102 protein-coding genes, 1 tRNA gene and 1 other RNA gene (2 of these 104 only partly in view) are annotated in these 115,343 nt (G+C 58.6%); 45 read left to right on the forward strand and 59 right to left on the reverse strand.

What is annotated here, in order from left to right; translation table 11 throughout:
* Nucleotides 1–410, forward strand: the 3' portion of a protein-coding gene (locus NOM67_RS04120; protein ID WP_124242060.1) for a hypothetical protein. 91 nt of this gene lie to the left of the window's left edge; only the last 410 of its 501 coding nucleotides appear in the window; the start codon falls outside the window, past its left edge; its stop codon occupies nucleotides 408–410.
* Nucleotides 411–479: 69 nt separating this feature from the next.
* Here NOM67_RS04120 and NOM67_RS04125 read toward each other — a convergent pair whose 3' ends face one another.
* Nucleotides 480–2,189 (reverse strand): glycoside hydrolase family 36 protein, encoded by a 1,710-nt coding sequence (locus NOM67_RS04125; RefSeq protein ID WP_255934012.1) that lies wholly within the window; start codon nucleotides 2,187–2,189, stop codon nucleotides 480–482.
* Between the two features lie 161 nt (nucleotides 2,190–2,350).
* On the opposite strand from NOM67_RS04125, the gene NOM67_RS04130 reads away from it, so the two are divergent.
* The 3 genes from NOM67_RS04130 (at nucleotide 2,351) to cdd (ending at nucleotide 4,460) form a co-directional block, all read left to right on the forward strand.
* Nucleotides 2,351–2,707: a CidA/LrgA family protein gene (locus NOM67_RS04130; RefSeq protein ID WP_005333279.1), complete on the forward strand. Its 357-nt coding sequence runs from the start codon at nucleotides 2,351–2,353 to the stop codon at nucleotides 2,705–2,707.
* Nucleotides 2,704–3,390 carry an LrgB family protein gene (locus tag NOM67_RS04135; protein ID WP_201929748.1) on the forward strand — a complete coding sequence of 229 codons (687 nt, stop codon included), beginning with the start codon at nucleotides 2,704–2,706 and terminating at the stop codon, nucleotides 3,388–3,390. The genes NOM67_RS04130 and NOM67_RS04135 overlap by 4 nt, the downstream gene beginning before the upstream one ends.
* A gap of 185 nt (nucleotides 3,391–3,575) precedes the next feature.
* Nucleotides 3,576–4,460: a cytidine deaminase gene (cdd, locus tag NOM67_RS04140; protein ID WP_201929747.1), complete on the forward strand. Its 885-nt coding sequence runs from the start codon at nucleotides 3,576–3,578 to the stop codon at nucleotides 4,458–4,460.
* Between the two features lie 130 nt (nucleotides 4,461–4,590).
* On the opposite strand, the gene NOM67_RS04145 is transcribed toward cdd, so the two are convergent.
* Nucleotides 4,591–5,976 (reverse strand): tryptophanase, encoded by a 1,386-nt coding sequence (locus tag NOM67_RS04145; protein ID WP_201929746.1) that lies wholly within the window; start codon nucleotides 5,974–5,976, stop codon nucleotides 4,591–4,593.
* 459 nt (nucleotides 5,977–6,435) lie between these two features.
* Here NOM67_RS04145 and NOM67_RS04150 point away from each other — a divergent pair, with 459 nt between their 5' ends.
* The 3 genes from NOM67_RS04150 to NOM67_RS04160 all read left to right on the forward strand — a co-directional run bounded on the left by NOM67_RS04150 (nucleotide 6,436) and on the right by NOM67_RS04160 (nucleotide 9,609).
* Nucleotides 6,436–6,600 carry a DUF2256 domain-containing protein gene (locus NOM67_RS04150; RefSeq protein ID WP_201908303.1) on the forward strand — a complete coding sequence of 55 codons (165 nt, stop codon included), beginning with the start codon at nucleotides 6,436–6,438 and terminating at the stop codon, nucleotides 6,598–6,600.
* Nucleotides 6,600–8,120 (forward strand): cryptochrome/photolyase family protein, encoded by a 1,521-nt coding sequence (locus NOM67_RS04155; protein WP_201908305.1) that lies wholly within the window; start codon nucleotides 6,600–6,602, stop codon nucleotides 8,118–8,120. The genes NOM67_RS04150 and NOM67_RS04155 overlap by 1 nt, the downstream gene beginning before the upstream one ends.
* A gap of 193 nt (nucleotides 8,121–8,313) precedes the next feature.
* The gene (locus tag NOM67_RS04160) at nucleotides 8,314–9,609 is read left to right on the forward strand and encodes a D-amino acid dehydrogenase (protein WP_255935134.1); all 1,296 of its coding nucleotides are present in this window, start codon (nucleotides 8,314–8,316) and stop codon (nucleotides 9,607–9,609) included.
* On the opposite strand, the gene NOM67_RS04165 is transcribed toward NOM67_RS04160, so the two are convergent.
* Complete coding sequence (locus tag NOM67_RS04165; RefSeq protein WP_201929744.1) at nucleotides 9,606–9,890, reverse strand: hypothetical protein; 285 nt, start codon at nucleotides 9,888–9,890, stop codon at nucleotides 9,606–9,608. The two genes, NOM67_RS04160 and NOM67_RS04165, sit on opposite strands and share 4 nt — an antisense overlap.
* Before the next feature lie 25 nt (nucleotides 9,891–9,915).
* Between NOM67_RS04165 and asd the strand changes: the two genes are divergently transcribed.
* Nucleotides 9,916–11,028, forward strand: coding sequence for an aspartate-semialdehyde dehydrogenase (gene asd, locus NOM67_RS04170; RefSeq protein WP_041207587.1), 1,113 nt, complete (start codon nucleotides 9,916–9,918; stop codon nucleotides 11,026–11,028).
* Between the two features lie 101 nt (nucleotides 11,029–11,129).
* Here the strand turns inward: asd and fdhD are convergent, their stop codons facing one another.
* The 5 genes from fdhD to NOM67_RS04195 form a co-directional block, all read right to left on the reverse strand.
* Nucleotides 11,130–11,999, reverse strand: a complete 870-nt coding sequence (fdhD, locus tag NOM67_RS04175; RefSeq protein ID WP_370689133.1) for a formate dehydrogenase accessory sulfurtransferase FdhD — start codon at nucleotides 11,997–11,999, stop codon at nucleotides 11,130–11,132.
* Entirely contained in the window at nucleotides 11,996–14,113 is a 2,118-nt protein-coding gene (locus tag NOM67_RS04180; protein WP_201929742.1) for a sigma 54-interacting transcriptional regulator, read from the reverse strand. Before NOM67_RS04180 ends, fdhD begins: the two co-directional genes overlap by 4 nt.
* A gap of 419 nt (nucleotides 14,114–14,532) precedes the next feature.
* The gene (locus NOM67_RS04185) at nucleotides 14,533–14,832 is read right to left on the reverse strand and encodes a hypothetical protein (RefSeq protein WP_225628382.1); all 300 of its coding nucleotides are present in this window, start codon (nucleotides 14,830–14,832) and stop codon (nucleotides 14,533–14,535) included.
* A 196-nt stretch (nucleotides 14,833–15,028) separates the two neighbouring features.
* Complete coding sequence (fdhF, locus tag NOM67_RS04190; protein ID WP_255934041.1) at nucleotides 15,029–17,173, reverse strand: formate dehydrogenase subunit alpha; 2,145 nt, start codon at nucleotides 17,171–17,173, stop codon at nucleotides 15,029–15,031.
* Between the two features lie 46 nt (nucleotides 17,174–17,219).
* Nucleotides 17,220–17,819 (reverse strand): 4Fe-4S dicluster domain-containing protein, encoded by a 600-nt coding sequence (locus NOM67_RS04195; RefSeq protein WP_033112617.1) that lies wholly within the window; start codon nucleotides 17,817–17,819, stop codon nucleotides 17,220–17,222.
* 728 nt (nucleotides 17,820–18,547) lie between these two features.
* Between NOM67_RS04195 and NOM67_RS04200 the strand changes: the two genes are divergently transcribed.
* The 20 genes from NOM67_RS04200 to hypA all read left to right on the forward strand — a co-directional run bounded on the left by NOM67_RS04200 (nucleotide 18,548) and on the right by hypA (nucleotide 39,987).
* Nucleotides 18,548–19,492 (forward strand): DUF4062 domain-containing protein, encoded by a 945-nt coding sequence (locus NOM67_RS04200; RefSeq protein ID WP_255934047.1) that lies wholly within the window; start codon nucleotides 18,548–18,550, stop codon nucleotides 19,490–19,492.
* A gap of 34 nt (nucleotides 19,493–19,526) precedes the next feature.
* The gene (locus NOM67_RS04205; protein WP_236272574.1) at nucleotides 19,527–19,712 is read left to right on the forward strand and encodes a hypothetical protein; all 186 of its coding nucleotides are present in this window, start codon (nucleotides 19,527–19,529) and stop codon (nucleotides 19,710–19,712) included.
* A gap of 95 nt (nucleotides 19,713–19,807) precedes the next feature.
* Nucleotides 19,808–20,230, forward strand: coding sequence for a GNAT family N-acetyltransferase (locus tag NOM67_RS04210; protein ID WP_255934054.1), 423 nt, complete (start codon nucleotides 19,808–19,810; stop codon nucleotides 20,228–20,230).
* Nucleotides 20,231–20,755: 525 nt separating this feature from the next.
* Nucleotides 20,756–22,624: a low affinity potassium transporter Kup gene (gene kup / locus NOM67_RS04215; protein WP_024944982.1), complete on the forward strand. Its 1,869-nt coding sequence runs from the start codon at nucleotides 20,756–20,758 to the stop codon at nucleotides 22,622–22,624.
* Between the two features lie 609 nt (nucleotides 22,625–23,233).
* Nucleotides 23,234–23,899 (forward strand): 4Fe-4S dicluster domain-containing protein, encoded by a 666-nt coding sequence (locus tag NOM67_RS04220; protein ID WP_255934059.1) that lies wholly within the window; start codon nucleotides 23,234–23,236, stop codon nucleotides 23,897–23,899.
* Nucleotides 23,899–25,770: a hydrogenase 4 subunit B gene (hyfB, locus tag NOM67_RS04225; protein ID WP_255934062.1), complete on the forward strand. Its 1,872-nt coding sequence runs from the start codon at nucleotides 23,899–23,901 to the stop codon at nucleotides 25,768–25,770. Before NOM67_RS04220 ends, hyfB begins: the two co-directional genes overlap by 1 nt.
* A gap of 1 nt (nucleotide 25,771) precedes the next feature.
* Nucleotides 25,772–26,725, forward strand: a complete 954-nt coding sequence (locus NOM67_RS04230) for a respiratory chain complex I subunit 1 family protein (RefSeq protein WP_104014703.1) — start codon at nucleotides 25,772–25,774, stop codon at nucleotides 26,723–26,725.
* Nucleotides 26,726–26,805: 80 nt separating this feature from the next.
* On the forward strand, nucleotides 26,806–28,524 hold the full coding sequence (locus NOM67_RS04235) for an NADH-quinone oxidoreductase subunit C (protein WP_017784116.1): 1,719 nt from the start codon (nucleotides 26,806–26,808) through the stop codon (nucleotides 28,522–28,524).
* A 9-nt stretch (nucleotides 28,525–28,533) separates the two neighbouring features.
* Nucleotides 28,534–29,079 carry a formate hydrogenlyase complex iron-sulfur subunit gene (locus NOM67_RS04240; RefSeq protein ID WP_255934078.1) on the forward strand — a complete coding sequence of 182 codons (546 nt, stop codon included), beginning with the start codon at nucleotides 28,534–28,536 and terminating at the stop codon, nucleotides 29,077–29,079.
* Nucleotides 29,079–29,894 (forward strand): NADH-quinone oxidoreductase subunit B family protein, encoded by an 816-nt coding sequence (locus NOM67_RS04245; protein ID WP_005301886.1) that lies wholly within the window; start codon nucleotides 29,079–29,081, stop codon nucleotides 29,892–29,894. Before NOM67_RS04240 ends, NOM67_RS04245 begins: the two co-directional genes overlap by 1 nt.
* Nucleotides 29,887–30,300 (forward strand): formate hydrogenlyase maturation HycH family protein, encoded by a 414-nt coding sequence (locus tag NOM67_RS04250; protein WP_076492969.1) that lies wholly within the window; start codon nucleotides 29,887–29,889, stop codon nucleotides 30,298–30,300. Before NOM67_RS04245 ends, NOM67_RS04250 begins: the two co-directional genes overlap by 8 nt.
* Complete coding sequence (gene hycI / locus NOM67_RS04255; RefSeq protein WP_203119027.1) at nucleotides 30,300–30,791, forward strand: hydrogenase maturation peptidase HycI; 492 nt, start codon at nucleotides 30,300–30,302, stop codon at nucleotides 30,789–30,791. Before NOM67_RS04250 ends, hycI begins: the two co-directional genes overlap by 1 nt.
* A 213-nt stretch (nucleotides 30,792–31,004) precedes the next feature.
* Nucleotides 31,005–31,096, forward strand: a tRNA-Sec gene (locus tag NOM67_RS04260).
* A gap of 314 nt (nucleotides 31,097–31,410) precedes the next feature.
* Entirely contained in the window at nucleotides 31,411–32,889 is a 1,479-nt protein-coding gene (selA, locus tag NOM67_RS04265; protein ID WP_255934136.1) for an L-seryl-tRNA(Sec) selenium transferase, read from the forward strand.
* 4 nt (nucleotides 32,890–32,893) lie between these two features.
* A complete protein-coding gene (gene selB / locus NOM67_RS04270; RefSeq protein ID WP_255934137.1) occupies nucleotides 32,894–34,777 on the forward strand; it encodes a selenocysteine-specific translation elongation factor in 1,884 nt (627 codons plus the stop codon).
* A complete protein-coding gene (gene hypF, locus NOM67_RS04275; RefSeq protein WP_255934140.1) occupies nucleotides 34,774–37,212 on the forward strand; it encodes a carbamoyltransferase HypF in 2,439 nt (812 codons plus the stop codon). The genes selB and hypF overlap by 4 nt, the downstream gene beginning before the upstream one ends.
* Before the next feature lie 5 nt (nucleotides 37,213–37,217).
* Complete coding sequence (locus NOM67_RS04280; protein WP_043819819.1) at nucleotides 37,218–37,469, forward strand: HypC/HybG/HupF family hydrogenase formation chaperone; 252 nt, start codon at nucleotides 37,218–37,220, stop codon at nucleotides 37,467–37,469.
* Nucleotides 37,463–38,575 carry a hydrogenase formation protein HypD gene (gene hypD / locus NOM67_RS04285; RefSeq protein WP_255934151.1) on the forward strand — a complete coding sequence of 371 codons (1,113 nt, stop codon included), beginning with the start codon at nucleotides 37,463–37,465 and terminating at the stop codon, nucleotides 38,573–38,575. The genes NOM67_RS04280 and hypD overlap by 7 nt, the downstream gene beginning before the upstream one ends.
* Nucleotides 38,572–39,576, forward strand: a complete 1,005-nt coding sequence (gene hypE / locus NOM67_RS04290; RefSeq protein WP_255934153.1) for a hydrogenase expression/formation protein HypE — start codon at nucleotides 38,572–38,574, stop codon at nucleotides 39,574–39,576. Before hypD ends, hypE begins: the two co-directional genes overlap by 4 nt.
* Before the next feature lie 69 nt (nucleotides 39,577–39,645).
* Nucleotides 39,646–39,987 carry a hydrogenase maturation nickel metallochaperone HypA gene (hypA, locus tag NOM67_RS04295; protein WP_156852665.1) on the forward strand — a complete coding sequence of 114 codons (342 nt, stop codon included), beginning with the start codon at nucleotides 39,646–39,648 and terminating at the stop codon, nucleotides 39,985–39,987.
* On the opposite strand, the gene NOM67_RS04300 is transcribed toward hypA, so the two are convergent.
* Complete coding sequence (locus NOM67_RS04300; protein ID WP_370689135.1) at nucleotides 39,965–40,327, reverse strand: hypothetical protein; 363 nt, start codon at nucleotides 40,325–40,327, stop codon at nucleotides 39,965–39,967. The two genes, hypA and NOM67_RS04300, sit on opposite strands and share 23 nt — an antisense overlap.
* On the opposite strand from NOM67_RS04300, the gene hypB reads away from it, so the two are divergent.
* Nucleotides 40,208–41,080 (forward strand): hydrogenase nickel incorporation protein HypB, encoded by an 873-nt coding sequence (hypB, locus tag NOM67_RS04305; protein ID WP_370689157.1) that lies wholly within the window; start codon nucleotides 40,208–40,210, stop codon nucleotides 41,078–41,080. The genes NOM67_RS04300 and hypB overlap by 120 nt on opposite strands.
* A 342-nt stretch (nucleotides 41,081–41,422) precedes the next feature.
* Here hypB and NOM67_RS04310 read toward each other — a convergent pair whose 3' ends face one another.
* The 13 genes from NOM67_RS04310 to NOM67_RS04370 form a co-directional block, all read right to left on the reverse strand.
* Nucleotides 41,423–42,064, reverse strand: a complete 642-nt coding sequence (locus NOM67_RS04310) for an ATP-binding cassette domain-containing protein (RefSeq protein ID WP_156852663.1) — start codon at nucleotides 42,062–42,064, stop codon at nucleotides 41,423–41,425.
* Nucleotides 42,064–42,852, reverse strand: coding sequence for an ATP-binding cassette domain-containing protein (locus NOM67_RS04315; protein WP_156852662.1), 789 nt, complete (start codon nucleotides 42,850–42,852; stop codon nucleotides 42,064–42,066). Before NOM67_RS04315 ends, NOM67_RS04310 begins: the two co-directional genes overlap by 1 nt.
* Nucleotides 42,846–43,661 (reverse strand): ABC transporter permease, encoded by an 816-nt coding sequence (locus NOM67_RS04320; protein ID WP_058059092.1) that lies wholly within the window; start codon nucleotides 43,659–43,661, stop codon nucleotides 42,846–42,848. Before NOM67_RS04320 ends, NOM67_RS04315 begins: the two co-directional genes overlap by 7 nt.
* On the reverse strand, nucleotides 43,651–44,661 hold the full coding sequence (locus NOM67_RS04325) for an ABC transporter permease (protein ID WP_255934159.1): 1,011 nt from the start codon (nucleotides 44,659–44,661) through the stop codon (nucleotides 43,651–43,653). The genes NOM67_RS04320 and NOM67_RS04325 overlap by 11 nt, the downstream gene beginning before the upstream one ends.
* Nucleotides 44,646–46,256, reverse strand: coding sequence for an ABC transporter substrate-binding protein (locus NOM67_RS04330; RefSeq protein WP_255934160.1), 1,611 nt, complete (start codon nucleotides 46,254–46,256; stop codon nucleotides 44,646–44,648). Before NOM67_RS04330 ends, NOM67_RS04325 begins: the two co-directional genes overlap by 16 nt.
* Nucleotides 46,257–46,387: 131 nt before the next feature.
* Complete coding sequence (hybE, locus tag NOM67_RS04335; protein WP_208736284.1) at nucleotides 46,388–46,903, reverse strand: hydrogenase-2 assembly chaperone; 516 nt, start codon at nucleotides 46,901–46,903, stop codon at nucleotides 46,388–46,390.
* Nucleotides 46,885–47,415 (reverse strand): HyaD/HybD family hydrogenase maturation endopeptidase, encoded by a 531-nt coding sequence (locus NOM67_RS04340; protein ID WP_208736283.1) that lies wholly within the window; start codon nucleotides 47,413–47,415, stop codon nucleotides 46,885–46,887. The genes hybE and NOM67_RS04340 overlap by 19 nt, the downstream gene beginning before the upstream one ends.
* Complete coding sequence (hybC, locus tag NOM67_RS04345; RefSeq protein ID WP_208736282.1) at nucleotides 47,415–49,118, reverse strand: hydrogenase 2 large subunit; 1,704 nt, start codon at nucleotides 49,116–49,118, stop codon at nucleotides 47,415–47,417. The genes NOM67_RS04340 and hybC overlap by 1 nt, the downstream gene beginning before the upstream one ends.
* Nucleotides 49,115–50,302, reverse strand: coding sequence for a Ni/Fe-hydrogenase cytochrome b subunit (hybB, locus tag NOM67_RS04350; RefSeq protein WP_208736281.1), 1,188 nt, complete (start codon nucleotides 50,300–50,302; stop codon nucleotides 49,115–49,117). Before hybB ends, hybC begins: the two co-directional genes overlap by 4 nt.
* Nucleotides 50,295–51,335, reverse strand: coding sequence for a hydrogenase 2 operon protein HybA (gene hybA / locus NOM67_RS04355; RefSeq protein WP_042053843.1), 1,041 nt, complete (start codon nucleotides 51,333–51,335; stop codon nucleotides 50,295–50,297). Before hybA ends, hybB begins: the two co-directional genes overlap by 8 nt.
* A gap of 2 nt (nucleotides 51,336–51,337) precedes the next feature.
* Nucleotides 51,338–52,471 carry a hydrogenase 2 small subunit gene (gene hybO, locus NOM67_RS04360; protein WP_255934166.1) on the reverse strand — a complete coding sequence of 378 codons (1,134 nt, stop codon included), beginning with the start codon at nucleotides 52,469–52,471 and terminating at the stop codon, nucleotides 51,338–51,340.
* Between the two features lie 753 nt (nucleotides 52,472–53,224).
* The gene (locus NOM67_RS04365; protein WP_255934168.1) at nucleotides 53,225–53,500 is read right to left on the reverse strand and encodes a hypothetical protein; all 276 of its coding nucleotides are present in this window, start codon (nucleotides 53,498–53,500) and stop codon (nucleotides 53,225–53,227) included.
* Nucleotides 53,501–53,694: 194 nt separating this feature from the next.
* Nucleotides 53,695–53,883, reverse strand: a complete 189-nt coding sequence (locus tag NOM67_RS04370) for a hypothetical protein (RefSeq protein ID WP_033113872.1) — start codon at nucleotides 53,881–53,883, stop codon at nucleotides 53,695–53,697.
* Between the two features lie 276 nt (nucleotides 53,884–54,159).
* On the opposite strand from NOM67_RS04370, the gene NOM67_RS04375 reads away from it, so the two are divergent.
* On the forward strand, nucleotides 54,160–56,541 hold the full coding sequence (locus NOM67_RS04375; RefSeq protein ID WP_255934171.1) for a PilZ domain-containing protein: 2,382 nt from the start codon (nucleotides 54,160–54,162) through the stop codon (nucleotides 56,539–56,541).
* A gap of 269 nt (nucleotides 56,542–56,810) precedes the next feature.
* Here NOM67_RS04375 and ffs read toward each other — a convergent pair.
* From ffs to NOM67_RS04415, 8 genes are all read right to left on the reverse strand, one after another.
* An RNA gene (ffs, locus tag NOM67_RS04380) (signal recognition particle sRNA small type) lies at nucleotides 56,811–56,907 on the reverse strand.
* A gap of 102 nt (nucleotides 56,908–57,009) precedes the next feature.
* Entirely contained in the window at nucleotides 57,010–57,798 is a 789-nt protein-coding gene (locus NOM67_RS04385; protein WP_255934172.1) for a sulfite exporter TauE/SafE family protein, read from the reverse strand.
* A gap of 88 nt (nucleotides 57,799–57,886) precedes the next feature.
* Nucleotides 57,887–59,323: an arginine-ornithine antiporter gene (arcD, locus tag NOM67_RS04390; RefSeq protein WP_033113099.1), complete on the reverse strand. Its 1,437-nt coding sequence runs from the start codon at nucleotides 59,321–59,323 to the stop codon at nucleotides 57,887–57,889.
* A 366-nt stretch (nucleotides 59,324–59,689) separates the two neighbouring features.
* Entirely contained in the window at nucleotides 59,690–60,451 is a 762-nt protein-coding gene (locus NOM67_RS04395) for an SDR family oxidoreductase (protein ID WP_071910440.1), read from the reverse strand.
* 65 nt (nucleotides 60,452–60,516) lie between these two features.
* The gene (gene mmsB / locus NOM67_RS04400) at nucleotides 60,517–61,437 is read right to left on the reverse strand and encodes a 3-hydroxyisobutyrate dehydrogenase (protein ID WP_156852652.1); all 921 of its coding nucleotides are present in this window, start codon (nucleotides 61,435–61,437) and stop codon (nucleotides 60,517–60,519) included.
* Between the two features lie 50 nt (nucleotides 61,438–61,487).
* Nucleotides 61,488–62,606, reverse strand: a complete 1,119-nt coding sequence (locus NOM67_RS04405) for an enoyl-CoA hydratase/isomerase family protein (RefSeq protein WP_156852651.1) — start codon at nucleotides 62,604–62,606, stop codon at nucleotides 61,488–61,490.
* Complete coding sequence (locus tag NOM67_RS04410; protein ID WP_043850062.1) at nucleotides 62,599–63,396, reverse strand: enoyl-CoA hydratase; 798 nt, start codon at nucleotides 63,394–63,396, stop codon at nucleotides 62,599–62,601. Before NOM67_RS04410 ends, NOM67_RS04405 begins: the two co-directional genes overlap by 8 nt.
* Nucleotides 63,397–63,500: 104 nt before the next feature.
* Nucleotides 63,501–64,658 (reverse strand): acyl-CoA dehydrogenase family protein, encoded by a 1,158-nt coding sequence (locus tag NOM67_RS04415; RefSeq protein WP_156852649.1) that lies wholly within the window; start codon nucleotides 64,656–64,658, stop codon nucleotides 63,501–63,503.
* 305 nt (nucleotides 64,659–64,963) lie between these two features.
* Here NOM67_RS04415 and NOM67_RS04420 point away from each other — a divergent pair, with 305 nt between their 5' ends.
* From NOM67_RS04420 to NOM67_RS04460, 9 genes are all read left to right on the forward strand, one after another.
* The gene (locus tag NOM67_RS04420; RefSeq protein WP_255934177.1) at nucleotides 64,964–66,106 is read left to right on the forward strand and encodes an isovaleryl-CoA dehydrogenase; all 1,143 of its coding nucleotides are present in this window, start codon (nucleotides 64,964–64,966) and stop codon (nucleotides 66,104–66,106) included.
* Nucleotides 66,103–67,737 carry a carboxyl transferase domain-containing protein gene (locus tag NOM67_RS04425; protein WP_255934178.1) on the forward strand — a complete coding sequence of 545 codons (1,635 nt, stop codon included), beginning with the start codon at nucleotides 66,103–66,105 and terminating at the stop codon, nucleotides 67,735–67,737. Before NOM67_RS04420 ends, NOM67_RS04425 begins: the two co-directional genes overlap by 4 nt.
* 11 nt (nucleotides 67,738–67,748) lie before the next feature.
* Nucleotides 67,749–68,585: an enoyl-CoA hydratase-related protein gene (locus NOM67_RS04430; protein ID WP_255934179.1), complete on the forward strand. Its 837-nt coding sequence runs from the start codon at nucleotides 67,749–67,751 to the stop codon at nucleotides 68,583–68,585.
* Complete coding sequence (locus tag NOM67_RS04435) at nucleotides 68,582–70,552, forward strand: biotin carboxylase N-terminal domain-containing protein (RefSeq protein ID WP_255934182.1); 1,971 nt, start codon at nucleotides 68,582–68,584, stop codon at nucleotides 70,550–70,552. The genes NOM67_RS04430 and NOM67_RS04435 overlap by 4 nt, the downstream gene beginning before the upstream one ends.
* Nucleotides 70,549–71,517, forward strand: coding sequence for a hydroxymethylglutaryl-CoA lyase (locus NOM67_RS04440; protein ID WP_156852644.1), 969 nt, complete (start codon nucleotides 70,549–70,551; stop codon nucleotides 71,515–71,517). Before NOM67_RS04435 ends, NOM67_RS04440 begins: the two co-directional genes overlap by 4 nt.
* A gap of 2 nt (nucleotides 71,518–71,519) precedes the next feature.
* Nucleotides 71,520–71,930, forward strand: coding sequence for a MerR family DNA-binding transcriptional regulator (locus NOM67_RS04445; protein WP_255934186.1), 411 nt, complete (start codon nucleotides 71,520–71,522; stop codon nucleotides 71,928–71,930).
* 36 nt (nucleotides 71,931–71,966) lie between these two features.
* Complete coding sequence (locus NOM67_RS04450) at nucleotides 71,967–72,728, forward strand: ABC transporter substrate-binding protein (protein ID WP_255934188.1); 762 nt, start codon at nucleotides 71,967–71,969, stop codon at nucleotides 72,726–72,728.
* Nucleotides 72,729–72,780: 52 nt separating this feature from the next.
* Entirely contained in the window at nucleotides 72,781–75,720 is a 2,940-nt protein-coding gene (locus tag NOM67_RS04455) for a DUF748 domain-containing protein (protein ID WP_255935140.1), read from the forward strand.
* Nucleotides 75,721–75,949: 229 nt separating this feature from the next.
* Nucleotides 75,950–76,546, forward strand: a complete 597-nt coding sequence (locus NOM67_RS04460; RefSeq protein WP_041207542.1) for a GPR1/FUN34/YaaH family transporter — start codon at nucleotides 75,950–75,952, stop codon at nucleotides 76,544–76,546.
* A 74-nt stretch (nucleotides 76,547–76,620) separates the two neighbouring features.
* Here the strand turns inward: NOM67_RS04460 and NOM67_RS04465 are convergent, their stop codons facing one another.
* Both NOM67_RS04465 and NOM67_RS04470 read right to left on the reverse strand, forming a co-directional pair.
* Nucleotides 76,621–77,418 carry a zinc-dependent peptidase gene (locus NOM67_RS04465; RefSeq protein WP_255935142.1) on the reverse strand — a complete coding sequence of 266 codons (798 nt, stop codon included), beginning with the start codon at nucleotides 77,416–77,418 and terminating at the stop codon, nucleotides 76,621–76,623.
* 33 nt (nucleotides 77,419–77,451) lie between these two features.
* Nucleotides 77,452–77,889, reverse strand: a complete 438-nt coding sequence (locus NOM67_RS04470; RefSeq protein ID WP_255934190.1) for a GNAT family N-acetyltransferase — start codon at nucleotides 77,887–77,889, stop codon at nucleotides 77,452–77,454.
* Here NOM67_RS04470 and NOM67_RS04475 point away from each other — a divergent pair.
* A complete protein-coding gene (locus NOM67_RS04475; RefSeq protein WP_255935172.1) occupies nucleotides 77,828–78,166 on the forward strand; it encodes a hypothetical protein in 339 nt (112 codons plus the stop codon). The two genes, NOM67_RS04470 and NOM67_RS04475, sit on opposite strands and share 62 nt — an antisense overlap.
* A 62-nt stretch (nucleotides 78,167–78,228) precedes the next feature.
* On the forward strand, nucleotides 78,229–79,728 hold the full coding sequence (locus tag NOM67_RS04480; protein WP_041207539.1) for a sodium:alanine symporter family protein: 1,500 nt from the start codon (nucleotides 78,229–78,231) through the stop codon (nucleotides 79,726–79,728).
* Nucleotides 79,729–79,797: 69 nt separating this feature from the next.
* On the opposite strand, the gene NOM67_RS04485 is transcribed toward NOM67_RS04480, so the two are convergent.
* On the reverse strand, nucleotides 79,798–80,604 hold the full coding sequence (locus tag NOM67_RS04485) for a crotonase/enoyl-CoA hydratase family protein (RefSeq protein WP_255934191.1): 807 nt from the start codon (nucleotides 80,602–80,604) through the stop codon (nucleotides 79,798–79,800).
* Nucleotides 80,605–80,770: 166 nt separating this feature from the next.
* Here NOM67_RS04485 and NOM67_RS04490 point away from each other — a divergent pair, with 166 nt between their 5' ends.
* The 4 genes from NOM67_RS04490 to NOM67_RS04505 all read left to right on the forward strand — a co-directional run bounded on the left by NOM67_RS04490 (nucleotide 80,771) and on the right by NOM67_RS04505 (nucleotide 85,255).
* Nucleotides 80,771–82,558, forward strand: coding sequence for a putative nucleotidyltransferase substrate binding domain-containing protein (locus NOM67_RS04490; RefSeq protein WP_255934192.1), 1,788 nt, complete (start codon nucleotides 80,771–80,773; stop codon nucleotides 82,556–82,558).
* A gap of 2 nt (nucleotides 82,559–82,560) precedes the next feature.
* Complete coding sequence (locus NOM67_RS04495; RefSeq protein WP_156852640.1) at nucleotides 82,561–83,187, forward strand: 3'-5' exonuclease; 627 nt, start codon at nucleotides 82,561–82,563, stop codon at nucleotides 83,185–83,187.
* 107 nt (nucleotides 83,188–83,294) lie between these two features.
* Entirely contained in the window at nucleotides 83,295–83,606 is a 312-nt protein-coding gene (locus NOM67_RS04500; protein ID WP_041207535.1) for a DUF485 domain-containing protein, read from the forward strand.
* The gene (locus NOM67_RS04505) at nucleotides 83,603–85,255 is read left to right on the forward strand and encodes a cation acetate symporter (protein WP_042032369.1); all 1,653 of its coding nucleotides are present in this window, start codon (nucleotides 83,603–83,605) and stop codon (nucleotides 85,253–85,255) included. Before NOM67_RS04500 ends, NOM67_RS04505 begins: the two co-directional genes overlap by 4 nt.
* A 667-nt stretch (nucleotides 85,256–85,922) precedes the next feature.
* On the opposite strand, the gene NOM67_RS04510 is transcribed toward NOM67_RS04505, so the two are convergent.
* The 26 genes from NOM67_RS04510 to NOM67_RS04635 all read right to left on the reverse strand — a co-directional run.
* The gene (locus tag NOM67_RS04510; protein ID WP_255934193.1) at nucleotides 85,923–86,129 is read right to left on the reverse strand and encodes a hypothetical protein; all 207 of its coding nucleotides are present in this window, start codon (nucleotides 86,127–86,129) and stop codon (nucleotides 85,923–85,925) included.
* A gap of 61 nt (nucleotides 86,130–86,190) precedes the next feature.
* A complete protein-coding gene (locus tag NOM67_RS04515) occupies nucleotides 86,191–94,257 on the reverse strand; it encodes an LPD38 domain-containing protein (protein WP_255934195.1) in 8,067 nt (2,688 codons plus the stop codon).
* Between the two features lie 164 nt (nucleotides 94,258–94,421).
* Complete coding sequence (locus NOM67_RS04520) at nucleotides 94,422–94,946, reverse strand: DUF2165 family protein (RefSeq protein ID WP_255934196.1); 525 nt, start codon at nucleotides 94,944–94,946, stop codon at nucleotides 94,422–94,424.
* Between the two features lie 54 nt (nucleotides 94,947–95,000).
* Entirely contained in the window at nucleotides 95,001–96,404 is a 1,404-nt protein-coding gene (locus NOM67_RS04525; protein ID WP_255934197.1) for a DUF4670 domain-containing protein, read from the reverse strand.
* A gap of 11 nt (nucleotides 96,405–96,415) precedes the next feature.
* The gene (locus NOM67_RS04530; RefSeq protein WP_124241129.1) at nucleotides 96,416–96,655 is read right to left on the reverse strand and encodes a bacteriocin; all 240 of its coding nucleotides are present in this window, start codon (nucleotides 96,653–96,655) and stop codon (nucleotides 96,416–96,418) included.
* A complete protein-coding gene (locus NOM67_RS04535) occupies nucleotides 96,655–97,029 on the reverse strand; it encodes a hypothetical protein (RefSeq protein WP_255934200.1) in 375 nt (124 codons plus the stop codon). The genes NOM67_RS04530 and NOM67_RS04535 overlap by 1 nt, the downstream gene beginning before the upstream one ends.
* A gap of 8 nt (nucleotides 97,030–97,037) precedes the next feature.
* A complete protein-coding gene (locus tag NOM67_RS04540) occupies nucleotides 97,038–97,673 on the reverse strand; it encodes a hypothetical protein (RefSeq protein WP_255934202.1) in 636 nt (211 codons plus the stop codon).
* A 370-nt stretch (nucleotides 97,674–98,043) separates the two neighbouring features.
* Nucleotides 98,044–99,279: a DUF3672 domain-containing protein gene (locus NOM67_RS04545; RefSeq protein ID WP_255934203.1), complete on the reverse strand. Its 1,236-nt coding sequence runs from the start codon at nucleotides 99,277–99,279 to the stop codon at nucleotides 98,044–98,046.
* On the reverse strand, nucleotides 99,276–100,886 hold the full coding sequence (locus NOM67_RS04550; RefSeq protein ID WP_255934205.1) for a hypothetical protein: 1,611 nt from the start codon (nucleotides 100,884–100,886) through the stop codon (nucleotides 99,276–99,278). Before NOM67_RS04550 ends, NOM67_RS04545 begins: the two co-directional genes overlap by 4 nt.
* A 27-nt stretch (nucleotides 100,887–100,913) precedes the next feature.
* Nucleotides 100,914–101,576: a DUF6682 family protein gene (locus tag NOM67_RS04555; RefSeq protein WP_255934207.1), complete on the reverse strand. Its 663-nt coding sequence runs from the start codon at nucleotides 101,574–101,576 to the stop codon at nucleotides 100,914–100,916.
* A 13-nt stretch (nucleotides 101,577–101,589) separates the two neighbouring features.
* On the reverse strand, nucleotides 101,590–102,234 hold the full coding sequence (locus NOM67_RS04560) for a hypothetical protein (protein ID WP_255934209.1): 645 nt from the start codon (nucleotides 102,232–102,234) through the stop codon (nucleotides 101,590–101,592).
* Complete coding sequence (locus NOM67_RS04565) at nucleotides 102,234–102,677, reverse strand: hypothetical protein (RefSeq protein ID WP_255934212.1); 444 nt, start codon at nucleotides 102,675–102,677, stop codon at nucleotides 102,234–102,236. Before NOM67_RS04565 ends, NOM67_RS04560 begins: the two co-directional genes overlap by 1 nt.
* A 66-nt stretch (nucleotides 102,678–102,743) precedes the next feature.
* Nucleotides 102,744–103,133 carry a hypothetical protein gene (locus NOM67_RS04570; RefSeq protein ID WP_255934215.1) on the reverse strand — a complete coding sequence of 130 codons (390 nt, stop codon included), beginning with the start codon at nucleotides 103,131–103,133 and terminating at the stop codon, nucleotides 102,744–102,746.
* A 62-nt stretch (nucleotides 103,134–103,195) separates the two neighbouring features.
* Entirely contained in the window at nucleotides 103,196–104,413 is a 1,218-nt protein-coding gene (locus NOM67_RS04575) for a DUF4043 family protein (protein WP_139476915.1), read from the reverse strand.
* A gap of 69 nt (nucleotides 104,414–104,482) precedes the next feature.
* Nucleotides 104,483–105,424, reverse strand: coding sequence for a hypothetical protein (locus NOM67_RS04580; RefSeq protein ID WP_255934221.1), 942 nt, complete (start codon nucleotides 105,422–105,424; stop codon nucleotides 104,483–104,485).
* Between the two features lie 274 nt (nucleotides 105,425–105,698).
* Complete coding sequence (locus NOM67_RS04585) at nucleotides 105,699–106,328, reverse strand: hypothetical protein (RefSeq protein ID WP_255934224.1); 630 nt, start codon at nucleotides 106,326–106,328, stop codon at nucleotides 105,699–105,701.
* Nucleotides 106,329–106,393: 65 nt separating this feature from the next.
* Nucleotides 106,394–108,520, reverse strand: coding sequence for a portal protein (locus tag NOM67_RS04590; RefSeq protein ID WP_255934227.1), 2,127 nt, complete (start codon nucleotides 108,518–108,520; stop codon nucleotides 106,394–106,396).
* Entirely contained in the window at nucleotides 108,520–110,217 is a 1,698-nt protein-coding gene (locus NOM67_RS04595) for a terminase (protein WP_255934230.1), read from the reverse strand. The genes NOM67_RS04590 and NOM67_RS04595 overlap by 1 nt, the downstream gene beginning before the upstream one ends.
* Before the next feature lie 45 nt (nucleotides 110,218–110,262).
* Nucleotides 110,263–110,901, reverse strand: coding sequence for a hypothetical protein (locus NOM67_RS04600; RefSeq protein ID WP_255934231.1), 639 nt, complete (start codon nucleotides 110,899–110,901; stop codon nucleotides 110,263–110,265).
* A gap of 42 nt (nucleotides 110,902–110,943) precedes the next feature.
* On the reverse strand, nucleotides 110,944–111,813 hold the full coding sequence (locus NOM67_RS04605; protein ID WP_255934233.1) for a terminase: 870 nt from the start codon (nucleotides 111,811–111,813) through the stop codon (nucleotides 110,944–110,946).
* Nucleotides 111,814–111,993 carry a hypothetical protein gene (locus tag NOM67_RS04610; protein ID WP_124241147.1) on the reverse strand — a complete coding sequence of 60 codons (180 nt, stop codon included), beginning with the start codon at nucleotides 111,991–111,993 and terminating at the stop codon, nucleotides 111,814–111,816. It abuts the gene before it with no gap.
* A gap of 27 nt (nucleotides 111,994–112,020) precedes the next feature.
* Nucleotides 112,021–112,581: a DUF2514 family protein gene (locus tag NOM67_RS04615; protein WP_255934236.1), complete on the reverse strand. Its 561-nt coding sequence runs from the start codon at nucleotides 112,579–112,581 to the stop codon at nucleotides 112,021–112,023.
* Nucleotides 112,578–113,072: a lysozyme gene (locus tag NOM67_RS04620; protein WP_255934237.1), complete on the reverse strand. Its 495-nt coding sequence runs from the start codon at nucleotides 113,070–113,072 to the stop codon at nucleotides 112,578–112,580. The genes NOM67_RS04615 and NOM67_RS04620 overlap by 4 nt, the downstream gene beginning before the upstream one ends.
* A gap of 332 nt (nucleotides 113,073–113,404) precedes the next feature.
* Nucleotides 113,405–113,887 carry a hypothetical protein gene (locus tag NOM67_RS04625; protein WP_255934238.1) on the reverse strand — a complete coding sequence of 161 codons (483 nt, stop codon included), beginning with the start codon at nucleotides 113,885–113,887 and terminating at the stop codon, nucleotides 113,405–113,407.
* 74 nt (nucleotides 113,888–113,961) lie between these two features.
* Nucleotides 113,962–114,900, reverse strand: a complete 939-nt coding sequence (locus tag NOM67_RS04630) for a hypothetical protein (protein ID WP_255934240.1) — start codon at nucleotides 114,898–114,900, stop codon at nucleotides 113,962–113,964.
* Nucleotide 114,901: 1 nt separating this feature from the next.
* Nucleotides 114,902–115,343, reverse strand: the 3' portion of a protein-coding gene (locus NOM67_RS04635; protein WP_219265359.1) for a type VI secretion system PAAR protein. The gene runs 68 nt beyond the window's last position; only the last 442 of its 510 coding nucleotides appear in the window; its start codon lies off the right edge, out of view — the gene reads right to left on this strand; it ends in the stop codon at nucleotides 114,902–114,904.

The following is a 115,343-nucleotide window of genomic DNA, read 5'->3' on the forward strand; positions in this document are numbered from 1 at the left end:
CGCTGTTGCCTGAGCAGACCTATCACATCGTTGAGCACAGCTTCAGCACCCTGTACCAGCAAACCGACTTCACGCCTCAGGTCACCAACAGCTACTTCAACAACTCCAACCTCTACAAGTTTGTCGGGGTACCGCTGGTCATCTCCACCCAGTCCGGCTTTCAGCTGGAGGTGTTTGGTCAGGCCTATAACCGCGCATCTCAGGCCTATATGCACTTGAGCGAAGATATGTCGCTTTACCGGGTGATGCGGGTCGATGTGATGGGTAACCCCAACGATCGGCTGGCTATCGGTTTTGGCTTTGGTATGCCAATTACCCCTAATCTCACACTCAAGGCCATCACCTCGGGCAGCGATATCCCGGGTTATGGTTCAGCCAAATACGCGGCTGGCGTCGAGTGGCGTTACTGACACAGCCCTCTAAATAGCAAACAATTCAGGCTCCCGAAGGAGCCTGAATTGTTTGAGAGGCGAGCCTTATCAAATGTAACGGATCACCCGCCCTTCGCCCCCTTGCAGGATCACGGCCGTACCGACTGCCTGCCCATGCCAAAAATCGCTTCCCCCTTCCGGCAGCAGAAACTCCTGTGGTTGCCCCTCCCAGTTGAAGAGGCAGAGCAGAGTACCGCCCTCGGGCAGGCTTACTTCGCCGCAGGCAAAGTCCATCGACTCGAAACGGGCAGAGGGCGCCCGGGCCGCACAAAGACCCAGCAGCTTGCGCAGTTGCGCTGCCTGCTCTTCATCGAGATCTTGCAGTCGATCACCGGCCAGCATCATGCCGCCACTCGCCACCAGCGCTGCCAGATGGAAGCTGTAATCCGCCTTGCTTGCCTGCTGGCGCGGTAGATCACGCAGACAGATACAGTCGGGGTCGAGGGCCCAGAGCTTGTCGTTCTGCCAGGCGCGGCAGAAGGCCTCGCGAGCAATTTGACGATAGCGGTGGCTATTGCGCTCCACGTCATCGCTCACCCGCATGCCGTGCACCAGCCCAAGGCTTGGCCAGATGGGCGCATTGCAACCGAGCAGGAAGGCACCATCGCCAGCACCACGCAGGATAGCAGCCATACCGCGCCGATAGGCTTCAACCCGGGTGGCTGCCGGATCGTGGAAACGGCCACCGTGGATGGCGCCCCAGAAGTTGGCATCGAGCTTGAAGTAGTGGATGCCCCACTGTTCGCGCAGGGTGCGGAACACCTGCTCAAGGTGCGCCTGCACCTCGGGGTGGGTACCGTCCAGCACATACCAGGGAGTACAGCGCCAACCGCCGTAGGTGACCCGCTCGGAGGGGAGCGGCAAGCCATCATCCCCCTTCACAAACCAGTCGGGGTGATCCTGAAACACCTGCGAAGTGGGCTCTGCAATAAAGGGAGCGACCCAGAGGGCAGGCTCGCAGCCAGCCTGTTTGATCTCGGCAGCCAGTGAGGCTACACCTTGCTCGAACTTGGCAGACGGAGTGAGCCAGTCGCCCATCTTGGCCTGATAGCCGTCGTCAATCTGCACATAGCGCAGGGCCGGGAAGCGCTCGGCACGCACCTGCAGGTTCTCGCGAATATCGGCAGCGCTCACCTCGGCGTAGTAGTGATACCAGGAGCACCAACCGCTCGGGCGATCACTCACCTGGCCGATCAGCGAGCCGTGCTCGGCCTCGATCAACCGTGCCAGCTCGGCCAGTAGACCCTCGCGCTCCGCCCCTTCGAGGCAGATCAGCGCCTCGCTCTGCCAGTACCCACCGGCCGCAAGTTTTCGCCCTTCGCAGTTCATCAGGATCTGCAAGCGGCCATCGGGGTAGAGGCGAAACTCCCCGCCAAAACGGTGACAGCTGGCAAAAGCAAGCAGCAGCCACCCCTTGTTATGCTCCACCAGCAACAGGTTGTGAATGGTGTGATAGCCATTGTCATCGGTGATGCGATAGACGCTGGCATCGGGGCAACGGCCGACATGTTGCGGTGATTGCCAGCACCCCATGGTCTGAGCCAGCATCTGGAATCCTTCGCCATAGATGGCGCTCTCCACCGGCAGGCCAAGCTTGCCATCAAACAGCACCCAGTGGTCAACCGGACTGGCATCAGCGCCAGTATTGTCGAGTCGCACCCGACACAGAGGCCCTTCCCACTGACGGGTTTGCAACAGATGGGGTGGCAACGCGTTATCGTTCGCCAACTGGCGAACTCGGGACAAGAGGGATGTCATCACTACTCCTTGTAGTTCGAAAAAGGGTTCTATCAGGCACTTTTCAAAAAATGCCAATCAAATCAGCTTCAAATGAACTGATTTCAGTTGTTATTGTTTTAATGCCGCGACCCGGCCTCTCTGGTAAACTGCGATTTTTCTTCCCAGTCGATGAGGTTCACGTGATCGCGCAACGCGCCTTGCTGTACTTTCGTGACTTTATGGTCATCGTCGCCTGCCTGCTGGCAGGCAAATCCGTGGCAGCCATCCTGCCTTTCGCCTTTCCCGGCAGCATCATCGGCATGCTGCTGCTGTTTGTGCTGCTCTCCCTGCAACTGATCAAGCTGCACTGGGTCGAGTTGGGCGCTGGCTTGCTGCTGCGCCACATGGGCGTTTTGTTCGTGCCGGTCGCGGTCGGACTGGTGGCCTGGCTAGAGCCCCTGCGCCAGTCCTTCGGCGTCATCATGCTCTGCATCGTGCTCGGGATCGTGCTGATCCTCGCCACCGTCGGTCGGCTCTACCAGAGGATGAACAAATGATCTTCTGGCTCGCAATTCCCCTGACCCTGGCGCTCTATTTCGCCACCCGCGCCCTCTATCGACGCCTACCCTGGCCCATCATCAATCCGGTGCTGGTGCCGACCGGGGTGATCATTGGACTACTACTCTGGCTCGATCTGCCCCTTGAGCAGTACGAACGCGGCAGCAGCCCCATTACCATGCTGCTGGAGCCCGCCGTGGTGGCGCTGGCGCTACCGCTCTATCAGCAGGCGCGCCAGATCCAGGCCAAGCTCAAGCCCATCCTAATCTGTACCCTCGCCTCCGTCTTGATCTCGGTGTGCACAACTCTGCTGATCGGTCATTTTATGGGCATAGATCCGGCACTGCTCGCCTCATTGGCGACCAAATCCATCACCACCCCGCTCGCCATGAGCGTCAGCCAGTCCATCGGCGGCATTCCCGCCATTGCGGCCGCCGTGGTGGTGGTGGTGGGAATTGTCGGCGCCCTGATCGGCTACCCGCTGCTCAAACTGCTGAAAGTGACCGACCCGGAAGCGCAAGGACTCGCCATGGGGGCCTGTGCCCACGCCATCGGCACCGCCACCTCCGCCGAGAAAGGGATCACACAGGGCGCCTTTGCATCGCTCGCCATGGTGGTGTGCGGTATCCTCACCGCTGCCGTCGCGCCCCTCCTTTTTGCCATCTATCACTGGCTCACCTGACCGATGATTAACCACCCCGACGGCTCTGCAGCGCTGTCGGGGTGCGACCTGCCGCACAATTTGCACAAGACAAACGTTTCCATTACCATCCCCCTCCGTTTGCCCGTCAGGGCGTGAGCCTGCTCACACATTTACCCGAGCATGCTCCCTACAATGGCCGCCCAATTGGCCTTTGAGGACACACTATGCATCCCCGTTTTGCCAAGCCATTCGATACCCTCTCTGCCCAGCTCAAAGCAGCCGTGCAGCCCATGCTGGATAGTGCCGACTTCAACGCCCGCTTCACGCCGGAGCAAGTCGCCACCCTGAAAGCCGCCACAGGTCTCGATGATCGCGCACTGCGCCTCGCCCTGTTGCCACTGGCCGCTGCCTGCTCGGTGGCACCCATTTCCAAGTTTTACGTCGGTGCCATCGCCTGCGGCCTGAGCGGCACATGGTACTTCGGTGCCAACATGGAGTTTGCGGGGCAAGGTCTGTTCCACTCGGTTCACGCCGAGCAGTCCGCCATCTCCAACGCCTGGCTGGGCGGCGAGACCGGGATCTCTGAAATCACCGTCAACTACACCCCCTGCGGCCACTGCCGTCAGTTCATGAACGAGCTGAGCACCGCCAAGATCCTGAAAGTCTCTCTGCCCGATGACCTGAGTGCCCTGCAATCCTTCCTGCCCCACTCGTTTGGCCCAGCGGACCTCGACATCACGGATGCGCTGATGAGCCCGCAGGATCACGCAGAACTCACGCTTGAAAGCGAAGACCCGCTGTGGCAGGCCGCGCTGGCCGCTGCCCGTCAAAGCTATGCCCCCTATAGCCAGGGCTATGCCGCGGTGGCGCTGCAGTTTGCCGATGGCCGCATCTTCTCTGGCCGCTACGCCGAGAACGCCGCCTTCAACCCCAGCCTGCCGCCGATGCAGATGGCCTGCGCCCATGCGGTGCTTAACGGCGAAGATCTCGCCACCATCCGCCGCGCCGTGCTGCTGGAGAACAAAAACGGCCAGATCAGCCAGCGTGACTCCGCCCAGTCCACCCTCAAGGCGCTGGGCTCGGTCGAGCTGGAGTATCAAGCGGTCTGACCCAGTTTGCTTCGATAAACGAAAGCCCCCGCACCTTGGTGCGGGGGCTTTTTACTGGGCTGTTTAACCGGGAACTGCCCTTGATCTCACGGCTTGGCGCCGTTGATCACCCCGTCTAACCGATTACTGATCAGACCGGTTTCAGCCGCGCAGTGAAGTGGCGCAGCAGCAGCGGCTCGTAATCAAAGGTGAGCCCGCGAATGTCGCTGGCCCGCGCTTTCACCGCGATCAGGCAGTCGGCCACATAGTCCATATGATCCCGGGTGTAGACCCGACGCGGGATGGTGAGACGCAACAGCTCGAAGTCCGCCGCCTCCTGCTTGCCGGTGGCGGGATCACGCCCCAACAATAGGGAGCCAATCTCCACCCCGCGCACGCCCCCTTCCAGATAGAGCTCGCAGGCGAGCGCATGGGCCGGAAACTGCTCGGCCGGAATATGGGGCAGCAGCTTTTTGGCATCCACAAACACTGCATGGCCGCCAGTGGGGGTCTGGATGGGGATGCCCGCCTCGGCCAGCCGCTCGCCGAGATAAGCCACCTGACTGATACGGTAGTTGAGATACTCCTCATCCATCCCCTCCCGCAGGCCGATGGCAAGCGCCGCCATGTCCCGCCCGGCAAGGCCGCCATAGGTGACAAACCCCTCCATCGCCACACAGCGCACCTGCACGGCGCGGAACAGATCGAGATCCTCCTTGAAGCAGCAGAGCCCGCCGATATTGACCAGCCCGTCCTTCTTGGCCGACATGGTGAAGATGTCCCCCAGCGCAAACATCTGGCGCACTATCTCCTTGATGCTGCACTTCGCATAAGCCGGATCCCGCTCCTTGATAAACCAGGCGTTCTCGGCAAAGCGGGCGGCATCGATCACCACCGGAATATGGTGGCGACGGGCCAGCTCGGAGACCGCCTCCATATTGGCCATGGAGACCGGCTGGCCACCAGCGCTGTTGCAGGTCACCGTGATGATGATGCCGGACACGTTGTCGGCCCCCAGGGTCTCGATGGTGTCGCTCAGGCGAGGGAGATCAAAATCCCCCTTCCAGGTGTAGGGGGCCGTGGTGTCGAGGGCTTTCGGGGTGAGCAGGTTGATGGCCCGCGCGCCGGCCAACTCCACGTGGGCCTTGGTGGTGTCGAAGTGGTAGTTGGAGATAAAGACCGGCGCCTTGCCCTTGCAGCGCTTGACCAACTCGGGGAAGAGGATTTGCTCGGCCCCGCGCCCCTGGTGGGTGGGCATCACATGCTGGTAACCAAAAATGTCGCGCACCGTGCGCTCCAGCTCGACGAAGTTGCGGCTGCCCGCATAGGCCTCATCCCCCATCATGATGCCGGCCCACTGACGATCGGACATGGCACCTGTGCCACTGTCGGTCAGCAGATCGATATAGACATCCTCGGCCAGCAGCAGGAAGGGGTTCCAGCCAGCGGCCTCGAGGGCTGCGCGGCGCTCGGCGCCAGTGGTCTGTTTGATGGGCTCGACCATCTTGATACGAAACGGCTCGGGTATACGACGCATAAAAGACTCCTCACCGGCGCAAGGCCAGTGTGTTTGAAATCGGGATTGGCAAAGAGGCCGGGGCGATCAGGGTCGTCCGGCTGACAAATTCAAACGGCGGGTGCCGCCAATCAGCGGTGAGGAAAGTCGAAGGTGAGAATGGGATCCCGGGTATACCAGTGGGCGAGCAGGCAAGCTGCCCGGGGCGTAGCTGTCATGATTGGCATCACTCCCCTCCATATCGGTTGTAGACAGTCGATGGCCAACAAGATCCATTGATGGGTGCTGCCAACGGCAGCCTCGCCACGTTAACGGCTGGTTAATTTGCAAACAAGGGGTGCACTGACGGGCTGTGCGCCCGCTCACAAAGTGCGCATCTGCGCGGCAAACTGGCAGTGAGGTTGATCCGCCCGCCCCCCCGGTTCGTTATTCTCCCTACCCACACACCACATCCCCCATCAGCCAGGGCCGGAAGCCATCATGCATCGCAAACCCCATCTGCCCGAGAAGATCTGCCCCGTCTGCCAGCGCCCCTTCAGCTGGCGACGCAAGTGGGCGCGCAGTTGGGAGGAAGTTCGCTACTGCAGCGAGCGCTGTCGCCACGCTCGTTACAGCTGCCAGCAACCTGAGGGGGATCGAGTCTGATGGAGCTGCGCCTTGTCCTCGGCGATCAGCTGAACGCCGCTCACAGCTGGTTTCGCACCCCGGATCCGGCAATCTGTTATCTGATGGCGGAGCTGCGTCAGGAGACCGACTACTGCCGCCACCACCGTCAGAAGGTGCTGGCCTTCTTTGCCGCCATGCGCGCCTTCGCGGCGGCCCTTGGCAAGGCGGGCCACCGCGTCTGTTACCTGACCCTCGATGAGAGCGCCCGCTGGCCCGACTTGCCCAGCCTGCTGGCAGCCCAAATCGCAGCGCATCAGGCCGACAGCTTTGCCTGGCAGAGCCCGGATGAGTGGCGCCTCGCCAGCCAGTTGAAAAGCTGGGCGGCAGGCCTTGCCATCCATGCTACCGAGGTGGATAGCGAACATTTTCTCACCCCCCGCGATGGCTGGCAACGCTACCCCCACAGCCGGATGGAGTTCTTCTACCGCGCCCTGCGAAAGCAATATCAAGTGCTGCTCGATGAGCGCGGCCAACCCCTTGGCGGGCGCTGGAATTTTGATGACGAGAACCGCGCCAAGCTGCCGGAGCGTCAGCCGATCCCGGCCCCCCTCACCTTTGCCAACGAGGTGAGCGAGATTGATGCCATGCTGACCCGCCACGGGGTCAGCATCATCGGCGAGGCAGATGCCAGCCAACTGCCGTGGCCCATCACAAGGCGCCAGAGTCGCGAGCTGCTGGCCCATTTTCTGGCCCACTGCCTGCCTCATTTTGGCCGCTATCAGGATGCCCTGAGCGAGCGGGGCTGGAGTCTGTTTCACAGCCGTTTGTCGTTTTCCCTCAACAGCAAGATGCTTCATCCGCTTGAGGTGATCCGCGCCGCCGAGACCCACTGGCAGGCCAATCAGGCCACCATCACATTGGCGCAGGTGGAGGGGTTTATTCGCCAGATCCTCGGCTGGCGCGAGTTTGTCCGTGCCCTCTACTGGGAGAAGATGCCCGACTACCAGCAGACCAACTTTCTCGGGGCCAACCGGCCGTTGCCCGGTTTCTTCTGGAATGGAGAAACAAAGATGGCCTGCGTGCGACACGCCATTCGCCAGTCTCTGGAGCACGCCTATGCCCACCATATCCAGCGGCTGATGGTGACCGGTAACTTTGCCCTGCTGGCGGGGCTCGATCCTGACGAGGTGGATCAGTGGTATCTCGGTATCTATGTGGATGCCATCGAATGGGTGGAGCTGCCCAACACCCGCGGCATGAGCCAGTTTGCCGATGGCGGCCTGATGGGCAGCAAGCCCTACGCCAGCAGCGGCGCCTATCTCGAGCGGATGGGCCACTACTGCAAGGGGTGCCACTATCAGGTGAAAGCCCGCCACGGCGACGGAAGTTGCCCCTTCAACAGCCTCTACTGGCACTTTCTTTGGCGCAATCGGGACAAACTTGGCAGCAACCCTCGCCTCGCCCTCCCCTATGCCAACTGGGATGGCCAAGCAGCCGAACAGCAGCACGCCATTCTGGCGACGGCGGAGCACTATCTCATCCATCTTGAGCAGCTGTAAGCGGGCCATGCCCCCTGACACATCCCCCTGACAGCAGCGCAGCGATTTACGCTGGCAATCAGGCGCGTCATCGCACCAAACACCACCCCGTGACTGGCAGGCAGACGGAGATCCCAATCCTGCGCAGAGCGGTTGAATATCCTGTGGCGGCTGATTATGGTGGTGGCCACATCAAGGTTTCCATCAACCAAACATCAGAAAAACGAGTCTAAGGAAAGACGATATGGAGATAGTGGTTCTCGGTGGCGGCGTGATTGGGGTAACCAGCGCCTGGTATCTGGCCAAAGCGGGTCACAAGGTGACCCTGCTGGAACGACAAGGGGGCGTTGCCCTTGAAACCAGCCATGCCAATGCCGGCCAGATATCCCCGGGCTATGCAGCCCCCTGGGCAGCTCCCGGCATCCCCCTCAAGGCGGCCAAATGGATGTTGCAAAAGCATGCCCCCTTCACCGTGCGCCCTACCGCCGACCCCTTCCAGCTGCGCTGGATGCTGAAAATGCTCGCCAACTGCACCCCGACCGCCTATGCCACCAACAAGGGGCGCATGGTGCGTCTGGCCGAATACAGCCGCGACTGTATGAAGGCACTGCGCGACGAGCTCAACATCGATTACGAAGGGCGCCAGCTAGGCACCCTGCAACTGTTTAGAAGCCAGTCCCAGCTCGATGCGAGTCAGCGCGATATCGAGGTGCTGGAGGAGTATGGCGTCCCCTACCAGTCGCTGGATGCCAGCGGCTGCGAATCGGCAGAGCCTGCGCTGGCGCGGGTACGCGGCAAAATCGTCGGCGGCCTGCGTCTGCCCGGCGACGAGACCGGCGACTGCTTCCGCTTCACCAAGGCCCTTGCCCTTGAAGCCGAGAAGATCGGGGTCAGGTTCGTCTTCAACTGCGATATCGACGAGATTGAGCAAGCCCGCGGCCGCGCTGTGGCGGTGCGGGCGGGCGAGCAGCGCTATCGCGCCGATGCCATCGTCTGTGCGCTCGGCAGTTATGCCACCGGTTTTTTGCGGCCGCTGCTGCGCCCGCTCGGACTGGAGCTGCCGGTCTATCCGGTCAAGGGCTACTCCCTCACCCTGCCGATGATCAACGCAGATGCCGCCCCGCGCAGTACCGTGCTCGACGAGACCTACAAGGTGGCCATCACCCGTTTTGACGAGCGGATCCGGGTCGGCGGCATGGCGGAGCTCTCGGGCTACAACCTCGCCCTCAACCCGAGACGCCACGACACTCTGGCGATGGTTGTCGGCGATCTCTTCCCCGAAGGGGGCGATATCAGCAAGGCCGAGTTCTGGACCGGTCTGCGACCCATGACGCCGGATGGCACCCCGCTGGTAGGGCCCAGCCCCATTCCCGGCCTCTGGCTCAATACCGGCCACGGCACCCTTGGCTGGACCATGGCGGCCGGTTCGGGTCAGCTGTTGTGCGATCTTATCAGCGGCAGCGAACCCGCCATCAGCGATGAGGGGTTGACCCTGGCCCGCTACGCCTAAGCGCTCACGCGGTCGGGCTGTTTCCCCCCTTTTATTGACAGGCCACCGCCATAAGCGGTGGCCTTTTCATCGTTCCTGCGCCCCGTTTTGTCCCTCGCTCCGCCGTTGCCGTTTATTGCAGCGAACGGCACAGAATATTGCGCAATTCGACTTGCGCAAGCCGCCACAATCCGTAATGTGGATAGACGCATTTTTCGCAGCGCATATTTTTTAAATGGCTTGTAAAGACCTTGTAAATGGCCTTCGCCAGCAGGGACGCAGGCGTGCAACACCCCTTTCATTAGCAGCAATCCAGGGTAGGACATTATGAAAAAAGTAGGTTTGGTCGGTTGGCGTGGCATGGTGGGATCGGTTCTGATGAGCCGGATGCAGGAAGAGCAGGATTTCGCCCATATTCAACCCACCTTCTTCACCACCTCCCAGGCCGGTGAGGCCGCTCCCAACTTCGGCGTCGATGCCGGTACTCTGCAGGACGCCTTCGATATCGAGGCACTGGCCAGGCAGGATATCATCATCACCGCGCAAGGCGGCGACTACACCAAGGATGTCTATCCGCGCCTGAAAGCCGCCGGCTGGCAGGGTTACTGGATTGACGCCGCCTCCGCCCTGCGGATGGAGAAAGACGCCGTCATCATTCTGGATCCGGTCAACGGCGACGTCATCGAGCATGCCCTGAACAACGGCATCAAGACCTTCGTTGGCGGCAACTGCACCGTCAGCCTGATGCTGCTGGCCCTCGGCGGCCTGTTCAAGGCCGATCTGGTGGAGTGGGTCAGCGTGGCCACCTATCAGGCAGCCTCCGGTGGCGGTGCCCGCCATATGCGCGAGCTGGTTACCCAGATGGGGATGCTGCGTGATGAAGTGGCGGTCGAGCTGGCCGACCCCGCCTCCGCCATTCTCGACATCGAGCGCAAGATCACCGAGAAGACCCGCTCCGGCACCCTGCCGGTGGACAACTTCGGCGTACCGCTGGCCGGTGGCCTTATCCCCTGGATCGACACCAAGCTCGACAACGGCCAGAGCCGTGAAGAGTGGAAGGGTCAGGCCGAGACCAACAAGATTTTGGGTATCGAAAACGCCGTCATTCCGGTGGATGGTCTCTGTGTGCGGATCGGCGCCCTGCGCTGCCACAGCCAGGCATTCACCATCAAGCTGAAAAAAGATGTGCCGCTGGCGGAGATCGAAGCGCTGCTGGCTGCCCATAACGACTGGGTGAAAGTGATCCCCAACGATCGCGACATCACCGCCCGCGAGCTGACTCCGGCTGCCGTCACCGGCACCCTCAGCATTCCGGTAGGCCGTCTGCGCAAACTCAACATGGGCCCTGAGTATCTGGCCGCCTTTACCGTGGGTGACCAGCTGCTGTGGGGCGCCGCCGAGCCGCTGCGCCGCATGCTGCGTATCCTGCTGGCGCGCTAATTCGCCACAGAAGCAGATACAAAAAGGGCGGGGAGTCACACTCCCCGCCCTTTTTCATTGGCTGTTTTCGTTACCCGTTTAGCGGGCTCACGGCCTTGCCATTACTTGAGCAGGATACGCTGGCACCCGCTGTAGATCTCGGCCCGCCCTGGGCGGCAAAAGCCCACCAAAGTGAGCCCGGTCTGCTCGGCCCGCTCGACTGCAAGCTCGGTAGCGGCCGAGATGGCGAGCAAGATCTCCACGCCGGCGCTGGCGCACTTTTGCACCATCTCGAAGCTGGCGCGGCTGGTCACCAGAATGGCACCGTCACGGCGGCCAGCGCGGCACAGATGGCCTACCAGCTTGTCCAGCGCAATATGGCGTCCCACATCCTCGCGAATGGCGAGAATGTTGCCCTCACCATCCAGATGCACTGCCGCATGGGTGGCGCCGGTGCGCTGGCCCAGCAGCTGGAGCGGGCGCAGCGCGCTCAGCACCTTGTCGATATGCCCTACCGCCAGACGCTGGCTGTCGGGCAAGCTTGGCTGGGTGCGGATCACCTGCTCCAGACTCTCGCTGCCGCAGATGCCGCAACCGGTGCGCCCCGCCATGGTGCGCCGCTTCTCTTTGAGACGATGGACGCAGCGGTTGGCCAAGGTGATATGCAGCTCAATCCCCTGACAGCCGTCGATCTGCTCGATATCGTGGATATCGAGCAGGCTGTCGATGACCCCCTCGGAGAGCGAGAAGCCGATGGCAAAATCCTCCAGATCGGAGGCCGAGCACATCATCACGCTGTGGGCGATGCCGTTATAGACCAGCGCCACCGGCGTCTCGGAGGGGAGCTCCATCTCGCTGTCGCAGGTCAAGGTATCGGCGCGGTAGTGCACCACCTCGCGGTGGATGGCGCAGCGTGCCAGTTCGCTCTGCTCGCTTTGTTCTCTCTGCTCGCTCTGCTCACTCCGCATCTCAAGCTCTATGGCCTCTCTCATGGTGCGACCCCGTCAATGATCTCGGGATCTCTGGCCGAAATGCCGAGCCGCTTCATTTTGGAGAGCAAGGTGGTGCGCTTCATGCCAAGGCGGTTGGCCGCCCCCCGCTCGCCCGCCACGATGCCGTTGCAGTCGCGCAGGGCGGCGATGATCGCCTCGCGCTCATCCTCCGGCCCCTCGGCAAAGAGCGGTGTGGCGGGCTCGTCATAGACCAGGGTCTCAATCTTGTGATAGCCCTTGAGGGGCATCAGCTCCTCAGGCGAGAGGTTGAGCACATGGCCGCGGGTCATCACCACGGCGCGCTCGATGACGTTCTCCAGCTCGCGGATATTGCCGTACCACGGCAGCGACACCAGCATCTTCATCGCATCGGCGGGGATGGCGGTGATGGTGCGGTGCATCCGCTTGGCAATCTTTCTGACGAAGAAGTTGACCAAGAGCGGGATATCCTCGCGCCGCTCGCGCAGGGGCGGCAGCTCGATGGGAAAGACGTTGAGCCGGTAGTAGAGGTCACTGCGAAAGCGCTTGTTCTTGACCATGGAGAGCAGATCGCAGTTGGTGGCGGCCACCAGCCGCACATCCACCGCGATGGGGTTGCTGTTGCCGACCCGCTCCAGCTCGTGCTCCTGCAATACCCGCAAGAGTTTCGGCTGCAGATCCAGCGGCATATCCCCCACTTCGTCGAGGAACAGGGTCCCCTTGTGGGCACGCTCGAAGCGGCCGATGCGCTGGGTCAGGGCGCCGGTAAAGGCCCCCTTCTCATGGCCAAACAGATCGCTCTCGATAAGGCCGGTCGGGATGGCGGCGCAGTTCACCTTCACCATCTCGTGATCGTGGCGGGCACTCAGGGCGTGAATGGCCTGGGCGATCAGCTCCTTGCCGGTGCCGGTCTCGCCGAGGATCAGCACGGTGCTGTCGCTCTCGGCCACCAGCCGCACCTTCTCCAGCACGTTCGCCATCACAGCGCTCTGGTAGATGATGTGGGGGAACTCACCCTGCATCTGCGGCTCGTTGATGCGAATGGTCTTCTCTTTTGCACCGTTGGTGTTGGAGATCTCCTGCTGCGCCTGCACGTTGTTCATGGCAATGGCTGTGCGCGCCGCCACCTGCTCCAGCAGGGAGATATCGATATCGGCGAAGAAGTTGGCCTCTGGATGAGAGAGGATCAGCACCCCCAGCAGATTGCCCTGATAGCGCAGCGGCAAAATGCAGGAGCTGTCGGCATCGGGGGGCAGGATCTGGGAGGTAAAGCGGCAGCTCGACTGGCAACCGTGACCCTGCTCACGATAGACGAAGAAGGGCTCACTGTGGCGCAGCGCACCCTGCAGGCAGTTTTTCTCGAAACAGGAGTGATCGATGATCCCCGGCTGCTCGCTCTGCTGCTGGTTGACCAGATAGCTCTTGAAGCTGTCCGAGGTGGCGTTGTACTCGGCCAGACAGAGGCTGCTGATACCAAAATGGTGGTGCAGAATGGCAAACAGGCTCTTGGGCAGCTCGGCGATGCGCACTAATTTAATCACCGCATTGGTCACATCCACCAGAATTTTGCAGCTGTCGCGCTCAAGGCGCAGGGAGTTGGCCTGCTCCAGAGTGCGCTCCTTGTCCTGCACGTTCTCCAGCGCAATGGCGATGATGGCGGCCAACTGGGTCAGCTTGGCGAGCGTCTCCATGGTGAAGCTGTCGAGGCGGGTATTGATGAACTCGACCCCGCCCAGATGGCTGCGGGCGGTGGTGATGGGGAGCTGGCAGTAGGAGCGCAGCCCCTCATAAATCCCTTCGGCAGCAAGGGGGGCACAGCGGTTGGCAAAACGGGCGGCAGGCAGGATGATCGCCTGCTCGGTGCCATCAGTGGGAGCGTGCAGGTCTGCCTTGCGGCAGACAAGGTGCTTTGGGCCGCTCTCTCCCATATAACAGAAAGTGGCCTCCTCGCCGGAGCCCCGGTTGAGGATCAGGTTGACCCGGGTTACGCCGCCAAAGCCGGCATCTATCTTGTTGAGTTTGTGGATAAAGTCATCGAGCGTCACGGCCGACAGGAGGGATTTGGAGAGCAGGAGGAAACCGTCGTCCCAGATGGGAGAGATCTCGTCCAGGGGGATGGCACTCACAGTAAGCATTGCGGCCTCACGTTATATCAATTTCAGTCACCAGTCAGGCTGTCCATGCCATCGCATCGCGACACAAGCGTTTCACCAGAATTAATAGCCGCAGCGCACTATCCACGCTGCCAAAAGGAAGGCGGTGACGACACTTGTCGCATGTTGCAATTCCACCGTTGTTATTAACGAACGATAACAAAAAATAACATTGTTATCGGGTGATTATTATTGGAATGGCGACTCATCATAGATGAGCTCAAATTTCATTACAATCCGATTTAATATATCTGGTTGCCATATTCAGGCAATAATTACATCGCGGATTGAATAATGGATTGGTGGCCGCACAAGGGGCCATTGTCAACTGTCAGATCTCGCTGTTGCCTCCCCTTTGCTGTGCAATAAAGGCATCATTCGAAACACGAGCCGGTGGCCACTCACGAGGTGACAAGGCGGGTGTGGCAGCACTTCAAACCGCCCAGAATAAAGAGCGCGGAGAAGCCCTGAAAGGCGAGCAGCAGCCAGCTGGCGTTGTCGGCAAGCTCAACCGAGACGCACTGGTGAGTGAGGTAGACCAGCAGGGTGATCACCCCCAACAGCAGGCAGTTGATCAAGGTGGTGGAGATAAACCCGATCAGCCAGGCACTGGAAATACTCAAGGCGGAAAATACGCTGCCCATGGCGAGCCGTGCTGCCATAAAACAGCCGAAAAAACCGAAGCCGAGCAGAAATATCATCTCGTCGCGCCAAATATAGCAACCTATTCCCAGCAATATCGCCGCCAGATAGGTGCCAATATAGAAAATTCCGAATAAGCGACCAATTTCATGTTGCATCATTTATCCCCTGTTTTTGGGTAATAAAAGGGTGCCCGACTCGATAAATCCGAGTCGGGTTCCCTTATTTGTGCAGAACGTCCTTTTTTAGGGCGGGTCAGCCTTTGGCTGCACTGCGCAATTTCGCCTTGAGCGCGCTGTATTCAGTCTGGACGTACACTTCCGCCTCAGGCTGATTGTCGATACGCTCGATCTTCACCGCGCAGTACTTGTACTCCGGCGTGTGGGAGACGGGATCGACGTGCTCGATGGTGAGCTCGTTACAGGCCCCGATCCACCACTGGTAGGTCATGTAGACCACCCCGGCGTTGACCCGGTCGTTGTAGTTGGCCCGGGTGATCACCTTGCCACGGCGCGACGAGATCCAGACCAGCGCCTGATCCTTCACCCCAAGCTTTTTGGCATCGCTCGGGTGGATCTGCACATAGCCCGGCTCATCGGCCAGGGTCTGCAGCGCCGAGCAGTTGCCGGTCATGGAGCGGCAGGAGTAGTGACCCACCTCGCGCACGGTGGAGAGCACCAGCGGGTACTCGGCACAGGGCTGCTCCAGCGGCGGCCGCCACTCGGAGGCGATCAGCTGACCCTTGCCGCTCGGGGTGGTGAACACATTCCCCTCGAACAGAGTGCTGGTGCCCGGGTGCTCCTCGGTCGGGCAAGGCCACTGCACGCTCTTGAGATCGGCCATCTTGTCGTAGCTGACCCCGGCATAGAGCGGGCAGAGCGCACGCATCTCGTCCCAGATCTCTTCGGTGTTGTGGTACTCCATGGGATAACCCATGGCGGTCGCCATCAACGAGAAGATGGCCCAGTCCGGCTTCACGTTCTCGGGGGGCGTCACCGCCTTGTAGAAGCGCTGGAAGCCGCGATCCGCCGAGCTGTAGACCCCTTCGTGCTCGCCCCAGCTGGTGGCGGGCAGAATGACGTCGGCCATCTCGGCGGTCTGGGTCATGAAGATATCCTGCACGATCACCAGCTCCATCCCCGCCAGAGTACGGCGGAACTGACCCAAGTCAGCTTCGGTCTGGGCCGGGTCTTCACCAAAGATGTAGAAGGCCTTGCACTTGCCCTCCTCCACCTTGTGGCCAAGCTCCGTCAGGCGATAGCCGGGTTTCTGGGAGAGTGACTCCACGCCCCACGCCTTGGCAAACTTGGCGCTGATGGCGGGATCGGCCACCGACTGATAACCCGGGAACTGGTGCGGCAGCATCCCCATGTCACAGGTGCCCTGCACGTTGTTCTGACCACGCACCGGCCCGCAACCGGTGCCACGGCGACCGAAGTTGCCGGTCAGCAGCGCCAGACCCGCAAGCCCCTTGACCACGTCCACCGCCTGACCGTACTGGGTCACCCCCATGCCCCACAGGATCATGGAAGCAGGCGACTCGGCGTAGGTGCGAATGGCGGCGCGGATATCCGCGGCTTTGAGGCCGGTGATCCCCTCCACATATTCCGGGGTGTACTTGGCCACCGTCGCCTTGAAGGTCTCGAACCCTTCGGTGTAGTTGGCGACAAAGGCCTTGTTGTAGAGCCCTTCATTGATCAACACGTTGGCGAAGGCGTTAACCAGCGCCATGTTGGAACCGTTTTTGAGCGGCAGCCACTGATCGGCGATACGGGCGGTCTCCACCATGCGGGGATCACACACAATCACCTTGGCCCCGTTTGCCTTCGCCTTGAGGATATGGCGGGCGACGATGGGGTGAGAGTCAGCAGCGTTGTAACCAAACACCAGCAGGCACTTGGTCTCTTGAATTTCGGGAATGGCGTTGCTCATGGCGCCGTTGCCTACAGTTGTCTCCAGACCGGAGACTGAGGGGGCGTGTCACACCCTCGCGCAGTGGTCGACGTTGTTCGTCCCAATCACCGCACGGGCAAATTTCTGCATCACATAGTTGGCTTCATTGCCGGGGCCACGGGCAGAGCCGGTGGTCATGATGGCGTCCGGGCCATATTTCGCCTTGATGGCGGAGAGACGGCTGCTGGCGAACTCGATCGCCTCATCCCAGGAGACGGCCTCGAACTTGCCACCGCGCTCGCGGCGGATCATCGGGCTCTTGAGACGGGGGGTCAGCAGGTTGGTGTCGTTCAGGAAATCCCAACCGTAATAGCCCTTGAGGCAGAGCTGCCCCTCGTTGGTCCGGCCGTTGGCGCCTTCGGCCCCCACCACCTTGTCGTTTTCAACCAGCAGGTTGATTTTGCAACCGGTGCCGCAATAGGGGCACACGGTAATGACTTTTTTCATGACTCACACTCTTGTTTGTTAACGAAAAACGGCTCGGCAAGCCCGCTCACACCCGCGCCGGCATCGCCAGCAGTGCCTCGGCACTGGCCAGCTGCTTCTGCCGGTTCAGGTTTTCAAGATGCTCCGGCGTGACCAGCCGCAGCGCCTGGGTCGGACACACCTCGACACAGGCCGGGCCCGCCTCGCGGTGACGGCAGAGATCGCACTTGAGCGCCTGCGCCTTGGTCTGCGGACGCTTGAAGAGCGAATCGGCAGCGGGTGCCACCTCTTTGAGCACTACCGCCATGGCGCCGTAAGGACAGGCCACCACGCAGGACTTGCAGCCGATGCAGCGCTCCTGCAACACCTTGACGCAACCATCCTCGCTGACGATGGCATTGTTCGGGCAGGCCATGGCGCACGGCTTGTCTTCACACTGGCGACAGAGCACCGGCGTGGTCACCTTGCTGCCCACGATCACCTTCAGGCGCGGCTGAAAGTAGCTGTCCTTGGAGACCAGATGTCCATCCTCGATGGCAAGATGCAGGCCGCCCTCCCGCTCAAGGGTCCCGCTGCAAGACCCTGACTGGTGTGAAACGGCGCAGGCCACCTCACAGGTACGACACCCAATACAGAGACTGGGATCTGCAATCACGAAGCTGTTCATAGAGAGGGATCCTAAATGGTTCGTTACACCGGGCCGCCCGCCGACAGGCAAAGAGGCGGCCAGCCCCCCACAAAGCATTTATCAGACCAAAACGGGAGAATGGCGCGATAAAAAATCACAACCATCTGAAAATAAAGGAGTAATCAGCAAGAGCAGCGTGCTGTTTATCGCTACTGATGAGGGTGACGATGGGGTGGGAAGTGTGATCGACACGACAAAAGTGACGAGCTCGACACCGGCTGACCAACCCCTGCCCCAGTCGTGTGACGGAGACGTTCAAAGGCGTTTGCAGCCAGGAACGGGCGTCCCAAACCGGGCAAGCGGAGGAACGACATCCGGGGAGAAAAGCCATACCAAGGGCCAAAAATGGGCTGTGCAGCACGCCAAAACCGCTTGCGGCGATGGCAAGTTGTTTGGTTTTACTATCGAGCTGGCAGGTCATCATCAAGTCAAACCGAACAAAAACAGGCCACTTATTGACTGATTTGTTGAGCCAGAGCCGGTTTTAGGCCCCTGCCTCTTCAGTTTTCTATCCCTCCGGTTAATATGTGCCACTTGGCAACCAGCTATGCTGGTGAACTTACATTTGAGTCAACAATAGACTGAAGGGCACATACATCTGGCTAATGTAATTAAATCATTACCCAATCTTGCGATTAAATTCATGGCCAGTACAGTTTATTTAATAAACACTATTAACTATAAGATAAAATTTCTCAGGATAGAAAATGGCTAAACCAAGAATTTTTGTAAGCTCAACATATTACGACCTTAAATATATTAGAGCAGACCTTGACCGATTTATCCGAGAGCAAGGCTATGAATCAGTATTAAATGAAAAAGGCCACATTCCCTATGGTAGCGCTGAAAAGCTTGAAGAGTACTGCTATAAAGAAATTGAACTATGTGACATATTGGTTTCAGTTATAGGCGGCAGATTTGGATCCGAATCTAAAGAGGATGGTTACTCTATCTCAAATTTAGAACTAAAGACAGCGATAGATAAAGGCAGACAAGTATATATCTTTATAGAAAACAGTATTCTAGCTGAATATAGAACATACAAAGCAAACAAAGGAAATGAAAATATCACTTATACTGCTGTCGATGATGTCAAGGTATACAAATTCATTGAGGAAGTTTTTTCTTTGCCACTTAATAACCAAGTTAAAGGTTTCGACACAGTACAGGAAATAAATTCATATTTGAAAGAGCAATGGTCTGGATTGTTTCAAAGACTGTTAAGTGAAAGCGCTAGGCAAAAAGAAGTCAATTTAATCGAAGATTTAAAAAACACATCTAAAACACTTAACCAATTAGTTAGCTATTTAATTGATGAAAAGTCAAGAGGGGATCAAGCTGTAAAGGACATACTATTAAGTAATCATCCTTCATTTGACATTATAAAGAGAACCCTAGATATCCCCTATAGAGTATTTTTTCAAAATAAGAATGAGCTATCACAGTTAGTACAAGCACGGCAGTTTGAAGAAGAAGACTTTTTAGACAATTGGAGTCGAAAAGGTTTTTACTCTTGGAAACGGAGAGGATCCGATATTTATCTCCGTGTCAGCAGTGAAATTTTTGATGATGATGGTAAGTTGAAAGTATATACACCAAGCGAATGGAAAAAAGAATGGGTTGAACTAGACGATCAAGAAATCCCATTTTAACATTCTTGTAAATATTAGATTTCATGGAGGATAAATGACATCTCGGGAACTACTTGAGCAAGCAGTAGATAGCAGCGCTATTATTCATCAACCACATGCACTGAAAGCCTATTTATCCGCTCACTTTCTTGCCAAACACCTTGGGCAGCCGGAAGCCTTGTGGCAACAAACCGCCAAATTGATTGCCAAGGATGGATTACAGTACCGTAGGGTGCAATAAGCGCAGCGCATTGCACCTCTTGCCTCTTTTAATACTTGGTGCAATTCACTTCGTTCATTGCACCCTACGATTATATTTCAATGGAGTAAGATTTTATGAATATAAAAATCCATAATGAACATAAAGATGACATCTTCAATGTACTTGTTGATAACCTTAGACAATTTAACTTTGATAAAATGGGTGAGGAACGCTCCCAACCTTTAATTGTTGCCATTCATGATGATAATGACGAAGTTGTCGGTGGCATTGCCGGACGTACTATTTATCATCAACTGTTGATCGAAGTACTTTGGGTACACGATGACAAACGAGGTCAGGGGCTTGGCATTCAATTAATGGAGATTGCTGAACGTGAGGCAAAAAAACGGGGATGTATTGCTGCTCAAGTCGACACCCTCTCATTTCAGGCACCCAAATTTTATGAAAAAATGGGATTTAAAATAGTCGGTAAAGTGAGCGGCGTTACAAATAGTCCTGACCGCTACTTTTTATTGAAGCACTATCATGGAGAGTAATAATTACCGTAGGGTGCAATAAGCGCAGCGCATTGCACCTCTTGCCTATTTTAATACTTGGTGCAATTCACTTCGTTCATTGCACCCTACCCCCCCCAAATAAAGACTCCATTGCTACCCAATACCCTCCCCCTTGTCATACTGACAGCAATTAATTAGTCACTATTTTATCGTCTGTTTTTCACTCAACCCGGTAAAAAATAGTGGCCAAACCACTTCCTCAGATAAAACAAACGGTTGCCCGCAGAGCACATGAATATTTCAATCAACGGCCAATTAATAACCTTACTCAAAAGGACGTTTTGATTATTTATACCTGAGCATGAACCCGCAGAGTGTGTGTCATTATAAGCTTAACGACAGATGAACAGACTGTGTCCCATGAAACGCATCTTTATATCCGATTAGCTCCCTTCCCATCGCAATCCTTTGATTTCCCCCCGATGTTGTATCCACACATACCTGATGTGTTCGGGGCGATCTGCTGTGGCAAACGTGTAAACATCAAACTGACAAGATGAACTCATGAACTGTGATAAACAACAAGCCATGTCCGGCGTCATGCTGGCGGCGATTGGCGTAGTCTATGGCGATATCGGCACCAGCCCGCTCTATACCTTGCGCGAGTGCCTGTCAGGTCAATTCGGGTTCGGCGTCGAGCCGGCCTCCATTCTCGGCTTTCTCTCGCTGATCTTCTGGCTGCTGATCCTGGTGGTGTCGGTCAAGTACCTCTCCTTTGTGATGCGGGCCGACAACGCAGGTGAGGGTGGCATTCTCACCCTGATGTCGCTGGCGACCCGCAACGCCTCCACCCGCTGGACACCGCTGCTGATCATCCTCGGCCTGATTGGTGGCAGCTTTTTCTATGGCGAGGTGGTGATCACCCCGGCGATGTCGGTGATGTCGGCCATCGAGGGTCTGAGCATTCTCACCCCCGCCCTCGACCCCTATATCGTCACCCTTTCGGTGCTGGTGCTGACCCTGCTGTTTGCCATCCAGAAACATGGCACCGCCATGGTGGGCAAGCTGTTTGCCCCCATCATGCTGATCTGGTTTATGACGCTGGCGGTGCTGGGGCTGCGCGGCATCATCCACAACCCCGAGGTGCTGGGTGCGCTTAACCCCATCTGGGCGGTGCGCTTCTTTATCCAGTACCAGACTACCTCCTTCTTTGCCCTCGGCGCCGTGGTGCTGGCCATCACCGGGGTGGAGGCGCTCTACGCGGATATGGGCCACTTTGGCAAAAATCCAATTCGCCTCGCCTGGTTTATCGTGGTGCTGCCCTCCCTGGTGCTCAACTACTTCGGTCAGGGTGCGCTGCTGCTGAGCAACCCGGCGGCCATTGCCAACCCCTTCTTCCTGCTCGCGCCGAAATGGGCGCTGGTGCCGCTGCTGCTGCTGGCAACCATGGCGACGGTGATCGCCTCGCAGGCGGTGATCTCCGGGGTCTTTTCCCTGACCCGGCAGGCGGTGCGCCTCGGTTATCTCTCCCCCATTCGCATCGTTCACACCTCCGAGCAGGAGTCCGGCCAGATCTATATTCCGGTCATCAACTGGATGCTCTATATCTCGGTGGTAATCGTCATCATGAGCTTCGAGCACTCCAGCAATCTGGCGGCGGCCTACGGCATCGCGGTGACCGGCACCATGGTGCTCACCTCCATCCTCTCCTGCTCGGTGGCCAAGAACAGCTGGCACTGGAACAAGTATCTGGTGGCTATCCTGTTTGCTGCGCTGCTCTGTATCGACGTGCCGCTCTTTGCCGCCAACCTCGCCAAGATCTTCTCCGGCGGCTGGCTGCCGCTCACTCTGGGCGCGGTGATGTTCACCGTGATGACCAGCTGGAAGAGCGAGCGTTTCCAGCTTATTCGCCGCCTGAACGAGCACGGCAACTCCCTTGAGCCGATGATCGCCTCGCTGGAAAAATCCCCGCCGACCCGGGTGGCCGGTACTGCTGTCTATATGTCGCGGGTGGTCAATGTGATCCCCCATGCGCTCCTGCACAACCTCAAGCACAACAAGGTGCTGCACGAGCGGATCATCCTGCTCACCCTGCGGGTGGAGGATGTGCCCTACGTCCACAATGTGCGCCGTGTCTGCATCGAGCAGCTCTCCCCCACCTTCTGGCGGGTAGTGGCAAGCTACGGCTGGCGCGAGACTCCGAACGTGGAGGAGATCTTCCACCGCTGCAACGCCGAGGGGCTGAGCTGCCGGATGATGGAGACCTCGTTCTTTATGGCCCACGAGTCGCTCATCATGAAAGACCGCCCCTGGTATCTCTATCTGCGCGGCAAACTCTTTATGCTGCTGCAGCGCAACGCCCTGCGCGCCCCGGATCAGTTCGAGATCCCGCCCAACCGGGTTATCGAGCTGGGATCGCAGGTGGATATCTGATGGCGGGTTGATGGCCTCTTAAAGGCATAGAAAACATCAGCTAATAGAGAGGGAGGCATTGGCCTCCCTCTTCTTTTCCGTTAACCCCGATTACCGGCCCCCCTCATCCCCAGCCCTTCTCCCGCAAGGGGAGAAGGGGGCAAACCACCGCAGCCATATGCTGCCAACGGTGCAATTCACTGCGTTCTTTGCACCCTACTCCCGGCATGCTGCCGATATGTTTCCGTTCTCGTGCGTCCGATTACGCTTCGCTAATCGAACCTACGGTTTCAACACAGACGGCCTCTATCCGAACAGACCACCGCCGTAGGGTGCAACAAGCGCAGCGCCGTGCACCACGAACATATTTTGATAGCGATGCAATTCACTGCGTTCTTTGCACCCTGCTTATGCTGTGTTTTCCAAGGTGACGAACCCTCTTGGCGGCTTCGTCACAAGTGACGAACGTCACAGTTCGACAGCCACATCAGCGCGTTCACTCAACTACACGATGATTTTTATTCATTTAAAAACAGCCACTTAAAACCAATTTGTCTGTAAAAACCATTCTGGCCCGTATCTTGCCAACCAGCCCCTACTTTCTCCGTTCGCGACACGACAAGGTAGGCTATGAACCGCTTCGTTATCGCTGACCCCAAGCTTTGTATCGGCTGTGGCACCTGTATGGCGGCCTGCAGTGAAGTACACAAGGCGCAAGGTTTGCAGCAAGCCCCCCGTTTAACCGTTATGCGACACGAGCAGGCGACCATGCCGGTTCAGTGCCGTCACTGTGACGATGCCCCCTGCATCAAGGTGTGCCCGGTCGAGGCAATTCGCCAGACCGGTGATTGCGTGCAACTCAACGAGTCGCTCTGCATCGGCTGCAATCTCTGCGCCGTGGCCTGCCCCTTTGGTGCCATCCAGAGCGGCGGCAGCCGTCCGGTGGCCGTGGCCACCAGCTACGACACCTATATCCCCTGCTCCATCCGCTCCAGCAACCCCTCCACCTCTGCCGGCCTGCGCTGCTTTGGCGAGGATCTGCTGAGCTGGGAGCCGGGAGTGCGCAGCATCGCGGTCAAGTGCGACCTGTGCGAGTTTCGCGCCGATGGCCCGGCTTGTGTCGGTGCCTGCCCCTCCCAGGCACTGAAGCTGGTCAATGACGGCGACACCGAACGCGCCGCCCGTATCCGTCGCCAGCAAGCGGCCGACACCAACCCGCAAGGGGCCTCTGCCTTCTCGGCGCCTGCCACGGCGATCCCTGCATCCGATTTATCTACCACAAAGGGAGCGTGCTGATGTTGTCCCCCCTTGTTATGGCCACGCTCCTGCTCTTTTTGCTGGGCGCTGCCGCCGGTTTGCTCCTGCAAAAGCTGCCCGCACTGGCCAACCGCCTCAATAGCGGCTTTGCCCTGCTGGGCTCGCTCGCGGGTCTGCTCGCCGCAATCCAGATCTTTGCTCAAGGCACCCCCGTCGACGGCCAGCTCTGGCTGCTGGGCTCAGTGCACCTCGACATGCTGGCCGCGCTGATGCTGCTGGTGATTAGCACCGTCGGCGTCGCCGTCGCCCTCTACTCCTTTGCCTATATCCGCGAATATCAGGGCAAGGGCGATGTGGCCATCGGCGCGCTGATGAACCTCTTCCTCTTTGCCATGGTAGGCATGGTACTGGCCGACAATGCGCTCGGTTTCTTGCTCTGCTACGAGCTGGTGACCCTCACCACCTACTGGCTGGTCAAAACCAACCCCGAGGCCGCCAAACAGAGCCGTCTCTATCTGGTGATGAACCATATCGGCATGGCACTGGTGCTGATCGCCTTCTGGCTGCTCTGCCGCGAAAGCGGCTCGCTGGAGTTCGCCGCGCTGCGCGAGCACCATCTGGCGGGCGCCCTGGCCTCTCTGGTGTTCCTGCTCAGCTTCTGCGGCTTTGGCCTGCGCGCCGGTTTCGTGCCGCTGCACGGCTGGCTGCCGGTGGCCGAGCCCGTTGCGCCGTCCCATATCTCGGCGCTCATGTCCGGTGTGATGGTGAAGCTGGGTCTCTTTGGCATCTTGCGGGTCAGTATCGATTTTCTCGGCGCCAGCCAGCTCTGGTGGGGTTATGTGGTGCTGATCTTCGGTGCCTGCTCGGCAGTGCTCGGGGTGCTGTTTGCGCTGGCCGAGCATGACCTCAAGCGGCTGCTCGCCTACCACACGGTGGAGAACATCGGCATCATCCTGATGGGGATGGGGATCGGCATGATCGGCATCGCCAACCAGCAACCTGCGCTGGTGGTGCTGGGGCTGCTCGGCGCGCTTTATCACCTGCTCAACCACGCCATCTTCAAGAGCCTGCTCTTTATGGGCACCGGCTCTGTGATGTTCCGTCTGCACACCCGTGATATGGACAAAATGGGGGGGCTGGCCAAGCTGATGCCCTGGACTGCGCTGGCGTTCCTCATCGGTGCGATGGCCATCTCGGCGCTGCCGCCGCTCAACGGCTTTGTCAGCGAGTGGTTTATCTACCAATCTCTGCTCTCCATGACCAAACTCGGCACCTCTGTCGTTGCGCCGCTCGCGGTAGTGATGCTGGCGGTGACCGGCGCCATGGCGGTGATGTGTTTCGTCAAGGTGTATGGCATCTGCTTCTGCGGCGCACCGCGCAGCGAGAAAGCGAGCCACGCCCGCGAAGTGCCGGGCGCCATGGTGGCAGGCACCCTGCTGCTGGCTGCGGTCTGTCTGGTGCTGGGTCTGGGCGCCCCCTGGATTGCCCCCCATATCGCCAGCTATGGTCAGGCACTCGTTGCCAGCCAGATGAGTGTCGCCACCGGCGCCACCCTGCTGCCACTCGATAGCAGCCAGGCGATCCTCTCCCCGCCCGTTATCGCCATCACCTTGCTGGGGCTGTTCCTCATCCCGTTGCTGGTACTGGCCATCTTCAAGGGGCCCAAGCTGGGTCGTCGTCACGCTGGCACCCCGTGGGCCTGTGGTTACGCCTACGAGGAGCGCATGAGCCTCACCTCCGGCGGTGTCACCCACACCTTGCGCCAACTCTGCGCGCCGCTCTATCGCAAGCAGCCGCAGCTCGATCTGGCCAGCGCCCTGCACGGGGTGAGCGATACCAGCGGGACAACCGGCTGGTTGCTGCACGGCATTGTGCTGGCGCTCTTTATCCTGATGGCTGTAGGAGTCTGATATGCCTGTTCTTGAAATGCCGAGCTGGGGCATGGTTGCCCTCGCCCTGACCCAGGCCATCGCCATGCTGGCGCTGGCGCCGCTCGCCACCGGTTTCAACCGGGTGCTGCGGGCCAAGATGCACTCCCGTCAGGGGCCGGGCCTGCTGCAGGATTACCGGGATATCGCCAAGCTCCTGCGCCGTCAGGAGGTAACTCCCGAGCCTGCCGGCATCATCTTCAACCTGATGCCTGCGCTGCTCATCGCCGCCCTGTTGCTGGTGGGGATGGCGCTGCCGACCCTGACTCATGAGTCCCCCTTCCCCATCGCCGGGGATCTCATCACCGATATCTATCTGTTCGCCATCTTCCGCTTCTTCTTCTCCCTCTCGGGGCTCGACAGCGGCAGCATGTTTGCAGGTATTGGTGCCCGCCGCGAGCTGACTCTCGGCATTCTGGTGGAGCCCATTCTGGTGCTCGCCTGCTTCATCATGGCGATGATGGTGGGCAGCTCGGATCTGGGCAATATCAGCAGCTATGTGGCGACCCAGCCACTGGCCGCGCCCATCGCCACCCTGCTGGCCGGCGCCGCCTGCGCCTTCGCGGTGTTTGTCGAGATGGGCAAGCTGCCCTTTGACTGCGCCGAAGCCGAGCAGGAGTTGCAGGAGGGGCCGCTCACCGAGTACTCCGGTGCGGGCCTCGCCCTGCTCAAGCTCTCCATCGGCCTCAAGCAGCTGGTAGTGGTGCAGCTCTTTCTGGTGATTTTCCTGCCCTTCGGCAAAGCGGCCAACTGGAGTCTGCCTGCGCTCATCGGCGCGGCACTGATCCTCGCCTGCAAGCTGCTGGTGGCCTTTTTGCTGGCCGGCATCATCGAAAACGCCATGGCCCGTACCCAGTTCGTGCGCACCCACAAGCTCACCCGCTACGGGTTGGGGCTGGCCCTGCTGGCGCTGCTCGCCTATCTGGTCGGGGTCTGAGCCATGCCCGCCAGCACAGCAACTTTTTCCGATTTCATCATTTGTGAATGCTCATTCCCGAACATTAAAGTGAGAACTGCATGACCATCGCCATTTCGGATCGCATCGGCTGCGACTACATCCAGCAGGTGCGAGCACAACTGCCCCACGCCATCGTCGACGAGGAGTGGCAAACCGCCGATCAGGCCACCATTACCGTCAAACCCACCAGTCTGGTCGAGACGGCCAGCCTGATCTTCCACCAGCTGGGGGGCTGGCTTCCCCTCTCCTTTGCCAATGACGAGCGCAGCCTAAACGGCCACTTCGCCGTCTACCACGTCTTCTCCATGGAGGGCGACACCAAGTGCTGGATCACCGTCAAGGTGCTGGTAGATGCTGATACCCAGGAGTACCCCTCCATCACCCCGACCATTCCGGCGGCGGTGTGGGGCGAGCGGGAGATCCGCGACATGTACGGCCTGCGCGCCATCGGCCTGCCGGACGAACGCCGTCTGGTACTGCCGGACGACTGGCCGGAGGATATCCACCCGCTACGCAAGGACGCAATGGATTATCGCCAGCGCCCGATGCCCACCACTGACACCGAGACCTACCCCTTCGTCAACGAGCTCGGCAGTGATGCCAACCGCATCGTGCCGGTCGGCCCGCTGCACATCACCTCGGATGAACCGGGCCACTTTCGTCTGTTCGTCGATGGAGAAGACATCATCGATGCCGACTACCGCCTCTTCTATGTCCATCGCGGCATGGAGAAGCTGGCAGAAACCCGCATGGGCTACAACGAAGTGGCCTTCCTGACCGATCGGGTCTGCGGCATCTGCGGCTTTACCCACAGCGTCGCCTACACCACCTCGGTGGAGAACGCCATGGGTATTCCGGTGCCGGAGCGGGCCAAGATGATCCGCGCCGTGCTGCTGGAGGTGGAGCGCCTGCACAGCCATATCCTCAACATCGGCCTGTCGAGCCACTTCACCGGTTTTGACACCGGCTTCATGCAGTTCTTCCGGGTGCGGGAGAAATCCATGACCCTGGCCGAGCTGCTGACCGGCGCACGCAAGACCTACGGTCTCAACCTGATTGGCGGGGTGCGCCGCGACATCTTCAAGGAAGATCGCATCAAGGGAGCCCAGCTGGTACGGGAGCTCCGTGATGAGCTCAAACCCCTGGTGGCCATGCTGCTTGATACCGCCAACATCTCCTCCCGCCTCATCGGTATCGGCAAGCTCGACCCGCAAATTGCCCGCGATTTCAGCTGCGTCGGCCCCATGGTGCGGGCGAGCGGCTTCAAGCGTGACGTGCGCCGGGTTCACGACTTTGCCGGTTACCGCGAGCTGCCGATGGAGATCCAGACCAAGGCGGGTTGCGATGTGCAGTCCCGGGTGCTGGTGCGCATCCACGAGCTCTACGACTCCCTCGACATGATTGAGTTTGGTCTTGAGCACCTGCCGGAAGGGCCGCTTTTGACCGAAGGGTTCACCTACCAGCCGGGCAAGTTTGCGCTGGGCTTTACCGAGGCGCCCCGCGGCGAGAACGTCCACTGGAGCATGACCGGAGACAACCAGAAGCTGTTCCGCTGGCGCTGCCGCGCCGCCACCTACGCCAACTGGCCAGCTCTGCGCTACATGCTGCGCGGCAATACCGTGGCGGATGCGCCGCTGATTATCGGCAGTCTGGATCCCTGCTACTCCTGTACCGACCGGGTCACCCTGGTCGACCCCAAGAAGGGCAAATCCACCGTGGTCTCCTACAAGGAGATCGAGCGCTACGGCATCGATCGCAAAAACTCTCCGCTGAAATAAGGGGTCATCATGATCAAGCTGTTCAAGACCATCCTCAAGGCTGGCACCCCGACCGCCAAGTACCCCTTCGCCCCTTACGAGGTGAACCGGGATTTTCGCGGCAAACCCAAATATCAGGCGGATCATTGCATCGCCTGCGCCGCCTGCACCAAGGCCTGCCCGGCCAACGCGCTGGTGATGGAAGTGGACATGGAGACCGGCGAACGGCGCTGGGAGATCTCCATGGCGCGCTGCATCTTCTGCGGCCGCTGCGAGGAGGTCTGCCCGACCCGCGCCATCGCCCTCTCCCCCGAGTTCGAGCTGGCGGTGACCAACAAGGTGGATCTCTATGAGGAGGCCCGCTTTGCGCTGGCCCCCTGCACCCTGTGCGGCACCTACTTTGCCCCGAGCAAGCTGGTGGCACTGGTGGAGGATACCCTCAAGCAGGCAGGCACACCGCTCGCGACCCCGGAGCGGCTGCACCACTGCCCCGACTGCAAACGAAAACAGAGCATGCTGAGCCAGCCTGACTCGGCCCTGATCACACCGATAGCCACACAACAGGAGTGGATGTGATGAGCAAGATCAAAGGCATAGAACCGGTTGTCGGCCATGCCCATACCCGCGCCGTGCCGCTGGCACAGGATCCCGAGATCACCAAACTCAAGAAGACCCTGCTCAAGGACATTCGCCGCTCGGCCTATGTCTACCGGGTCGATTGCGGCGGCTGCAACGCCTGCGAAATCGAGATCTTCGCCACCATCACCCCGCTGTTCGATGCCGAGCGTTTCGGCATCAAGGTGGTCGCCTCCCCCCGCCACGCCGACATCCTGCTCTTTACCGGCGCGGTGACCAGGGCGATGCGGGTACCGGCCCTGCGCGCCTACGAGGCGGCGCCCGATCCCAAGATCTGCATCGCCTACGGCGCCTGCGGCTGTGACGGCGGCATCTTCCACGACCTCTACTGCGTTTGGGGCGGCACCGACAAGATCGTGCCGGTAGATGTCTATATCCCCGGCTGCCCTCCGACACCGGCGGCAACCATCTACGGCTTTGCGGTGGCGCTCGGTCTGCTGGAACAAAAACTCAAAGCCACCAGCCACGAGGTGCAACCGGGTGAGCGGGTCGAACTGCGCCACACCGGCATCCCCAATGAAATCCGGGTGATGATCGAGCGCGAAGCGCGCCGCATGGCCGGTTATCGTCAGGGGCGGATCATCGCCGACGAGTTTATGGCCCTGCTCGAAGGGGCGACCCAGCAGGATGTGGATCTGCGCATCCAGAGCTACCTCGATCAGCACGACGATCCGCGTCTGGCGGAGATCGTCAACAACCTCGCAAACGCCTGCCTCAACCGGGCGGCCGGCAAGGGAGAGGCGGTACATGGCTGACGAGGTTTTTTTCTACCGCCTCTCGCGCAAGTTCGTCGACGAGCAGTTCGACGTGCCGGAAGAGGCAAAGGAGGTGATGTACTACAGCCTCGCCATCGGCCACCACCTCGGCATCGTCGATTGCCTGCGAGCAGACCTGGTCTGCTCGCTGACCGGTTATCGCGACTGGGTAGCCAAGCTGCCAGAGGGGAGCGAGGCGCGCCGCAAGATGGAGGGGTTTCTCACCTTTGGCGAGATCACCATCTATCGCGAGCACTGCCATATGCTGGCCTGCGCCTTCGACCGACTGCGCAAAGCCGAAGGCGTGCTCGATGAGCAGGAGCTGGGCTGGACCAATACCTTTATGGATCAGCTCACCGCCCTCTTTAACGACCCCCATATGTACCTGATGGTAAGGAGCCGCTGATGGGCTGCAATCTCGTGTTGACCGTGGGCAATGCCATGATGGGGGACGACGGTGCCGGCCCCTATCTCGCCGACAAACTGCAGGCCGCCCCCCTGCCCGGCTGGATCCATATCGACGGCGGCATCGCACCGGAAAATGTGGTCTACAAGGTGCGGGAGCTGCAACCGGAGCGGGTGGTGCTGGTGGATGCCGCCGAGATCGGCGAGAAGGCGGGAACCCTGCAGGTGATCCCCCCCGAGACCATCGCCGAGATGTTTATCTTCTCGACCCACAATATGCCGCTCAATTTCCTCATCGACGAGCTCAAGACCTTTGTCCCCGAGGTGATCTTTGTCGGGGTGCAACCGGCCATCGTGGCGTTCTCCTTCCCGATGACCGAGATGGTGAGCGAGGCGATGGATTATCTTTATCAGCATCTTGATGCCGCCAGTGACACCAGTCTGTTAATAGATAAACTGGATCAGTGGAATATTGCCAACGCCAAGCGGTGATTATTTATCGAGTTGTTAACGACCGTTATTGACCGACGGTTCCGACAATGTGATCGAGGCCCGATGTTAAATTAAAAACATCGGGCTAATTGTACTGAACTTGATATAAAACAAGGTTCTTTGATTTTTTCAAAAAATCGCTAACTCTCGCTTTTTTATGACAAAAAAAGCGTTGCCAGTCACAGAAATTTGCCACAAAATGGCGACCGTTACGGAAGTTGATGGGGTCTGGTGGCCTCCTCGGTCTTCAAAACCGATGTGAGCCGAGAAGGCTTTGGCAGGTTCGATTCCTGCCTCTTCCGCCAAATTCATCTATTGAACAAATACTCTCCCGCTGAATTTTTCGGCCTGAATGTTATTTCCATTGTTTGTTCAACATGTTTGAAGTAATACCTTAAAAAAGGTGCTTGCCGCTTGCCAATATAATCCGAACTCAGGTTATTTCGCTGGCCAAAAATTAATTTATCAGCATCGATGCAGCATTAATTTATACCCGCTCATTGATGCACCCAGTTTGCACTCATCCGCAAATCGCCAGCAGTGCCATAACCCGTCAGTTCGGCCTCTCTATCGGCAAACCGGTGCGCATCCCGAACCCACGCACTGCACTGGTAATCCCATGCCGAACTCGTCTCACGCGTCAGCCATCCCCCATCGCCAGCCCGCATCAGGTACGGCTGCCGACGATTCACAGCCAGATTCTCAGCAACAGCCCGGCCAGCAACAAACGCGCCGTTTGCCGCAAGTGGAACAGCTGCTGCAGCAACCCTTTCTCGCCGGGTTTATCGAAGCGCTGAGCCGCCCGCTGGTGACTCAGGCGGTGCGCGAGACCCTGAGCGAGCTGCGCCAGAGCGAAGATTTTCGCCAGCACGGCGTCGCCCCCGAGCAGATCGAGGCGCTGATTGCCAAACGCTGCCAACAGCAGTTGCGCCAGCGTCAAACCCGGGTGATCAACGCCACCGGCACCCTGGTGCATACCAATCTGGGGCGCTCGCCATTAAGTCACGAGCTGTGGGACGAGGTGCGTGACCTCAACACCGGCTACAACAATCTGGAGCTGGATCTCGCCACCGGCAAGCGCGGCGGGCGCAAGGGGCTGATCGCCCCCCTGCTCCGTTGCCTCACCCAGGCCGAGGATTCGCTGGTGGTCAACAACAACGCCGCCTCGCTCTTTTTGCTGCTGCAGGAGGTGGCCAAGGGGCGCGAGGTGATCGTCTCGCGCGGCGAGCAGATCCAGATTGGCGGCGGCTTTCGCATCCCCGATATTCTGGCCCTCTCCGGCGCCAAACTGGTGGAGGTAGGCACTACCAATATCACTACCGCCAAAGATTACCTCGATGCCATCACCGATCAGACCGCGCTGGTACTGATGGTGCACAGATCCAATTTCGCCATTCGCGGCTTTACCGAATCACCCGATATCGGCGAGGTGGCCCGCGCCCTGCCCGAACATGTAGTGCTGGCGGTGGATCAGGGCTCCGGCTTGACCACCGAAGAGTTTGCACCGGATGAAACCTCGGTGCGCCAGTACATCAAGGCGGGGGCAGATCTGGTCTGCTACTCCGGCGACAAGCTCTTGGGGGGCCCGCAATCGGGCATCATCAGCGGCCGCGCCGATCTCATCAAGCGGCTGGAAAAACACCCCATGATGCGCACCTTCCGCCCGAGCCGCATCGTCTACTCCCTGCTCGAACGCCTGCTCATCCACAAGCTCAACAAGTCCCCCATCGGTGAAGGGATTGCCCAGCGCACCTTGAGCAACCCGGCCGTCATGCAGACGAGAGCCGACCAGCTGATGGCCGCCCTGCCCGGCTGCTTTGTGCCGGTCCCCGCCCAGCTGGTAGTGGGCGGCGGCACCTTGCCGGACGAGTTCTACCCGGCGCCCGCGCTGGAGTGCACCGACCCGCGCCCGGCCCAGCAGCTGCTCGATGATTTGCGCGAACTGCCCGTCCCTGTCATCGCCACGGTGCGCCAGCAGAAGGTGCTGCTCAATATGGCCACCCTGCTGCCGACCGAGATGGAACTGCTGATCGCCCAACTCAGGGAATTGCTGCTGCCCGCCCCGTTCAATGCAACCAATGCGACCGAGGAGCCCTGATCCCATGACCCCCTATCGCGCCGTTATCGGTCTTGCCGGCCACGTGGATCACGGCAAGACCCTGCTGATCAAGGCCCTCACCGGCATCACCACCGCCCGCGCCCACGAGCAGGCCATCGGCATGACCCAGGATCTCGGCTTTGCCCACTTCGACGACGGTCAGGGCAACACCATCGGCGTCATCGACGTGCCCGGCCACGAGCGCTATATCCGCAATATGGTGGCGGGGCTCTGGAGTCTGGATCTGGTGCTGCTGGTGATTGCCGCCGACGAGGGGTGGATGCCGATGACCGGCGATCACCTGCGCCTGCTCAAAGCGATGGGGGTACCACGCCTCTTGGTCTGCATCAACAAGTGCGATCTGGTCTCCCCCGACGAGCTGGAGCTCCTTGAAGAGAGCCTGCTGGAGCGGGTGATGGACGAGAGCGGCATGGTGCCCGACATCGTCAGCGTCAGCGCCAAGACCGGCGAGAATATGGCCGCCCTGCACGCCGCTATCGTGCGCCAGCTGGGGGATATGGCCGAGCATCATGCTCCCCGCGAACAGGCCGCCCCGCGACTGTATGTAGACCGGGTCTTTACCGCCAACGGCACCGGTACCGTGCTCACCGGCACCCTGCAGCAGGGCCGCCTCAAGGTGGGGGACAAGCTGCGCCTCTACCCCGCCGATCGGGAAGTGCAGGTGCGCTCCCTGCAGGCCTATCACCAGAGCGTCGACGAGATCGGCGCCGTCTGCCGGGTAGCGGTGGGCCTGAAAAAAGTGCCCCACAAGGAGGTGGCACGTGGTCACTGTCTTACCAGCACTGTCGGCCAGTGCGAGGCGGCAACCCACCTTATCGTGCGGCTCTGCGAGGTCGGCGGCAGCATTCGGGAGCAGCGCAACCGCGAGGTGGAGGTGGCCCTCGGCAGCTGGCATGGCCGGGCCCGTTTCGTGCCCATCAAGGATACCCGGCTGGCGCGGCTGATCTTTACCAGCCCCATCCCCTGCTTCTTTGGCCAGCCGCTCGCCATCATTCGCCACGGCAGCAGCGAACTGCTGCACGGCGCCCGTATCGTCTGGTGCGGCGACATCCATCCCGCCAGACGCAAGGCGCTACACGCCCTGCTGGGTGAGCTGCCTGATGAGCTCAAGCACTACAACCCGGCCACCCTGCAACTGGGGCTCAACGGCTATGTGCCGGCCGGCCGCTTTGACCAGCAACCCGAGCAGGTCACCCCCCTCGGTGAGTGGCTGCTGGACAACCACTGGCTGGCCCAAAGCCGCGACCAGCTGCTCGCCACGCTGGCCAGCGAACCGCTGAGTGCCGCCGAGCTGGCAACCCGCTTTGGCATCGCCCTGCCGGTCACTCAGGCCCTGCTCCAGCAGCTCAAGAGTGAGCAGCACATTCGCCTGCACCATGACAAGTGGCAGCAGGGCAGCGGCGAGTCGGAAGATGATCTGGGGGAAGAGGCGCAGCTGGTGCTCAAGGTGGTGCGAGATCAAGGCAAGGAGGGTTATGAGCCCGGTAAACTGGGCCCCGGCGGCGTGGATCTGGACCCCTTTATCACCCGCCAGCTGCCCGCGGCCCTGCAGCAGGGCCTGCTACAAAAAGGCGCCCTGCAAAAGCAGCTGCGCAATCTGGCGCGACTCAAGTATCTGGTGCAGCTCGATGGCCCCATCTACTACGACGCCGAGCTTTACAACCAGATGGTCGCCGCCGTGCTGGCGGGCCAGCAGGTGGGAGATCTGATCGACATGGCATCCCTCAAGGAGATCACCGGTTTGTCGCGCAAATACGCCATTCCGTTCTGCCTGCGCATGGAGATGGATGGCTGGGTGCGGCGCGAGGAGAACGAACGCCGGGTGCTGCGTCTGCCAGCCAGTCAAGATGAGATGGAACCGGCATGAGCACCACCATCGCCCACTCTGGCTCTGCCAATCCTGTGGCCAACCGGCTGCGCCGCGAATTTCATATCGACGGCATAGTTCAGGGGGTCGGCTTTCGCCCCTTCGTCTATGGGCTGGCGCTGCGCCACGGCCTTGCCGGTTATGTGTTGAACGATGCCAACGGCGTCACTATTGGCGCCGAAGGCTCGCCCGAGCAGCTGGCCCGCTTTGCCCGCGAACTGCGGGAACTGGCGCCGCCCTTAAGCCGCATCGATCACTTCAGCGAGCGGGAACTGCCCCTCGCTCATGATCCCGACTTCGATGGCCAATTTCATAGCCAGTTTCGAATTAAAGCGAGCCAGCAGCAGAGCGCGGCCACGGTCGCCATCTCGCCGGATCAGGGAATGTGCGAGGCATGCGCCACGGACGTGGCCAATCCCAACGATCGCCACCATCGCTACCCTTTTACCAACTGCACCCACTGCGGCCCGCGCTACACCATTATCCGCCGCCTCCCCTACGACCGCCCCCATACCGCCATGGCGGGCTTTGCCATGTGCCCGCGCTGTGCAGCGGCCTATGAAAACCCGCTGGACAGACGCTACCACGCCCAGCCGGTGAGCTGCCCCGAGTGCGGACCTCATCTCAGCTGGCGAAATGGCCACGGCGATGCGCTGGCCGAGCGCGAGGATGCCCTGCACGCCGCCGCCCGCGCCCTGCAAGCGGGGGCGCTGATTGCGGTCAAGGGGATGGGGGGTTATCACCTGATGTGTGATGCCCGCAATGAACAGAGTGTGGCCAGATTACGAACACTCAAGCGGCGCGCGCGCAAGCCGCTGGCGGTGATGATGGGCTCCCTTGCCGAGGCCAAATTGCATGTCACCGGCTGCGAGGCAGAGTGGACGCTGCTCGCCTCTCAGGCCAGACCCATCACCTTGCTGCGCAAGCGAAAAAACGATGATCGACCGTCAGAATCCCAACTGACAATCGCGCCGCTGGCCGAGGGGATTGCCCCCGGCATCCCCTACCTTGGCGTCATGCTCCCCTATACCCCGCTCCATCAGCTGCTGCTGGACGCCTGCGCCATGCCGCTGGTGGCCACCAGCGCCAATGGTCGCGGCAGCCCAATCCTTATCGAGTGCGAGGCGGTGGTCAGGGAACTCGGCCGCGAGATTGACGGCATCCTGGATCACAACCGCCCCATCCTGCACCCGTGCGACGACAGTCTGGTGCAGTGGGCAGGCGGGCGGCGCCAGACGTTGCGCCTCGCCCGGGGCTATGCCCCCTGCACTCCCAGCCTGCAAGAGGCGGTCAAGGCGCCACTGCTGGCAGTCGGAGCGCAGCAGAAGAACCAGCTGGCGCTCGCCTTCGGCCGCCAGCGCATCTACAGCCCCTATATCGGCGATCTGCACAGCCTGCCAATGCAGGAGCACTTCGAGCAGACCCTGGCGACCTTTCGCGAACTCTACGATCTCAACCCCGAACTGCTGGTGTCGGATCGCCACTCGGGCTATCTCAGCCATCAGTGGGCCAAAAGCTATTGCCAGGATCAAGGTGCAACCCATCTCGAGGTGCAGCACCATCACGCCCACCTGCTGGGGGTGATGGCCGAGCACAACATCACGGGCCCGGTGCTGGGTGTTGCCTTCGATGGTACCGGCCTTGGCGATGACGGCACCCTCTGGGGCGGCGAGCTGCTGATCGCAGACGTTCAGGGATTTGAGCGGGTTGCCCACCTCAAACCCTTCAAGCTTATTGGCGGCGAGGCGGCCATCCGCGAGCCGGTACGTCAGCTGCTGGGGCTGCTGTTTGAATCGCACAGCCCTGAGGAGATCAGTGCCCTCGATATTCCGTTGATCAAGCAACTGCCCCTTAAGCGGATCAGCAACCTGCACCAGCTCTGGCAGCTGGGTCGCAACGCCCCCTACACCAGCTCCATCGGTCGGCTGTTCGATGCGGTGGCAGCGCTCTTGGGAGTGATCGACACCCCCGATTACGAGGGCGAGACCGGACTCTTGCTGGAGGCAGCCGCCTTGCAGCTGGCCCCCGATGAACAGCCCTTCCCCCTCGCCTTTGATCTCAGCCAATCAACAGAGGGGCCACTGCATATCGAGTGGGCCAAGCTGATCCATACCCTTGTCAGCGAGCGGCGCAAAGGCACCGCCACTGCCAGCCTGGCTGCCGGTTTTATCCGCGCCATCAGCAATCTGGTCATCGCTCTTGCCGAGCGCTTCCCCGGCTATCCGGTGGCGCTCGGGGGTGGCGTCTTTCAAAACCGGGTGCTGATGGACCAGCTGGTGCCTGCACTCGAAGCTGCCGGTCGGCGGGTATTGACCAGCGAAACCCTGCCGCTCAATGACGGTGGCATCGCCGCCGGTCAGCTCTGGTTTGCCATCCACCATCTTGCCACGCATCAGCCTGTCACAACCGGTTGTGCCACCTTGTCGGAGTTCTGAAATTCATGTGTCTATCCATCCCCTCTCAGGTGGTGCAGCTGCACCCCGAAGACAACTGCGTCACCGTCGATACCCTGGGAGTGCAGCGGCGCGTCAGCTGCATGCTGCTCGAAGAGCCTCTCAACATTGGCGACTATGTGCTGCTCCATATCGGCTTTGTGATGAGCAAGATTGACGAAGAGGAGGCGCAGGCCAGCCTCGAGAGCTTCCGCCAGATGGTGGCCCTGATGCCCAAACAGGATATTTTGCCATGCTGACCCTCAATGACCTGTTTCAGGGCTTTCGCCAGCCCGAGGTGATCCGCGCCCTCGCCGCCCAAATTAATGAACTGGCCAAAGATCTGCCCGAACCGCTGCGGGTGATGGAGGTGTGTGGCGGCCATACCCACACCATCATGAAGTACGGCCTGCACCAACTGCTGCCCGCCAGCATCGAGTTTGTCCACGGCCCCGGCTGCCCGGTTTGCATCATGCCAAAAGAGCGCATCGATCAGGCCATCGAGCTGGCGAGCCAGCCCAACGTCATTCTTGTGACGTTGGGGGACATGATCCGGGTGCCGGGATCCAAAGGCACGCTGGCCCAGCAACGGGCCAAAGGGAGCGATATCCGTCCGGTCTATGACCCCCTCGATGCCTTGCGCATCGCCAAAGAGAACCCGGACAAAACCGTGGTCTTCTTCGCCATCGGCTTCGAGACTTCCACCCCGATGACAGCCGCCTTGCTGGCTGCAGCTGAAGAGCAAAAGGTCGAGAATCTGCTGTTTCATATCAACCATGTGCTGGTGCCCCCCGCCATTCATGCGGTGATGGCCGATGGGGTGGCCAAGGTGAACGCCTTTATCGGCCCCTCCCACGTCAGCGTCATCACCGGCGCCGATATCTACCTGCCTATCGTCGATCGCTATCAGGTGCCGGTGGTGGTGAGTGGCTTCGAACCAGTGGATGTGATGGAGGCGCTCTTGATGATGGTGCGCCAGAAGGTGGAGGGTCGCTACGCGCTGGAGGTGCAATACAGCCGCGCCGTCACCGCCAGTGGCAATAAAGCCGCCCAGCGGCTGGTCGAGCGCTTTTTCGAGACCCGCGAGCACTTTCGCTGGCGAGGTCTGGGGGATATCAACGCCTCCGCCCTGCGCCTGCGCGATGCCTTTGCCAAGCGCGATGCGGAGCGTCACTTTGCGCTTAATCAGACTCCCATCGATGACCACAAGGCGTGCCAGTGCGCCGATATCTTGCGCGGCCTGGCCAAGCCAAACCAGTGCAAAGTCTTTGGCCGGGGCTGCACCCCGACCCAGCCCATGGGCAGCTGCATGGTCAGCTCCGAAGGGGCCTGCAATGCCTACTACCGATATATGGGGATCCAATGAGAGAAATTCAGTTAAGCCACGGCGGCGGCGGTGTGGAGATGAACCAGCTGATCAATCAACTCTTCTTTCGCCACTTTGGCAACGAGATCCTGCTGCGCGGTGAAGATGCCGCCCTGCTGCCGGTGAGCGGCCCCGTCGCCTTTACCACCGACAGCTTTACCGTCTCGCCGCTCTTCTTCGAGGGGGGCGATATCGGCAAGCTGGCCATCGCCGGTACGGTCAACGATCTCGCCATGATGGGGGCCAAACCCGAGTATCTGAGCGCCAGCTTTATCATCGAGGAGGGGTTCCCCTACACCGATCTGGCCCGCATCGTCGAGTCGATGGCGGCCGAGCTTGCCAACAGCGGCGCCCGCATCGTCTGCGGCGACACCAAGGTAGTGCCCAAGGGGGCGGCCGACAAGATCTTTATCAACACCAGCGGGGTCGGCACCTTCCCGCTGCCTGAACAGAGCCGGGGCATCTCGGTACGCAACCTCAAGGCCGGTGACGCCATTCTGGTGTCGCGGGATATCGGCAGCCACGGCGCCTGCATCCTGATGGCCCGTGACGCCCTGCAACTGGGCTCCGATCTCAAGAGCGACTGCACCACCCTCTGGCCGCAGGTAGAAGCGCTGCTAAAAGCGGGGATTACCCCTCACGCCCTGCGCGACGCCACCCGCGGTGGCCTTGCCGCCGTGCTCAACGAGTGGAGCAGCGCCTCCGGCGTTGCCATCGAGCTGGAGGAGTCCGCCATTCCGGTGTGTGATCCGGTGCGCGGCCTGTGTGAGCTCTACGGTTTCGAGCCCCATGATCTCGCCAACGAGGGAACCATGGTGCTGGCCCTGCCTGCCAAACAGGCACAGGACGCACTGGGCATCTTGCGGCAATTCAACCCCACCGCCAGCCAGATCGGCGTGGTGCAGGCGAGCGATCGCCACAAGGTGATCCTCAACAACCCCTGGGGCAGCCGCCGTTATCTGGAGCTGCCGCAAGGGGAGCTGCTGCCGCGGATCTGTTGAGCAACCATGCCGTTCCGTCAATTACAGGGAGGAGTCACGGCTCCTCCCCATATCGGTTAAGGAGCTACCATGCACGAAATGTCTCTGGCCATGGCCGCCATCGATCTGGCGGCCGAGCAGGCCACCCAGCGGGGCTTTACCAAGGTGACCGCCCTCTGGCTCGAGGTCGGCAGCTTCTCCTGCGTCGACCCGGACACGATTGCCTTCTGTTTCGAGGCGGCCGCCAAAGGCACCGCCGTCGAAGGGGCCCAGCTGCACTTTCAGCGCCAGGAGGCAGAGGCCTGGTGTTACGACTGCAACCAGACGGTCACCCTCACCGAGCGCGGGCAGGCCTGCCCCGGGTGTGGTGGGTACAAATTACGAGTCGCGCAGGGTGATAGCCTGCGCATCACCGACATCGAGGTAAGTTGATATGTGTAGCGTATGCGGATGCGGCCAGGCGCGGATCGCCGGCCATGAGCACGATCATGAACATCACCATGAACATGGTCATGAGCACGACCATCATCATGCTCATGACGCCCATCACCATCATGATCACGAGCAGAGCGCACCGCGCACCCTGATCATTCACCACCACTATCACCATCAGGGGGATGTCCATCACCACTACCACGGGGTGCGAGCTCCCATAAGCCACGAGGGTCATGATCACCCCCACGACCATCATCATGATCATGCCCAATCTCATGAGCACGGCCATTCCCACACGCATCCCCATGATCACTGCCATGACCATGATCATGACCATGACCATGACCATGACCATGACCATGACCATGACCATGACCATGACCATCAGCAGGGTGATCTGCACTATGGCAAAGGGGAAGCGGGATTGTCGGTCCCCGGTATGGGGCAGCGCCAGCTGATCGCCATCGAGATGGATGTGCTGGCCAAGAACAACGCGCTGGCCGCCCACAACCGCGAGCACTTCACAACTGCCGACCAACTGGTGCTCAACTTGGTATCTAGCCCGGGTTCAGGCAAGACCACCCTGCTGTGTGAAACCCTGCGCCAGCTGGCCGACAAGCGCCCTTGCGCGGTGATCGAAGGGGATCAGCAGACCAGTGCCGATGCGGATCGCATTCGTGCCACCGGCGTCCCTGCTGTGCAGATCAACACCGGCAAGGGCTGCCATCTGGATGCCAAAATGGTCCACGACGCCTGCCACCAGCTGCCTGCCAATCAAGGGGGCATCCTCTTTATCGAGAACGTGGGCAATCTGGTCTGCCCCGCCAGCTTCGATCTCGGCGAGAAGTACAAGGTAGCGATCCTCTCCGTCACCGAGGGGGAAGAGAAGCCGCTGAAATATCCGGATATGTTCGCCGCCGCCCAGCTGATGGTGATCAACAAGATCGATCTGCTGCCCTACGTCAGCTTTGACGTGGCCCGCTGCATCGAGAACGCCAAACGGGTCAATCCCTATATTCAGGTGATCCAGGTCAGCGCCACCACAGGCGAAGGGATGGATGCCTGGCTTAACTGGCTGGCCACGGCCTGAACCAGAACCGGTTAAATGCCGTTACCAACGGTGGATAGCAAAAGAGAGGGAGGCTGATGCCTCCCTCTCTTTTGTCTATGAACCTTGTCGGTCGTGCTATCTGTTCGGATTAGCCAGCGTCCCCTCACCCTGGCCCTCTCCCCAGGGAGAGGGAATCGGTTTGTGGATGCCGCGACGATACGACGCCCTCAAACCCCTCAGGGCGCTTCGAGCATAACAACCAGCCATATTCTTAAACCCCGAGATTTTCCAAACCCTAAACCCCGAGCGTGGTGAGATGGCACCTTCTGCTCCCTTCTCCCCTTGCGGGAGAAGGGCTGGGGATGAGGGGGAAGCCAATCCTCAGGCCACGCTACGGGCCATCGCCTCCTGCTCCGCAGGCACCTCACCAAAGCGCAGCACCCGATGGCAGATCTGGCGCAGCAGTGCCTGCTGGTGACTGAAGACAAGCATGCCAAGCCCGCGCTGCTCGCATTCAACCATCAACTCCCGCCAGAGCTGGCGCTGGATTTGCGGATCCAGCTGGGCAGTCACCTCGTCGGCAATCAGTAGTCGGGTGCGGGGATCGAGGGCGCGCAACAGCGCGATGCGGGCCAGCTCGCCGCCGGAGAGCTGGCCGGGTTTACGACTGAGCCATTCAGGCTTGACCATAAAGCGGGCCAGCATGGCGTCATCGGGGCGCCACACATCCCACAGCGCCTGCCCGGTGGTGCGATAGGGATTGAAGGTGAGTTCCGGGTGCTGGGGCACCAGCTGGATGGGGTTATAGCCTTTGACCTCTTCAGGCACCGGCTGCCCATCCAGCAGGATCTGCCCGCCGGCCCCAACCGGTTGCCAACTCGCCAATACCCGCCCCAGCGTGGTCTTGCCATAACCGCTCGGGGCGGAGATACCGAGCCGTTCGCCCGCTTTCACCGTCAGTGATAACCCCTGCCAGAGGGGACGTTCCCCCTGGGCGATCGTGAGATTTCGTACTTCCAACATCAGGAAACCTCCGGCACAGAGAAGAGCGCGTTGAACTCCGGCAGCGCCTGCCAGTGGGCACGGAGCATCTCGCTCCCCTGCCCCTGCCGCAGATGGTGGCAGCTCAAGGTATCGCTCACCTGCCCCTGATGCAACGCCACAATGCGATCGGCAAAGCGGGCCGCCAGCGCCAGATCGTGGGTCACCCAGAGGATACCGCTGCCATGATTGGCCAATTCACGCAACTGGCCGAGCAGCAGACAGGCCAGCCCCTCGTCGAGCCAGGCGGTGATCTCGTCTGCCAGAATGTAGCGGGCACCGCCGAGCGCCGCAGAGCAGGCCAGAATGCGCTTGGCCATGCCGCCGGAGAGCTGGCGCGGGTACCTGTCCAGGGTGGTCGCGGGCAGCTGGTAGCGCAGCAGCTGCTCGCCGAGCCGCTCGCGAGAACAATTCTGGCCGCAGAGACGTGCCGCACGCTCCAGCTGACGCTCCACCGTCAACAATGGATTGAGGGCGCTTACCCCCTGTGGCACATAGCAGAGGGTGTGACCGCGCAGACGGGCGCGGCTGGCATCGCACAGAGGCGTGCCATCAAGGGAGATGCTGCCGCGCATCCGCAGGTTATCCGGTAGCAGGGTCAGGGCGCTTTGCAGCAACAGGCTCTTGCCCTCACCGCTCCCCCCCACCAGCGCCACTATCTCCCCTGGCGCCAGTTGCAGGCTGATATCGGTCAGCAAAGGCTGCCAGCTGCGCCGCCCCAGCCAGGAGTAGTGGGCCGCCTCTATGGTCACCTGATCAAAACTCAGCATGGTTCACTCCTGTGCCACAACAGCTGTTGCAAGGCGCGGGTAGCCTGATCAAACAGCAGAACCAGCAGCAGCAACATCAGTCCCGGGAAGAGGGCCAGCCACCAGCCGCCACCGGCAAGATAACGCAACGCATCGGCCAGCAGCAGACCAAGCGAGGCCTCGTGGGCCGCCAGACCAAAACCGAGAAAGCTCAAGGCCGCGCTGTGCAGTACCGCATGGGGAAACATCAGCAAAGTCCCGATAAACCACTGGGGCAGCAGCCCCGGCAGCAGGTGGGTACGCCAGCGACGCAGCGCTCCCATCCCCTGACAGCGGGCCAGCACCACATAGTCGCTGCAGGCGATCCGCCGCGCTTCTGCGCAAAGGATCAGCGCCAACTTGGGCCAGTGGGTGAGTGCCACCGCCAGGATCACTCCGCGCATGCCGCCCCCCACGGTAAAGCAGATAAGGATCAAGAGCAGCATATGGGGCAGCGCCAGCATGGCGTCGATCACCATTCGTACCGCCGCATCACATCTGGGGTGAATGAGCGACACGCTTGCCGCCACCATGGCCAGCAGGCCACTGCAGAGCGCCGTGCTGATGCCGAGTTCCAGACTGGTGAGGGTGCCCTGAAAGGCCCGCAACCAGAGATCCCGCCCCATCTGATCGGTGCCGAACCAGTGGGTCAGCGAGGGAGGCTGCTGGCGCGCCAGCAGATCCATCGGCACATCCTGATGAGAGAGGCTCCAGCCGTAAGTGGCCAGCAGCGCCAATCCGAGCAGGGCAAAAACCAGCCGCAGTATGGAGGGAAACGGATTAAACAGCACGCTCACCCTCCCAGCCCCGATTGATGCGGGCCAGCAGCAAACTGGCCACCGTGTTGCCAATAAAGACCAGCAGGGTGCAGAAGAGCACGATTCCCATCAGCAAGGGAATATCCCCCCTGAGCCCCGCATCCACAGTGGCCTGGCCGAGCCCCGGGTATGAGAAGACCTTTTCGGCCAAGAGCGATCCGCCAATCAGCTCACCAAGGGAGGCAAACTGCAGGCAGAGCGCCGGGGTCAGGGCGTGGCGCAGCACATGAAAACGCAGCATGGGCCAGCCGCCATCCCCCTGAGCACGGGCGTAGCGGATAAAGTCGCTCTCCAGCACCTCGGCCACCCGCCCCCGGGTATGCAGGGCAATATTGCCCACCCCGAGCAGGGCAAGCGTGGTCACCGGCAGCAACAGATGGCGTGCTCGCATAGCCCAGTCAGCCTCATCGGCAGCAAGCCCCGGCGTCCAGGCGCAGCAGACTGGCAGTAGCGGCCAGTGCACCGCAAACAGGGCGAGCAGCAAGAGGCCGACCCAGAAGGTGGGCAGGGAGGCGAGCAGGTAGGCAAAACGGCAAATCAGGCGATCGGGCCAGCGATTGAGATAGCGACCGGCGCAGAGGCCCAGCAAAATCCCGAAAAAACCGGAGAGCAGCCAGGCACCCGCCAGCAGCAGGAAGGAGGCAGCAAAGCGTTGGCCTATGACTTCACCCACCGGTGCGTTGTAGAGCATGGAGTAACCGAGATCCCCCCGCAGCACCTGGGTAAACCAGTGCCAGTAGCGCAGCCAGAGCGGCTGATCCAGCCCCCAACGGGCGGCTATGCGGGCGTACTGCTCCGGCGGCACATGGAGCAGGTCGTTGCCGATATAGGCCTTGATGGGGTCGATGGGGGAGTAACTCAGCAGCACAAAGGTGGCGACCGAGACCAGACATAACAGCCCTGCCAGACGCAGCAGGGCTTTTAGCAACAGATAACCGGAGTGACTCAAGGGCGAACTTAACGGCACGTCCACCGCCAATCCTGCAGGTTGTTGAGCAGGGACCAGCTACCGTGGATTTCCGGCGCCCCCTTGCCAAGATCGATGCAGCGGTTGGCGAGATAGGTGTGCTGCACATTGAGCAGCCAGGCCCAGGCGGCATCTCCCTGCACTCCGGCGCCCGTTTTACCATCCCACTCCACCTGCTGCCAGAACGGCACGGCCGCCTGCCAGTTCGGGGCATCCAGCGCCTGCTTGAGGTGGCCATCCACCACAGGGTTGCTGTAGTAGCCTGGATTGTAGAACTCCACGCCACCGGAGCCGCTCTGGTAGTGGTGATAGAGCTCCATGGGATCCAGACTCCCCCATCCCATCAGCACCGGATTGGCGTGCATCTCCCGCTCCACCTGCTCCCAGCTGCCGGACTTGAGGCTCACCTCGAGGCCGATGGGTTTGAGCATGGCGCGCACCGCTTCCGCAAGATCCCGGCGGGTGCTGTCGCCACTGGTGTACCAGAGGGTAAAGGCGGCGCGCAGGGAGCCCTTGTGGCGAATGCCGTCACTGCCCATCTTCCAGCCCGCTTCGTCGAGCAGGGCATTGGCGTGGGCAGCATCGCCATCCTTGAAGGCGGTGGCTTTGTTCAGCCAGGGCAAACCTTCCACCGCGCTGTAGGCGGGGATGGCATGTCCTTCCAGCAGCTGATCGGCCAGCAGCTTGCGATCGATGGCGTAGTTGATGGCGCGGCGCACCGCCACGTCCGAGGTCACGTCGTTGCCGATGGGATAACCCTTGGCATCCTTGCCACCCGCCGGCGGAATGGGGAAGACGATGCCGCGATTCTCCACGCTCGGCCGCACCCACAGCTTGAGGGAGGGAGGGACTGTGGGCGCCAGTGACGGGGCAATGCGCACCACATCGAGCTGGCTACTCTGGGCCGCGGCGTAGGCGCTCTCTTCATCGATAAAGACAAACACCAGCCGTTTGAAGTCATTGTTGCCACCGGCGTAATAGGGGTTTGCCTCCACCACCAGCTGTTGACCGGGCAGGAAGCTCACCAGCCGGTAAGGGCCGGCGCCGACCGGCTCGCGGGCATAGCGCTTGGGATCGTAATCCCGCTTCGACACTATCCCCAAGGATCCCAGCACGTTGACAAAGGTGCTCTGGGGGGCACTCAGGGTGATGGCAACCTCGGTGGGTGAGAGCACCTTGGCCGAGACAAAGTTGCCCATGTCGATCTTGCCGCCGCCTTGGGCTGCGTTGTTGTAGGTGAAGGCCACATCCTCGGCGGTGAGCGGCGCGCCATTGGAGAATTTCAAATCCGGCTTGAGGCGGATAAGCCACCCCTTGCCATCCTGGCTCGGAGTCACCGTTTGGGTGAGCACGTTCTGCCAGCTGAGGTCGGCGTTTTGCTTGAGCAGCGGGCTGTGCAGCAGCAGATAGCTGCCGTGACTCCAGCCAAGCAGAGGGTCAAACCCTTCGGTGGGTTCAGCTCCGATGGCGAGCTTGAGCTCGGCAGGCACAGGTTGGGCTGCGGCCAGCGCCGCGTGAGAGGCAGTGCCCAGCAGCAGAGTCAACAGGGCGGCAGCACTGGTGCCACAGTAATGGCGAAGGGAATTGCGTGGAACAGTCATGGGGATCCTTCTTGTTTTGTACCACTCACGGATCATCACTCAAAAAAGAGGTGGAATGCGTGTCTGAACATGGGAGTGAGGGGCCAAAATGGCCCCCTATTCTAAACTTGATTTCGCGTGAAACCTAGCGACTATGCCGGTTGAGCACGCCGGGCACCGAATAGCCGTCTGCGACCCAGATCCACACCGCCAGCCCCTTGCTGCACCGGCAAGGAGAGCAGCATCTTGAGGGTGCTGCTCACCAGCGCTCGCCCCTCCCCGGCCCCGAGATGGGGATCGAGCGGCGACATCAGGGAGCAGGACAACAGCTGACCACTTTCGGGCAATTCACCCACCATAAAGGTCATGTTGCCGCAGGGGAGCTGCAGGGCGAGCCGATCGCTGTTGCTGCGCACCGGCCAAAGCTGATCCGGCCCCGGCAACACCACCACGCTCAGCATCCAAGGGGTGAGCACACAGCCGAGCCACTGACCTTCAAACAACGTGCACTCCGCCACAATGGGCATGGTGGCGTGATAGAAAGGCAACGCCTGCATCTCTTCACGAGCGATCCGCTCGAACTGGGCTACCAGCAGAGGCGCGGGATTGCTGGCAAAACCGGCAAACTCCTGCGCAGCATCAAGCTCGCTTAAATGAGACTGCGCCATAGGCCCTCCTGCTCTTGTTCAGCTTTCTCCTGCTCAGAGAGCGGAATGGCGGGCGCACCAACGGCAGCCAGCAGGGTCAAAATCCGATCCGTCGCCTCTCCCATGGCAGCCGCCACCACGGGGGTGAGGCCGATGCGGGGTTCGAGGGATTCAGGCTCGACCCCGATCAGGGTGAGCCGCTTGGGCGACTCCCCCGTCATGTGCAGCGCCGAGAGCACATCCGCCAGCCCCAGCTGATGGGGGGATATCTTGCGACCAAACAGGGTCGGGATCTCCTCATCCTTCAGGGTCACGACGGTGCCCGGCGGATTACCGCTGCGCACCGCATCCACCAGAATGATGTGATCGCGACTGGCCATCGCTTCGAGCAACTCCATGCCGGCGGTACCGCCGTCGAGCAGCTCGATGCCGGGGGCGAAACGGTATTCGCGCCCCAGCCCCTCAACGATGCGCACGCCGACGGCCTCGTCACTCAAGAGCAGGTTGCCCACGCCCAGGATCAAGGTGTTCATCACAGCACCTTCACCTGAGTCGTTTCACCATTTTGGGTATCCACCACATGCACAGCGCAGGACATGCAGGGGTCGAACGAGTGGACGGTACGCACCACTTCCAGCGGCTTGGCCGGATCGGCTACCGGGGTGCCTACCAGCGATTGCTCGTAGGGGCCGGGTTCATCGTTGAAGTTGCGCGGGCCCGAGTTCCAGGTCGATGGCACCACCGCCTGATAGTTCTCGATCTTGCCATCCTTGATGACGATCCAGTGGGAGAGCATGCCACGCGGCGCCTCTTCAAAGCCCACCCCGCGAAACTCTTTGTCCGCCGGGATCTCGGCCTTGATATAGGCGGTGGTATCCCCCTTGCCGATGTTGTCCACCAGCGCCTTCCACTGATGTGACAGGGTATCTTTGAGCACGCAGCAGCGCACCGCGCGACCGATGATGCGACCCATGGTGGAGTGCAGCTGTTCAGTCTTGATGGCAGAGCCGGTCAGCGCCTTGTAGAGGCCGTTGAGCTGGTCGAAGTGCGCCACCGTCTCCGGGTGCTTGGCGGCCAGTTTCACAAGCAAGTCTGCGAGCGGACCCACCTCCACCACCTTGCCGTAGAAGGTGGGCGACTTGACCCAGGAGTACTTGCCGTCATCCTGCCAGCCGGTGTAATCGGGCTCGGTCTTGCCCTCCCAGGGTTTGAGGGGCTCGTCATCCTTGTACCAAGCGTGCTTGTTGCTCTCGGCGATGCCGTCCATCAGCCAGCCATCCTGATGGCTCTCGATGGGGCGATAACCCGCCAGATTGCCATTCTCGATATAGCCGCCCGGCATCAGGAAGCTGCCGCCGTTGGCGTCGGTGGGGAGCTCCGGCACGCTCAGGTAGTGCTTGGCCCCCTGCCCCAGATTCAACCACTCGGGGTAGTGGGCGGCAATGATGGCGGCATCTACCTTGTAGACCTGCTCGATAAACTCGCCGAGCCGATCGATAAAGCTCTTCACGTAGAGCAGCCGCTCCAGGTTGAGCACGCTCGGTGCATCCAGGTTGATGGGGTTGGCCACGCCGCCCACCGCCAAGTTCTGGATGTGGGGGGTCTTGCCGCCGAGAATGGCGACGATACGGTTGGCATCGCGCTGGCACTCCAGTGCCTGCAGGTAGTGGGCCACGGCGATGAGGTTCACCTCCGGGCTCAGCTTCATCGCCTTGTGACCCCAGTAGCCGTTGGCAAAGATGCCGAGCTGGCCGCTGGCTACCAACGCGCGGATTTTATCCTGCACCTTGGTCAGCTCGTCGGCACTGTTGAGGGACCAGGTCGATACCCCCTTGAGCATGTCCGCCGCTTTTTGCGGATTGGCCTCAAGGGCCGCGGTGATGTCCACCCAGTCCAGCGCGGAAAGCTGGTAGAAGTGGACTATGTGATCGTGGATGTTGTGGGCTGCGATGATGAGGTTGCGGATGTACTGGGCGTTGACCGGCACCTTGGCGCCGATGGCGTTCTCCACCGCCCGCACCGAGGCGATGGCGTGAATGGAGGTACATACCCCGCAGATACGCTGCACTATCATCCAGGCATCGCGCGGGTCATTGCCCTTGACGATCTCCTCCATCCCGCGCCACATGGTGCCAGACGACCAGGCCTTGGTGACAACGCCGCCTTCGATTTCACAGTCGATACGCAGGTGACCCTCGATGCGGGTGATGGGGTCTATGGTGATACGTTGGCTCATACGTTGGCTTTCCCTCGGGCCTGATAATCTTGGTGAACACGTTCAAGTGATGGCAGTACCGGCAACAGCCGGATCAGCAGCAAATAGGCACACACTTCGATGGCAACAAAGCCAAGGGAGATCAGCACCTCCGTCGCGGAGGGGAAGTAGTGGTAGCCATTGCCGGGGTTGAAGGCGAGCAGGGAGTAATCCAGTCGCCAGAGGGCTGCCCCCAGCAGCATGCTGAGAGCCCCCAGAAAGAGCATGCGCGAGTCCCGGCGGCTCTTGTCCCAGTGGAACACCAGCAGCGGGAAGATCATCAGCGCGATCTCGCTCCAGAACAGAATGGAGTAGCGGTTGAACTCGGAGAGGTACTCCGACTTGTCGTGGATGACGATCTCGGCAAAGCGCAGCGCCACAAACAGGATCAGGAAGATGTCGATCACCTGGGTCAGTTTGTAGAAGAGCGGTTTCTCGTTGGGGCCACGCCCCGCCAATCCCGCCTGCACCAAAGAGCCCTCAAACACCACGATGGAAAAGCCCATGATGAATGCGGTCAGAAGCGAAAAGACCGGCAGCAGCTCGTAGCTTTGCCAGAGCGGATGGATCTTCTCCCCCGCAACTATCATCAACGAGCCCATCGAGGATTGGTGCATGGTGGGCAGCAGTGCCCCCAGCGCCAGAATGAAGAACATGATCTTGTTGAGCCGCGCCATGGAAGTTTTCCAGCCGAACTTCTCCAAGAGCACGGGCGCAAACTCCAGCGCCATCACCCCGATATAGATCGTCATGCAGACCGCCGTCTCGAACAGCACCGAGGAGGTGTTGAAGTGACCGGGCAGGTAGAAGTACGGCAGGTTCCAGTAACGGCCGACGTCGATGGTGATGGAGAGACCGCCCAGCGAGTAGCCGAACAGGCTCGCCAGCAGGGCCGGTCGCACCAGCGGGTGATACTCGCCCCGGTTGAAGACGTAAACCGCCCAGGCCAGCGCCCAGCCACCGCAGGCGAAACCGGTGCCGATCAAGAGGTCAAAAGAGATCCAGAGACCCCAGGGATAACCCCCGTTCAGATCGGTCACCGAGCCCAGCCCGAAGATGAGGCGCTTGAGAATAAGCATGCCGCACAGCACCGCAAAGGGTGCCAGCACCAGCACCGGCCAGCTGACCAGCTTGCCGCCAAGGGGATGTGCCTTGTGGTTACTCATGATCCTTGCCCCCCTGTTGTTTGCCTTGATCGACCGACGTCCCCTTGCCCTGATCGTGACCATCGTGATGATCGTGACCGTTCTTGGTGTTGCGACGGATAAGCACGGAGAGACCGGTCAGCACCACCATGGGCAGCACCATCCCCTTGTAGAGGGTGTGCTGGATATGCTCAGATCGAGCCCCGGATGAGAGCTCAGGCAGATCGGGCATATCGAGCTTGGTGTAGGGCACCCCGGCCAGCACCAGCACTTGGGTGCCGCCCCCCTCCTTCTCGCCATAGACGTAAGGCTGGTAGTTGGGCACCTCGTGCAGGTAGGGGTCGTTGGCCTTGAGAGTCTGGCGCGGATAGGCATATTCGCTGCCCGGGGTGGCCAGCAGGCGACGCCTGGCCTCGGCCATCAGCTCCTCCCGGGTGCCGAAGATGACGGCGCCGGTCGGGCACACCTCGACACAGCCGGGCAACTTGCCCTGATCAATCCGTTCAAGCCCCTTCTGGTTGCAGAGCTCGCACTTGTGGATCGCCCCGAACGGGTTGTCGTAGTCATATTTGGGCACGTCGAACGGGCAGCCCACCATGCAGTAACGGCAACCGGTACAGACGCTCGGGTCGTAGTGAACGATGCCGGTCTTGGGATCTTTTTTAAGGGCCTGCACCGGGCAGACGGAAACACAGTTGGGATCGACGCAGTGCATGCACTGCTTCTTGATGTAGGCGTAGCCATCCACCAGCTGATCCTTGTGCTCGCCCGCGCCGCTCTTCCACACCTGAATGATGTTGTTGGTGTAGGGGCTCAGCTTGTCGTTGTTGGACCAGGTCTGCTCGCCCGCCGGATTGGCCGGGTTGCCGTTAAGGCGCTGGCACTCCGCCACGCAGGCCTGACAACCGACACAGAGGGTGGAGTCGTAGAGCATGCCAAGCGCACCGGGAATGGGTGGCTTGTTTTTGGCCGCCGCCAGGGCTGTGCCGGGCACAGTGGCCCCGGCTGCCAGCGCGCCGACGGAGGCAAATTTGAGGAAGTTGCGTCTGTTCACGGTTACTCCTCCCGTGACGGATGCTGCCCGGCTTCATGGCACTTCTGCTGGCGACCGAGTTCACGCACCGTCATCAGACTCACCCCGACCAGCACCCCGAGGGCACCACCGATCAGCGCGGTGGAAGTGGGAGAGATATGACCCCCTTCCTGAATGGCTACATCGGGCTTATTGACCCGCGGGGTCGGATTCTCAACCTTGGCGAGCTGGAAGATCCCCTTGCTGAAGCCGACCCCCTGCTCGTTGCAGCCGTAGCAGGGATGACCGATACCAACGGGCCAGATGCCACCACCGATATCACAAAACTCCAGGGTCGAGCAGTTGCCGTAGGTCTCCGGCCCCTTGCAGCCCAGATGATAGAGACACCAGCCCTGACGGTGGCCTTCGTCACCGAACTCCTTGGCAAAGCGACCTGCGTCAAAGTGCGGACGGCGCTCGCAGTTTTCGTGGATGAGCCGCTCATAGGCAAACAGCGGGCGATTCTTGGCATCGAGCGCCGGCAGCTTGCCGTAGGTGATGTAGTAGGCGACCGTAGTAAGGAAGTTGTGGGGATTGGGCGGGCAGCCCGGGATATTGATGATGGGAGTGCCAATATTGCCGAGCGCCTCTTCAAGGCTAACAGCGCCGGTCGGGTTACCGCCACTGGCGGGGACGCCGCCCCAGGCGGCACAGGAGCCGATGGCAATGACGGCAGCCGCATCGGCAGCCGCGCGGCGAATATGGTCGACGATGGGCTCACCGGCCACCATGCAGTAGATGCCGCCATCTTTGAGCGGAATGGAGCCATCAACTACCAGCACATACTTGCCCTTGTAGCGGGTCATGGCGTTGTGCTTGTTCTCTTCAGCCTGATGGCCAAATGCTGCCGAGAGCACCTCATGGTATTCGAGGGAGATAGTATTGAGGATCAGGTTCTCGATGGTGGGGTGCGTGGCCCGCAGCAGCGACTCGGTACAGCCGGTGCACTCCTGTGCCCCTATCCAGATCACCGGCGGCCGCTCGGGGCTGGTGAGCGCAGTGGCCATCTTGGCGACGGCATTCTGACTTAATCCCAGGGTTGCGGCCATCCCGGCACACAATTTCATAAAATCACGGCGATTAATCCCATGAGCCGATAAAAAATTATCCTCGACCATTCTTCTTATTCCCGTAGTGAGCACTTGTCTGATAAATGCTTAACAGCGGAAATGCTAAGGACTCACCTACCCCTCAGTATTGATCTCTATCAATTCCACAGGAATTGAACCTATTTACAGGGCGCGTCATATCACAAACAATAACATTTACCCCCAAAGGGATAATCATGCTTTCATGAATTTAAAGTTTTTAATTGAATATAATTTAATTAATCATGAGGCGATCCAGCGCGGCATTTTCGATTCATGCAATACACGCTGCCACATGCATAGTTCAAGAGATAACAAGAGGATGCAGCAAACGGGAAGTCGAAGTTAAAAATACCTTATGCCATATACCTTTACTCACGTTCTTGCATACATCTCTGCCATCGCCAGTTGTCATAGACCCCACGATCCCAACACGGAGGCGGCTTTGAGTGGTTCTCCAAGTAGCACAGCAACAGGTTAATCGAGTGCATCATGGGTGATACCTTTTCGGCAGGGCAATTTCTATAAACGACACCAACCCAACTTGATAATATATCTTCGCTGGATCACTTTACGCACAACAATGCATTCCTATTCATTTAAAAACCCAAACTGATTCGACTGGTCTCGATAATGATATCGGCTTGGCAATGCCTTTTTATAGAACAAGCCAAAAAAACAGTTGCAGTTGTTAACAATACATCCATCACCATATTTACCTTGGCGTCACCCACGTTAATTAACCAGCACGTAAATATGAGCATAAATACTATAAAATGATATTTATTCTTGTTTACAAGGTCTCGCTTGAGGCGGACCAAGAAAGATAAAAGTCGATAAAAGAAAAGCCAGGGTAATGATGCCCCTGGCTTGGCTGATCAAAATCCGCTCATTTATGCCGTAGTGTTGACCATGTAGCCATTTTGCGGCGGCTCCTGCGGCAGTTTGCTCCCGAATGCGCTGAGGAAATCCTGCAACGCAACCGGAGGAGACGGCAAGCGCGGGATAACCTAAAGCTGGCGACAGTAGCAGTGGAACAGATTGAAGATGATGAAACATCAGAGGATATGCATGAGCGTTACAGAATGGATATAGATACAGAAAAGCGGCCTGGCATGATCTTCTGCCGGTTTCACAAACATATGAAAGGGAAGCATCAGCCTCCCTTGTTATTACAACTCTCCGCTTACTTCACTACCACCAAACTCTTTACTCGTGCTTGCGGTCTTGGTGACTCTGCAGGAGCCAACATCTTACTTGGTTGCCGGTGCAGCTTTGGCTGCCGGAGCTTTGGCATGATGCTTGGTTTTATGATGCTGTTTTTTCACGACTTTGGTTTGAGTCGCTTGCGGTGCTGCAGCCTTGGTCGGGGTAGCTGCCATGGTGAAACCAGAGGTCAGGGCGAAAACTGCAGCAACTGCCAGGGGGATGATCTTTTTCATGGTCACTTTCCTTATTAGGGTAATGGAGCCGTTCTCCATGACTTCATCCTACGACCGGGCACGACGAACTTCCGTGTGTCGTTGGTGACGATATGTATCCAAATGTACAAGTCGAACAGTGCAGCTTTATGAGATGCCGGTGGTGTTGTTAACGCACTTCAGCGAATAATGAGGAGTCGTTAGGATATGCAATACTAACAAGCGTGATTGCACCTCACTGTTGCGGCAAGATAATCCGTATTTGTGCTCATAAAATGACTTTTGCGGTGGGAATACATGGATCCAGTACAGCAACAAAAGTTGATTGAACAACTCATTCCCCAGCTGCGGAAAAAGAATTTCGCAGACATTTTTGCACAGCTCACTGAGCCTGAAAGCAATAACGGGCGCTTTCTGCTCAAAATGGAGCTACAGCGCAAATGCACCTCCTGCCGCAGGGTCATCGATATGCGGGACGCCTTGGCTGATGAGTGTCAAGTATATGAATTTAAAGGCATGATCCACTTCATGCCGGCAGAGGCTATCAGCCTGTTCCAGAACCAGTGCTTCATTTACCGTGATGACTACACGATGGGTGTCTACGAGGTGATGCAGCAGTGGCAAAAACAGCGGCAGCAAGCCCGGGTAAAAGGCAAAGCCACGGCGCAGGCCAACCCTTTCCAGCAATATGAAGTCAAGACTATCCCATTCGCCAGTTATTACGGCCGTCGCCAAGAGCGTATGCATATCAGCTCCCCTGTAGAAGTCAGGCTCAAGGATGGAGCCAAACTCCTGGCCAAAACATCGGATCTTTCTCCTGAGGGCATTCGTATCTCGGTGCCTTATCTACCGACCTATCAAACCGGTGATCAGGTTGAGGTCATCTTTACCGGGTTGGAGCACGACAGCGCCAATCCACTATTACAACAACCTGTGCAGTACCAGATTCTGGGCGAGGAGAATAAAGAGGGGCGATTCTGGCTAATACTGATCCGCACTGGTGACAACCCGGCCTTTGATACCTTTATCAAAGAGTTCATCAAAGCCAATAAAGGCCATCATCGAATAAGCGTCGATCACCTGCTTTCTGCTGCGATCATCAAGGGACACGAGCAGTTCTATCTACCGCGCATGACAGGTATACCACTCTTTTTTAGTTCGGGTGCAAACCCCAAGCTGGAGATAGCCCTGCGCAGCGAGAACAATCAGCACCTTCTCGAGTACTGGCGTGACGAAAAAAACCGTGACGCACTGGCTGGACTGTTTTCGGCCGACCGGATGAAACGCCTCTGCCCGGCACCGGGGGCAACCAAAGAAACGCTGCTCTACAGCTTTGCCCATACCGTGCAAAATAAAATCTACTTCTTCTCGGCCACATCAGAAGAGTTACGGCTAAGTGGTTTGACCAAACTGTTCTTTCAGGTGGGAGCCCATCGCCCCAGCTGGCGTGTCTATAAATTTTCACTGGAACTGTGTGAGTTGGCAGAAGCGGATCTGGGCCAGATTGTCGGGCTCGAAGAGTCCCAATTACATGACATCCAGTTGCTGGAGCGCATCAAACAGATAGGTTATTGCGGTTTATTGCAGGAGATCAGCCTCGACGCACAACGGGAAGAGTTCCGTCAGGAAGGGGGGACAATCAACAACCCCAACGAGTTGCAACGATTTGGTCACGAACAAGAGCCCATGCCTTTCGAGATCGAGCTGCTGCAATATGTTCAGCTACGCAAAGAACAACGCTACATCCACAAAACGGAGATAACCATCAGCCACAATGGCAGATCCTGGCAGGGCTTAACCCGCGATATCTCCGCCCATGGTATGCAGATTGAGCTGGAAGAGGCCTTTATCGGTGAGAAAAACGATGTTGTGACCATTGCCCTGCCCCGGCTACAGGAGCTTGCCAAAACCATGGACTTGCAGCATCTGCCTTACCGGTTGGTCAGCCTCAACATGACCCGCACGGTATTGCACCTTTGCATTGAAGGGGATACCGCCCGCCACATTGGCCGACAGTTCTTCACTCTACTTATCGAAAGTAACCAGAAAAAGCTGAAAACAGCCCCGGAACACCGCCGCTATCGCGGACTTGCCAGAGCTCTACGCAATATTTACACCAGCCATCTTTTCAACACCCCACTCTATGTCAACAAGCTCAATGGGAGTCCGAAGCCGGCATCTATTGGCAAATCTCTCAAACCACGTTCATTGCAAAGAGTGCTCACTTTTTGTACTGCAAATCCGGAGCATGGCAACCTCTATCCCCTGTTTCAGGGGGAATTGTTGAAAGAAGTGCTGATGACCCCGCTTCGTCATCAGGAACGAGATGACAAGCCAAAGCAGGAAGAGGTCTACGTATCGTACGTGCAAACAAACTCAGGTTGGCCTCAAATCAAGAGCTGCCTCGCCAACTCGTTCGGTAACGTGCAAGAAAAGCGGCAATTTATCGAGCAGGCATTACAGCAGGGAGAGTTCTATTCCGTGCTGGTTGGCATCTCCCGAACTGGCCGACCAGACATCAATTTCGTCGCCAACGAGCTGGATACAATAGCCAAATTTGCTATCCACAAGGCCAAGAAGCTGGAAGAAGATCTATGGAGCGTGGTCGGGGTCAGTGAGCTGACTGATACGACAGAAGCAACTCTATTCCGACTTGGTATCACACAGCCATTAACCTAGCGCCCCCTGACCAAGAGGCCAAGGTGCTGTCGAACCAACAGAAGCCATGGTTTCGCCACAACAGCGCAAGCCGTCAGCTTGTCTCGGGTATGCAGGGATTTTTTGATCTCTTTACGACGACCACAGGGGAGCGTGGTGACTTTCCGGTAATACCAGATGCCGTGGGGACTGAGCCAGAGATTCATCGATGAGCTCCTCGTCGTCCACACAAAGTGGATGACCAAGGGCTTTAGGAAGCTAACTTATTGAAGTGCAGAAACAAGTGGTGGCCCTACCAGCCACATCCCGGCACTCGAGTCCCCCGCCTTGGCTGCTACCTTCCGGTCCTGACCAGGTCGACGGGTTATCAATGCGAGAGGACCAATAGGACCACCGGCGAGGAGAATAGGCAAACTGAGCGTTCAATGCAACGGCTTTCTGCCTTCCAACAGATCGTTTGCCTTATTTTTCAACAAACTGGCCAAGGGTTCAGCTAAACAGCATGAATTTCGCCCCCACCAGCAGCATCAGCAGGGCAAACGCCTGCTTGAGTCGCTGCGGAGAGAGTCTGTGTGCCAGTTTGGCCCCCACCCGGGCAAACTGGGTACTGGTGAGCACAATACCAATCAGGGCTGGCAGATAGATGTAGCCCACACTCCACTCGGGCAGATCTGCGTGCCCCCATCCTGCATAGAGATAGCTCAGGCTACCCGCCAGCGCGATCGGCATGCTGCAGGCAGCTGAGGCCGCTACCGCGTTGCGCATCGGCACGCTGTTCCAGCTCAGATATGGCACAGTGAGCGAGCCACCACCGATGCCAAACAGTGCCGACATCCAGCCGATAACGGTACCTGCAATGCCGGTACCGAGCGCTCCCGGCAGATGGCGCTCCGCTTTGGGCTTGAGGTTAAGCCCCATCTGCAGCGCCATGGTCCAGGCAAAGCAGCCAATGATGATGTTGAGGGTGCTGGCACTGAGCAGATTGGCGGTCATGCCGCCGAGCCAGGCGCCAAGCAACATGCCGGCACCGAGCCTGCGGATCATCACCCAGTCGACAGCTCCGGCCTCCTGATGGGCCCGCAGCGAACTGAAACCGGTGAAGATCATGGTCGGCAGCGAGGTGCCAAGTGCCAGATGGGTGATGATATCGGGATCGACCCCCTGTGCGTGAAAGCTCACCACCAGCACCGGGACTATGATAAGGCCGCCGCCGATCCCGAACAGTCCGGCCAGGATGCCGGCGAAAGCCCCCAGCAGCAGATAACCTATAAACAGCATAAAAATTCCTTCCGAGGCGACGCCGACCACCTGTGACACGGACGGCGTGTAAAAGAAGAGATGGCTCTTGGGCCATCTCTTGTCTCTGTCAGTTCAGGGGGATGGTGCCGTCCATCACCTTGTAGAAGGCCAGCACGGCACAACCGAGCAAGGCCGCCGTCATCCCCTGCTCCAGCCGGTTGAGGCCGCGCAGACCGTGGTGCTGGCGCGCCTTCCAGTAGATGAAGATACCCGGGCTGTAGAGCAGCGCCACCAGCAGCAGATACTCGACGCCGGCCGCATAAACCAGCCAGCAGCCATAGATGGTCGCCATCAGGGCCAGCAACAGATCACGCTTGCGCTGATGCGGTTGACCCTGATAGGTCTCCCCTTTCAAGGCCAGCTTGAGGCCATAGGCACCGGAGAAGACATAGGGTACCAGCGCCGCCGAGGTAGCGATGTTGACCAACGCCAGATAGGTACTGTTCTGGAAGTAGATGATGATAAGGAAAGTCTGCACCAGACAGGTGGAGCACCAGAGCGACACCTGCGGTGAGCCGTTCTTGTTCTCCTTGGCAAACCAGGCCGGGAAGACCCCGGTTTTGCCCGCAATGTAGGGAACTTCAGCCGCCAGCACGGTCCAGCTCAGCAGAGCCCCCATCACGGAGATGACCAGACCAATGTTGATGAGCCAGGCACCCCAGGGGCCGACTACCGCTTCCAGGATCATGGCGGTAGAGGGATTCTTGAGCTGGGCCAGCTCAGGCTGGGTCATTACCCCCAGCGAGAAGAGGGTCACCATCACGTAGAGCGCCAGCGCACCCAGCAGGGCGAGCACAGTCGCACGACCGACATCCTTGCGATGGCGGGCACGGGCAGAGACCACCACGGCCCCTTCAATACCGATGAAGACCCAGAGGGTGACCTTCATGGTCGACTTGACCTGATCCATAACGGAACCGAGATCGCTGTTGCCATGACCCCAAAAATCCAGAGTGAAGGTTTTCATATTGAAGGCAAGCAGGATGGCCACGCTGAAAACGATGAGCGGCACCATCTTGGCGATGGTGGTCACGATGTTAACCAAGGCCGCCACCTGTACCCCACGCAGTACCAGCGAGTGTACCGACCAGATCAGGATGGAGGCCAGCGTGATGGCCACCGGCGTATTGCCGTCGCCGAAGATGACGTGATCCGGCGTATCGAAGAAGTAGCTGAGCGCGCTGAATACCACGATGGCGTAAGAGACGTTGGCCAGCAGTTGGCAGAGCCAGTAACCCCAGGCGGCGTTGAAGCCGATGAAGTCACCAAAACCGGCCTTGGCGTAACTGAAGATACCGCCATCGAGATCCGGGCGACGCATGGAGAGGTTTTGATAGACCAGCGCGAGGCAGATCATGCCGACCCCGGTGATGGCCCATCCCAGAGCGACGGCCCCGGCGCTGGCATGTGCAGCAATATTCTGTGGGAGACTGAAGACCCCGGCGCCGACCATGGAGCCGATCACCAGCGAAATGAGGGCGCCAAGCCCTAGTTTCTTGTCCATCTCAATCCTGTTTAATTAGGCGGCGGCAGAGCGTCCGTATTCATACTGCGCGCGATATGGGAGGGGCTGAAAATCCGGACCCCGTGAAAAAGGCGGCAACTATATTGCATGACTATTCCGACCGCAATCCCTCGCATCGTCAAACATGCACCACCTTGACCGCGCGCAATTTTACAGCACTGACCTCAAGGGCCTGTGAGCTGGTTCAAATTAACTGAGACCCATTGATATTTCTCATATTTCTGCCGCCACAGAGCGACCCGGATGGTGCCCATGCATCGCCATTCAGTACCTTTGGAACTCAAAAGAGTGCATAAAAAAACCCTGACCACGAGGTCAGGGCTCAATGTAAATCTTGGTAAAGGTCTACAGCCGCAGACCGCCGTCAAGCTCGATCATCCGGCCATTGAGGTAATCGTTGGCAAAGATGAAGGCAACGGTCTCGGCCAGCTGCTGCGCCTCACCCAGTTTGCCGACCGGAATAGCCTGCTGCATCCGGGTCATCGCCTCCGGCTTCATCGCGGCCGTCATATCGGTGGCGAACACCCCGGGGGCGATCCCCATCACCCGGATACCGTGGCGGGCAAGCTCCCGCCCCCAGGTCACCACCAGCGAGGCCACCCCTGCCTTGCTGGCGGCATAGTTGCTCTGGCCGATATTGCCGGCACGGGCGATGGAGGAAATATTGATGATGACGCCCCCCTCCCCGCCGGTGGCCATCAATGCGGCCCCCTCGCGCCCGCACAGGAACGTGCCGGTGAGGTTGACGTCGATGACGCTCTGCCACTGAGCCAGACTCATCTTCTCTACAACTTCCCCCTCTTTCACCTTGAGCAACATGCCATCACGCAGAATGCCGGCGCAGTTGATCAACCCGTGCAACCGACCAAAGTGTGCCTTGATCGCGACAAAGGTGGTCTCGACCTCCGGTTCGCTTGCCACGTTGCAAACGAAAATGGCACACCGCCCGCCACGGCTTTGCACCTCGGCCTGCGTCACGGCCAGATCGCTGGCATTCAGGTCGATCAACGCCAGCTCGGCCCCCTGAGCGGCAAGATTGAGCGCGATGGCCCGCCCCAGCCCCCGACCGGCACCGGTAATAGCGATGACTTTCTGCTTGATATCCATTCTCTCTCCTTGTGATGCAGCGATAGCCTGAACCCAGCAAGCCGCAAGATGGTGCCCGGCGACCACTATCCCTCTCTGCCTTTTTCCAGATAGAGCCGGACGATACTGGAAAAATCCAGCTCTCCCTCTCCGTTCGCCGCATGCAGATTGAACAGGTTGCGCGCAAGTGCGCCCATGGGCACAGCGCTGTGAGCATGTTCGGCCAGCGCCATGGCGAGTCCGAGGTCTTTCACCATCAGCCGGGTCATAAAGCCCCCCTGATAGTTACGGGCAGCCGGTACGTTCTCCATCACCCCGGGCCAGGGGTTGTAGCGCTCCAGACTCCAGTTGTTGCCCGAGCTCTTGCCCATGATGGTGGAGAGCACCGCCGGATCCAGCCCCTCCTTTACCCCGAGGGCCAGCGCCTCGGCGGTGCCCGCCATTTGGATGGCAAGCAGCATGTTGTTGCACATCTTGGCGATCTGCCCGGCACCAAGGGGGCCGGCGTGAAACAGATTCTGCCCCATGCAGGCCAGTACGGGCTTGGCCGCATCAAAGTCGGCTTGTTCGCCACCGACAATAAAGGTGAGTGAGCCTGCCGCTGCGCCGGCGACCCCACCCGAGACAGGGGCATCGATAAAGCGCAAGCCGCGTGCACGGGCCGCGCTCCCCACCTGACGGGCAGAGGCCACATCAATGGTGGAGCAGTCGATCACCAGCACACCGGCAGGCAAAGCTGCCAGCAGATCCTGCCCACCCCGCTCACCATCACTCTCGCCCAACCAGAGGCTGCGCACATGCTCACCGGCAGGCAGCATGCTGATGACGACATCACTGTCGGTCACCGCTTCGCGGGCATCTCCTGCCGCAATGCAGCCCGCTGCAATGGCTCGCTCGACACTGTGGGCAACCAGATCAAATACCTGCACCGTATGCCCGGCCCTGGCCAGATTGGCTGCCATGGGTCCCCCCATGTTGCCCAGCCCGATAAATCCGATCCTTGTCATTCGGCTTGCTCCTTGCGTTCTTGATAGCGCCGCGGCTCCCAGACCAGTGCCTATCCCTTGCGTGCCAACGGGTTGTGTCCATGGGGCCAGCGATAGAATTCATCCAGCCAATCCCCCTCGGCAGGCTGATCCTGCCAGTGGGGATCCCTGTCCTTGTCGATAAGCAGCGCCCGCACCCCTTCCACAAAATCGCCCTTGAGCACGCAGTTGACCGAGAGAGTCAATTCGTCGGCAAATACCTCGGCAAGGGATTGGCGGCGAGCCAGCCAATATTGGCGCCAGAGGATGGCACGGCTGATGGGACTGCCGGTGCGACAGCTCTCCTGCGCCTGGGCCAATGCTTTCTCTCCCGCCGTTTCGTCAAATCGGGCAGCAAACAGTCTTGCCAACACTCCCGCCAACGTTCGCCCCGCCAGCAGGTCATCAATTTTTGGTTGATGGGGCAGCAGGATGGGCGCAGGCAACTGCGCTGCGGTACCTTTATGAAGGCCCCGTAGCAGCTGATCGATCTGCTCACGGGGCTCACAACCGGCTGACCAGTCGAGTTCTGCCAACCGGTGCAGCAGCTCGGCTCGCTCGCTGCTGGCGATGGCATGATCCGCCAGCCCAAGGCCGATGGCATCACTCCCGTTGAAACGGGCACCGGTCAGACCAAGCCAAAGCCCGAGTCGCCCCGGCATCCGGCTTAAAAACCAGCTGGCCCCCACGTCGGGGTAGAGGCCAATGGTCACCTCCGGCATGGCGAACAGGCTCTTCTCGGTCACCACCCGGAAATCGGCGCCGGCAAACAGGCCTATCCCACCGCCCATGCAGATGCCGTCCGCCACGCAGACAAGGGGCTTGCGGTAACAGTGGATGTGGTGATCGAGCCGATACTCCTGCTCGAAAAAGTCGCGGGCATATTCAAACAGTTCGGATCCGCTCACCTCCTGCTTGCGGTAATAAAAGGAGCGAATATCACCACCGGCACAGAACGCCTTCTCGCCTGCCCCCTGCAGCAACACGCAGACGATGGCGGGATCCTGCACCCAGCGGGTTAGCGTCTGTTGCAGGATCTGGATCATCGGCAGGCTCAATGCGTTGAGAGACGCAGGGCTGTCGAGAGTCAACACGCCGATCTGGTGGCCATCAGCCGTTGGATGGGTTGCGATACTTACTGGCTCACTCATGGGTTGCACCATCCGGCTTTTGGTACTGCCAGTGCGGGGCGCGCTTTTCGAGAAATGCTGCCACCCCTTCCCGCTGGTTGGCATCACTAAACAGTTCGAGGAAGAGGCTTCGCTCGAGCGGCAATGCCGCATCGCGCGGGCCGCTGCGTCCCTGATTGATCAACATTTTGCAGGCACGCAGGGCACTCGGACTCTGGCGCTCCACCAGATGGGCCATCTGATGGGCGGCCTCCCACGCCTGCCCGGTTTTCACCACCTCCTCGACCAGCCCGATCTCATAGGCAAGGGATGCACTCACCTTCTCGCCACAGAGGATCATCCGCTTGGCCCAACCCGGCCCCACCAGCTCGGTGAGACGCTGGGTGCCACCGGCACAGGGGAGCAAGCCTACAGATGCTTCCGGTAGTCCCAGCAACGCCTGCTGTTCGGCGATGCGGATATCGCACGCCAGTGCCACTTCCAGCCCACCGCCCATGGCATAACCGTTGATGGCCGCAATGGTGACGCCGTGAAAACGGGCAAGCGCTTCGAATGCACGACCAAAAGCGTCGGCCACATCGCGAGCCTGTTCGACATTGCCATCGGCAAACAGGTTGAGATCAGCACCGGCGCAGAAGAACTTCTCGCCAGCCCCGCGGATCACCAGCGCCACCACATCGGGGCGGCTGTCGAGCTCCTCCATCATCCGCAGGAAAGCTTGCAGACTGGCAAGCGTCCAGGTATTTGCGGGCGGATGGTCAAGGGTGATGTAGGCCACGTGGCCGTTGTATTCGAGCCTGATCCTTGTCATTGCGTTTGTCCTTGTCAGTAGAGCGATAGCCATGATGACAGAGTTGCATGGAACCAACCTGTGACTGGCTCACAAAGCTGGCGCCATTGAGGTGTCATCCAGCACTACATTAGCGCCAACCCCTGCTCGGCCAGCAGCCGACGAGCGATGATGAGTCGCATCACCTCGTTGGTTCCCTCCAGAATGCGATGCACCCGGGTATCGCGCAGGTAGCGCTCGAGCGGATAGTCGCGGGTATAACCATAGCCACCAAAGAGTTGCAGAGCCTCATCGCAGACCCGATAGCCGACGTCGGTGGCAAACCGTTTGGCCATGGCACACCAGGCACTCTTGTCGGGATCCCCGCGATCCAGCTTGTCAGCCGCCTGACGCACCAGCAGGCGAGCTGCAGCCAGCTCGGTCGCCATATCTGCCAGGCGAAACTGCACGCTCTGGAATTCGCTGATCGGGTGACCAAATTGCTGGCGCTGCTGCACATAGGTCAGCGCATCGTCCAGTGCCTGCTGGGCAGTGCCCACCGAGCAGGTGGCAATATTGATTCGCCCCCCATCAAGCGCCTGCATGGCGAACTTGAACCCTTCCCCCTCTTCGCCCAACCGATAGCAGGCAGGAATGCGAACCTCATTGAAAACAACCTCCCGGGTCGGCTGGCTGTTCCAGCCCATCTTCTCTTCTGCCTTGCCATAGCTCACGCCGGGGGCATTAGCCGGTACCATAAAGGCAGAGATCCCCTTCGCACCTTCACCACCGGTGCGCGCCATCACCACCAGCACGTCAGTGCTGCCCGCTCCCGAGATAAAGACCTTGGTTCCCTCAATAAGATAATTGTCACCCTCGCGCACCGCTCGGGTCTTGAGTGCCGCAGCATCGGAACCCGCACCCGGCTCTGTGAGGCAATAGGAGCCCAGCAGCTCGCCACTGGCCAGTTTAGGCACCCACTCCTTGGCAACCTCGTTGGGCAGCCAGCTGCCCAGCATCCAGCTCACCATGTTGTGAATGGTCAGATAAGCCGTGGTCGAGGTACAGCCCATGGCGAGGCGCTCGAAGATGAGGCTCGCATCGAGACGAGGCAATCCCAATCCGCCAAACTGCTCCGGGGTATAGAGACCACAAAACCCGAGCTCGGCCGCCTGCTTGATGGTCGGGATCGGAAACTCATGCTCCTTGTCCCAACGCGCGGCATGGGGTTTGAGCGCCTCATCGGCAAAGGCGGCGGCCGCCTCCACATACGCCTGTTGATCATCAGTCAGGGTAAAATCCATCTTGTCGTTCACTCCCTTGTTGCCCCGCGCTTATTTTCCCGCATTAGTGCTTTATGACGCGGCGCCCACACACTGGTCATTCGGATCTGCCACTATGGCGTTGTTGTCGTGGTAGCTGCTGACGCTCTCACTGCCACCGCTTTATCGACACACAACAGATTAACAATTGATTTACGTTTACGCTAACGTAAACTTGTGGCAGAAGTGAAGTACAAAAATGGACCGACCACTGCCAGCCATAACGCAGAGTCAGCCGGTCGAACCAACCTTCCTACCCGACTGTCATATCCGCAAGGAGAGCATGGATGCAGATGGATGAGACCCTGAATGCCCTGACCGAACAGGTTGCGGCTTTCTGCCAGAAAGTGATCGCCCCGCGCGCCAGCGAAATCGATCAGAGCAACACCTTTCCCCGTGATCTCTGGCCCCGGATGGGTGAGCTGGGGCTGCACGGCATCACGGTGGCGGAGGAGTATGACGGGGTGAACCTCGGCTATCTGGCCCACGTGCTGGTAATGGAGCAGGTGAGCCGCGCCAGCGCCTCAGTCGGCCTCTCCTACGGCGCCCACTCCAACCTCTGCATCAACCAGATCCACCGTCACGGCACGGCGGAGCAGAAAGCGCGCTACCTGCCCCCGCTGGTGAGCGGCGAGCATGTGGGGGCGCTGGCCATGAGCGAGCCGGGCGCCGGGTCCGATGTGGTCAGCATGCGCCTCACCGCGGAGCGCGAGGGCGATCACTTCGTGCTCAATGGCAACAAGATGTGGATCACCAACGGCCCGGATGCCGACACCTTCGTCATCTATGCCAAGACAGATACCAGTGCGGGCCCCAAAGGAATTTCTGCCTTTATCGTCGAAGCGGGGACTCCCGGTTTTTCTACCGCCCAGAAGCTCGACAAGCTGGGGATGCGCGGCTCCAGCACCTGCGAGCTGGTGTTCGACAACTGCCGCGTACCACAGGAGAACCTGCTGGGCCCCTTGCACGGCGGGGTCAAGGTGCTGATGAGCGGGCTCGATTACGAACGGGTAGTGCTGGCAGCAGGCCCCCTTGGCATCATGCAGGCCTGCATGGATGTGGTGCTGCCCTATGTGCGCGAGCGCAAGCAGTTCGGCCAGGCCATCGGCGAGTTCCAGCTGGTACAGGGCAAGCTCGCCGACATGTATACCCGCCTCGCCAGCAGCCGGGCGCTGGTCTATTCGGTGGCGAGCGCCTGCGATCAGGGCCGCACCAGCCGTAAAGATTGCGCCGCCGCCATCCTGTTTGCCGCCGAAAATGCCACCCAGATGGCGCTCGATGCCATCCAGCTGCTCGGCGGCAACGGCTACATCAACGAATACCCCACCGGCCGCCTGCTGCGGGACGCCAAACTCTACGAGATAGGCGCCGGCACTTCGGAGATCCGCCGCTGGCTCATCGGTCGCGAGCTGATGGGAGAAAATACATGAGTCGTATCCACTCCCGCCTCGACACGGCGAGCCCGGAATATGCAGCCAATCGGGCCGCCATGCAGGGGCTGGTCGACGATCTCCATGCTCGCATTGCCGAGATCGCCCAAGGAGGCGGCGCGGCCAACAACGCCCGCCATCAGGCCCGTGGCAAGCTGCTGCCCCGCGAGCGCATCAATCAGCTGCTGGACCCGGGCTCCCCGTTTCTCGAACTGTCGGCGCTGGCTGGCTGGCAGGTCTATGACGAGCCGGTGCCCGCCGCCGGCATCATCACCGGCATCGGCCGGGTCTCGGGCAGGCTCTGTATGCTGGTGGTGAACGACGCCACCGTGAAGGGCGGCACCTACTACCCGCTCACGGTGAAAAAGCACCTGCGCGCCCAGGCCATCGCCGAGCGGCTGCGCCTCCCCTGCCTCTATCTGGTGGATTCCGGCGGCGCCTTTCTGCCGATGCAGGATGAGGTGTTCCCCGACCGGGATCACTTTGGTCGCATCTTCTACAACCAGGCCTGCATGTCGGCCCAGAACATCCCCCAGCTGGCGGTGGTGATGGGGCTCTGCACCGCAGGCGGCGCCTACGTGCCCGCCATGGCGGACGAGTCGATCATGGTCAGGGAGCAGGCCACCATCTTTCTGGCCGGCCCGCCGCTGGTCAAGGCCGCCACCGGCGAGGAGATCAGCGCCGAGGCCCTGGGCGGGGCAGAGGTACACTGCGCTCACTCGGGTGTTGCTGATCATATGGCCCGTGACGATGCCCATGCGCTAGCCATCGCCCGTACCCTGCTCACCCATCTGGGCAGTGACCATGATCCGCTCTCGGGTTTGGCATCGGGCAGCACAAGTTACGATGAGCCAGCCTACCCCACTCCCTGTTACCCGATAGAGGAACTCTACGGTCTGGTGGGCACCAGTCTCAAACGCCCTTACGACGCCCGCGAACTAATTGCACGGCTGGTGGATAGCTCTGACTTTGACGAATTCAAGGCGTTGTTCGGCACCACTCTGGTGACCGGCTTTGCCCGTATTTGCGGCATGGAAGTGGGGATCCTCGCCAACAACGGCGTGCTGCACAGCGACAGCGCCCAGAAGGGGGCCCACTTTATCCAGCTCTGTAACCGGCGCGCCATTCCGCTGCTCTTTTTGCAGAACATCACCGGCTTTATGGTGGGGAGCAGCGCAGAAAAAGAGGGGATCGCCAAGCACGGCGCCAAGCTGGTCACCGCGGTGGCCTGCAGCCGGGTGCCCAAGATCACCCTGATAGTCGGCGGCAGCTTTGGTGCCGGCAACTACGGCATGTGTGGCCGCGCCTATGAACCCGATTTTCTCTTTAGCTGGCCCAACAGTCGCATCTCTGTCATGGGGGGCGAGCAAGCTGCCGGGGTGCTGGTGCAGGTGCGTCGGGACAAGCTGGCTGCCGAGGGCAAGAGCCTGAGCGAGCAGGAAGCAGCCGCCATCCGCGCGCCGGTGATAGAGCAGTATGAGCGCCAGGGCCACCCCTACTACGCAAGCGCTCGCCTCTGGGATGACGGCGTGATCGACCCGGCCCAGAGCCGCACCGTGCTGGCACTGGCACTGGCTGCCTGTCAGGGTGCCCGCATGGCACCCGAACAGTACGGCATCTTCCGGATGTAAGGAGCAAAACTATGTCAGATCCACTTACTTCCTCCCAGAACCCGTTTCGGCTGGAACGGCACGGCCCGCTGGCTGAGCTGGTGCTGTCGCGCCCGACCCGCCATAACGCCTTTGATGCCGACCTGATGCTGGGGCTGCTCGACTGCCTCGATGATCTGGCCCATCTCCATGGTCACTCACTTGCCGAACGTCCTCACGCCCTGCTGCTGCGGGCCGAGGGCAAACACTTCTGCGCGGGCGCCGATCTCAACTGGATGCGTAATCTGGCCCACGCCGATTTCGAGCACAATCGCGAAGACGCCCGGGTATTGGCGCGGCTAATGCAGACCCTCGACGAGCTTCCCTTCCCTACGGTGGCGCTGGTGCAAGGGGCCGCCTATGGCGGGGCGCTGGGGCTGATCTGCGCTTGCGATCTGGTGCTGGCCAGCGACGATGCCCGCTTTTGCCTCTCAGAGGTAAGCCTCGGGCTAGTGCCTGCGGTGATCAGCCCCTACGTGGTACGCGCCATGGGAATGCGTCAGGCGCGCCGCTACATGCTCAGTGCCGAACCATTCGATGCCATCACCGCCTGTCGGCTCAATGTGGCGCATCAACTCTGCCAACCGGATCAACTGCTGGCGGAAGGACGGGCGCAAGCCCTTCGTCTGTGCCGCAACGGGCCGGAAGCGATGAAAGAGACCAAACGACTGCTGGCGGCGATAGAGGCCCATCCTTCCCGCCTGCACGAAGAGAAAACCGTCGAGACCATCGCCCGGGTTCGGGTGGGGCTCGAAGCCCAGGAGGGGATGCAGGCCTTCTTCGACAAACGCCCTCCCACCTGGCGTCCCCGTTTCAAGGATGAGACATGACCCATCACACTCAGATTAAGCGCCTGCTGATCGCCAATCGCGGCGAGATTGCTGTGCGCATCATCAAGACGGCGAAACGCCTCGGCATTCACACCATCGCCCTCTACTCCGATGCCGACGCCCACGCCATGCACACCCACCTGGCCGATGAGGCCTGGCATCTGGGGCCCGCACCGGCCAGAGAGAGTTATCTCGACACCGGCAAGGTGCTGAAGATAGCCAAAGAGGCGCACGCCGATGCCATCCATCCCGGTTACGGCTTTCTGTCGGAAAACAGCGACTTTGCCACCGCCTGCGAACAGCGCGGCCTGCGCTTTGTCGGCCCAAGCAGCGCCGCCATTCTCGCCATGGGCGACAAATCGGGCGCCAAGGCGCTGATGCAGACTGCCGGCGTACCTGTGCTGCCCGGCTATCACGGCACGGATCAACGACCGGACTTCTTGCGCGATCAGGCGAGCCAGATTGGCTTCCCGCTGCTTATCAAGGCGGCCAGTGGCGGCGGTGGCAAGGGGATGCGGCGGGTCGATCAGCTGACTGACTTTGACGAGTCGCTGGCGGCAGTAAAACGGGAGGCAAAGGCTGCCTTTGGCGATGATCTGGTACTGCTCGAGCGCTATCTGCCCCAGGCTCGCCACGTGGAGGTGCAGGTCTTTGCCGATAGCCTCGGCAACGCCATCTATCTTGGGGACAGGGACTGCTCCTTGCAGCGGCGCCATCAGAAGGTGATCGAAGAGGCGCCCGCCCCCGACATCCCTCCGGCTCTGCGTCGCGCCATGGGGGATGCGGCTGTGGCCGCAGCCAAGGCCATCCACTATCAGGGGGCCGGCACCATCGAATTCCTGCTCTGCAAGGGTGAGTTCTTCTTTATGGAGATGAACACCCGGCTGCAAGTGGAGCATCCGGTCACCGAAGCAGTGACCGGGCAGGATCTGGTGGCCTGGCAGTTGGCTGTGGCCGAAGGCAAGCCGCTGCCACTGACTCAAGAGGAAGTGGTGCTGCGCGGCCATGCGGTAGAGGCGCGCCTCTACGCCGAGGATGTGGCGGCCGGTTTTCTACCTGCCAGCGGGCCTATCCACTGGCTCCACTGGCCGGATGGCGTGCGCATCGACACCGGCGTTACCGTTGGCGATGAGGTGAGCCCCTATTACGATCCCATGATCGCCAAGCTGATCGCCCACGGCCAGAGCCGCGCCGAGGCGTTCGCCCAACTGGCCGATGCGCTGGCTGCGCTGGAGCTCGGCCCGCTGGTGCACAACGGCCCGCTGCTGCTGCGCCTGTGTGAAGAGCCTGACGTCTTGGCCATGGACCACCATACCCAGTGGCCCATCCCCACTACAGCGCAACCCATTCCTGAACTCGCCTGGCCACTGGCCACCCTCTGGCTGGCGAGCCGCCCCGCAGGCTCCTCCCCTTGGCAGCAGGCCTGCGGATTTCGACAGGGACCGGATCGCAGCTGGACGGCGGCGGTGCGCATCGACGATGAGCGCCGGGTATTGACCCTTCACGATCATGACGGCCAGTTTGAGTGGCAAGGGGAGACCCGTTGCTACCAGAGAGGCGGCGACCATATCCGGCTACAACAGGATGGCGGCTGGCAGCTGATCCCCATTCAGACAGTCGCAGGCTCGGATGCAACCTTCATCATGACCCTAGGGGGCCAGCGCATCCGTTTCGCGGCCGATGATCAGCAGCACAGTCACCACCATGATCAGGCAAACGAGAAGGTGCAGGGTGCCATCGCCCCCATGCACGGCATCGTAGTCGCGGTGCTGGTCGAGCAGGGACAAGCGGTCAACATGGGGCAACCCCTGCTGGTGCTGGAGGCAATGAAGATGGAGCATCAGCTGCGTGCAGAGCGGGACGGGGTAATTGAAGCCCTGCAGTGCAAACAGGGCGAGCAGGTGAGCCAAGGGGCAGTGTTGGTGCGCTTTGCCGAAGAGATAGCTTCACAGGAGGATCGCCCATGAACCGATCACAAGAGAGCCGGGATGACAAGGTCAGTCTGGTGGAGATGGGGCCGCGAGATGGTCTGCAAAATGAAGCCGCCCCCCTCTCCTTGGTACAGCGGCTGGAGCTGATCCAGCGACTGGCCGACAGCGGTCTGCAGCGCATCGAGGTCGGCGCCTTTGTCTCTGCGAAAAAGGTGCCGCAGATGGCGGACTCCGCCGCACTTTTTCAGGCGCTGCCACGCAAGGGGCCGACCCGTTACGGCGCTCTGGTACCCAATCTGCAAGGCTTGCAGGCTGCCATTGCCGCCCACGCCGACGAGATTGGCCTCTTTACCGCCTGCTCCGACGGTTTTACCCGCGCCAATATCGGCATCAGCGTGGAGGAGTCGCTGGTGCGCTTCGCCCCGCTGGTGCAGGAGGCACGCCGCCTCGGCATCAAGGTGCGCGGCTACCTCTCCACCGTCATCGCCTGCCCGTTTGATGGCCCGACCCGCCCGAAACGGGTCGCCGCCATGGCCGAGCAGTTGCTGGATCTCGGCTGCCACGAAATTTCGCTGGGAGACACCATCGGCGTCGGCACCCCGGGCACGGTGGCGCCCATGCTGGATGCTGTGCTGCACGAGATCCCGGCGGGTCGGCTCGCGGTCCATTTTCACGACACCTACGGTCAGGGGCTGGCCAACCTGCTACCCGCGCTGGAGCGCGGCATTCGCACCATCGACTGCTCGGTGGCAGGCCTTGGCGGCTGCCCCTATGCCCCTGGCGCCTCCGGCAATGTGGCGTCAGAAGAGGTGGTCTACCTGCTGCACGGCCTTGGCATGACGACGGGGGTGGATCTCGACAAACTGGCGGCCACCGGCCAGTGGGTGAGTGAGCAGCTCGGCCGCCCCAATGGCTCGCGGGTCGGTCAGGCCCTGCACGCCAATGCCGAGCGGCTGCGCGCCCGCCTCTGCCAGCCACACTCCCAGCAACAGGAGTCATAACCATGTCCCGTTCCCAGCCCGGCAAGGAGATCACCTACAGCATTTCGGAATTGGCCCACGAGTTCGATGTTACGCCACGCACTATCCGCTACTACGAGGACGAGGGGCTACTCACTCCGCAGCGGGAGGGGCAGACCCGCATCTGCAGCCACAAGGACAAGATCCGGCTCAAGCTGACTCTGCGCGGTAAACGGCTGGGGTTTAGCCTGGCCGAGATCCGCGAGCTGTTCGATATGTACGACACCGACAAATCGAGCAAAAACCAGCTCAACTCCATGATCAGACTGATCGAAAGCAAGCGCAGTGCCCTGCACCAGCAGCTGGAAGATATCCAGATGGTGATGGCCGAGCTGGAGGCTGCCGAGCAGCGCTGTGTTAATTCCCTTAACAACTTGAAAAGCGCATCAGATTAACCGAATCTGGGGTTATGCAATTGCCCTGGGACGTCCATGAAATATTGGTGCTGGTTTTTACTTCTGTTCAGTCTGTCCGTTTGGAGCCATCCCCTTATCAAGGTCGGCGGTTATCCCTATGCCCCGTTCGTGGTCAAAGTGTCGGATGACCACTATGAAGGACTGACGCTGGATCTCATCGCCAAACTCAACGAGATCCAGCAAGAGGTAAGATTCGTGTTTGTTCCCACCTCGGCCGCCAATCGTTACAAGGCGCTCGATCTGGGCCGCTTCTCGCTGATGCTGTTTGAAGACAGCAAGTGGGGCTGGCAAACCGACAAGTTCAAGATGACCTCCCCCTTTCTTGGCGGTGGTGAAGTGTATGTTGCCCTCAAGGCCCCCGGGCGAGACCAGCGTTTTTTCGAGGATCCCTCCCTGCACCACCTTATTGGTGTAACCGGTTATCACTACGGCATCGGCCAGTTCAATGCAGATCCGGTCTATTTGCACAACCATCTCGACATCACGCTGTTCAAGGACAATGTCAGTGCTCTGCAAGCCCTGCTCAAGGGACGCGGTGATATCGCCATCCTCAATATCTCCTATTTGAACCAGTATCTGCTCAGCAACCCCGAGGTTAAGGCGCAGCTGCTTGTGTCGCAAAAGTGGGACCAGCGCTACCAGCACCGCGCTATCTTTGATCCCGAGTCCAGCATTACCCCTGCCCAGCTGGAGCTGTGGCTGGCCAAGCTGCGCCAAACAGGTGATCTGGATCGACTTTGGACAAAGTACGGCGTATCAGAGTACGCAACCCCATGATTACTATCTGACTTTTCGGTACCATGACGGGAACCGAATGGGAGTGCATCAAATGGAGACCACCATGCCCGCATCCCCCCGAGCTCGCCGGTTGCGCTACCTGGTCTACGCACTCCTGCTACTCCTTATCCTCGTTTCCCTCTTGCTGTGGCAAACTCCGCGGCTGATCCAGCGCTATCTGCCCGGTTGGCTGGCCGAGCGCTACGGCATTCACCTCACTCTGGGCGAGATCGATGTCAGCTTGCGTCACCCCGCTCTGGCCATCGGCCCCAGTTCACTGCTCGATGACAAGCAGCAGCCATTGGTCAGCTTCGCCCATCTGCAGGTAATCCCCGAGCTCAAAGCAAGCTGGCAGCAAAAACGGGTGGTACTCAGCGACGTCGCGCTGACCAGGCCGGTGGTGCTGGTGCAGCGGCTGAATGACAAAAAGGGGGACGTTCGGCTCAACCTGACCGATGCGCTGGCAACTTTGCTTGCACCGACACCCGCAACAGAGCCGGAACCGGAAACCGCTCCCGTTATTGTCGATATCGCAAGGATTGCGCTGACCGATGGCCAGCTTGCCTATCTGGATAAGCGCAAGGAGAGCGAACCCGGCTGGGTGCCCTCGCTCAAGCTCGATAAGCTGGCGCTGCAACTGGAGGGGCTGAGCACATCCGCAGGACACCTCACCGCCTACCAGCTGGCTGCAACTCTCAACGGCAAGAGCCCGCTGAGCGCCAAAGGCAAGCTGGATATCACCAGCGGCATAGGTCAGGGCAAGGCAAGCCTCAAGCAACTCGACATCAAACCCTTTGCCCCACTCTGGGCCCCCTATCTCAAGCTGGCGCTGACCCAGGGTAATGCCGGGGCAGAGGTTGAATATCAACTGAAAAACGGCAAGAAAGGGATCGAGTGGCAATTGTCCAAAGGCAAGCTGACGCTAGACAACTGGCAAATGAAGCACGACAAGGGTGAGGAGTTTGCCCGCTTCAGCCAGCTAGCCCTCGCTGAACTTGCTGTGGATGGCAGCAAACAATCCCTGCATATCGGCAAAATCACCCTGCAACAGCCACATCTCAAGGCCACCCTCAATGAGCGGCAGGAGCTGGATCTGGCCGAACTATTGATCGATCAACCATCAGCCAAGCCGAGCAAAGAGAAACCGGCCCCCGCCAGCAAGCCATGGCAGTGGCAGATCAACCAGATCGCCATCAGCAAAGGGGATATCACCCTCACCGAAGCGAGCAGTGGCAAACCACTGGCACGACAGCTATCCGACCTGCAGCTGGCATTAGGGCCGCTGGGCAGCAAGAGCGAACAGCAGAGCAAAGTGGCGCTCTCGACCCGTTTCAACCAGAAGAGTCCCCTCGCCTTTGATGGCCAGCTGACCCTGGCCCCCTTTACCCTCGCTGGCGAGATAACCCAGCAGGCACTTCCTCTTGTGCTGGCCCAGCCCTATCTGAACGATCTGCTGCGGATCAAGGTGAAAGAGGGTGAACTCAGCAGCAAAACCAAGCTGGCGCTAGCGACCACAGAGCAAGGGGAGCTGAACAAACTGACACTGCAGGGAGGGCTCGATGTCCATACCCTCAAGGTGGTTGATCGGGCCGATAACCAGAGACTGCTAGAGATCAACGACCTGAAGCTGACCGGCCTCGATTACGACGGCATCAGCCAGAAGATGAAGATCAAGGATGTGGCGCTGACCAAGCCCTTCGCCCGCATCGAGATCAACGAAAATGGCGTCACCAATATCCAGCAACTTCTGCTGACCGCCCCTGCGCCAGCCAAGGGTAAAGCCGAAGTTTCCCAGAGCAATAGCAACAAAGCGGCACCCGCATTTCAATTCACCATCGATGAGCTGCGCACCGAACAGGGCAACCTGCGGTTTGCCGACCGCAGCCTGAGCCAGGATTTCGTGGCTGATATCGCTTCGCTGGGCGGCCAGAGCCGCCATATCAGCAACATCCCCGGTCAGCGCTCCGAGCTCTCCTTCAATGGCAAGGTGGATCGCTACGCCCCGGTGACCATCCGTGGCGGTACCAACCTGCTGGTCGCCGATCCGGTGCTCGACATTGCAGTCGCCTTCAACAATCTGGAGTTAACCACCTTTACCCCTTACTCGGGCACCTATGCCGGTTACGCCATCGACAAGGGGCAGCTGTCGGTGAAACTGCACTACAAGCTGGAAGGCAAACGGCTGGAAGGGGACAACGACATCACCATCAAGAAATTGCAACTGGGTGAGAAGATCAAGAGCGAACAGGCCAAGGATCTGCCACTCGGTCTGGCCATCGCACTGTTGAGTGATGCCAACGGCGTCATTCAGATGAACCTCAAGGTGAAGGGCAATCTTGACCAGCCCGACTTCAGCCTCGGCAACATCTTCTGGGATGTGCTTGGCAACACCCTGAGCAAGGCGATCACCTCACCCTTCTCGTTGCTCGCCTCTCTGGCTGGCGGCAGTGAAGATCTCGACGAGATCACCTTTCTGCCGGGCGATCCGGATCTCACCCAGACCCAGCAAGAGAAGCTGACCAAGCTGGCGCAGGCCCTCAAGGATCGCCCCAAGCTCAGCATGAATATTCGCGGCAAGGTCAACTTCAATGAAGAGCGCCCTATCCTGCAACGGCAAAAACTGGAGCGGGCCCTCGCCAAACTCACCGGTAATCAGGTCGATCTCGATCTGCTGGAGCAGGATAAGGATATGCAAGACGCCCTGGCACAGGCTTATGAAGATCGCTTCGGAGAAGATTTGGGAGATCTCGCCGACCGCCTGCATCTTGATGAAAAGAGCGCGGCGCTGCGGGCTCAGGCGGTTGCCCTGCTGCAGGAGCAGCAGCTCATCACCGCCAAATCCCTGCGCAATCTCGCCATGCGCCGGGCACAAAACACCAAGGAGTTTTTGGTGGATGCCCAGGGGATCACGCCAGAGCGGCTGTTTGTGCTGGACAGTCAGGTCAAGGAAGAGGACAAGGAGGCCAAAGTGGTACTGACACTGGATGAGTGAGCTTCTCCTCATCCAGCTCGCCTGCGCGTAATAAAAATACAAGCCTTCAACTATTTTGACACCTTTTGCTCACGAAACCGGCTGACCTGCTGAACATTTGGGCATCAGTGCAAATAAATACGTAATTTTTTTACGGTTTAGTCCCTTCCCCCCCTTGCGGCGGTTTTACAAGCTGCCTAAAATCGCGCGTCTTTTTGTTAACCCCACCTCTATTTTTGGAGAACGCCACGTGAGCGAAAAATTGGCCAACCCTGCCCCCCTGGGTCTGATGGGTTTCGGTATGACCACCATTCTGCTGAACATCCATAACGCAGGTTTCTTCCCCATCAGCGCCATGATCCTGGCCATGGGCCTGTGCTATGGCGGCATTGCCCAGATCATCGCGGGCATCATGGAGTACAAGCGCGGCAACACCTTCGGTGTGACTGCCTTCACCTCCTATGGCCTGTTCTGGCTGAGCCTGGTTGTCCTGCTCGTCATGCCGACCATGGGTCTGGCCGAAGCGACTCCGCACGCCTACATGGGCTGGTACCTGCTGATGTGGGGTGTGTTCACTCTGTTCATGCTGATCGGTACCGTCAACTACCCGCGCGTGAAGCAGTTCGTGTTCGCATCCCTGACCGTGCTGTTCTTCCTGCTGGCCGCCCGTGACTTCACTGGCAGCACCCTGATCGGCACCATCGCCGGTTTCGAAGGCATCATCTGCGGTGCCAGCGCCATCTATCTGGCCATGGCGACCGTACTGAACGAACAGTATGGCCGCACCATCCTGCCGATCGGCGATCACAAGAAAGCCGCAGCAGTCCAGCTGAAAGCCGCCGCCTGATTGGCGCACGCTCAAGCTTGAAAAAAGGCACCCTCGGGTGCCTTTTTGCTATCTGCCATCTTGTTGAGCGGGATTCACAACAGCATGCCCTCGCCATCACCGGCCAACAGGCGAGTCGGCGGAAAACGGCGCGCGGGATCCTGACCAAACAGCAGTGTCAGCTGGTGGTAAACCTCGGGATAGACACTGCGCAAGCGCAACGGGTCGGTAAAGAAGTGTTCGCAGCAGACCGCGAAGAACTCGGCCGGATGTTCGGCCGCATAGGGGTCGATGGCGGGAGCCTCGCCCTGATCGAGTTGCTGGCAGAGCGCATCAAAAGCCCCCTGGAATACCTGCTGCCACTCCTGCCGGCTCATATGTCCCGGCAGTGGCGGTGCACCATCCGCCTCGCCCCCCAGCATGTCTATCTTGTGGGCAAGCTCGTGGATCACCAGATTGAAGCCATCCCAGTCACCATCCAGCTGCAGCTCGCTCCAGGCCAGTACCAGCGGCCCCTGGGGCCAGGACTCACCGGCGTTTTCCTCTTCAACCTCGCTCACCAGCCCAAACTCATCCTGCACCTCCTGGCGCCGGGTCACGGGCTCGGGAATAATGATGATCTCGTGAAAACCGCGATACCAGTCAACGCCAAGATGCAGGATAGGCAGAGCCGCCTGCAGTGCCAGAATGGCTTGCTGGTGTTCGCTTAAGGTAACCCCAAGCTGGGTCAAAGTTTTGCGCTTGAGCAGCTGACGGCCCAGGCTTATCAGAGTTTGTTGCTCACTCTCGGTGAGCCCCTGCAGGATCGGCACAACGGCCAGCGCCCGTAGCCATAGATCTTCCTCTTCTTCGCTCATTTTCACCGCGCCACGGCCACGAAACCAGTTGAACAATCCCAGCACGCACACTCCTTCTCTTTTTTCTTTTTACAAAAGTTTGACGAATCGTTTTGGCCGCTCCTGATATGCCTGCGCCAGATAGAAGCGGTGAGCATCTTCGCGTTTGATGCTGCTGGAAAGCTCCAGCTGACTGCATCCGGCTTCGCGAGCCTGACGCTCGGCCTCGCACAATAACGCAGCACCAATACCTCCTCCCCTTGCACCATCATCGACGACCAGCGCCGAGATCAGGCCCCATGCAGGTGCAACATGCAGTGGTTGCAGCCAGTGCCATACCAGCACGCCAACCACCCTCTCAGCCTGCTCGGCCAGCAAGACGCGGGTGGCCACATCATGCCTCAACAGACGTGGCAGCAGCTCATCAGCCTCTGCAGCATACCCTAGTTGGGTAAAGAGGTGGGCCATGGCAGTGGCATCCGATGGTAAAGGAGCGCGGATAACGAGTGAAGCAGGGAACATTTGCATGATTGGCCTTTTATTTGCTGACAAGATCCAGGCTGTTCCGGCAGACGCAGATCAGCATGGTAGCGGGTCTTTCTGGTCACAGAAAATAGCGCATGCCATTATCGCACCTCAGTTGTCAATTCACAAAATTGCAACAACGCAACATTTTTCGCTGGGAAGCGTCGGAACAACTCGATATGTTACAGCCCATGCATGGCGCACTATCGTGCCCTGCCGAACACTTCACCACAGCGTCAAACTGTTAATTAATTTGTTAACAATTGGCGTAACACAATGACAGCGAGCGAGACAGAGATCTCGCCGGAAGTACAACACAAAACAACAAAGGAGTTGTTGTAGATGAATGAGATCGTCAATGCCATCAACGGTGTGATCTGGAGCCCTGCGCTCATCTATCTGTGCCTGGGGGTAGGCCTCTACTTCTCAGTACGCAGCCGCTTTTTGCAACTGCGCCATATGGCCGAAATGGTCCGGCTGATGTTTGATGGCAAGAGCACGGATGCGGGGGTCTCCTCCTTCCAGGCGCTGGCCATGACCCTCGCCGGTCGCGTCGGCACCGGCAACATTGCCGGTGTTGCCACCGCCATTACCTTCGGTGGCCCGGGTGCCATGTTCTGGATGTGGATGGTCGCCTTCCTCGGCTCCAGCTCCGCCTTCGTGGAGTCCACCCTGGGTCAGGTCTACAAGGAGAAGATCAACGGCGAATACCGCGGCGGGCCGGCCTTCTACATCGAGAAAGGGCTTGGCATGAAGTGGTATGCCTGGACGTTTGCCATCGCCACCATCTTCGCCTGCGGTGTACTGCTGCCGGGCGTGCAAGCCAACTCCATCGGCGCCAGTCTGCAGACTGCGTTTGATATTGATCCGAACGTGACGGCGGCCGGTCTGGCACTGCTGCTCGGCTTCATCATCTTCGGTGGCGTCAAGCGCATCGCCAACTTTGCCAGTACCGTGGTGCCCTTTATGGCGCTCGGCTACATCATCGTGGCCTGCGTCATCATCGCCCTCAACATTCATGCCCTGCCGGGCGTGATCATGCTGATCTGGAAAAGCGCCTTCGGTTTTGATGCCGGCTTTGGCGCCATTCTGGGTCTGGCCATCATGTGGGGGGTCAAACGCGGGGTCTACTCCAACGAAGCGGGTCAGGGTACCGGGCCGCACGCCTCCTCTGCTGCCGCAGTAAGCCACCCGGCCAAACAGGGTCTGGTGCAGGCGTTCTCCGTCTATATCGACACTCTGTTCGTCTGCTCAGCCACCGGCTTTATGTTGCTCATCACCGGCCTCTACAACGTGCAGGGACCGGATGGCGCGGCCCTCTACACCGGCATCGCCGGCGTGGCAGCGGGCCCGGGTTATGTGCAGACCGCCATGGAAAGCATGATGCCGGGCTTTGGTAGCATGTTCGTGGCCATCGCGCTGTTCTTCTTCGCGTTCACCACCATCGTCGCCTACTACTACATCGCCGAGACCAACATCGCCTACATCAACCGCAAGGTGAACCGCCCCTGGCTGACTTTTGTGCTCAAACTGACCCTGATGGCCTCTACCGTCTACGGTACCGTCAAGACCGCTGAGCTCGCCTGGGGAATGGGTGATATCGGGGTAGGTCTGATGGCCTGGCTCAACATCATCGCCATCCTGCTGCTGCAAAAGACTGCCTTTGCCTGTCTGCGCGACTATGAGGCACAGCAGGCCAAAGGGCTGGATCCGGTGTTCCACCCGGAGAAACTCGGTATCAAGAACGCCGACTACTGGGCTGGCCATCGCTCCGAAGACAACCTGGAGCAGGAGAAATCCGGTCACCCCTTCGAGCCGGATCTGGATCGCAAGATCTCCTGATGCAAGCAACTAAAATGCGTATAAAAAATGGCAGCCTCGGCTGCCATTTTCTTTTCCTGTTGTTCAACTTCAGAGTGCGTTGCGTCGTGGCCCGAATGGCAGCCGCCAGCGAAACAGGCTGTTGAAGGTGGCGCGCCACTGATTGGGGCGTCCCAAAATTTGCTTCTGCAACCGGGTCTCTTCTTTCAGCATCGCCTCGTCACTGCGGGCCCAGGCCTGACTGTAGAGCTGCTTGATCCCCGCCAGCGCATCGGGCGACTTGGTGATGAGGGTGCGGGCAAACTCCCGCGCTTCCACCAGCGGATCGGCGCAGACCCGGCTCACAATCCCGAGGGATTTCGCTTCGACCGCATCCAGCTCGCGCCCGCTCATGGCCAGCTCCATGGCGGTATCCAACCCCATCAGGTTGCGCATGGTGACGCTGCCGCTCATGTCGGGGATGATGCCCCACTTGATCTCCATCACCGAGAAACGGCAATCGGGGGTGCTAAACCGAAAATCGGCGCCAAGGGCGATCTGCAAGCCACCGCCAAAACAGACTCCCTGAGTGACTGCAATCACCGGCACCGGCAGCTGGTGCCAACCATAGGCGACCCGCTGGGCCAGATTGGTCGCCTCGTCCGCCTCGCGCTTGAGAATATCGAGGGCGGCAACCGGCTGGCGCAGCATCGATTTCACATCCAGTCCAGCGCAGAAGGCACGCCCTTCGCCATGCAGGATCACCGCTCGCAATCCCTTCAGTTGTGCAAGTTGCTTCAGCGTCTCATCGATAGCGCTGAACATGGCTCTGTCCAGCGCATTGAGCTTCTCTCCCCGCGACAGCACCACTTCAGCGATGCCGTCGTGGACCTCGCACTTGACCCTTGGTTTTTCCATCTCCGCTGTCCTCTCCTTGATCCCGATAATGAACACACTGGTCATACCACCAAGTTATCAGAGTGTGAACAAGCGGTACAGCTGAGACTAAAGTCGGCTGGTCGGCGCGGTTCCCCTTTGTCACACTGGGCACAAGGGGTGCCCTATCCCGCCCGAGGACACCGTCATGTCAATTCTGTTCAATTTTGCCAGACCACCGTTTGACCGGCTGGATGCAGAGGCGCGTGAGCAGCTCTCCCGCCACCTCTCGCTCTGCTACTTTCGCGCTGGCGATACTCTGCTCAACGCGGGAGATGAACCTCCCGGGCTCTATCTCGTCATCAAGGGGGCGGTGGAAGAGTCGGCTCCCCACCACCAGTTTGGCGACTATGGCGTCGACGATCTGTTCGATGTGCGCGCCCAGTTTGACGGCCGCTGCCGCCATACTTTTACTGCGCTGGAAGACACCCTCTGCCAGCTCATCCCCCGCTCGGCCTTTCTCTCTCTCTGCGAACAAGATTCGCAGTTTGCCAGCTACTTCACCGCCAATCTGGCTGAACGCCAGCGTCAGCAGGAGCAGCGCGAACAGCTGGGACAGAAGAATCTGGCAGAATTTATCCTGACCCGCATCGAACCCGGTCATTTGCAAGCGCCGCTTATCGTCGACAGCAGGCTGTCATTGCTGGCAGCGACCGAAGCCATGGTCGCTCAGGGTACAGATTGTCTCCTCTACCCCGCCCACGACGGTTCGCTCACGCTGGCCACCCGCAAGACCCTGCTCCACGCCCTGACCCTCAAGGGATTGCCAGTGACGGCGCCCCTCTCGGTACTGACCCCCACGCAGCTCATCGGTCTACCACTGGAGAGCTATCTGTTTGATGCCCTGCTGCTGATGACCCATCATCGCATCAAGCGATTGGTGATCTGGCAGGGCAACGAGGTGGCGGGGATCCTGCAGCTGACCCAGGTGCTGGGACTCTTCTCTACCCACTCCCACGTACTGACGTTGCGTATCGCCCGCGCCGACACTCTGCCCGCGCTGGAGGCGGTCGCCCGCGAACAGCAACTGCTGACCCGTTCGCTGTTTGCCCAGGGTATCCACACCGCCTTTTTGATGAAGCTCATCGCCACCATCAACGAGCAACTCATCGCCAAGGCTTTTGCGCTGGTGATCCCGCCCGAGGTGCAAGATAAGGTGTGTTTGCTGATGCTGGGCTCGGAGGGGCGTGGCGAGCAGATCCTCAAAACCGATCAGGATAATGCCCTGATCCTGCCTGAAGTGCTGGCGTGGCACACCCAGGCAGCCGATCTGGCCGAATTCAGCGCCCTGCTGGAGCGCCTCGGCTACCCGCTCTGCCCCGGCCAAGTCATGGTGAATAATCCGGCCTGGGTAAAAACCGGCGATGAGTGGCAAAGCGCTATTGCCAGCGCCTGCACCACGGCCAGTGAGGAGGAGCTGCTCTGGCTGGCCACCCTGGCCGATGCCCACCCCATCGCGGGGGATCGACAGCTGCATCTGCCGGTTGCCAGAGCGCTGCGCGAGCAACTGGCAGACAGGCGGGACCTGCTGGCGGAAATGGTGAGACCAGCGGTGGCCTTCCATGCCCCGCTCACCCTGTTTGGCCGGCTGGAGCAGCCACCAGAAGGGCTGGATCTGAAGCGGGGCGGCCTGTTTCCGCTGGTGCACGGCATCCGCATGCTGGCCCTTGAGGCAGGCATTCTGGAGACCTCAACCCTGGGGCGTATCGATGCGCTGGTGGCCGCCGAGCGGCTCAGTGCCAGCTTTGGCACCAATCTGGCCGAAGCGTTTCGGCTCTTTATCCGGTTGCGACTGCGTAGCCAGCTCAAGGGAGGCAACAGCCGGGTACAGGTCAGCGAGCTTAGCCACAGCGAACGGGATCTGCTGCGTCAGGCACTGCATCAGGTGAAGAAATTCCAGCAGTGGCTCACCTTGCACTTTCGTCTGAGGCAGTAGCCATGTTGAGCCATCTTCGCCGCATCTGGTACGGCCGGGATTTCCGGCAAGGGGAGTTCGCCAGGCTATTCCTGCCCACTCCCGATGATGAGCTGGTCGCCCTTGATTTCGAGACCACCAGCCTTGATCCCGAGCAAGCCGAGATCGTCTCTATCGGTGCGGTGCGCATTCAGGGCAACCGGCTGCTGACCGGCGAGGCCCTCACCATCAAGGTGCAAGCGCCCGCCACACTGAGTGAGCAGTCGGTGGTGATCCACGGTCTGCGCCATCAGGATCTGCAACAGGGTATGGCGCTGGAAGCCGCGCTGCGCCTGCTGCTCGACTTTATCGGCCCGCGCGAACTGGTGGGTTATCACATCGCCTATGACCTGCGTATTCTCAACCTGGCTTGCCGTAAATTGTGGGGGCTGACCTTGCCACAACGAGGCATAGAGGTGAGCCAGCTCTATCACGATCACCTCTATCGTCGCTATCCCGATGCCGTTATCGATCTCCATCTGGAGGCGATCTGCCGCCATCTGGCACTGCCTGCCCTGCCCGCTCACGATGCGCTGGCCGATGCCACCACGGCAGCACTTGTCTATCTCTGCCTGACCCGGGGCTCTGCGCTGACTTATCCCAAAGTCTAATTGTCGACAAATAACATTTAATTCACATTTTGCTTACATGAGCAGATTGCCTGCTCGTCGGGGTTATCCCATCCACCGCTGACACTCATATGTCATGGAGAACTGCAATGGAACAGCAAAGCTATCTGAGGATCCAGCAAGATCCCACCTTCCAGGAGCTGGTCGCCAAGCGCCAGCGTTTTGCCTGGGCCCTCTCGGCTCTGATGCTGGGACTCTACCTGGCGTTTATTCTGCTCATCGCCTTTGATCCCGGTTGGCTCGGTACCCCGCTCAGCGAGGGGTCGACCATTACCCGCGGCATCCCGGTCGGAGTGGGGCTGATCCTCTCCTCTTTCGTGCTGACCGGCGTCTATGTGTTTCGTGCCAACGGCGAGTTTGACGAGCTGAACCAGAAGATCCTCAAGGGAGTGAAAAAATGAAAGGCAAACTTTTGTTGTTGGCCTCACTGGCCTCTTCACCCCTGCTGGCCGCCGATGCGATAAGTGGCGAGGTGCACCGCCAGCCCCTCAATATCTCGGCCATTCTGATGTTCGTGGTCTTCGTGGCCGCCACCCTGTTCATCACCTACTGGGCCTCCAAACGCAACCGCTCGGCCTCTGACTACTATGCAGCGGGTGGCCGCATCACCGGCTTCCAGAATGGCCTGGCCATCGCCGGTGACTACATGTCCGCCGCCTCATTCCTCGGGATCTCGGCGCTGGTCTACACCTCTGGCTACGATGGCCTCATCTACTCCATCGGCTTTCTGGTGGGCTGGCCCATCATCCTGTTCCTGATCGCGGAGCGGTTGCGCAACCTCGGCAAATATACCTTCGCCGATGTCGCCTCCTACCGCCTCAAGCAGACCGAAGTGCGCACCCTATCCGCCTGCGGCTCGCTGGTAGTGGTCGCCCTCTACCTCATCGCCCAGATGGTCGGTGCCGGCAAGCTGATCGAGCTGCTGTTTGGCCTGCAATATCACGTTGCCGTGGTGCTGGTCGGTATCCTGATGGTGCTCTACGTGCTGTTTGGCGGCATGCTGGCCACCACCTGGGTGCAGATCATCAAGGCAGTGATGCTGCTCTCCGGTGCCAGCTTCATGGCCATCATGGTGATGAAATCGGTCAACTTCGACATCGGCACCCTCTTTAGCGAAGCGGTGAAGGTACACGAGAAAGGAATCGCCATCATGAGCCCGGGTGGTCTGGTCGCTGACCCCATCTCCGCCATCTCGCTCGGTCTGGCACTGATGTTCGGCACCGCCGGCCTGCCTCACATCCTGATGCGTTTCTTCACCGTGAGCGATGCCAAGGAGGCGCGCAAGAGCGTTTTCTTCGCCACCGGCTTTATCGGTTACTTCTACATCCTCACCTTTATCATCGGCTTTGGCGCCATCCTGCTGGTCAGCACCAACCCGGCCTTCAAGGATGCCACCGGCGCACTGCTGGGCGGCACCAACATGGCTGCGATCCATCTGGCCAATGCCGTGGGTGGCAGCCTGTTCCTCGGCTTCATCTCCGCCGTGGCGTTTGCCACCATCCTGGCGGTGGTAGCAGGCCTGACCCTGGCCGGTGCCTCTGCGGTCTCCCACGACCTCTACGCCAACGTCATCAAGCATGGCAAGGCCAACGAGGCGGACGAGCTGAGGGTCTCCAAGCTCACTACCGTGGTACTGGGTGTGGTCGCCATCGGCCTCGGCATCCTGTTCGAGAAGCAGAACATCGCCTTCATGGTGGGTCTGGCCTTCTCCATCGCTGCCAGCTGCAACTTCCCGGTGCTGTTCCTCTCCATGTTCTGGTCACGTCTGACCACCCGTGGCGCCGTCTACGGCGGCTGGCTGGGGCTGGCGAGCGCTGTCACCCTGATGGTGCTGGGCCCGACCGTGTGGGTGAAGGTGCTGGGTCATGCCCAGGCCATCTTCCCCTACGAGTACCCGGCGCTCTTCTCCATGGCGCTGGCGTTTGTCGGGATCTGGTTCTTCTCCATCACCGACAGCTCCCAGAGCGCGGCTGACGAGCATGCCAAGTTCCTGCCGCAGTTCGTCCGCTCCCAGACCGGGCTGGGCGCCTCCGGTGCCACTTCCCACTAACGGGTAGCCATCACGCAAAAGCCGGCTCCATGCCGGCTTTTTTTATTCCCCGTCAATCGGCTACGCGCCCAACTTGCCCCGATCAAGATCACAGTTCTTGCTAAAACTTTTGGGGGATCTGTGCCATAATGCGCGCCATTTGACAGACAACCGGGACACATACCTTGTTAAGCAGCAACAACACTATTATGAAAGCTTAACTCGCCTGTAAGCCGCGCCATGCCTGTGATTTACCTGAATTTTTACACATCGCGACAGTCCCTTTCTCCCCCCTTTATCCCGCAATTTCCCTCTCGTTTTGCCCCAAATTTGCCCCAAGAAAGCCCCACCTTTACGGTGTACAAAAACCCGCCAGCGGCGGGTTGAGTTAAGGGTTGTCACACTTCCTGTCTCACAGCCTCTTCACGAAGCCTTTCCAGAAAAAGCGAGATCGTATGAGCTTCCTGAGGTGCCAGATCCAAACTCTCAAGATACCTCTCGAGCTCCTCCAGTATTGATTCCATGCAGTAGTCTCCCGCTTTTGCCCTTCGCCCTCACGGCCGTAGGAAACCGAACAAAGGCATAGCAAGAGGAAAATCTAACACCTTCAGGAAACACTGAGGACAGCACTAGAAGCTATCGAAAGGACAATGGAAATTGTTGCTTAAGGCAGGTATAAGCCCGCAGCCTAGCGGAATATTGAAATCAACAAGGTGAGCCCAAACCCCAACAAACAGAGACAGAACATCAACGCCATGAAGGTTTCCAGGCTTTCTCTGTTGGATTTGCTGAAGCACCAGCACCCGAGAGCCGCCGGGATCAGGGCAATCGTGAAACTGAAACTTGCTGCTTTCAGTGCGACAGCCATACAAATGATGGCCAGTAACAACCACATGGCGAACCCTCCTTTGGAATAGGCCAGCCTAATCCCGGGTTCTCCAATCTGAACAGAGCCGCTATTCCCATGAGGATCGATTCTTATTGACCGCTTGGTATACCAAGTCATTGCGACGAGCCAAGAGCTCATCAATCCGCCGGCGCTTCTGCTCAGCATCTAAGGTCTTGTCCCTCTGAATGAGCTCTATCTTGTTCCGGACAACTCGGATCTTCTGCTGCGTCCGCCCGAGGCTCTGCCGGGACTTCAGCACTTCACCATGCGTTGCCTGGAGCGTGTTTGCTGCTTCAATCCGCCCTTCCCTGCGGTATTGGTCAATGGTTCGCTTGAGCTGATTGACCTCGTTCAGCATCTGGTAAAACTCTTCTAAATGCTGCGTGGATTTTGCCGGCCCAGTCCCTCGATAGATTGCTTTCAGTAAAGGGATTTCGTCTGCCCGCCAACCAGCTGACTCACCAGGCTGGGTTGTTCGGATTAAACCATCTGCAGCAGCCATGACATAGCTGCCCATCGTGCCGGTGTAACCAATAACCAGATGCTCAAGCTGCTTGGGCGAGAAGCCAGACAGCTCGCCAAGCTCGCGCATCAGCAAACTGGTTTGCTCGTTGTAGCGTGCCTCCGCCATCAGGTTTAGATCTTGTGGCCCGTCGATAGGCCCACCCCGGAAAGTGTCATAGTTGAATGCGGCCTCTACAAGAGGCTTCACAATTTGAGGGGTTGGGTTGAGCGCGAAGGTATCCCCGATGGCCCGGGCAACCGCTTTGCCAAATTGGGCCCCGGTGTCCTTGTCGCCCATGGCACGCACCATGCGCTCCGGGATGGTCCCGAACAACACGCCGATCTCAAAGGGCTTGGGAATACGCCAATGCTGATCACCGATAAAGAAGTGCCAGTTCGCATCCTTGTCCCAGTCAGGTACTTCCTCATAACGCTCGTCATCCCAGTTGATAGCCAGTAAACCCAGCGACAAGGCCGTGATCATGCCTGCTCGTTTAACCAGATCACGGGGGTTGCCATGCATCTCCCGGGTCAACTTTCCAAGCCCCTGCAGGCGTGCGTTAAAGAACGGCAAGACCATTGAGGCCGCCTGGATAAACCGAGCGCTCCCCATCATGGAGAAGTCCATCAGGTCTTTTGATTCAAAGGCTGCTTGTGCGTGCCCCTTGCCGGCTTTGATTGCAGCCTCATAGACCGCCTCACGGTTTGCGTTCTCCAGGGCCTCGCCAATACGGCTGTACTTATCCCAGGCGTCAGCAATGACCCCTTTCGCCTGAGCTGCGTTGCGGATGATGGACTTTTCATAGCGGGTGATCTGCTCAGGGGTCATGCCCTTACGGCGCAGCGACTTGCGAACAGCATCGGCCATGGCAGAGGGCGCGTTGCCATTGACGTAGCCCCCAAGGAAACTGGCACCACTGAACATCACATCGATTGTGCTGCCATCAACTGCCAGGGTTTTTCTCACCCCTCTGATCGAGTCAATCACCGGCTTGAAGCCATCCTTGCTGATCACCCAGCCGGAGAGAGAATCCCGCAGGAAGTTGCGCAGCATGAACTCCGGCGAGGCAGTAACCGCGGCCGTCAACAAGCGCTTGGCCTTGGAGGCCATATTGACCATCGACCCGAAGGGCTGGCGGTCGAAGAATGTCATGGCGCGATAGAGGTCAGGGTCCTCCACACGGATCATGTAATCCTCCCCTTCCAGCTTAACGGTAATGAGATTCTTACCGTTCTTGAGGGCCCGCCAGTCCATCAAGTTTGGCTTGGCGACCACCTCAATAATGCCCGTATCAGCCAAGTTCCAAATCGTCTTTTGAGCCGCCATGTTCTTCATCGAGGCGTCAATCAACTTGGAGGTGGAGGCAAAGATGTTCTCGAGCAGGTCATTCGTATTGGCTTCACCGCCTTTGAGTTTCTTAATCCCGGCGTTCTGGTTGGCAATCCCCTTCTGTTTGAATGGAGCCAGCACATCGCCATCCTCGGTTTCACGGAAAAACGGGATGTACCATTCGCTCTCGAACTCTGCGCGAGCCTCCTTGGAGAAGAGGCCGGCCTCCTGCGCCAAATCCAAGGTGGCTGCGTTGAGACGGTTCCAGCGGGCTTTAGCATCCTGGAATTGGGCCTCTTTCCCGTTACCCAGGGCCTTGAGCGCAGCAATGTCGTTGGCATCAAGCAGGTTTTCTCGCCCTTGTGCCATCAGGATTTCTGCCCGGTGGCCAGCCATCCAGCCCAACCAGTTGTGAAGGTCTTTTCCAAGGTCAGAAAAAATACCCAACAGGGCATCTTTTTCACCAGTACCAGCCTTTCGCTGGATCACCCCATCCTTCCACTCTGGCAGACCATAGAGCATGGTTGCCTGCATAGTTGAGGCTGCCCCGGTTGCCATTCTGGCCGCTACATAGCCGGAATCAGCGGCATCCGTTATGCCGGCGGAATCTTCTGCGTACTTTATGGGGGCCAACGCATCGAGTAGTTCGGTGTTGGCCTTCTTGATAAAGCGATCTAGCCATGACTCGACCACGCCCTGGTCGACGTTCCGTAGTTTGGCAAGGTTAGTTTTTGTCTTGTCGATGATGTCGGGCTTGGGGCCTAGATTGAGCTTTTCCATCGCCTTGTCCGCGGCGGAATGAGTTTGGCTGAATTTCAGGCCTGGTTTGACAATGTCATCCTCGCTCAGTACATTCGGGACTGAACCATCCATGCTTGAACCTAAGGGCAATTGCAGCCCGGTGAGTAAAGAGCTAGGGTGGTTTTTCTTTATGTACTTTGTCACGCCATCCGCTACCCATCGACCCACCTGTTCGTCAGGGCGTCCATGAATACTGGCAATTCTGTTTACTTCAAGATACTTACCTGCACTAACGCCTAATTGAATGGCGGTTACTACTGAGCGGCCAGATTGGTCTTTTGCATCCAGCAACACTACGAGTGATTCGCCTGGATGGGTTTTCGAATCAAATATTGCCAGTGGGTCACTTAATAATTCAGGTAAGGCTTCTACCGTCGCTGTATCTACGTCGTGCTTCACCCCGTTTATCGCCTTGCGCACCGTATCCCGGCTCACCCTCATTGTTAGGTTTGGGGCGCCGACTGCCATGAGAACTGCGGGTGTTGAACCAACCTCAATGGCAATATCACCTGACCGAAGTGAACTCATTGCTTTTGCCAACTGCTGCCGATAGTTATCAGCCTCTGTTTTGTCGGGAGTAAATCTCCCATTACCAGAGCTCGTCTCCTGGCTGAATTTCTTTCCATCCTGGCCAATGTCCTGCCGACCAGGGCGTTTCATCTTGCTTGCCAGCGCCTCAATCAGAGTCCGAATTTCAGCTGGAGTGATCCCGTCGGGTATAAAGCCAACTGCACGCAGTGCTCTGGTTACCCAAGCCACTACCGCATCCCAGCCCCTACGCCATGCGCTTGGCTCAAGCTCAGCAAGGTGAGCGATGACCTCTTCTGCCTGAGTACCAAGATCTTCATCGGCATAATGTGTCTCTACCCAGTCCCACACCGCCTTCATACTGGGTTCTTGCTTGGATTTGAGCAGCCGACTGATCAGCTTTGTGTAATCGCCAGAACCAAGCACCTTGGCCAGGCCATAATGCGCCAACACCTCGTGACGCAGGATCTCCCTCATCCGTTTAGGGCTGGCAATGGTGTCTGCGGCCACATGCAGGGTTTCTGAGTCATCATCAAACGCAGCACGGCGTATCAGGCCATCTTTGGGCTGCAGACCCAACGCTTTCTCCAGCTCAGCCTGGGTGGCGTGGATCTGCACATCGATGACGCTGGCCCCCTGGTACTGCTTGAACCACGCCTGTGTAACCAGCTCGGCTTCTTTACGGGTCAGGTGCTGGGCCGGCTTATCGCCATCAGCAATCGCATGCTTGGAAAAAAGGACCCGCTTATCCCCGTCCTCACGCTCCTCAATGGTGTCAAAAAACTGATCAAATCCCGCCCTGATTGCCGGGATCTCACCTGCAGTAGGGTACGGATTGCTACCCTCAAGTTGGATACCCAGCGCAGCCTCAGCATCCCAGGCCGATTCACTGACGATGTTGGCCAGGTAGTCGTTACTGGCGCCCTGGTCTTGCAGCTTGGCAATCAAGTACGACTCGAAGGCCCTGGCACTGAGTTCTGAGTCTGTGGTCCAGTACGCTTTACTGCGCTTGTTATCGAGCTTCTTCGAGCGTTCCTTCAGTGCCGTTTGCTTGATTGCGCGATTGACCGCCCCGAATGCCTCGACCATTTCCTTTCGAACAGAGCCACGATGGATGTACGGGCTTCCCCTGGCGGCGAGATCGACCACACGGGCCTCCGTCATCATCACGGTCCCTGTCTCTCCCCCGACTCTGGCGAAGTAACCATCAAGAGCATGCCACCACTCGTGGCCAAGCGACCCGGCGCCATTCATCTTGGTCAGGTTGATCACCACCTTACCCGGTTCATAATGAGCCGCTGCCGGGTTAACCCCCCCTGAGCCCCTCGCACCAAACGCCAGTCCCAGCTCACCATTTAGCGATAGCGACTTAGGTGAAATGCCAAGCACAGCAGCCATATCCATCAGCGCATCGTAGGCGTTGTTCAAGTCACGCTGTCGCCGGTCCTGCTCGACCCAGTTTCCAAACTCGACGCCACGAAAGCCAAACGCCTTCCCAAACAGTTCAGGGGTAACATCTTCCCCTCCCCGCATGTCTTCACCCACCCTTGGCAGGTTGATATCACGGCGCTCACGGGGGATCTCTTTGGCTTTCTCCAGCTTGCTGACCAGCTCATCGTAATGATCAACACGGTATTTCCGTGCGTCGCTGACGCTGTCGAACGACTCGGTGAGGTCAAGGTGATTCCGGCCGACTTTCTTGCCAATTATCCAGCCCTGCCGGTTGCCGCGGCTGTAAATGTCGAACGAGATAGCCTTAGGCTTACTCACCTCTTGAGTCAATTCGTCGTATCGACGCTTGAACTTAGCAAGTACCTCCGCCTTGCTTGAGCCTGATGCGATCGTGCGTGGCCAATGACCAAAGTTAGTGGATTTGCTCTGTCTGCTGATGGTCCAGATGCCGATGGGGGGATCATGCTTAACCCCCTCAAACAGGCTGTAGCTACCAAGGCTTAGCTCCAGATCTGCCAGGCTACGTTGATGACCGACAGCCAGATAGAGCTCAGCCCTGTTGTGAATGGTATGGGCACTGCGCAAGCCCGCATTAGACATCACCCGTTTCGCCACATTGGTGTCAATAGAACCGTCCATCAGCCCCACGGATAGGTCACGCAGGGATTTCACGGCTTGAGCCCAATGGCTTACTTTGTAGCTGACTCGAGGCTTAGCGGGGATCGCGTCGCGGGCAGCCCGAGCAAGTGCAACTGCGTGGGGATCCACTCCTGATGCCACCAGCTTGTCATAATCTGGCGCCGGCCAGGCTTTGGATAAGGGCAACGCCTTTATCTGTTCGGCGCTTTCGCCTTCCAAGGTGTCTCGGTACGCCACCCAGGTATCTTTACGGGCGCCCCCAATCTTCTCACCAAAGTCATGGATCTTGTCTGGGGTGTGTCCCTTCTCAACCACTGCAGGCTTTGTCGTATCCCCCTTGCTCAGCCAGTCTTTAAACTCCTCGACCGGCATAGCCTTGATCGCCCCAAGCCCTTGCCATCCTGGTTCGTAGTTAGCCAGATACCCTTCCCGAGCGGACTGCTCATCGGCAAACCCCAGCATGGCTTTATGCTCATCAAACTGGCCTGTTTTGGGGTCGACTTGATCGACTACATAGACCATCTCACTAGCATGCTGATCACCAATAAACACATCGACGTGATCACCATCTGCACCTTCGGTACGTTTGATGTAGCCATAGTCATGCGCCATGGTGGTCTGCCAAGCTTTACCATCCTTATCAGCACCGCTTCGGATTGAACCCTTGGGGTTTTCCAGAGTGATGTTCAGGCCGTGCAACCTGAGGTGGCCTTTATTGTAGTTACCAGCCTCCTTCTGTGCCGGCGTCGGATCTGTATCGACTTCAGCACGTGCGGCCTCTACTTGTGTGGCAGACTCAGAAACAACAACCCCGGCATCTTTGGCCGGGGTCATCAGTGTTTGGTCATCGCTCGGCTGTCGAGCTGGTGTAGGTATAGGAGCAGCGAGACCTTCTGGATCTCCGGCTCCAGTTCTGCTGATGAGTTCGGCAGAGGATGGTTCAGAACTCGCTGTATCTGGCGCGCTTGCTCCAGGCTGATCACCTTGTCGGTCACTGCTAAGTGTAAGTATCTCGGCAGGCTGGTCATGATTCACCTCGGGGTTGTGCTTATCTGCAGGGAGTGCTCCGCTGTTACCGGTATCGTCCTGATTGGTGGCGGAAGATTCAACCGCTCTGCGCTGAACTTGCTCGACCTCTGTCAGTTCAGCAACACCAAATCCACCACCTTTGAGCTTCACCGGAACCTCTTTACCCTTACGGCTGGCCATGGCCGCCTCTTTCTCAGTGGTAAATGGCTTGCCTTTGCGGGTGATACGGAGGGTCCGGAGCGGGCCAATTTCCGCCTCGAGGGGCGATTCTACGTTGTCTACACTTGCGGCCTTGGTCTCGGTCTCCTCAGTTTGCTGCTCTTTGGCTTGTCGCAGCAGTTCATCGACAGTCGGTGCAGAGGGGCCTGCAAGCGCGTCCTGTACTTCACTTTGCTGGGCCATTCCCCGAAAGCGCTCGGCAGTACCGTCCTGACGCAGGTAAGCGGGCACATCACGAAGTTCATCGAACTTGCTGGAACTGGGGCCTAACGGTGACTTATCTGCGTCAAACTCGGGCTCAGCCATAACATCCACACTCTCCTGTGTAGATGCCGCAGGTGCAACATCCGCTGGCGGCTCAGGCGAGATCGGGGAACTATCGACAACAGAGCCAGGCTCTGCCGATCGGGCATCGGTTGAAATGGGCTTGCCACCTCTGGCGCCACCGACAGAGCCAACGACTCCACCAGCCCCCATGCCAATGAAACCGCCCTCCAGAGCACTGGAAAGCACCCCTTGCATTGGCTCAATGTTCGCCCCGGCAATCTCGTTCAGAGCCTCGTTCACGGCATACTGCTGCACACCCTCCTCAATGGTTTCGCTGATCCCCTCACCTGCTGCCCCCTTCGCCGCTCCTTTAAGCACGCCACCAGCCGCCATCTTTCCGGCCAGCATCTTGAACAGCATGGCATCACCCATCATGGAGCCTACAGCCGCCGCACCCCATGTCTTTGCATCACTCATGGTGGCACGGCTGGCAACGTTGGCAGTCTCTTGCCTGGCCAGCGCCAGCTTGTCCTCGTCCGAGAGGTGCTGGGTCTGCTGATCTTCGTCAATCCGAGCAAACGCCTCCCGGAACGTGGTACTGACCGCCAGCTCATCAAAGCTCATATTGAGCACGGTCTCCCGGGTATTAACCCCTGCGCTACCAACCGAGCCTGTTGCCCCAGTAGTTACCGCGGCCCCAGTCGCCAGCCGAGATACGGTCTTAGCGGCGACAGCCTCAGCAACCTCCTGGGTCGCCCCTCGTTTGAGCATGGATGTAGTGACAGCACGCCCGATACTGGCCTTAGCCGCTACTCCTGTCACGCCGCCAGCCAGAAGGGTCGGTACCAAAGAGCCAATGCCCTGTGCCATCTTCATGGCCCATACATCGATGTCCCCAGCACCATCGCCGAGGGTTAACCGCCCCTCAGGCGTCTCATCGACCAGCCTACGGTTCAACGCCTCCTTTGCATCACTGCTCATTCCCTCGGTCAGGGACTCAGCACCTGACTGCGCCAACTCTCCTGCACCAGCGACCACGTCCAGTACCGGGCTCAGCTTGCTGGCCATATTGGCCCGGGCCTGCTCTAGATAATCGCCACCCTGCTTACCAGCGTTCTCCTTGCCGAAGTCACTTGCCTGGTGCGCTAACTCTCCAATGCCGCCAATCAGATCCAGTGCCCCAGCCCCCACCCCACGAGCCACATCACCTAACCCAACAGCGAGATTTTGGGCAGGTCTGGTGGCAGATGATGCTGAAGAGGTGGCTTCGGATAGGTTGCTATCGAGGTTGTTCCAAAAAGGGTCAGTGCGGGTATCGGATATTTGCGGCTGTGGCAAAGCCTCACGCAGTCCAAGCTTATGCATGTCGTCCTCGGGGTTTTGTAAAAAAGAAAAGCCCCGAACAGCGAACTGCTCAGGGCTTTCAGATGCGGGCGACCAAAAAACAAACTGGCCGATGATGGGGAGATGCTAACGCTGCGCTCAGGTAATGGCAACATCAGCAGCCTTCACCGCGATTTACGCTTGGTTTAAGCCTGCTCTGATTCGGCTTGTGAGATGAACATCAAACTCAGGAGAATGAATCCAATGAACGAATAAGCCTTCATTTGGCCATTCCACTGATTGGCCCACATAGCGAAGTATTCACCGCCGATCACCGCGAACCCGGTGTACCACACCAACAATGCTGGGATACAACCTAAGGTGAAGACTGCCTTGCCGCGGGTAAATCGTTCGGGACAGGAGGTTAATGTGCCAGATAGCATTAATCCCCCACCCCAGGCACAGAGCAAACCAAAAACAAATTCACCAAGGATGATCAGGGCATATGCGGCTTTCTGAAGGGTCACACTGGTAATGGCCCGCCCTTGAAGCGCTTGACCATTGAACCAGGGTTCCATGCTATCCATGGACAAAACATGTTGAACAAATTGCCAGTTTGAGCCGTAGTCCAAGACGTTTCCACTTGCGACCAGTAGACCAAACTGTGCGATAGACAGAGCCAATAAGCTCTTAAACATCTGCTGGGCATAACGAAGTGTGATTATTGGCATTTCATGTCCCTATAGATATATGTCAAAGACACATTATGCCATGGCGATTTCTATTTAGTTATTCATTTGGGAACCGGCAATAGCCTTATAGGCTTCCAGCCTGGCATCACGTAGACGAGTCGCTGTCGTGTTAGCCTGAGCCGCCTCCTGCTGCTTGGCCCTATTCTGGCGCCACAACTCAAATGCCGTGTTCATCCTTGCCGGACTCTCAAGTAAACCATTGAGTTTGCCGTGATGGTGAGCCTCCTTGATGAACTGTAACCGCTCAGGATCCTCCCCAGCCCACTCTTTGAGCGGGTGGTTATTCCTTGCCTCTTGCGGTGGGGTAGCAACACCATATGCCTCAGCCAACACACCTTTGCTCTGCTCAAGTTGAGCGTCAAGCGCATCGAGCTGAGCATCTTTATCGTCGGTATTACTGGCAGAGACCCGCGCCCGGTTCTGGCCATGCTGTTTTTCAAGATCGGTTATCGCTTTCTTGTAGCCAGCCTGGTCAGGGCCTGCCGTCAATCCAAGAGCTGTACGTAACTGGTCTGCATTGCTGATCATGTGCTTGGACAATGCGGCGCGTTGATAAGCCGGTTTCAAGAAGTCGTTGAGCGGGATAACTTTGGGCTGGTCATCCGGTGCCGAGGTGCGATTATTGGTGACCGGTCGAATGTCGGTACTGCCGTCGTCATAGGTAACTTCTACACCCAGCACCACACCACGAGCATCGGGGGTCACCATGATGTTACTGAGCCTCTTGGCCTTGATTGTCTTCCCGCTCTCGGGGTCAATGTCCCCGACCCCTTTGTTGATCTCATCCTGGTAGAGGGTGCCTGCAGCTTGAATGAACGCCGGGTCGTTGACCGCGGCATGGCCCTCCGGCGTTGAGGGATCCAGCATTCCCTCCTGAGCTTGCCGCATCAGGTTACCCGCATGGGTAACAAAGATTTTCCCTGCCTCGGCATAATCCTGCTGCAGATAGCGTTCAGGGTTGAACGAGCCGGCCCGCGGATCACGGACAACACGCCAAAACTGATCACCAGGGTCCCTGCCTTCGGCCACTGCCTGCCAACCCGACTGGATGATAGGCATGTTTTCCTGCTGAAAGAGCTGCTTGTTACGAAGTTCTCGCTGCCATTCATACTCCTGCTGCTGGCGAGCCTCACTGGCCGCGGCTCTGCGCTCTAATGCGTTGGCGCGGGCCTCGGCAGATTTTACCTGGCGCTCGGTGAGCGCGAACTGGCGATCTGCCCGCTCATCGGCAACCTTGTCGCGGCCACGGCTGTAACCCAGCTCCTCCTGATAGCGAGTATCCGCCACCTTTTGCCGTTCCTGCTCGTTCTGCCACATGGCATCACGCAGGCTCATCGCCTTATCTAACCGCTCTTCTTCCTGCTGGCCACGCTGGTAGCGTTCCATTGTGTTGAAGCCGGCCAGAAATCCTTCGGCCAATCCTGATACGCCCTTCACCTTCGCCCCCCTTAAAACAGGCTGTCGGCCAAAAAGCCAATGCCCGCCCCAATGACAGTGCCAATACCAGGCATGACCATCGTGCCTATGCCTGCGCCCATTCCGACTGCACTCATCGTCTGGCCTTTGCGCGCAGATTTGAGGCTCTTGTTGGTCGCCTCCAGTTCTTGCTCTCTATTGGCCGCATCGCGCAGGCTTGCCATGCTTTGCTGGCGAGTCTGAGCACCAAGGTCCAGCAACCCATATCCCATTACATCCCCCCACCCGTCTTCATCGCCTCACGTAGCCCAGCATCAGCTCCGGTGAGGATCCCCAGTTGGCGAGCTTGTTCCTGCTCCCGCAAGCCGTTTTCAGTACCTGCCGTCATCAATGCCATGCGCAAGCCCTGGCTGTTGTCGCTGGCATGGCCGCTTACCCCCATGCGGGCGTTGCGGTTTGCCGTAGCCTGCTGGACTGACCGCAGCGCATTGGCATTATTCACATCCACTCGCCCAAGCTGGTCACGCATCAGTTGCCAGTTGGTTGCCAGCTCCATCAGCTGCTTCTGCTTGGGGTAGAAACGACTCTTCCAATCCTGGTACTGCTCACGTGTGATTCGAGCGAATGTATCTGCGGCAAACCCCATATCTCCCCCTAATACCCTTTACCTTGCAGCACAGATGCGGTCGGGCTGATCTTCTTACTTGCAGGCGCAGAACCGGCCCTGAACTCCTTGAGCCCATACGCCGTGCCGGCTCCAGCCACGGCTCCAACAAGCCCGGCCGTGGCCATCTTGTTTTGAAACGAGGTCTGCGCATCATTGGCTGCCTTACGAAGGCTGGTGTTCGCCAAATCCCCCATCCCCGCCAACGCTTCAGCCTTTTGGCCAGCCCCAATGCTCACCACATCCTTGAGGCCCGCCACATACCTGTCCTGCTGGCTAGACTGCGCTCGGTTACTTGTATCGCTCTGGCTCAGGGCCTGCTCCGTCTCCAGCTCATCCATCTGAGCCTGATACTTACCGCTCGTTGGGTCTGCCCCTTGAGCAGCTAAAACATTCGAAAGCTCATCACGAGCCTCCCCGAACCCTTGAGCGGTCCCCAATGCTGATGTGCCAGCAATGTTGTCGTACTCCTTCTCTCGGTTTAGGTCATCCACCTTATCCATGAAGAGGTCTTCGTATTGCTGCAGATCGTTCTTGTAGATTTGCCACTGCTCCAAAGCCACCGCGGCAGCGGCTCTTTGCGCTTCAGTTTCCTTGATTTCATTCGAGCCACCGCCCTTTCCCATCGCTTCACCTCACAGGTCAATTTGAAACACATAGAACCCATCGGGGTCGTCGGGTCGCCGTTGCCATCCCTGGCTCGGCGCCACTTTCAGCCACCCTTTTCTCACTGAGTGGAAGCGAAGCCACCGAGCCCCGATCATGCGGGCAAGGTGTTTCACTTCTGGCAAATGGCGCTCCGTAGCACCTCTAGTCCCCCAGCCGACCCACACCACGACTCCCGTGATCCCGGCCTCGGAGACTGGCTTCAGCACGAAACCATCGCTGCCACGCACAAACAAAAACGCCACCCGGTTACGGATGGCGCTTTGCAGTTCTTCTGGTAGGCATGGGTTGGCTACGTCTTTCGCTATGCGGCCAATCCGCATTTTGTGACTAGATATAGACAAGTAGCACCCCGCCATACCCTAAAGTAGATGTCATGTATGCATGCAACGTAGAAACACCCGCAGGTATCATTACTGTCGGACTTGAATCTCCGTAGTGTTTGATGATCGCGCCGGTTTCTGAAGTGATCTTCAACGCTGACCAATCAAGCATGATAAAACTGATATTCCTTGCCCTGCCATAGTAACCGATTGACATCGATGATACGTGGCGCTCTACTCGCGAACTAGCGGGTCTCGCATTCACGAACCATGGCCTAACTACATCGCCAATAATTCGCTCGGCGTAAACTGTTCCTCTAACAACGCAGTCTTGTTCGATGGTGCAGTTACCTATGACCATGTTTCTCACATAGCCACCTTCGGCTCGTAGCCGGTTGGTATACAAGCTGCCATCACTGTAGATGATGGTGTGCCATCCCCATCCCCAGCCACCATATGGTCCACCTTTGCCAAATCCAGCGGCGCCACCGGCCATGAAGGCGTTGCCCATGTCTATCTGGCCACCAGTGATCAGCGGCGAGCTAATGCTACTTCCCGCTTTGATGTAATCAGCCGAGATCTTCTCTGAATGGATGATTTGGATTGCTGCAGCCTTGATGACAGCCTCACGGATGGCAATTTTTCCCCCATCGGTCACTCCGAAGATGATCTCTTTTTCGGTGGGCTTTGCTGGGTTGTAAATGGCGAAATGGGTCGCCGAGGCAATGAGCTCTTCAATTCGGGGGCTGGTAATGGCATACAGTCCTGAAGTGCTATGGAGTGGGCCCACCATGCCATTCTTGTTGACGAAGCGGACCCAGTAGAAGGCTGCAAACCCCTTTCCTACCGGGTCTGAGTAGACGTTCGCCAACGTCGTGCCAATGGCAACTGCACTGGCAGGGTTATCCACTTCAGACCGCAGTATCTCGGCGTAGGAATGCCCTTTGTAGGCCGGCGCATCCCAAGTAAGAGTGATGGTGTGGAATGCCCCATCGGCCGTCACTCCTGCAGGTGCCACTGGCTGCTGTACTCCAGACCAGTTTTGGTCGCCAGAATTACCTGGCGGTATCCCTGGCACAATCTGGCCAGAACCATTGCGCCGCAAGTTCACCAATCCAAGCAATGCGGCTTCACGCAATGTCAGAGCCTTATCAAGTCGATCCCCCTTCTGCCCGGTCAGGATCTGCATGTTCTCTGTCAGGCCCTGCTGCGTATTGCTGGCACGAAAAGTCGGCTTACTCATGATGCAGCCACCTCAGCAATGCTGCCCCCCAGAAGGATTCGCTCTACCGCTGCAGTTCCCGTTACCTCCACCTGCCAACGTTGGCCTCGTAGTGGTGGCAATCTAAAGGCAGTTGCCGGTACCTGACCAAGAGCCAGCTCAAAGACCTTGTTCCCATCCACCAGAAGAGCAAAGCCTACCAAGGTAAGGTTCTCTCCCATCAAGCGTGCGGCCGCCAGGCGCTTTCCCGGCGGCAAAACAAACACCTTAGAGCGCCATCGCATCGATAATGGCTCAGTTCCACCCCGCCACTGGAACAGGTGGTTTTCCTTGGCAAGCATGAGCGCATCCAACTCCATGTCAGGCACAGCGGCATCCCAGCGCCCGGAGAGCCAGCGTAAATCCCCTGATTTAGGGTCGAACACAAACCCATGAGTATCGGTCAGGGCAACGTACTTACCCTCGCTGTACCAGGCACGAAGTGTATGGGGCTGCAGTTTCTGCCACTGCGAGCGGGTGATAATGCCCTCCGTCACCACATGACCGCCGTCGGCCCCGACCCCAACCAACCCATCAGGCGACGCATAGAGCACCAGCCCATCAAGAGCCACCATGGAGCGGCTGCTGATACAGGCTTGCTGTATCGAAGAGAGTTTTTGCCCCGTGATAGAGGATGGAGATGCCCCCTGGAACAGGTAAGGATATCCCTTGGTGCCAACCACCAATGCAGTGTCGATAGCGGCAATAGCCACAATGTCGTGCTCAGTGGTCAGCTTGTACTTCTCTGGCCATGCATAGGGCAGATAGGGCTCGGTAAAGAGCACGGTATTGCCAACAAACCCAGCACTGATGCCGTTTGCCATCTGGCAGATCCCACGTAGCTTTTCGGGAGGCATGGCATACCCGTAGGTCTCAAGAACCGGCCCAAGCTCACCGCTCTTCTTGCTGTCGCTGTAGGTCATAGCCGCAATAGGAAGCTCCGCAACCAGCAGATAGTCCGCTAAACCGCCCCCAGAAACAGATCGGTAGAGCCGGCGGCGAGTGATATTGCTGTTGTTGGTAGGCACTGGTGACAAACCCACAACGACGGTGGATCCCGGAATGGTGACCGTGACCTTTCCACTTGCCGGACCAGGAGATCCTTCTTCACCAAGCCCCGTGACATAGGTCTCTACGTAGAAGCGGGTCTCATCATCCGTAGGGTCATCATCTACTCCACCCGCTGGCGGGGTAATAGACTGCATATTTGGTGGGATGGCGGGAGCCGGTACGCCCAGTCGGAACCATGCAGTGGGCTTAATGGTTCCACCAGTCGCGATGGCGTCATAAGTGATTTTTGGAAACTCACCGTCAGTGAAGTAAACCCGGTTGTAATGATCTTGCGCGATGGGAGAGCGCATGACCTCTATCTGTTTATTCCAGGCAAACCAATGATCGGCGTAGTAGTGATAGAGCGTTTGAGGCTTAGCAGGCAATATTTCGCAAACTTGCATATCCGCATGTATGGGGGCCACGACACCATGATCAAAGTGACAATCCTCTGCCAGGGTCGCTGCCTCATCAGGCAATAGATGATCTGCCACGCTGGGGGTCATCCCTCGCATGGTCACAATATCAATGGTTAACATAATTTATTGTGCCGTAGACCTTGGGCATTAACGCCGCCCTTTCGTGCTGGCCTGATTGTCTCGCATCGCCAGCATCGAGGCGTCAGACTCGGTGCCAACAGACAAGGCCTGAGTGAAAGATTGAAGATGCAGCTGCCCCCGGGACGCATTAGCTGTCACTTCGGAGTCACGCATAAATGCCCGGTACATGATCCAATCCAAGCAGGGCGTGATATAGCGATCATCAACCTGAACCGTTGCGCCCGATTCAACCATCGCTTTCGTCAAGGGGGAAGGAAGAATGCTGAGTACCAGCTCGATACTCACCCCCTCTTTCACCCCTGGGTAAAGCCAGAATGCTGTGATGTTGGTTGGCTCATGGATATAGAGCTCGGCCTCTTCACCACCAGAACTACTGGCCCAGCCAGGGATCAGACTTTCCAGGTCTGCACGGGCCACGTACCGGATAGACTTGCCTGTGCGTGTATTTCGCTCGATGTCGATCAGCTTGATTGTGCCCACAGGCGCTGTCTGTCGGGTGCCGGCGGCACAGGAGAAGGACTGCGTCTTAATGAAGATGTCCGGTCTTGCAGTGGCAATCGCTGAGATTGCGCTGTTGTAGTAGGAGATCAAATCCTCTATCCCCCACCCGATGCGCTGCGTATCCGTTAACTCACTCGATGCTCTATTCAATAATTCGCTGACCAGCATGACTCACCTCGCATCAAAAGAAGTGTCGCTTTCGGACGGGGGTCTGGATCCTGGCACTTTCGGTGTGCTCAATGCGAAACCGATAGGCTGCGCGGATCCCGTCATAGAACTTGCGCCGGTTGGTTTGAGCCAGTTCATGGTTGGTCCACGGCTTGGCTTGCAACTGCTGCAAGAGAGAAGCGGCCCCACAAGCCAGCTCATGCGCGTAACTCTCAACCAAGGCGGCGGGGATCAGCGTTGCGGTAGGCAACGGCTCAATAGCTCCGATGATGCAAACCTGGTTAAGAGGCGCCATAAAGCGAATGGACTCGGTGGACTGCACATGGAAGTGCTGACCAGGCGTCAACTCATGGCCTTCAGCGGTAATGCGATGGATCACTGACCCAGTCACCTGGGGCGCCCGCACCTCCTGTCTTGCCTGGCGATTGATACTGCTGGTCGTCGCAAAGCTCACGGTTTGGCCCTCGAAGACATGGTCGAACGTGCACTCCAGATGTACCAACATGCTCTCTTTGCAGAAGATGATGGCAGCCTCTATGAGATAGCCATGTACCAGGGCGTCTGCGCCTTCTGTATGCGGCAGGTGAAGAACCCGCTGGCGAACCAGCGGGATCAGGGTGTCCGGACTAACCAGACGGCTATCCAGCACCGGCACCATTACTCACCACCTTGACCGGCGGCCTGCTTGGCTTTCAGGGCATCACGCACTCTCAGCCGGTAATCCCCAACCTTCTCCTGTGCTCCTTGCGGGGTAATGTCCAGGTCTTCCCCTACCACCAGCGTCGCCAGCTGAGTAGAGGTCAACTTGGACAGGTCTCGCCCGCCTACTACCATGCTCTGCTCTTCGGCAAGGCGCGCAGCAGCTTCTGCTTGGCGCTCCAGCTCGGCAGCTGCCGCTAAAGCGACCTGCTCCTGACGTTCCAGTTCGTCAGCCAGATGCTCAGCCCGGATCCAGACCGAGGGGAACTCCAGCAGCTGCATGGCAATGTGGCTCTCGATATCCACAGACACATGGCGCGGAAACACAAGGCGGCTCCCGGTCACGGTGTCTTTCTTGCTCGGCTTTTCGCCGATGTACACCACAGCAATTTTGTCGCTCACGGCAATAACTCCAATCCTGAAATGAAAAAGCCCGGCACAGGGCCGGGCGCGGAGGTGCTGGCAGCCTTAGAGGTTGCCGACCACCTCATAGTGCAGCTTGAGCTTGGCGGTACCCGTTGCAGCGCCGCCGCCAATGGTGAGGGTGATCTCCTGCCCCTCCTGCGTCATGAGGTCATCCACCGGGTAATACTTGGCGACTTCAGCTGCGGTCCCCTCTGCTTTGATGATGGTGGTATCTCCAATCTTGGCTGTGATGGTGGTGTTCGCCCCCAGCGCGGTAGTGAACAACGTTACCCCCACGACCTTCAGGTTGGGCTCAACCTTGTCGCCGAACGCAACGACATCGCCTGCCGGCACGGCGGCCAACTTGGCCACCAGGGTCGGGGAAATAGAGAGGTTGCCGAAGGCACCGACAAACCAGCGGTACACTTTGGCGGTCAGGGTAGTCTTGGCCATGACATGGCTCCTTATCGAGTCAGATAGAGAAAAGGGGCCTTGAGGCCCCTTCCTGCAGGTACTTAACGGCCGACCGGGCTCACCGCGGTATCGAGTACCATGCAACCGTGGTCCTGGATGTTGCCGTTACGCTGCTTGAAGCGGATCTTCTGCAGACCGGATACCCAGTGGATGGAGATCTCGGTGCTGTTGCCGTGGTCGGTTTTCTCTTCGTGCATGCCAAAGGAACCGCCCTGCTCGCCTGAACCAAATGCGTTGGCCAGCGCCTGCCCACCCAACAGGACCGCGCGGTCGATGGTGGTACCGGCAACCTTGTCCACTTCAGCCCCGGTTGCAGAGTTCGCGTCACAGACCTTCACAACGCTGTCCTGGTTGAAACGAATGGGCATCCCCTTGTACTCCTTGACCAAGATGCCACGCCACATGGCGCCCTCGCCGCGGAAGATGGGATGGTTCCAACCCTTTGCTCGCTCGGTGGCTGCGACCTGCATGGCCTGCCAGTCCTTGCCAGAGCTGGAGGTGTAGAAGTCATGCCACTGGCGCGGGGTGACGTAGAGCACGAAGAGTGGCTCTCCACCGGAGGGGTCAGAGGCCATGCGGATCGGCTGGATGGGGTTCGCCATCTCGGACAGGAACAACGCCATGTTGTCTACGCAACCGAGGTTGAAGCGGTCTGCAGCATCGATGGACTCGAAGGTCGTCGCATCACCGCCGAAGAAGTGACGCTCGTAGGTCGGTGCCGTGATGGGGTTGATCATGATCTCGGCGAACTCCTCATCATCCTCCAGCGGCAAGATGATATCGGTAGCCGCGTAGTCGCCACGTGCCCCAGCCAGCTGAACAAAGCCGCGCTGGTCAACCAGGCGACCATAGTAGCCATCTGCCAGCAGCACCCGGGCGGTCTTGATGAGATCGTGCTTGGTGCGCTTCTGGCTCATCTTGCCACCAGCATCCACACCATGGCGGGACTGGTTGATCTTCAGCGAGAAGTCGGCGAAAGAGAGACTTTCCAGACGACCAGCCAGCTTCTTGTCACCCATGGTCGGGCGGCCAGAGAGCTGATGGAACAGCTGCATATCTACTTCGTCACCGGCTGTTTTACCGAGATCAGAGATACGCACTACCGGGGCTCCTGCACTGGTCTGCTTGCCACCGTTGATCTTGACCCCTTTGGGGGCCTCTTCGGTCAGCATGTTCACCAGCGAATGGGAGCGGTTGGCTGCAGTAAACAGGGCGGCCTGCAGAATCTTGTTGGCTTGCGCCGTGGTAATTTGGGTCATGAACCTCTCCTACAAAAACAAAAGCCCCGACGTGGTAGTCGGGGCTTTCTTGTAACGTGGATTGTTGATTTAGAACCCGGCCTGCTCCAGCAAAGCCTCCATCTGGGCCTCAGACATGGAGCTCATCTCACCGATAAGCTCTGCCTGGGACATGGCGCCGTAGCGCTCCATCCCAGTAGCTGGAGCATGATGGGTTTGGCCGAGAGCTGACGGACTGGACGGGATAAAGTCTGCAGGCTTGTCTGCATCCTTACTGGGTGCCTTGGCAGGAGGAGGAGCGACCTCATCGCCAAAGGCCAGTTTGGTGCGTCGTGCAACCTCAGCAAAGCGTGCCTCGAGGGACTTATCGCTCCATGCCGGGTCAACCCGCAGCTTGTCATCGATAGCCAGGGCGAAATCAAAGCGGTCCTGGTCTTGATCACGCCACTCGGCCAGCTCGGGGACCGCCTGCAGCGCGGCCTGAACGGGGTTTGCCGTGGGTTGATCGTGTTGCAGTGCTGCCTGTGACTCCAGCTTGTGGAGCTTGCGGGCAACTGCCGTCAGGGCTTTACCGATCTCCGGGTAGTCCTGCGCCAGCAGATCCAGCTCGTCCGGGCTGATGTCATCAGGATCGACATCGGGATTGATCCCGTGTTTATCCAGCAACGCCTGCAACTTATCCCTTTCAGCCTGAACCTGCTGCGCACTGGCCAACTGCTCCCGCAATTCCTTGGCCTCATGGCGTGCATGTTCAAGCACCTCGTAAGGGATGGTGTGTTGACCGCCTTTCGCCAAGATCACCTTCTCAGGCTTGTTGGCTGCGTCATCGCCCTCCTGTGCCGTACTGGTTACCGTGCTCTGGTCGGTGCCGGCTGCCCCCTCACCCGCCGACGGCGCGGGTTCTACGTCCGTTTGCTCGGTAGCAGTGCCATTGTTCAGCTCGACATCGGGCGCTTGCTCGATTTCTGCCAACATGGCTTCCAGTTCATCCAGGCTCTCAGTTCCGGTCAGGTTATCGATGCTCGTTTTCATGGTCGTCCTCGTAGGTTTTCGCGGGTGGTATCGCTGCCCAAGCGGGGGAACGCTCTCGCAAAAGCGCTCCCCGGCGAGGGCCGGATACAAAAAAGCCCGCACAAGGCGGGCAATAGAGCATATCACTACGGTGAGGTAAGGACTCGTGTGAGATTATTTGGGATTTAGTCTCTACTCACAACTGTCACATGTGACAAACGAAAAAGCCCAATCTTGATAGACTGGGCCATGTTGAGAACATCCTAACGCTGGCTGTTCAAATAATCAACTTCCACTATTGTCCAGGTACAACCGGTGGAACTGGCAATACCGGAGACTGAGGTATCACTGGCTCTTGAGGAACGACGCTCCCATCTCCAACCGTCACTCCTTTGGTTGGGCCGGACAACAAAGTTGTTGTCGTTGTTGTTGTTACCGGTGTTCCACCCGACTTCTTCACAGTTTCTTGTTTAGTAGTAGTCTGAGCATCGAGACTTGAAGCATACAACAACCATTTATCAGCTAAGTTAGCAACAATCTCATCCTTCATTCCGTTCATTTGCAGTTGGCATAAATAGAATCCCCCTGCGATCAAGAATGAGGTTTTCTCAGTCGACACGTTTAAAGCTCTAGTCGCCTGAATTATCTCATTTTTCACCTTCACCAAGTCCGAACTAGACGGATTCGAGGGTAAATTTGCAATTGCTTTTACAATCGTGTCGTTTACAGAGATATCATTTTTTGTCTGCTTATCTTCAGATGTGATGGCCAGTTGCATACACATTTTTTGGCCAGGAGCCGGACTAACTCCTGCTGAAAGATTGCTATCCCACACAACCAACTTTGCACCATTATTATTTTGTATTGAGTGTGTGCTACAACCCGATACAAAGATGGTAATTAATATGCACATGAGCAGTTTCATACGACCTCCTTGTTTGAACAGCCGTTTGAACATAGTTCATGCAATTATTTTCAACGTGACTCCTGTCAAAGTTCAATACCATCAATCTGCTGCTGAATGGTTTCCAGTAGCTGAGCCTGCAGCACCGCCTGTTCGCTCTGAAGTGTCTCCTGCTCCGCTGCCAGTCTCTCCATCTCCTGCAGGGTCTTCCCGGTCTGTGCTTGTTTGAGCGCATCCTCAAACCGAATGGAGTCGGTCAACTTGCTGATGCGCTTCGCCTCCTCTTGCCACTTGGCTGCTTTGGCTTCCAGCTCTGCGAGCTTGGCCTGCATTTCACGCATCGCCAGGTCTTGCTGCAGCTGCGTTTGCTCCGCCTGTTGTTCGGCCGCCGCGCGTTCTTCATCGGTCATTTCGTCCGGATCTTTCTGGATGCCCAGCGCATTGCGGATCCGCTCTACAAACTCCGCTTTACGCGGCACATCCATCAGCTCCACGAGCAAGTCAAAGCAGGCAGCAGCCGCTTCTGGCGGCAGCTGGGCCATCGCCTGAGTCATCCGCTCGGCCAGTTGCTGCTTGTAGGCAGCAGTCTGCTGGATTGGCGCCAGTGCGATATGCGCCCGTAACCGAGTCACATCGTTGGTCAGTTGGCCATCCTCCGCCTCGACGTTGATCACTACCGCCTTACGCCGGCGTGGGTCATCCCGGTTGATAGTCACCTTGTAGTTGCGCTTGTTGGCCATGTCTTCCAGCAGGTATGACAGGGCCAGCTGGCCTACGAGCTGGCAGCCCATCCGGTAGTTGTCGTTTATCTCAGAGAGCGTCGTGGCGCCCTGTTCCACCAGGTTGCTTATCGCCACACCGGATTGGCCTGTTGTACCCTGCCCCAGGAATGCTGCGTAGACGCCCATAGTGTCCTGGATGAGCTTGACCGAATCCTGCATCACCTCGAACTGCTGGGCTGCCACGTTGAAGTCCTGCTCAACCTTGAAGGCATCACTCACGCTGGTTTTGTTCTGGCGCTCCGGGTTGAGCTCAATGTAGCCATCAGGGCGCTCAACCTCTTCCAGCACCTGGGCTCGGCTCATGTTGGTGGCGTCCTTGTCCATGATGACGCGCTTGGCCTGCAGCAAGAAGGTCAGCTTGATACGGCGCAGGTTAACCTCGTCCTGTGCCGGCATGGCCCGGGCAATCAAGCCATAGGGCTCTCCGGTGCGATCCTTTCGATATCCCCAGAACGGGACCAGGGGATACATGTTGTGGGGAGCTGAGCAAGGACGGTCTACCAGGTGATGAGGGCCGACAAACCAGGACTCTCGGATTACGGCCACCGGGCGGCGTTCAACCCTGGCTCTGCCCATCGCAACAGCAGCGCGGTGCAGTTGGTTGCCCTTGTCGAACTCCAGTGCTCGACCCGAATCGAGCAACAGCACTTGGCGCGTGGTGTAAGTCCGGTAGTAAACCACCTGCAGCAACACCCGGTCCCGTTCTCTACTACACCACTCCACCTCTTTGCTGCTGAACTGGCTCCACTCCTCATACGCACTGACCAAGTTGGGATCCATCCCTTCAATGGAGGTCAGGTTCACAATATCCGCCCAGTCATTGATGCTGCGCTCCAAGATGTCCGCTTTGCTCGGGAGCATGGTCTTGGCCTCATCCACATCAAACCAGCGCCGGCGCATCAGCCATCGGCAATCGCTCAAGTCAGGCTCGCGGCTATGCCAGTCCCAGAACACCTCATCCCGGTGGACGTTACTGAACTTGTAGCGCGGACCAAACGGGTCATCACGGCGACAGACCTCAATCCACTCCAATCCCGCTTTGATTTGGCCGGCGTAGGCCCCTCCCCGGGCGCGGTCTAACCCGCCAAGCCGGCACATATCGGCGTATTCCGCGTTCACAGCTTCGGCCAACAGCTCGATCTCTTCGTCGTGGTCATCGGCGATCACCATCAGCTCAGTCCGGCTCTTGGCCTCCATGCCCAGTACCCCATCAATGGTTGGGGCGATCAGGTTGTGCATGGTGATGGGTTGGCCACGCTCTTTGAGCACCTTGCTAACCTCGGGAGGCAGCTGATCACCGTCGTAGTAGGCACATGCGCGGTTAGCCATCGAGCGCCAGTCTGGCTGGCCGTTGATGTCGCTCATCAATTTGAGCAGGCGTGCGGTATCGAGGCCGCCTTTTTCAGGGGCCTTGGGCTGGGCATTGATCATCAGTTGGCCATCCAATGCTTAGGTTTACGGGCGGATTCAGGTTTGACGATGCGAGCAGGCATTCTGGCCCGCATTTCTTGGGCAATCATGTAGCTCATCAGCTGGTCGTCGTAACAACCTTCCTGAGCGTTCATGCAGCCGTTCTTGTCGTAGACAAAGGTGGTTGCTTCGGAAATGGTGCCGATCCAGCGGATCCCCGATTGGCCGGCACGCAGCAGGGTCTTGAGGCCATCAACCAGGAGTGGCTTGGATTGCCGGGTAGTGAGCCAGCCCAAGCGGGGTGTCTCATCATCTCGATCACGGTCGATGTGCTCTTGGGTGTAGATACGGCGGATGGGGTACAGCTCTCGCAGCTTGAGCACCACGGCATGGCCATGGTTGTTGCGCTCTGGGCCGATGTAAGCAGGGCCATGCTCTGCACTGCCATAGAACTTGCCTACGTGAGCCAGCAGTTGCGCAAAGAGCCCGGGATCTAGGTGTCCATACCAGTGCGCTACCTGACGACCATCGCTTCTAGCCACCACATCTAATGATGACCGGTCACCGTGTTCAAGCCCCTCTGCCACGTCGCCGCCGATGGCGTAATCCTCATCAGGATCGGGCAGCTCCCACACCAGCAACATGTTCTCAAGCGACCGCTGACCCTGCTCGTCCAGTCGCTCTGGCTTGCGGGCCTTGTGGCGTGTGCCGGTAACTGGGTCGATGTCATAGACGATGAGTGGCGCAATACAGTCACCTTCAGCCTCCATCGTCACTATCGGGTCGAACACCCGGCGACCAGAGGTCAGAAACGCTTCTAACGGCGTGCTGGGAAACTCCTGCTTCATCTCAGTGCCCAGGGTCGCCTCTTTGAGCACATACCATTGGCGCTGTTCATCACTGATGGTACAGCCCATCGCCTTCTCTACCGCGGCGAAGTATTCCAGCTGGGCTTTGCTGGCCACCACACCGGATGCCGGCACTTCGTCGCGATACTTGGGGTCTTGCCACCAGGCGAAGAAGTGAAATTTCCAGTCGAGCTGGCTGAGTTCGCCGCCGGTTCTGCTGAGCTCCAGCGACTTCATGCTCATGGCGTGGAAATCGCCGCCCACACCTTCAGCCGTTGACTCGATGAATGCCACGGCGCCCGGGTGGATGGCCTGCAGGGTACCAGTGCGAACCTCTTTGGCTTTCTCGGGGTACTTGGCACAGATCTTCCCGTGTTCAGAGACATGCAGGCGCTGAACAGTGCCCGAGCGGAAGGACGTGGCCACCTGAATGCTTGAGCCGTGCCGGAACAGGATGTGACCGCCGTTTGCCCCGCCACGCCGCGCCACGACCGGGAACTGGGCTTTGAGCCAGCTGGGCAGGTTATCGAACGGGACTTCAATCTTGGTTCGGTAAATCTCGCCTGCTGCAGCCAGGTCCTGGGCGATGATCCCACACTTGAGGTTCTTGTTGAACAGCGCCTCATCCAGCAGATAGATATCGATGGCCGTGGAGAACCCCAGCTGCCGCGCCTTGAGGATGATGTTCAGCCACCACATTGTCTTGAACAAGAGCTCTTGCGCCGGGCGCAGCCGGAAGCGCACCAGCTGGCCTTGCTCATTCTCGATCATGTAAAGGTTGTTCATCCGCCACCACTTATCGCCGAGCTTCGAGCGGATGTAGGCCATCTGCTCCTGCTCAGTCATGGCGGAGATGTCGGGTTCGATCATTGGTGGATCTCAGGCAATAAAAAACCCGCCGAAGCGGGTTAGTCTTTAAGATTGAACAAGTTTGCTTGCTATATATGCAATGCAAGAAACCAATGAAATTAAATTTGGCAAAACCCCATCTCCAAAATCAGGGAATTTTATCGCACAAACAACATACGCCCTGAAATAGTCAAGTGAAACGTATAATTTTGCACGCAACGGGTATTCAAATAACTGGCGCTCGTCACAATTAAAGTATGTATTAAGACTACCAAAATCGATTACGATTGGATGCAGTGAGTTCAGTCGCACCTCACTATAAACACTACTATTTTCGCTTAAACTAATTAGATACGCAGAAGGATTGCGCGCAAGAGAAACACTTATTACCGAAAATGGACTCTTTACTTTATCATTTATCGCATATCTAATTGATGCGCATGATAATCGGCATTTTTCAAATACAATTTGAGTTATATTATCCCTAATATCATGTGATATCTGCCAGTGTCTCCACCAAAAAAATATCATTATTGATAACATTGCATATTCTAACCACTCTGGCCGGCTAAATTTTAACTTCGCCCCCAGCATACTGAGGTCACTTGACATCTGGCCGCCAGCTATTGAATAGATGAGTACTATGCTGGCAGCAACCATCAAGTTTTTACGGTATTGTCTTTCTAAATCTTTGTTATCAGACATTGTGGTTTGCCTACTTGATGTCGGTAGGTAATTCTATCAGATTCAAGAGTTACTCATCAGCCCCCCAGTCCCCATTCCCTGTAGCTCAGATACCATCTCGCTGACTGGCGTGGCCTCACTGCCACCATCCTTCTCCAACCTATCAGCCTCAGCGGTCAACTTGCGGGTAGCCGCCTCAATGCGCTTGGTGTCGGCCTTAATCTTTGGCCCAGTTACCTCATCAATCCGCATCGTGCTCAGGGTGCGCTCGATGGACTCAATACGCTGGATGTTCCGGTCGAGGGCCTGCTCAGCTTTCAGAAGCTTTTCATAGAGGGCGAGCCTGTCGGCCATCTCGGTTGCCGCAGCGAGATCTTGCTGCAGTGCCTTCAAGGTCTTGGTGACAGAGATAACGCGTGCCCGGGTGAATATCAGCTCGTCCCTCAGTCTCAACTCCTCGGCCTGGTCGAACAGTTCGGGCGCATCGAGGAACTGCGCGTAACCGCCGTGGGTCAGTGCTGGCCTGTCGCCGGGGCGCCACTGATTGGGGGGATTAGGATTACCAGAGTTGCCATCCGTGAAGCGGCCACCACAGTCACGACCGTTGGTATTCGGGTTTTGGCCTCTGTCCGCCAGGCGTTGCGTGGATGAAGATGACTTTCTCTCTCTTCCCTCTCCCCTCTTGGCCTTGCCTTCATTCCCCTTGGGTTGCGCATTCTTCTCAGAGTGCGCAATTGTGCGCACTTTGGACTGCGCACTTTGCGCATTGCGCACATCTGAATGCGCAGTTTGCGCAGTTCGAAACTTGATATGGCGCCGCGCAGATTGGTAGTTGAGGCCTCGTTTCTCGCACCACTCTTTCACACTGATGCCAGAGGCTGCGTGCTCAGCAGTGAACTCCTCTTGCATAGCAAGCCAGTCGATTCGGGCCATTTATACAGACAACTCACCTTCAACAACAGTGTCTCCTGGTACTGGCAGATGAGTCGCAGATACCTCCACAGCGACGCCAGTGTTCAAGAGCACCAGTGCTGTATCGCCATCGTGGGACAGGATACCGTGTACAACGCCGGTCATTTTCCCAACACGCTCCAGATCTTCATTCCAGTTCATCCATTCCCCCACAAACAGAAACCCCGCCTATCGGCGGGGCTTTGTGGCAGACAGAGCATCGTAGGCCCGCTCGCACGCTAGTCCTGCAGCTCGAGCTCGGTCATATGCTGCAGCCAACTCTCCCGCTCGAGCATCAGTCCGGCTGAGCAGGTCGGCGAGCACCAGGGCAGACTGGCCTGCTGCCTGGCCTCCTTGGGCAGTACCGGGATTGCCGGCGCACTGACTGGCTCGGCTTGCCAAGCGGCGGGCTTGTTCGCGCAAGCTACCAGCGACAGCATTAGCGGCAGCAGCATCATCTTCAGCCCGAGCGATGTCTTGTTCTGCATCTCGTCTCACCTTCTCAATTTCACCCTGACGGCGCTGTTCTTCTTCACGCGCCAATTCCAAGCTTCTGGCCCTGGCTGCAGCGAGTTCTGCGGCCTGTCGATCCCATTTCGCTTGCCACTCAAGTCGCTCAGCCTGCTCCCCAGCGCGATACCCTTCGCTGTACCGGTACTGATACAAGGCCAGGCCTGAGCCCAGTAAGATTGCAACGACTAGGCCTCCAGCGACATAAGGGGCGGCCTTGGCATAGCTACTCGGGGTCATGTTCCACCCTTGCACTGCGCATTCAGGCGCAGCCGGTCTGCCCAGAGGCCACTACACACCCGGTTACCAGGCACAGAGCAGTCCTGGCTGCCGGCACGACGAAACAGCAGGATCGCCTCGCAAGCACCTTCATAGTCACCAGCATTGAGGCGCTTCACTATCGTAGAGCGACAGAACGCCCCCTGGCCGATGTTGTGCGACAGCTGGACGTAGGCGTCGTACTCATACTGGTAGAGCGGTACCTTGATGCAGCCTTTGAGGGCGTTCTCGAACACGCGGACCTCACGCAAGCTCCTGTTGATGGCCTGGAGCGGAGTGATCTTGTCGCCTCGCTTCACCCCCTCGGTACTACCGGCCCCAATGGTGGGTACCTGCCAGCCGTGAACCGGATCTGGGTATGCTTCCAGCTTGATGTTCTCTCGATTCAAGATCCCCACAAAGCCGGCTGCGGAGAGCGTCAGTGCGGCAACGGCGACGCGTACCTTGCTCATTTTCCCCCTCCCCGGTTAAGCCGAGGCCGGATGATGTTGCTCCAAATAAACCACCCCATCTGGACCACAATCCAGACTAGCGTGGCCGCAAGCACCCAGTCATTGAGCGAATAGCCCGCCAGAGTCATTGTTGAGACAATGACAGGCGGGCCGGATTTTACGGCAACCCCTGAGACCACTGCGGCCGTTGCCACCCCTTCCTCTTTGCTCATCCCTCCCCCCCAGAAACGACAAAGCCCGCACGGGGCGGGCTAGAAACAAAAAGGCCAGGGTCGGTAAGACTCTGGCCATCATTGGGAGATGCTAACGCTGAGTTGATGAGTATTCAACCATCAACTTGAGCTAAGACTCCGATGGATATAAGCGTCATAGCAATACGGCTCACCATTTTTATCCGGCTTCCGTTCAGAAAGAAAGTTGATAGTGACAATTTTGTTTAGCTGCCACATGTGGAATGGGCGCTCCTGAGTACAGGTATATGTTACCCGATTGGCCTCATCAATGAATGTGATCCCTAGTGAGTCATATCCATCATACTTATCACTACCATTCCCCAAAAGGGCCTGGTCTGCATCCAGAACTATGACTGGTTTGTATGGCCCCACATAAATATTACTTTGGGCTTTGTCATATAGCCGATTAGATGAGAGCTGTACGGTAGCCGTTCTTAGGCTAGGGTCTGGCAAGACGATCTCAACTCCAACCTTACCAACAACCTCTTTGGGTAATGGCTTATATACCGAGATCATGGTCTCATCTTTCATGAGGCTTGCAAAATCACTTGCAGACCACACTTGTTTATTAAATACGCTCATCCCATTTCCCCTGAACAAAAGCACGGAGCACAAAATCAATACAACGAATAGGATTGATCCCCATATCTTTTTTCTCATGACCACGTCCCATCTGGCTTAAACTGCTTGGCTCCATGGCTAAGCCCACTAGGTGATATCCCAGAAACAGGCTGTTGACGTCCTCCCTGCTTTCTCCACAACGCATAGTCGCTTACACCTGACAAGCGCCCCCTCCACCCTGTTGATAACCCAACATGATGCAGAGCTTCATATTCACCATTCAATAACGTGTAAACTTCCTTATCTGCGCCCTTTCGAAGAGAGCCCAAATTTTCCTCTATCTGGGCCGTTACACTATTATCCTTAACTACATTACTATAATCCGTCCTGGTTAAAAATGCTTTCACTGTCACATTGAAATACTTAGCCATTTTCATGGCTAAACTACTCTCAGGATTTACCTCTGAGTCATTTTTATATGAATTAATCTGCGTATATGGATGGGCATCAACTCCCATTCGGCAAGCGAAACTATGAAGGATACCATCTTTTGCAAAAATATCGGGCTTGATACTGCTCAAGTTCCCCACAGATATATCAATATCTGGCTTTGCGCCATAGTTTACAGAAACTCTATTTGGTAGGCCATGACAGTACAAATAGAGATCCTGTATTTTCACATTTTCTCTATCTCGGTTAAGTAAAGCGACAAAGTCTCCTAGCGAACTTATCCGCTTAATTTCACAGCCATACTTAGCTTTGTATGATTCAATTACCCCAAGCTCAAGGTCAGTATACCCACTCTTCACATACGCAATTACTGTGTTATCTGCCTTTCTTAATCCTGAGTTTAGCTTGTGTGTTGCTCCGGCCATAAACATCATCTTCAATAAAAAGCTGCTATAGTGCTCTTCTGACCCAATCACTACTATATTTTCTTTCTTAACAGCTTTTACTTTTACTTCAGCACGTTCTTTTTTATCTGTAGGGCTTAACTTTGACTCCCCTACTTTTTTCCATTCACTTTCTGCCACGTCACGACTCCTTCACTTCGATCGAGACAGTTTCCTCTTCAAAAGCTGACACTACATGGGTGTGACCAGTGTCATCCGTTTTACCGTACTCGATATTTCCATTAGCACGAATAATACGGTATTCCACATTTGACAGCGGCTCACCTGTAGCTTCATTTCGTATGACAAATCCCTCATCAAACAAGCTAGCTATTTTTAATGGTTCACCAGCTGATGGCACAATATCACCGACAAATACTGTACCTGACCCGATGATGACCCCTCCACAATCGACTTCTCCACCAGTGATAGCTAACGGTTTGCCGTTTACTAGCACCGTTGTTGATCCTGACGCAATTTTGCGTGGGTGTGGAGGGTTATTAGGCTTGTCATGTGGCTCTAGTGGATCACCAACTCTCGCTGCAGGTACCCCATCAATGAAAACATCTGGTGAGCCAGCTGTA

The organism is Aeromonas sp. SG16, assembly GCF_024436135.1.
Classification (GTDB): domain Bacteria; phylum Pseudomonadota; class Gammaproteobacteria; order Enterobacterales; family Aeromonadaceae; genus Aeromonas; species Aeromonas jandaei.

Bases quoted from the DNA above. Each gene is read 5' to 3' on its own strand.
- NOM67_RS04435 (WP_255934182.1), top strand. From the start codon at position 68,582: ATGACCCATCACACTCAGATTAAGCGCCTGCTGATCGCCAATCGCGGC.
- NOM67_RS04205 (WP_236272574.1), top strand. From the start codon at position 19,527: ATGACATCTCGGGAACTACTTGAGCAAGCAGTAGATAGCAGCGCTATT.
- NOM67_RS04590 (WP_255934227.1), bottom strand. From the start codon at position 108,520: ATGATCAATGCCCAGCCCAAGGCCCCTGAAAAAGGCGGCCTCGATACC.
- hybE (WP_208736284.1), bottom strand. From the start codon at position 46,903: ATGGCGCAGTCTCATTTAAGCGAGCTTGATGCTGCGCAGGAGTTTGCC.
- NOM67_RS04535 (WP_255934200.1), bottom strand. From the start codon at position 97,029: ATGGGGTTTGCCGCAGATACATTCGCTCGAATCACACGTGAGCAGTAC.
- NOM67_RS04495 (WP_156852640.1), top strand. From the start codon at position 82,561: ATGTTGAGCCATCTTCGCCGCATCTGGTACGGCCGGGATTTCCGGCAA.
- mmsB (WP_156852652.1), bottom strand. From the start codon at position 61,437: ATGACAAGGATCGGATTTATCGGGCTGGGCAACATGGGGGGACCCATG.
- kup (WP_024944982.1), top strand. From the start codon at position 20,756: ATGAACTGTGATAAACAACAAGCCATGTCCGGCGTCATGCTGGCGGCG.
- NOM67_RS04415 (WP_156852649.1), bottom strand. From the start codon at position 64,658: ATGGATTTTACCCTGACTGATGATCAACAGGCGTATGTGGAGGCGGCC.
- NOM67_RS04600 (WP_255934231.1), bottom strand. From the start codon at position 110,901: ATGTCTGATAACAAAGATTTAGAAAGACAATACCGTAAAAACTTGATG.
- NOM67_RS04570 (WP_255934215.1), bottom strand. From the start codon at position 103,133: ATGGCCAAGACTACCCTGACCGCCAAAGTGTACCGCTGGTTTGTCGGT.
- NOM67_RS04410 (WP_043850062.1), bottom strand. From the start codon at position 63,396: ATGACAAGGATCAGGCTCGAATACAACGGCCACGTGGCCTACATCACC.
- NOM67_RS04370 (WP_033113872.1), bottom strand. From the start codon at position 53,883: ATGAAAAAGATCATCCCCCTGGCAGTTGCTGCAGTTTTCGCCCTGACC.
- NOM67_RS04595 (WP_255934230.1), bottom strand. From the start codon at position 110,217: ATGATCGAACCCGACATCTCCGCCATGACTGAGCAGGAGCAGATGGCC.
- NOM67_RS04615 (WP_255934236.1), bottom strand. From the start codon at position 112,581: ATGACCCCGAGTAGCTATGCCAAGGCCGCCCCTTATGTCGCTGGAGGC.
- NOM67_RS04230 (WP_104014703.1), top strand. From the start codon at position 25,772: ATGCCTGTTCTTGAAATGCCGAGCTGGGGCATGGTTGCCCTCGCCCTG.
- hybO (WP_255934166.1), bottom strand. From the start codon at position 52,471: ATGGTCGAGGATAATTTTTTATCGGCTCATGGGATTAATCGCCGTGAT.
- NOM67_RS04375 (WP_255934171.1), top strand. From the start codon at position 54,160: ATGGATCCAGTACAGCAACAAAAGTTGATTGAACAACTCATTCCCCAG.
- NOM67_RS04200 (WP_255934047.1), top strand. From the start codon at position 18,548: ATGGCTAAACCAAGAATTTTTGTAAGCTCAACATATTACGACCTTAAA.
- hypD (WP_255934151.1), top strand. From the start codon at position 37,463: ATGCTGACCCTCAATGACCTGTTTCAGGGCTTTCGCCAGCCCGAGGTG.
- NOM67_RS04530 (WP_124241129.1), bottom strand. From the start codon at position 96,655: ATGGGATATGGGTTGCTGGACCTTGGTGCTCAGACTCGCCAGCAAAGC.
- NOM67_RS04585 (WP_255934224.1), bottom strand. From the start codon at position 106,328: ATGAAACTGCTCATGTGCATATTAATTACCATCTTTGTATCGGGTTGT.
- NOM67_RS04340 (WP_208736283.1), bottom strand. From the start codon at position 47,415: ATGAACACCTTGATCCTGGGCGTGGGCAACCTGCTCTTGAGTGACGAG.
- selB (WP_255934137.1), top strand. From the start codon at position 32,894: ATGACCCCCTATCGCGCCGTTATCGGTCTTGCCGGCCACGTGGATCAC.
- NOM67_RS04405 (WP_156852651.1), bottom strand. From the start codon at position 62,606: ATGAGTGAGCCAGTAAGTATCGCAACCCATCCAACGGCTGATGGCCAC.
- NOM67_RS04245 (WP_005301886.1), top strand. From the start codon at position 29,079: ATGAGCAAGATCAAAGGCATAGAACCGGTTGTCGGCCATGCCCATACC.
- NOM67_RS04605 (WP_255934233.1), bottom strand. From the start codon at position 111,813: ATGGCCCGAATCGACTGGCTTGCTATGCAAGAGGAGTTCACTGCTGAG.
- NOM67_RS04440 (WP_156852644.1), top strand. From the start codon at position 70,549: ATGAACCGATCACAAGAGAGCCGGGATGACAAGGTCAGTCTGGTGGAG.
- NOM67_RS04520 (WP_255934196.1), bottom strand. From the start codon at position 94,946: ATGCCAATAATCACACTTCGTTATGCCCAGCAGATGTTTAAGAGCTTA.
- NOM67_RS04575 (WP_139476915.1), bottom strand. From the start codon at position 104,413: ATGACCCAAATTACCACGGCGCAAGCCAACAAGATTCTGCAGGCCGCC.
- hypF (WP_255934140.1), top strand. From the start codon at position 34,774: ATGAGCACCACCATCGCCCACTCTGGCTCTGCCAATCCTGTGGCCAAC.
- NOM67_RS04620 (WP_255934237.1), bottom strand. From the start codon at position 113,072: ATGAGCAAGGTACGCGTCGCCGTTGCCGCACTGACGCTCTCCGCAGCC.
- NOM67_RS04550 (WP_255934205.1), bottom strand. From the start codon at position 100,886: ATGTTAACCATTGATATTGTGACCATGCGAGGGATGACCCCCAGCGTG.
- NOM67_RS04300 (WP_370689135.1), bottom strand. From the start codon at position 40,327: ATGGTCATGATCATGGTCATGGCAGTGATCATGGGGATGCGTGTGGGA.
- NOM67_RS04610 (WP_124241147.1), bottom strand. From the start codon at position 111,993: ATGAACTGGAATGAAGATCTGGAGCGTGTTGGGAAAATGACCGGCGTT.
- NOM67_RS04475 (WP_255935172.1), top strand. From the start codon at position 77,828: ATGGCAGTGGCATCCGATGGTAAAGGAGCGCGGATAACGAGTGAAGCA.
- hypE (WP_255934153.1), top strand. From the start codon at position 38,572: ATGAGAGAAATTCAGTTAAGCCACGGCGGCGGCGGTGTGGAGATGAAC.
- NOM67_RS04580 (WP_255934221.1), bottom strand. From the start codon at position 105,424: ATGAAAACGAGCATCGATAACCTGACCGGAACTGAGAGCCTGGATGAA.
- NOM67_RS04455 (WP_255935140.1), top strand. From the start codon at position 72,781: ATGGAGACCACCATGCCCGCATCCCCCCGAGCTCGCCGGTTGCGCTAC.
- NOM67_RS04505 (WP_042032369.1), top strand. From the start codon at position 83,603: ATGAAAGGCAAACTTTTGTTGTTGGCCTCACTGGCCTCTTCACCCCTG.
- NOM67_RS04395 (WP_071910440.1), bottom strand. From the start codon at position 60,451: ATGGATATCAAGCAGAAAGTCATCGCTATTACCGGTGCCGGTCGGGGG.
- NOM67_RS04445 (WP_255934186.1), top strand. From the start codon at position 71,520: ATGTCCCGTTCCCAGCCCGGCAAGGAGATCACCTACAGCATTTCGGAA.
- NOM67_RS04470 (WP_255934190.1), bottom strand. From the start codon at position 77,889: ATGCAAATGTTCCCTGCTTCACTCGTTATCCGCGCTCCTTTACCATCG.
- NOM67_RS04280 (WP_043819819.1), top strand. From the start codon at position 37,218: ATGTGTCTATCCATCCCCTCTCAGGTGGTGCAGCTGCACCCCGAAGAC.
- NOM67_RS04155 (WP_201908305.1), top strand. From the start codon at position 6,600: ATGGAGCTGCGCCTTGTCCTCGGCGATCAGCTGAACGCCGCTCACAGC.
- hybC (WP_208736282.1), bottom strand. From the start codon at position 49,118: ATGAGCCAACGTATCACCATAGACCCCATCACCCGCATCGAGGGTCAC.
- NOM67_RS04145 (WP_201929746.1), bottom strand. From the start codon at position 5,976: ATGCGTCGTATACCCGAGCCGTTTCGTATCAAGATGGTCGAGCCCATC.
- NOM67_RS04135 (WP_201929748.1), top strand. From the start codon at position 2,704: ATGATCTTCTGGCTCGCAATTCCCCTGACCCTGGCGCTCTATTTCGCC.
- NOM67_RS04180 (WP_201929742.1), bottom strand. From the start codon at position 14,113: ATGCTTACTGTGAGTGCCATCCCCCTGGACGAGATCTCTCCCATCTGG.
- hypA (WP_156852665.1), top strand. From the start codon at position 39,646: ATGCACGAAATGTCTCTGGCCATGGCCGCCATCGATCTGGCGGCCGAG.
- hycI (WP_203119027.1), top strand. From the start codon at position 30,300: ATGGGCTGCAATCTCGTGTTGACCGTGGGCAATGCCATGATGGGGGAC.
- NOM67_RS04625 (WP_255934238.1), bottom strand. From the start codon at position 113,887: ATGAGCGTATTTAATAAACAAGTGTGGTCTGCAAGTGATTTTGCAAGC.
- NOM67_RS04545 (WP_255934203.1), bottom strand. From the start codon at position 99,279: ATGAGTAAGCCGACTTTTCGTGCCAGCAATACGCAGCAGGGCCTGACA.
- arcD (WP_033113099.1), bottom strand. From the start codon at position 59,323: ATGGACAAGAAACTAGGGCTTGGCGCCCTCATTTCGCTGGTGATCGGC.
- NOM67_RS04490 (WP_255934192.1), top strand. From the start codon at position 80,771: ATGTCAATTCTGTTCAATTTTGCCAGACCACCGTTTGACCGGCTGGAT.
- NOM67_RS04185 (WP_225628382.1), bottom strand. From the start codon at position 14,832: ATGATATTTCTGCTCGGCTTCGGTTTTTTCGGCTGTTTTATGGCAGCA.
- NOM67_RS04315 (WP_156852662.1), bottom strand. From the start codon at position 42,852: ATGCTGAGTTTTGATCAGGTGACCATAGAGGCGGCCCACTACTCCTGG.
- NOM67_RS04500 (WP_041207535.1), top strand. From the start codon at position 83,295: ATGGAACAGCAAAGCTATCTGAGGATCCAGCAAGATCCCACCTTCCAG.
- hybB (WP_208736281.1), bottom strand. From the start codon at position 50,302: ATGAGTAACCACAAGGCACATCCCCTTGGCGGCAAGCTGGTCAGCTGG.
- selA (WP_255934136.1), top strand. From the start codon at position 31,411: ATGCCGAACTCGTCTCACGCGTCAGCCATCCCCCATCGCCAGCCCGCA.
- hyfB (WP_255934062.1), top strand. From the start codon at position 23,899: ATGTTGTCCCCCCTTGTTATGGCCACGCTCCTGCTCTTTTTGCTGGGC.
- NOM67_RS04480 (WP_041207539.1), top strand. From the start codon at position 78,229: ATGAATGAGATCGTCAATGCCATCAACGGTGTGATCTGGAGCCCTGCG.
- NOM67_RS04560 (WP_255934209.1), bottom strand. From the start codon at position 102,234: ATGGTGCCGGTGCTGGATAGCCGTCTGGTTAGTCCGGACACCCTGATC.
- NOM67_RS04450 (WP_255934188.1), top strand. From the start codon at position 71,967: ATGAAATATTGGTGCTGGTTTTTACTTCTGTTCAGTCTGTCCGTTTGG.
- NOM67_RS04310 (WP_156852663.1), bottom strand. From the start codon at position 42,064: ATGTTGGAAGTACGAAATCTCACGATCGCCCAGGGGGAACGTCCCCTC.
- NOM67_RS04385 (WP_255934172.1), bottom strand. From the start codon at position 57,798: ATGCTGTTTATAGGTTATCTGCTGCTGGGGGCTTTCGCCGGCATCCTG.
- fdhD (WP_370689133.1), bottom strand. From the start codon at position 11,999: ATGAGAGAGGCCATAGAGCTTGAGATGCGGAGTGAGCAGAGCGAGCAG.
- NOM67_RS04250 (WP_076492969.1), top strand. From the start codon at position 29,887: ATGGCTGACGAGGTTTTTTTCTACCGCCTCTCGCGCAAGTTCGTCGAC.
- NOM67_RS04150 (WP_201908303.1), top strand. From the start codon at position 6,436: ATGCATCGCAAACCCCATCTGCCCGAGAAGATCTGCCCCGTCTGCCAG.
- NOM67_RS04210 (WP_255934054.1), top strand. From the start codon at position 19,808: ATGAATATAAAAATCCATAATGAACATAAAGATGACATCTTCAATGTA.
- NOM67_RS04220 (WP_255934059.1), top strand. From the start codon at position 23,234: ATGAACCGCTTCGTTATCGCTGACCCCAAGCTTTGTATCGGCTGTGGC.
- NOM67_RS04240 (WP_255934078.1), top strand. From the start codon at position 28,534: ATGATCAAGCTGTTCAAGACCATCCTCAAGGCTGGCACCCCGACCGCC.
- NOM67_RS04425 (WP_255934178.1), top strand. From the start codon at position 66,103: ATGAGTCGTATCCACTCCCGCCTCGACACGGCGAGCCCGGAATATGCA.
- NOM67_RS04195 (WP_033112617.1), bottom strand. From the start codon at position 17,819: ATGAACAGCTTCGTGATTGCAGATCCCAGTCTCTGTATTGGGTGTCGT.
- NOM67_RS04235 (WP_017784116.1), top strand. From the start codon at position 26,806: ATGACCATCGCCATTTCGGATCGCATCGGCTGCGACTACATCCAGCAG.
- NOM67_RS04485 (WP_255934191.1), bottom strand. From the start codon at position 80,604: ATGGAAAAACCAAGGGTCAAGTGCGAGGTCCACGACGGCATCGCTGAA.
- NOM67_RS04540 (WP_255934202.1), bottom strand. From the start codon at position 97,673: ATGGGAAAGGGCGGTGGCTCGAATGAAATCAAGGAAACTGAAGCGCAA.
- NOM67_RS04330 (WP_255934160.1), bottom strand. From the start codon at position 46,256: ATGACTGTTCCACGCAATTCCCTTCGCCATTACTGTGGCACCAGTGCT.
- NOM67_RS04555 (WP_255934207.1), bottom strand. From the start codon at position 101,576: ATGCTGGTCAGCGAATTATTGAATAGAGCATCGAGTGAGTTAACGGAT.
- NOM67_RS04515 (WP_255934195.1), bottom strand. From the start codon at position 94,257: ATGCATAAGCTTGGACTGCGTGAGGCTTTGCCACAGCCGCAAATATCC.
- NOM67_RS04430 (WP_255934179.1), top strand. From the start codon at position 67,749: ATGTCAGATCCACTTACTTCCTCCCAGAACCCGTTTCGGCTGGAACGG.
- asd (WP_041207587.1), top strand. From the start codon at position 9,916: ATGAAAAAAGTAGGTTTGGTCGGTTGGCGTGGCATGGTGGGATCGGTT.
- NOM67_RS04365 (WP_255934168.1), bottom strand. From the start codon at position 53,500: ATGTTTCATCATCTTCAATCTGTTCCACTGCTACTGTCGCCAGCTTTA.
- cdd (WP_201929747.1), top strand. From the start codon at position 3,576: ATGCATCCCCGTTTTGCCAAGCCATTCGATACCCTCTCTGCCCAGCTC.
- NOM67_RS04510 (WP_255934193.1), bottom strand. From the start codon at position 86,129: ATGTGGTTGTTACTGGCCATCATTTGTATGGCTGTCGCACTGAAAGCA.
- NOM67_RS04420 (WP_255934177.1), top strand. From the start codon at position 64,964: ATGCAGATGGATGAGACCCTGAATGCCCTGACCGAACAGGTTGCGGCT.
- NOM67_RS04125 (WP_255934012.1), bottom strand. From the start codon at position 2,189: ATGACATCCCTCTTGTCCCGAGTTCGCCAGTTGGCGAACGATAACGCG.
- NOM67_RS04165 (WP_201929744.1), bottom strand. From the start codon at position 9,890: ATGAAAGGGGTGTTGCACGCCTGCGTCCCTGCTGGCGAAGGCCATTTA.